This window comes from Phycicoccus sp. DTK01 (genome assembly GCF_017312765.1).
In the GTDB taxonomy this organism is placed as follows: domain Bacteria; phylum Actinomycetota; class Actinomycetes; order Actinomycetales; family Dermatophilaceae; genus Phycicoccus; species Phycicoccus jejuensis.
The window spans coordinates 294,308-381,755 of record NZ_BOPU01000004.1 but is presented as its reverse complement, the minus strand read 5'-3'; the positions used below and the strand labels follow the sequence as shown (position 1 = coordinate 381,755).

General features: G+C 73.8%; 83 protein-coding genes and 2 tRNA genes (1 of these 85 only partly in view). 56 read left to right on the top strand and 29 right to left on the bottom strand.

Annotated elements, in window-relative coordinates; genetic code table 11:
• Positions 1-139: 139 nt before the first annotated feature.
• On the bottom strand, positions 140-859 hold the full coding sequence (locus J3473_RS11840; RefSeq protein WP_207023604.1) for a VOC family protein: 720 nt from the start codon (positions 857-859) through the stop codon (positions 140-142).
• Positions 860-981: 122 nt separating this feature from the next.
• Between J3473_RS11840 and J3473_RS11835 the strand changes: the two genes are divergently transcribed.
• Both J3473_RS11835 and J3473_RS11830 read left to right on the top strand, forming a co-directional pair.
• Complete coding sequence (locus tag J3473_RS11835) at positions 982-4,074, top strand: ATP-dependent DNA helicase (protein WP_207023602.1); 3,093 nt, start codon at positions 982-984, stop codon at positions 4,072-4,074.
• Positions 4,071-7,352, top strand: coding sequence for a UvrD-helicase domain-containing protein (locus J3473_RS11830; RefSeq protein WP_207023600.1), 3,282 nt, complete (start codon positions 4,071-4,073; stop codon positions 7,350-7,352). The genes J3473_RS11835 and J3473_RS11830 overlap by 4 nt, the downstream gene beginning before the upstream one ends.
• Here J3473_RS11830 and J3473_RS11825 read toward each other — a convergent pair.
• Positions 7,324-8,463, bottom strand: a complete 1,140-nt coding sequence (locus J3473_RS11825; protein WP_207023596.1) for a phosphotransferase — start codon at positions 8,461-8,463, stop codon at positions 7,324-7,326. The genes J3473_RS11830 and J3473_RS11825 overlap by 29 nt on opposite strands.
• A 41-nt stretch (positions 8,464-8,504) precedes the next feature.
• Between J3473_RS11825 and nudC the strand changes: the two genes are divergently transcribed.
• The gene (gene nudC / locus J3473_RS11820) at positions 8,505-9,449 is read left to right on the top strand and encodes an NAD(+) diphosphatase (protein ID WP_030529676.1); all 945 of its coding nucleotides are present in this window, start codon (positions 8,505-8,507) and stop codon (positions 9,447-9,449) included.
• 15 nt (positions 9,450-9,464) lie between these two features.
• Here the strand turns inward: nudC and J3473_RS11815 are convergent, their stop codons facing one another.
• Positions 9,465-9,725, bottom strand: a complete 261-nt coding sequence (locus J3473_RS11815) for a mycoredoxin (RefSeq protein ID WP_030529677.1) — start codon at positions 9,723-9,725, stop codon at positions 9,465-9,467.
• Positions 9,726-9,819: 94 nt separating this feature from the next.
• Here J3473_RS11815 and J3473_RS11810 point away from each other — a divergent pair, with 94 nt between their 5' ends.
• From J3473_RS11810 to J3473_RS11790, 6 genes are all read left to right on the top strand, one after another.
• Entirely contained in the window at positions 9,820-11,943 is a 2,124-nt protein-coding gene (locus tag J3473_RS11810) for an ATP-dependent DNA helicase UvrD2 (RefSeq protein ID WP_306790184.1), read from the top strand.
• Between the two features lie 157 nt (positions 11,944-12,100).
• The gene (locus J3473_RS11805; RefSeq protein ID WP_030529679.1) at positions 12,101-12,343 is read left to right on the top strand and encodes a hypothetical protein; all 243 of its coding nucleotides are present in this window, start codon (positions 12,101-12,103) and stop codon (positions 12,341-12,343) included.
• Positions 12,344-12,555: 212 nt separating this feature from the next.
• On the top strand, positions 12,556-12,843 hold the full coding sequence (locus tag J3473_RS11800; RefSeq protein ID WP_030529680.1) for a WhiB family transcriptional regulator: 288 nt from the start codon (positions 12,556-12,558) through the stop codon (positions 12,841-12,843).
• A 50-nt stretch (positions 12,844-12,893) separates the two neighbouring features.
• Positions 12,894-13,025: a hypothetical protein gene (locus J3473_RS19655; protein WP_256437940.1), complete on the top strand. Its 132-nt coding sequence runs from the start codon at positions 12,894-12,896 to the stop codon at positions 13,023-13,025.
• A gap of 127 nt (positions 13,026-13,152) precedes the next feature.
• Positions 13,153-13,725, top strand: a complete 573-nt coding sequence (locus J3473_RS11795) for an HhH-GPD-type base excision DNA repair protein (protein WP_207023594.1) — start codon at positions 13,153-13,155, stop codon at positions 13,723-13,725.
• Positions 13,726-13,727: 2 nt separating this feature from the next.
• On the top strand, positions 13,728-13,925 hold the full coding sequence (locus tag J3473_RS11790; protein WP_242525830.1) for a hypothetical protein: 198 nt from the start codon (positions 13,728-13,730) through the stop codon (positions 13,923-13,925).
• Between the two features lie 3 nt (positions 13,926-13,928).
• Here J3473_RS11790 and J3473_RS11785 read toward each other — a convergent pair whose 3' ends face one another.
• The 3 genes from J3473_RS11785 to J3473_RS11775 all read right to left on the bottom strand — a co-directional run bounded on the left by J3473_RS11785 (position 13,929) and on the right by J3473_RS11775 (position 16,123).
• Positions 13,929-15,284, bottom strand: a complete 1,356-nt coding sequence (locus J3473_RS11785) for an AarF/ABC1/UbiB kinase family protein (protein ID WP_242525829.1) — start codon at positions 15,282-15,284, stop codon at positions 13,929-13,931.
• Positions 15,281-15,826 carry a hypothetical protein gene (locus J3473_RS11780; RefSeq protein WP_207023593.1) on the bottom strand — a complete coding sequence of 182 codons (546 nt, stop codon included), beginning with the start codon at positions 15,824-15,826 and terminating at the stop codon, positions 15,281-15,283. The genes J3473_RS11785 and J3473_RS11780 overlap by 4 nt, the downstream gene beginning before the upstream one ends.
• Before the next feature lie 135 nt (positions 15,827-15,961).
• Positions 15,962-16,123: a DUF5679 domain-containing protein gene (locus J3473_RS11775; protein ID WP_013493366.1), complete on the bottom strand. Its 162-nt coding sequence runs from the start codon at positions 16,121-16,123 to the stop codon at positions 15,962-15,964.
• Positions 16,124-16,319: 196 nt separating this feature from the next.
• Between J3473_RS11775 and J3473_RS11770 the strand changes: the two genes are divergently transcribed.
• Complete coding sequence (locus J3473_RS11770; RefSeq protein WP_030529685.1) at positions 16,320-16,868, top strand: M48 family metallopeptidase; 549 nt, start codon at positions 16,320-16,322, stop codon at positions 16,866-16,868.
• Here the strand turns inward: J3473_RS11770 and J3473_RS11765 are convergent.
• Together J3473_RS11765 and J3473_RS11760 are read right to left on the bottom strand one after the other, a co-directional pair.
• Positions 16,824-17,405 carry an NUDIX hydrolase gene (locus J3473_RS11765; RefSeq protein ID WP_207023591.1) on the bottom strand — a complete coding sequence of 194 codons (582 nt, stop codon included), beginning with the start codon at positions 17,403-17,405 and terminating at the stop codon, positions 16,824-16,826. The two genes, J3473_RS11770 and J3473_RS11765, sit on opposite strands and share 45 nt — an antisense overlap.
• Positions 17,402-18,769, bottom strand: a complete 1,368-nt coding sequence (locus J3473_RS11760) for a zinc-dependent metalloprotease (protein WP_242525828.1) — start codon at positions 18,767-18,769, stop codon at positions 17,402-17,404. Before J3473_RS11760 ends, J3473_RS11765 begins: the two co-directional genes overlap by 4 nt.
• Positions 18,770-18,868: 99 nt before the next feature.
• Here J3473_RS11760 and J3473_RS11755 point away from each other — a divergent pair, with 99 nt between their 5' ends.
• On the top strand, positions 18,869-19,303 hold the full coding sequence (locus J3473_RS11755; RefSeq protein WP_030529688.1) for a molybdenum cofactor biosynthesis protein MoaE: 435 nt from the start codon (positions 18,869-18,871) through the stop codon (positions 19,301-19,303).
• The gene (locus J3473_RS11750; protein WP_242525827.1) at positions 19,300-20,373 is read left to right on the top strand and encodes a PDZ domain-containing protein; all 1,074 of its coding nucleotides are present in this window, start codon (positions 19,300-19,302) and stop codon (positions 20,371-20,373) included. The genes J3473_RS11755 and J3473_RS11750 overlap by 4 nt, the downstream gene beginning before the upstream one ends.
• Positions 20,374-20,395: 22 nt before the next feature.
• Here the strand turns inward: J3473_RS11750 and J3473_RS11745 are convergent, their stop codons facing one another.
• Positions 20,396-20,938 (bottom strand): PPA1309 family protein, encoded by a 543-nt coding sequence (locus J3473_RS11745; protein ID WP_030529690.1) that lies wholly within the window; start codon positions 20,936-20,938, stop codon positions 20,396-20,398.
• A gap of 103 nt (positions 20,939-21,041) precedes the next feature.
• On the opposite strand from J3473_RS11745, the gene J3473_RS11740 reads away from it, so the two are divergent.
• From J3473_RS11740 to J3473_RS11715, 6 genes are all read left to right on the top strand, one after another.
• Complete coding sequence (locus tag J3473_RS11740; RefSeq protein ID WP_207023587.1) at positions 21,042-24,113, top strand: UPF0182 family protein; 3,072 nt, start codon at positions 21,042-21,044, stop codon at positions 24,111-24,113.
• 96 nt (positions 24,114-24,209) lie between these two features.
• A tRNA-Met gene (locus J3473_RS11735) sits at positions 24,210-24,286 on the top strand.
• A gap of 267 nt (positions 24,287-24,553) precedes the next feature.
• Positions 24,554-25,918 (top strand): NAD(P)/FAD-dependent oxidoreductase, encoded by a 1,365-nt coding sequence (locus tag J3473_RS11730; protein ID WP_207023586.1) that lies wholly within the window; start codon positions 24,554-24,556, stop codon positions 25,916-25,918.
• Positions 25,919-25,975: 57 nt separating this feature from the next.
• The gene (locus J3473_RS11725) at positions 25,976-27,274 is read left to right on the top strand and encodes a pitrilysin family protein (protein ID WP_207023583.1); all 1,299 of its coding nucleotides are present in this window, start codon (positions 25,976-25,978) and stop codon (positions 27,272-27,274) included.
• Positions 27,271-28,617 (top strand): pitrilysin family protein, encoded by a 1,347-nt coding sequence (locus J3473_RS11720; protein ID WP_207023581.1) that lies wholly within the window; start codon positions 27,271-27,273, stop codon positions 28,615-28,617. Before J3473_RS11725 ends, J3473_RS11720 begins: the two co-directional genes overlap by 4 nt.
• Complete coding sequence (locus J3473_RS11715; RefSeq protein WP_207023578.1) at positions 28,607-29,122, top strand: methylated-DNA--[protein]-cysteine S-methyltransferase; 516 nt, start codon at positions 28,607-28,609, stop codon at positions 29,120-29,122. The genes J3473_RS11720 and J3473_RS11715 overlap by 11 nt, the downstream gene beginning before the upstream one ends.
• Here J3473_RS11715 and hisN read toward each other — a convergent pair.
• A complete protein-coding gene (hisN, locus tag J3473_RS11710; RefSeq protein ID WP_030527740.1) occupies positions 29,119-29,910 on the bottom strand; it encodes a histidinol-phosphatase in 792 nt (263 codons plus the stop codon). The genes J3473_RS11715 and hisN overlap by 4 nt on opposite strands.
• A 267-nt stretch (positions 29,911-30,177) precedes the next feature.
• On the opposite strand from hisN, the gene J3473_RS11705 reads away from it, so the two are divergent.
• The 5 genes from J3473_RS11705 (at position 30,178) to J3473_RS11685 (ending at position 36,097) form a co-directional block, all read left to right on the top strand.
• A complete protein-coding gene (locus J3473_RS11705; RefSeq protein WP_242525826.1) occupies positions 30,178-31,800 on the top strand; it encodes an ABC transporter substrate-binding protein in 1,623 nt (540 codons plus the stop codon).
• Positions 31,801-32,013: 213 nt separating this feature from the next.
• On the top strand, positions 32,014-32,943 hold the full coding sequence (locus J3473_RS11700; protein WP_207023571.1) for an ABC transporter permease: 930 nt from the start codon (positions 32,014-32,016) through the stop codon (positions 32,941-32,943).
• Positions 32,936-33,856, top strand: coding sequence for an ABC transporter permease (locus J3473_RS11695; RefSeq protein WP_030527743.1), 921 nt, complete (start codon positions 32,936-32,938; stop codon positions 33,854-33,856). Before J3473_RS11700 ends, J3473_RS11695 begins: the two co-directional genes overlap by 8 nt.
• Positions 33,857-33,864: 8 nt before the next feature.
• A complete protein-coding gene (locus tag J3473_RS11690) occupies positions 33,865-34,896 on the top strand; it encodes an ABC transporter ATP-binding protein (protein ID WP_207023568.1) in 1,032 nt (343 codons plus the stop codon).
• Positions 34,889-36,097 carry an ABC transporter ATP-binding protein gene (locus J3473_RS11685; protein WP_207023565.1) on the top strand — a complete coding sequence of 403 codons (1,209 nt, stop codon included), beginning with the start codon at positions 34,889-34,891 and terminating at the stop codon, positions 36,095-36,097. Before J3473_RS11690 ends, J3473_RS11685 begins: the two co-directional genes overlap by 8 nt.
• Positions 36,098-36,136: 39 nt before the next feature.
• Here the strand turns inward: J3473_RS11685 and rsgA are convergent, their stop codons facing one another.
• The 3 genes from rsgA to J3473_RS11670 are packed head-to-tail and all read right to left on the bottom strand — an operon-like array spanning position 36,137 to position 38,986.
• A complete protein-coding gene (gene rsgA / locus J3473_RS11680; protein WP_207023561.1) occupies positions 36,137-37,165 on the bottom strand; it encodes a ribosome small subunit-dependent GTPase A in 1,029 nt (342 codons plus the stop codon).
• Positions 37,165-38,457 (bottom strand): 3-phosphoshikimate 1-carboxyvinyltransferase, encoded by a 1,293-nt coding sequence (gene aroA / locus J3473_RS11675; protein WP_207023559.1) that lies wholly within the window; start codon positions 38,455-38,457, stop codon positions 37,165-37,167. Before aroA ends, rsgA begins: the two co-directional genes overlap by 1 nt.
• Positions 38,444-38,986 (bottom strand): DoxX family protein, encoded by a 543-nt coding sequence (locus J3473_RS11670; protein WP_030527748.1) that lies wholly within the window; start codon positions 38,984-38,986, stop codon positions 38,444-38,446. Before J3473_RS11670 ends, aroA begins: the two co-directional genes overlap by 14 nt.
• A gap of 87 nt (positions 38,987-39,073) precedes the next feature.
• Between J3473_RS11670 and J3473_RS11665 the strand changes: the two genes are divergently transcribed.
• From J3473_RS11665 to manA, 8 genes are all read left to right on the top strand, one after another.
• Complete coding sequence (locus tag J3473_RS11665; protein WP_207023556.1) at positions 39,074-39,916, top strand: SOS response-associated peptidase; 843 nt, start codon at positions 39,074-39,076, stop codon at positions 39,914-39,916.
• Positions 39,913-40,530 carry an alpha/beta family hydrolase gene (locus J3473_RS11660; RefSeq protein ID WP_207023553.1) on the top strand — a complete coding sequence of 206 codons (618 nt, stop codon included), beginning with the start codon at positions 39,913-39,915 and terminating at the stop codon, positions 40,528-40,530. The genes J3473_RS11665 and J3473_RS11660 overlap by 4 nt, the downstream gene beginning before the upstream one ends.
• A 135-nt stretch (positions 40,531-40,665) precedes the next feature.
• Positions 40,666-41,298: a sigma-70 family RNA polymerase sigma factor gene (locus J3473_RS11655; protein ID WP_036829600.1), complete on the top strand. Its 633-nt coding sequence runs from the start codon at positions 40,666-40,668 to the stop codon at positions 41,296-41,298.
• Positions 41,298-41,573, top strand: coding sequence for a mycothiol system anti-sigma-R factor (rsrA, locus tag J3473_RS11650; protein ID WP_036829601.1), 276 nt, complete (start codon positions 41,298-41,300; stop codon positions 41,571-41,573). The genes J3473_RS11655 and rsrA overlap by 1 nt, the downstream gene beginning before the upstream one ends.
• 296 nt (positions 41,574-41,869) lie before the next feature.
• Positions 41,870-42,013 carry a hypothetical protein gene (locus J3473_RS11645; protein WP_207023551.1) on the top strand — a complete coding sequence of 48 codons (144 nt, stop codon included), beginning with the start codon at positions 41,870-41,872 and terminating at the stop codon, positions 42,011-42,013.
• Between the two features lie 25 nt (positions 42,014-42,038).
• Entirely contained in the window at positions 42,039-43,295 is a 1,257-nt protein-coding gene (locus J3473_RS11640) for an HD-GYP domain-containing protein (RefSeq protein ID WP_207023549.1), read from the top strand.
• Positions 43,292-44,617: an HD-GYP domain-containing protein gene (locus J3473_RS11635; RefSeq protein WP_207023547.1), complete on the top strand. Its 1,326-nt coding sequence runs from the start codon at positions 43,292-43,294 to the stop codon at positions 44,615-44,617. Before J3473_RS11640 ends, J3473_RS11635 begins: the two co-directional genes overlap by 4 nt.
• Positions 44,618-44,666: 49 nt before the next feature.
• The gene (manA, locus tag J3473_RS11630; protein WP_207023545.1) at positions 44,667-45,821 is read left to right on the top strand and encodes a mannose-6-phosphate isomerase, class I; all 1,155 of its coding nucleotides are present in this window, start codon (positions 44,667-44,669) and stop codon (positions 45,819-45,821) included.
• Between the two features lie 74 nt (positions 45,822-45,895).
• Here the strand turns inward: manA and sodN are convergent, their stop codons facing one another.
• The 5 genes from sodN to J3473_RS11605 are packed head-to-tail and all read right to left on the bottom strand — an operon-like array spanning position 45,896 to position 49,349.
• Positions 45,896-46,291 carry a superoxide dismutase, Ni gene (sodN, locus tag J3473_RS11625; RefSeq protein WP_030527756.1) on the bottom strand — a complete coding sequence of 132 codons (396 nt, stop codon included), beginning with the start codon at positions 46,289-46,291 and terminating at the stop codon, positions 45,896-45,898.
• Positions 46,292-46,337: 46 nt separating this feature from the next.
• Positions 46,338-46,655 (bottom strand): S24 family peptidase, encoded by a 318-nt coding sequence (locus J3473_RS11620; protein ID WP_207023543.1) that lies wholly within the window; start codon positions 46,653-46,655, stop codon positions 46,338-46,340.
• The gene (locus J3473_RS11615) at positions 46,652-47,512 is read right to left on the bottom strand and encodes an amino acid ABC transporter ATP-binding protein (RefSeq protein WP_207023541.1); all 861 of its coding nucleotides are present in this window, start codon (positions 47,510-47,512) and stop codon (positions 46,652-46,654) included. The genes J3473_RS11620 and J3473_RS11615 overlap by 4 nt, the downstream gene beginning before the upstream one ends.
• Positions 47,512-48,426, bottom strand: coding sequence for an amino acid ABC transporter permease (locus J3473_RS11610; RefSeq protein WP_207023539.1), 915 nt, complete (start codon positions 48,424-48,426; stop codon positions 47,512-47,514). Before J3473_RS11610 ends, J3473_RS11615 begins: the two co-directional genes overlap by 1 nt.
• A gap of 2 nt (positions 48,427-48,428) precedes the next feature.
• Complete coding sequence (locus J3473_RS11605) at positions 48,429-49,349, bottom strand: ABC transporter substrate-binding protein (protein ID WP_207023537.1); 921 nt, start codon at positions 49,347-49,349, stop codon at positions 48,429-48,431.
• A gap of 310 nt (positions 49,350-49,659) precedes the next feature.
• On the opposite strand from J3473_RS11605, the gene J3473_RS11600 reads away from it, so the two are divergent.
• Positions 49,660-50,838: an NADP-dependent malic enzyme gene (locus J3473_RS11600; protein WP_207023534.1), complete on the top strand. Its 1,179-nt coding sequence runs from the start codon at positions 49,660-49,662 to the stop codon at positions 50,836-50,838.
• Between the two features lie 6 nt (positions 50,839-50,844).
• Here the strand turns inward: J3473_RS11600 and J3473_RS11595 are convergent, their stop codons facing one another.
• Together J3473_RS11595 and rfbA are read right to left on the bottom strand one after the other, a co-directional pair.
• Positions 50,845-51,453: a dTDP-4-dehydrorhamnose 3,5-epimerase family protein gene (locus J3473_RS11595; protein ID WP_207023532.1), complete on the bottom strand. Its 609-nt coding sequence runs from the start codon at positions 51,451-51,453 to the stop codon at positions 50,845-50,847.
• Complete coding sequence (gene rfbA / locus J3473_RS11590; RefSeq protein ID WP_030527763.1) at positions 51,453-52,325, bottom strand: glucose-1-phosphate thymidylyltransferase RfbA; 873 nt, start codon at positions 52,323-52,325, stop codon at positions 51,453-51,455. The genes J3473_RS11595 and rfbA overlap by 1 nt, the downstream gene beginning before the upstream one ends.
• A 52-nt stretch (positions 52,326-52,377) precedes the next feature.
• Here rfbA and rfbB point away from each other — a divergent pair, with 52 nt between their 5' ends.
• Genes rfbB through J3473_RS11570 form a run of 4 tightly spaced genes read left to right on the top strand, consistent with a single transcriptional unit; the run spans position 52,378 to position 55,946 of the window.
• Positions 52,378-53,385, top strand: coding sequence for a dTDP-glucose 4,6-dehydratase (rfbB, locus tag J3473_RS11585; RefSeq protein WP_207023529.1), 1,008 nt, complete (start codon positions 52,378-52,380; stop codon positions 53,383-53,385).
• The gene (gene rfbD, locus J3473_RS11580; RefSeq protein WP_207023527.1) at positions 53,385-54,248 is read left to right on the top strand and encodes a dTDP-4-dehydrorhamnose reductase; all 864 of its coding nucleotides are present in this window, start codon (positions 53,385-53,387) and stop codon (positions 54,246-54,248) included. Before rfbB ends, rfbD begins: the two co-directional genes overlap by 1 nt.
• A 50-nt stretch (positions 54,249-54,298) precedes the next feature.
• Complete coding sequence (locus tag J3473_RS11575; protein WP_051750385.1) at positions 54,299-54,967, top strand: bifunctional 2-polyprenyl-6-hydroxyphenol methylase/3-demethylubiquinol 3-O-methyltransferase UbiG; 669 nt, start codon at positions 54,299-54,301, stop codon at positions 54,965-54,967.
• 10 nt (positions 54,968-54,977) lie between these two features.
• Entirely contained in the window at positions 54,978-55,946 is a 969-nt protein-coding gene (locus J3473_RS11570) for a zinc-binding dehydrogenase (protein ID WP_207023524.1), read from the top strand.
• Positions 55,947-56,078: 132 nt separating this feature from the next.
• Here the strand turns inward: J3473_RS11570 and J3473_RS11565 are convergent, their stop codons facing one another.
• From J3473_RS11565 to J3473_RS11545, 5 genes are all read right to left on the bottom strand, one after another.
• The gene (locus J3473_RS11565; RefSeq protein ID WP_030527768.1) at positions 56,079-56,753 is read right to left on the bottom strand and encodes a GDSL-type esterase/lipase family protein; all 675 of its coding nucleotides are present in this window, start codon (positions 56,751-56,753) and stop codon (positions 56,079-56,081) included.
• An 8-nt stretch (positions 56,754-56,761) separates the two neighbouring features.
• Positions 56,762-56,938, bottom strand: a complete 177-nt coding sequence (locus tag J3473_RS11560; RefSeq protein ID WP_169742049.1) for a DUF6104 family protein — start codon at positions 56,936-56,938, stop codon at positions 56,762-56,764.
• 27 nt (positions 56,939-56,965) lie between these two features.
• Positions 56,966-60,775: a multifunctional oxoglutarate decarboxylase/oxoglutarate dehydrogenase thiamine pyrophosphate-binding subunit/dihydrolipoyllysine-residue succinyltransferase subunit gene (locus J3473_RS11555; RefSeq protein ID WP_207023522.1), complete on the bottom strand. Its 3,810-nt coding sequence runs from the start codon at positions 60,773-60,775 to the stop codon at positions 56,966-56,968.
• Between the two features lie 178 nt (positions 60,776-60,953).
• The gene (locus tag J3473_RS11550) at positions 60,954-61,760 is read right to left on the bottom strand and encodes an ABC transporter permease (RefSeq protein WP_207023520.1); all 807 of its coding nucleotides are present in this window, start codon (positions 61,758-61,760) and stop codon (positions 60,954-60,956) included.
• Positions 61,757-62,761: an ABC transporter ATP-binding protein gene (locus J3473_RS11545; protein ID WP_207023518.1), complete on the bottom strand. Its 1,005-nt coding sequence runs from the start codon at positions 62,759-62,761 to the stop codon at positions 61,757-61,759. The genes J3473_RS11550 and J3473_RS11545 overlap by 4 nt, the downstream gene beginning before the upstream one ends.
• Positions 62,762-62,925: 164 nt before the next feature.
• On the opposite strand from J3473_RS11545, the gene J3473_RS11540 reads away from it, so the two are divergent.
• Together J3473_RS11540 and J3473_RS11535 are read left to right on the top strand one after the other, a co-directional pair.
• The gene (locus J3473_RS11540) at positions 62,926-64,257 is read left to right on the top strand and encodes a hemolysin family protein (protein ID WP_207023508.1); all 1,332 of its coding nucleotides are present in this window, start codon (positions 62,926-62,928) and stop codon (positions 64,255-64,257) included.
• Complete coding sequence (locus J3473_RS11535; protein ID WP_207023506.1) at positions 64,254-65,282, top strand: hemolysin family protein; 1,029 nt, start codon at positions 64,254-64,256, stop codon at positions 65,280-65,282. Before J3473_RS11540 ends, J3473_RS11535 begins: the two co-directional genes overlap by 4 nt.
• A gap of 37 nt (positions 65,283-65,319) precedes the next feature.
• On the opposite strand, the gene J3473_RS11530 is transcribed toward J3473_RS11535, so the two are convergent.
• The 3 genes from J3473_RS11530 to J3473_RS11520 all read right to left on the bottom strand — a co-directional run bounded on the left by J3473_RS11530 (position 65,320) and on the right by J3473_RS11520 (position 68,566).
• On the bottom strand, positions 65,320-66,069 hold the full coding sequence (locus J3473_RS11530) for a ZIP family metal transporter (protein ID WP_030527774.1): 750 nt from the start codon (positions 66,067-66,069) through the stop codon (positions 65,320-65,322).
• A 15-nt stretch (positions 66,070-66,084) separates the two neighbouring features.
• Positions 66,085-68,106 carry a DEAD/DEAH box helicase gene (locus tag J3473_RS11525; RefSeq protein ID WP_242525825.1) on the bottom strand — a complete coding sequence of 674 codons (2,022 nt, stop codon included), beginning with the start codon at positions 68,104-68,106 and terminating at the stop codon, positions 66,085-66,087.
• Between the two features lie 388 nt (positions 68,107-68,494).
• A tRNA-Arg gene (locus J3473_RS11520) sits at positions 68,495-68,566 on the bottom strand.
• A 65-nt stretch (positions 68,567-68,631) separates the two neighbouring features.
• On the opposite strand from J3473_RS11520, the gene J3473_RS11515 reads away from it, so the two are divergent.
• From J3473_RS11515 to rho, 7 genes are all read left to right on the top strand, one after another.
• Complete coding sequence (locus tag J3473_RS11515; RefSeq protein WP_207023504.1) at positions 68,632-69,060, top strand: response regulator; 429 nt, start codon at positions 68,632-68,634, stop codon at positions 69,058-69,060.
• 10 nt (positions 69,061-69,070) lie between these two features.
• Complete coding sequence (argS, locus tag J3473_RS11510) at positions 69,071-70,717, top strand: arginine--tRNA ligase (protein WP_207023503.1); 1,647 nt, start codon at positions 69,071-69,073, stop codon at positions 70,715-70,717.
• An 11-nt stretch (positions 70,718-70,728) separates the two neighbouring features.
• A complete protein-coding gene (gene lysA, locus J3473_RS11505) occupies positions 70,729-72,147 on the top strand; it encodes a diaminopimelate decarboxylase (protein ID WP_207023502.1) in 1,419 nt (472 codons plus the stop codon).
• Between the two features lie 29 nt (positions 72,148-72,176).
• Positions 72,177-73,490, top strand: coding sequence for a homoserine dehydrogenase (locus J3473_RS11500; protein WP_207023501.1), 1,314 nt, complete (start codon positions 72,177-72,179; stop codon positions 73,488-73,490).
• A gap of 1 nt (position 73,491) precedes the next feature.
• On the top strand, positions 73,492-74,595 hold the full coding sequence (gene thrC / locus J3473_RS11495) for a threonine synthase (RefSeq protein WP_207023500.1): 1,104 nt from the start codon (positions 73,492-73,494) through the stop codon (positions 74,593-74,595).
• 1 nt (position 74,596) lies between these two features.
• Positions 74,597-75,529 (top strand): homoserine kinase, encoded by a 933-nt coding sequence (gene thrB, locus J3473_RS11490; RefSeq protein ID WP_207023499.1) that lies wholly within the window; start codon positions 74,597-74,599, stop codon positions 75,527-75,529.
• Positions 75,530-75,846: 317 nt separating this feature from the next.
• The gene (gene rho, locus J3473_RS11485; protein WP_207023639.1) at positions 75,847-77,622 is read left to right on the top strand and encodes a transcription termination factor Rho; all 1,776 of its coding nucleotides are present in this window, start codon (positions 75,847-75,849) and stop codon (positions 77,620-77,622) included.
• Between the two features lie 75 nt (positions 77,623-77,697).
• On the opposite strand, the gene J3473_RS11480 is transcribed toward rho, so the two are convergent.
• Entirely contained in the window at positions 77,698-78,552 is an 855-nt protein-coding gene (locus J3473_RS11480) for an LLM class flavin-dependent oxidoreductase (RefSeq protein WP_207023498.1), read from the bottom strand.
• A 163-nt stretch (positions 78,553-78,715) separates the two neighbouring features.
• Here J3473_RS11480 and J3473_RS11475 point away from each other — a divergent pair, with 163 nt between their 5' ends.
• The 11 genes from J3473_RS11475 to J3473_RS11425 form a co-directional block, all read left to right on the top strand.
• Positions 78,716-79,162 (top strand): HAMP domain-containing sensor histidine kinase, encoded by a 447-nt coding sequence (locus J3473_RS11475; RefSeq protein ID WP_207023495.1) that lies wholly within the window; start codon positions 78,716-78,718, stop codon positions 79,160-79,162.
• Positions 79,163-79,404: 242 nt separating this feature from the next.
• Positions 79,405-79,620, top strand: coding sequence for a 50S ribosomal protein L31 (rpmE, locus tag J3473_RS11470; RefSeq protein ID WP_030527785.1), 216 nt, complete (start codon positions 79,405-79,407; stop codon positions 79,618-79,620).
• Between the two features lie 84 nt (positions 79,621-79,704).
• A complete protein-coding gene (gene prfA / locus J3473_RS11465) occupies positions 79,705-80,781 on the top strand; it encodes a peptide chain release factor 1 (protein ID WP_207023492.1) in 1,077 nt (358 codons plus the stop codon).
• On the top strand, positions 80,778-81,647 hold the full coding sequence (prmC, locus tag J3473_RS11460; protein ID WP_207023488.1) for a peptide chain release factor N(5)-glutamine methyltransferase: 870 nt from the start codon (positions 80,778-80,780) through the stop codon (positions 81,645-81,647). The genes prfA and prmC overlap by 4 nt, the downstream gene beginning before the upstream one ends.
• A gap of 43 nt (positions 81,648-81,690) precedes the next feature.
• Positions 81,691-82,407, top strand: a complete 717-nt coding sequence (locus J3473_RS11455; RefSeq protein ID WP_036829612.1) for an L-threonylcarbamoyladenylate synthase — start codon at positions 81,691-81,693, stop codon at positions 82,405-82,407.
• Positions 82,400-83,680 (top strand): serine hydroxymethyltransferase, encoded by a 1,281-nt coding sequence (gene glyA, locus J3473_RS11450; protein WP_207023485.1) that lies wholly within the window; start codon positions 82,400-82,402, stop codon positions 83,678-83,680. Before J3473_RS11455 ends, glyA begins: the two co-directional genes overlap by 8 nt.
• Before the next feature lie 20 nt (positions 83,681-83,700).
• Positions 83,701-85,086, top strand: coding sequence for a sugar transferase (locus J3473_RS11445; RefSeq protein ID WP_207023482.1), 1,386 nt, complete (start codon positions 83,701-83,703; stop codon positions 85,084-85,086).
• Positions 85,087-85,181: 95 nt separating this feature from the next.
• The gene (locus tag J3473_RS11440) at positions 85,182-85,637 is read left to right on the top strand and encodes a hypothetical protein (protein ID WP_207023480.1); all 456 of its coding nucleotides are present in this window, start codon (positions 85,182-85,184) and stop codon (positions 85,635-85,637) included.
• 115 nt (positions 85,638-85,752) lie between these two features.
• Positions 85,753-86,592: a F0F1 ATP synthase subunit A gene (gene atpB, locus J3473_RS11435; RefSeq protein ID WP_030527792.1), complete on the top strand. Its 840-nt coding sequence runs from the start codon at positions 85,753-85,755 to the stop codon at positions 86,590-86,592.
• An 83-nt stretch (positions 86,593-86,675) separates the two neighbouring features.
• Positions 86,676-86,897, top strand: a complete 222-nt coding sequence (gene atpE / locus J3473_RS11430; protein WP_030527793.1) for an ATP synthase F0 subunit C — start codon at positions 86,676-86,678, stop codon at positions 86,895-86,897.
• 56 nt (positions 86,898-86,953) lie between these two features.
• A protein-coding gene (locus J3473_RS11425) for a F0F1 ATP synthase subunit B (RefSeq protein ID WP_030527794.1) crosses the window boundary here: on the top strand, positions 86,954-87,448 show its 5' portion. 90 nt of this gene lie beyond the right edge of the window; 495 of the gene's 585 nt are visible here — the first part of the coding sequence; it begins with the start codon at positions 86,954-86,956; the stop codon falls past the right edge of the window.

The following is an 87,448-nucleotide window of genomic DNA, read 5'->3' as shown; positions in this document are numbered from 1 at the left end:
CGGCGGCACCACCGCTTCAAGCAGCAAGGCCGGTGGCGACCCCGCCTCGACCCGGACGGCACCGTCACCTGGCACGGCCCCGACGGTGCCACCCGCACCAGCGAGCCCCAGCACCGCACGACCGGCTGAGCCCGGGGCGTCAGCGGGGCGACAGGACGACGAGCTCGGTGCCGGACGGGTCGACCAGGGTGACCGAGTCGCCGTCGGCGAGAACGGTATCCACACGGACAGCGCCCAGACGTTCGAGCTCGGCGACGGCATCGGCGAGGTCGGTGCCCGCCGCAGCGACGACCTCCATCCGGGTGCGGCTCGCCCCGTCCTTCGGTGCCGCCGGGCCGCCGCCGAACGAGACCTTCGTGCCGCCGGCCGGCGACTGGACCGCCGTCTCGTCGTCCTCGTCCCACACCAGAGGCCAGCCCAGCGCCTCGCTCCAGAACACGCCGGTCGCCCGACCACCGTCCCCGGCGACCTCGCCGAGCCGCCCGGTTCCCGCGAGGAAGCGGTTCCACGGCGGGATGACGCACAGCGCGTTGCCCTCGGGGTCCGCGAGGACGACGTGCTCCTCGTCCGGCTGCTGCCCCACGTCGAGGTGCCGGCCGCCGAGCGCGAGGACCCGCTCGACCGTCGCGGCCATGTCGTCGGTCGAGGTGCTCGTCACGTGCAGGTGGTGACGGCTCGCCCCGGACGGCGCGGCCGCGCTGCGGAACCGGAGGGCGACGCACACCGGGTCGGACGGGACCACGGTGACCGCACCGGGGCGGTCCTCGGCGGTCGTCCAACCGAGGACTCCGGCCCAGAACCGGGCGAGGGCCGGCGGGTCCGCCGCGTCGACGGCCAGTGCCTCGAGGTGCAAGGTCATCCGGGATCCTCCCCGTCGTCGGTGACGCCCCGACGCCAGGTCCGTCGGCGGCCACCGGCAACACGGTTTCCCGCAGGACGCCCGGCCGAGCCGGTGTCGGTCGGGCGTGGTGGAATCGCGACGTGCTCGTCCTCCGCCGCCCCGCCACCGCCTCGGTGGCCGAGCCGGCCCTCGACCCGCAGCAGCAGGCGGCGGTCGACGCCGACGACCTCGTGGTCCGCGTCCTCGGGGCGCCGGGCACGGGGACGAGCACGGTCGCGGTCGAGCGCGTGGTGCGCGCCGTCCGCGACGGGGCCCCCGCCGACTCCTGCCTGCTGCTCGCCCCGACCCGCCTCGCGGCCGCCCGCCTGCGCGACGTCGTCACGGCCCGGCTCGGCGGCACCACCTCGACCCCGCTCGCGCGCACGCACCACTCCTTCGGCTTCGGCGTCCTGCGCGAGGCGGCCGCCCTGGCCGGGGACCCGGCGCCCCGCCTGCTGAGCGGCCCCGAGCAGGACGTCATCCTCCGCGAGCTCCTCGCCGGCCACGCCACCGGCTCGGCCCCCACCCCGCCGTGGCCGCCGTCGGTCCTCCCGGCGCTGGCCACCCGCGGCTTCCGCGCCGAGCTGCGCGACCTGCTGATGCGCGCCCTCGAGCTCGGCCTCACCCCGCCCGACCTCGAGCGCCTCGGCCGCGAGCACGGCGTCCCCGAGTGGGTCGCCGGCGCCACCGTCCTCGCCGAGTACGAGGACGTCACCGCGCTGTCCGCCCCCGGGGCATGGGACCCCGCGACCGTCCTCACCGCCGCCGCCGACCTCCTCGAGGAGGACAGCGAGGCGCTGAGGCGGATGCGCTCCCGCCTGCGCCTCGTCGTCGTCGACGACGCCCAGGAGCTGACACCGGCCGCGGTCCGGCTGGTCGCCGTGCTCACCCGCGACAGCGGCGTCCCGGTGGTCCTCACCGGCGACCCCGACGCCGCGACCCAGACCTTCCGCGGCGCCGACCCCCGCCTCTTCGTCACGGCCTGGCCGGACGCCGCGACGCACGTCCTGCGGACGGGTCACCGCTGCACCGCGCCGGTGGCCCGCGCCGCCGGGCGGGTCGTCGCGCACGTCGGCGTCGTCGGCGGGGCCGCCCACCGGGCGCCCGAGCCCGTGGCCGGCGACGGCGCGGTCGAGGCGCACCTGCTGCGCACCGGTGCCCAGGAGTCCGCCTTCGTCGCCGGGCTGCTGCGCGAGGCCCACCTGTTGCACGGCGTGCCCTGGTCCCGGATGGCCGTCGTCGTGCGCGGCGGCTCCCGGACGGCCTCGCTGCGGCGCGTGCTGCGCTCGTCCGGGGTCCCCGTCGACACCGCGACGGCCGAGCTCCCCGTGCGCGACGAGGTGGCCGTCCGGCCGCTGCTCACCCTGCTCGCCTGCGCCCTCGAGGTGGTGGCCGGCGCCGACGAGCTCGACCCCGACACCGTCGTCGACGTGCTCTCCTCCCCCCTCGGCGGGGCCGACGCCGTGGGCCTGCGCCGCCTGCGGCGGTCGCTGCGCCGGCTCGAGCTCGACAGCGGGGGCGGGCGGACGAGCGACGTGCTCCTCGCCGAGGCGGTGCTCACGCCGGCCGCTCTCGACCACGTCGGCCCCGAGGCGCGCCCGGCCCGTCGCGTGCACCGCATCCTCGCCGCCGGGGTCGCGGCGCTGCGCGACGGCCTCGGGGTCGAGGAGGTCCTCTGGGCGATGTGGTCGGCGGCCGGCCTCGCGGACGCGTGGCGCGAGGCGGCGCTGGCCGGCGGGCCGGCCGGGCAGCGCGCCGACCGCGACCTCGACGCGCTCATCGGGCTCTTCGACGCCGCCGCCCGGTACGTCGACCGGCTCCCGGGCGCCCGGCCCGCGGACTTCCTCGAGCACCTGCGCGGACAGGAGGTCGCCGGCGACACCCTCGCGGCGCGGGCCGCCACCGGTGAGGCCGTCGCGCTGCTCACCCCCGCCGCGGCCGCCGGGCTCGAGTGGGACCTCGTCGTCGTCGCCGGGGTGCAGGAGGGGGCCTGGCCCGACCTCCGGCTGCGCGGCTCGATGCTGCGCTCCACCGACCTCGTCGACGTCGTCACCGGCCGCGACCCCTCGCCCCGCGCCGCGCGCACCCAGGTCGCACACGACGAGACGCGCCTGTTCCACGTCGCCGCCACCCGGGCGCGTCACCGCCTCGTCGTCACCGCCGTCCGCAGCGAGGACGAGCAGCCCTCGCCCTACCTCGACGTCGTCGACCCCCGCCCCGACGCCCGCCCCCTCACCGACGTCCCGCGTCCCCTCACCCTCCCCGGCCTCGTCGCCGAGCTGCGGCGCGCGCTCGTCGACCCCGACCCCGCCCTGCGCGGCGCCGCCGTCACGACGCTCGGCCGGCTCGCCCGCGCCGGTGTCCCCGGCGCCGACCCCGCCCAGTGGTGGGCCCTGCGCGCCACCACCGACGACCGCCCGCGTCGCACCGACGACGCCCCGGTCCGGGTCTCGCCGTCGACGATCGACCGGTTCGGGCAGTGCGGCCTCCAGTGGCTGCTGCGCACGAGCGGCGGCGACGGCCCCTCGATGGGCGCCCAGGACATCGGCACCCTCGTCCACGAGGTCGCCCACGACCTCGGCGACGTCGACGCCGCGACCTACGCCGCCGAGCTCGAGGCGCGCTGGGGGCGGCTCGGCCTGCCGCCCGGATGGCTCTCGCGCCGCGACCTCGGCCGGGCCCGCGAGATGACCGCGCGGCTGGCCACCTACCACCGCGAGGCGAGCGCCGAGGGCTGGCGCCGGGCCGCGTCCGAGGAGCGGATGCGCGTCGCGCTCGGCCGGGCGGTCGTCGCCGGCACCGTCGACCGCATCGAGATCGGGCCAGGGGGAGCCGTGCGCGTCATCGACCTCAAGACCGGGTCGCGCAAGCCGACCAAGGACGAGCTGGCGCGCAACGGCCAGCTCGGGGCCTACCAGCTCGCCGTCGAGGAGGGCGCGTTCGCCGCCCACGGCACGGGGTCCGGCGGCGCGGCCCTGCTCCAGCTCGGGCGGGCGGCGAACCGCTCGACGACGCTCCAGGTGCAGGCACCGTTGAGCGCCGACCCCGAGCCGACGTGGGCCCGTGACCTCGTCCTGCGCACCGCCGACGGGATGGCCGCCGCCACCGTCGTCGCCACCCCCTCGCGCGACGTGTGCGGCACCTGCCAGGTCAAGGACTCCTGCCCGGCACAGCCGGAGGGGAGGCGCCTGTGACGACCACCGACCTTGCTGCGGCACAGGCGCCCCCGCGTTGGAGCGCTGTCGCGCTGGCCGAGGCGCTCGGCCAGTCCTACGCCCCGACCCCTGAGCAGGCGGCGGTCATCGAGGCGCCGCTGCGGCCGCTGCTCGTCGTCGCCGGTGCGGGCTCGGGCAAGACCGAGACGATGGCCGCCCGCGTCGTCTGGCTCGTCGCCAACGGGCTCGTGCAGCCCGACGAGGTGCTCGGGCTGACCTTCACCCGCAAGGCCGCCGGCGAGCTGTCCGAGCGGCTCGCGGCGCGCCTGACGACGCTGCGCGAGGCCGGCCTCTGGACCCCCGCGCCGGAGGCCGGCGCCGCGGTCCTCGACGACACCCCGACCGTCTCGACGTACCACGCGTACGCCGGGCGCATCGTCCGCGAGCACGGCCTGCGCCTCGGGGTCGAGCCGGAGAGCCGGCTGCTCACCGAGGCCGCGGCGTGGCAGTTCGCGCACGAGGCCGTCGTCGCCTGGGACGGGCCGATGGACGCCGTCGACAAGGCGGAGTCCACCGTCACGACCGCCGTCGTCGACCTCGCCGGCGAGATGGCCGAGCACCTCGTCGAGCCCCGGCAGGTCGCCGAGCACCTCGCGGAGGTCGTCGACGCCCTCGACGCGCTGACCAAGCCGGACGGCTCGCGCAGGCGCACCAACCCGATGCGCGACACCGTCGACGTCCTGCGCGCCCGGGCCGCCGTCGTCCCCCTCGTCGAGGCCTACCACGCCCTCAAGCGCTCCCGGGACGCGATGGACTTCTCCGACCAGGTGGCGCTCGCCGCCCGGCTCGCCCTCACCGTGCCCGAGGTCGGCGCCGCCGAGCGGCAGCGCTTCCGGGCCGTCCTCCTCGACGAGTTCCAGGACACCTCGGAGGCCCAGCTGCAGCTGCTGCGGGCCCTGTTCGTCGCCCCCGGCGAGCCGGTCCCCGTCACCGCCGTCGGCGACCCCCACCAGTCGATCTACGGATGGCGCGGCGCCTCCTCGACGACACTCGACCGCTTCCGCTCCGACTTCCGCGACCCGGCCCCCGCCGAGGTCCTGCACCTCTCGACGAGCTGGCGCAACGACCGGGCCGTCCTCGCCGCCGCCAACGTCGTCGCCGCCCCCCTCGCGTCGACCACCCGCGTCCCCGTCCAGCGGCTCGTCGAGCGCCCCGGAGCCGGGCCCGGCCACGTCGCCGTCGCCCGCCTCGGCACGCTCGAGGACGAGGCCGCCCACGTCGTCGGCTGGCTGCGCGCGCGGATGGCCCGGCCCGGACGCCGGACCGCAGCCATCCTGTGCCGCAAGCGATCCCAGTTCGACCCGGTCGTCGAGGCGCTCGAGGAGGCCGGGGTGCCCCACGAGGTCGTCGGCCTCGGCGGGCTGCTGCACACGCCCGAGGTCGCCGACCTCGTCGCGCTCCTCCACGTCGTCGCCGACCCCACCCGCGGCGACCGGCTGATGCGCCTCCTCACCGGCCCCTCCTGCCGGCTCGGCGCGGCCGACCTCGACGGGCTCGGCGAGTGGGCCCGCGTCCGCCAGGGACGCCACCGTCCCGAGCGCGGCGCCGACCTCGCCCCCGACGCCGCCGACGAGGCGAGCATCGTCGAGGCGCTCGACGCGCTGCCGTCGCCCGACTGGGTGGGGGAGGAGGGGCAGCGCCTCGGCCCCGCCGCGCTGGCCCGGCTGACCGGCCTCGGCGCGTGCGTGCGCCGGCTGCGCGGCCTGACCGGCCTCGGCCTGCCCGAGCTCGTCGCGGAGGCCGAGGTCGCGCTCGGCCTCGACATCGAGGTCCTCGCCCGGCCGGGGTACTCGACCGGTGCGGCCCGGGCGCACCTCGACGCCTTCGCCGACGTCGCGGCCACCTTCGCCGCGAGCGCCGACCGGCCGGGGCTCGGCGGCTTCCTCGCCTGGCTCGAGGCGGCCGTCGACGAGGAGCGCGGCCTCGACCTCGGCTGGGTCGAGGCCCGGCCGGACGCCGTCCAGGTGATGACCGTCCACGCGGCCAAGGGGCTGGAGTGGGACGTCGTCGCCGTGCCCGGCCTCGTCGAGTCCTCGTTCCCGGCGCACTCGGCCACCCAGAGCCGACCGGTCGGCGACGCGTGGGGCCACGGCGACCCGAACGACAAGGCGTGGCTCGTCGGCCTCGCCGCGCTGCCGCACGACCTGCGGGGTGACCGCGACGGCCTGCCCCGCTTCGGCTGGGCCGACGGCCACGACTGGGAGAGCGCCGCCGAGGCCCTCGCCCGCTTCACGGCCGCCTCGGCCGACCACGGCATCGCCGAGGAGCGCCGCCTCGCGTACGTCGCGACGACCCGCGCCCGCCTCGACCTCCTGCTCACCGCCCACGTCTGGGGCTCGGCCGCGTCCCCGCGCGTCACCTCGCGCTTCCTCGAGGAGGTGCGGGTCCTCGAGGGGGTCGCCCCGGGGCCGTGGGCGGAGCTGCCGCCCACCGACGACCCGAAGCCGCAGAACCCGCGCACGGCGCAGGCGGTGAGCGTGCTCTGGCCGACCCCCGACCACGTCGCCCGCCGCGACCTGCTGCTCGGCCCGGCCCGCGAGGTGGTCGCGGCCGCCGCCGACCCCGAGCCCGCCACCGGGTCCGGCCCGTGGGACGCCGAGGTCCGGATGCTCCTCGACGAGCGCGGACGCCGCCGCGACGGCGCCGACGTCGACGTCGTCCTGCCGGCCCACCTCTCGACCTCGGCCCTGGTCTCCCTCGCCGAGGACGCCGAGGCCTACACGAGCCGGCTGCGCCGCCCGATGCCGCAGCCGCCGGCGCTCGCGGCGCGCCGGGGCACGGCCTTCCACGCGTGGGTCGAGGAGCACTACGCGCGGGCGGCCATCGTCGACGTCGACATGCTGCCGGGGTTCGCCGACGACGACGGCGGCAGCGAGGACCTCGACGCGCTCCGGGAGGCCTTCCTCGCGTCCGAGTGGGCCGCGCGCACCCCGCACGAGGTCGAGACGAGCGTCGAGACGGTCATCGACGGCATCGCCGTCCGCGGGCGCATCGACGCCGTGTTCGCCGGGCGGGGCGCCGACGGCGAGCCCGAGTGGACGGTCGTCGACTGGAAGACCGGGCAGCCGGCCACCGGCGCGCGGGCCCGTGCCCGCGCGGTGCAGCTCGGCGCCTACCGCCTCGCGTGGTCGCGGCTGCGCGGGGTCGACCCGCAGCGGGTGCGCGGCGCCTTCTTCCACGCGGCGACCGGCGAGACCGTGTGGCCCGACCTGCCGGACGAGGCCGAGCTCAGCCGAGCTCTCGCCGCGGCTCGCTGACCTCGTCGGCGTCGTCCGTGACCTGGTCGGCGACGTCCGTGACCTCGTCGGCCTCGGCGGTGACCTCCGGCAGCTCGTCCTCGTCGTCGTCGTCGACGACGAGCGCCGGCGGGGGAGCGGGGCGCGAGCGCGGGGTCACGGGGGCGAGCGAGGTGCGGCGGTAGTCGTCCTCGCCGCGCTCCATCGCCACGTGGACGGCGTCGTCGAGCCGGCGCAGCTGCGTCGAGAGCACCTCGACCGCGGGCACGTCCTTGCGGGCGAGCGCGCCCATGAGGCGGCCGAGCATCCGCAGCTCGGCGCCGAGCCGGGCCCGCACGAGCAGGTTGACGTCGGGTCGCTCGACCCGCACGTGGGCGTAGGCCTCGAGCACGGTGTCGACGGCCTCCGGCGAGGCCTCGGCGACGAGCGCGGCGAAGTCGTCGGCCGGGTCGGCGACCTGGGCGTCCTCCCAGCCGGTCATCGCCTTGACCCGCCCCGAGGCCGCGTCGTGCGGGTCGTCGAAGACGGCGAGGACCTCCTCGCCACCGAGGTCGCCGTGGGTGGGGGTCGCGGCGAAGCGCCACAGGGCGACGTCCTCGAGGGCCTCCTCCCAGCGGGTCAGGAGGGTCGTCGGGACCCGGCCGGTCTCGGCGGCCCGGTCGAGCTCCGCGAGGCGGCGGGTGCGGTAGGCGTCGGCGTCGTAGGCCGGCAGTCCGGCCTCCTCGAAGAGCGCGGGGTCGGTGTTGTGCAGCGCGCCGATCGCGCGGCCGAGCTCGGCCGCCAGCCCCGGCCCGTGCGGCAGGGCGGAGAGGTCGAGCGCGTGCCCCGGCAGGTAGGGGTAGACGGCAGCCCGTCCGCCGGTGCCGAGGTCGACGAACCCACGCGGCGCGGGCACGGCGAACGGCAGACGGCGCGCGAGCAGGCCGAGCAGCGCGACGGAGCGGTCCATCTCGGCGCCCGCGACCTCGGTGCGGGGGACGCGCACCACCCAGCGGCGGTGCTCCTGGTCCTCGACGAAGGCGACGTCGAAGGCCTGCCCGGGGAGGGAGGGGAGTGCCTCGACGCTCACCGGGTCCAGGCCCGGGACGGCGGCACTGGCCAGGGCGGCGAGCTGTGCGGGGCTGCGGTCCACGTGCCCCACGGTAGGCCGTGCCCGCCACCTAGGCTGGGAGGGTGGCCCGTGCCGAGCGAACTCTTCCCGACGTCGCCCTCACCCGGCGCACCCTCGACCGGCACGCGGAGCGACGCGGCGACCCCGACCTGACGCCCCGCCTGCTCGCCGACCCGGCGACGCGCGTCGTGCACCTGTGCGGTGACCGGGTCCCGGTGACGACCGACGACGACGGCGTCGTCCGCGTCGTGACCCGGCCCCCGGTCGCGTCCGACGCCGGGCACCTCGTGGTCTACCTCGGCGAGCACGAGGGGGCGCAGTACGTCGGCGTGGTCGAGGACGGGCCGGACGCCGCGGACGAGGTCGAGCCGGACCCGGGCACGGCGACGCTGCGCGAGGTCGGCGCCCACGTCGACGACCTCGGGGCGGCCCTGTTCGCCTCCACCCTCGCCCTCGCCAACTGGCACCGGGTGCACGGCTTCTGCCCGCGCTGCGGGTCGCGCACCCGTCCCGTGCAGGCCGGCTGGGTGCGGCGCTGCGTGGCCGACGGCAGCGAGCACTACCCGCGCACCGACGCCGCGGTCATCATGGCCGTCGTCGACGACGACGACCGGCTGCTCCTGGCCCGCGGGCGCGGCTTCCGCACCCGCGGGATGTCGGTGCTCGCCGGGTTCGTCGAGCCAGGGGAGACCCTGGCCGGCGCCGTCGCCCGCGAGGTGGCGGAGGAGGTCGGCGTGGAGGTCGACGACGTGCGATACCTCGGGGACCAGCCGTGGCCCTTCCCGTCCTCGCTCATGGTCGGCTTCACCGCCCACGCACGGGGCACGGACCTGCGCCTGCAGGAGGACGAGATCGCCGCGGCCCGCTGGTTCACCCGCGAGGAGCTCGCGGCGGCGGTGGCCGACGGCTCGGTCGCGGTGCCGGGCCGGGTGTCCATCGCCCGGCGCATCGTCGAGCACTGGTACGGCGGCCCGATCGAGGCGCCGGAGGTCACCTCGATGCGCTGAGCCGCCGGCGTCCGCTCAGCCGAGGCGGCTGCGGACCTCGGCGAGCGAGGGGTTGGTGGCGGCGGTGCCGTCGGGGAAGAGAACCGTCGGCACGGTCTGGTTGCCCCCGTTGACGAGCATGACGAAGTCCGCGGCGTCGGGCTTGCGCTCGATGTCGACCTCGGTGAACTCGATGCCCTCGCGCTCCATCTGGGACTTCAGGCGGCGGCAGTAGCCGCACCAGGTGGTCGTGAACATCGTGACGGTGCCGGGGGCCGGGTTCGCGGGAGCACTCATGGCCACGTCAACAGCGGGGGCCCCCGGGTCCTTCCCGACGCCCGCGTCGCCCGGCCCGGGGGAGCGTCGGGGGCGAGACCTAGGATCGACCCCGATGACGATCCTCCCCGTGCACCCCGGCGCCGACGACGTCCTCGACGCGCTCGACCCCGAGCAGCGCGAGGTCGCCTCGCACCCCCTCGGGCCGATGGCGGTGCTCGCCGGCGCGGGCACGGGCAAGACGCGCGCCATCACCCACCGCATCGCGTACGGCGTGCTGTCCGGGGCCTACCAGCCGCAGCGCGTCCTCGCCGTCACCTTCACCGCCCGGGCCGCCGGCGAGATGCGCACCCGGCTGCGCGACCTCGGGGTCGGCGGGGTCCAGGCGCGCACCTTCCACGCCGCGGCGCTGCGGCAGCTGCACTACTTCTGGCCGCAGGCCATCGGCGGCGCCGCCCCCGAGGTGATGCCGCACAAGGCGAGCGCCGTCGCCGAGACCGGCGGCCGCCTGCGCCTCGGCCTCAACTCGGCCGGAGTCCGCGACGTCGCCGCCGAGATCGAGTGGGCCAAGGTCTCGATGCTCACCTCCGACACCTACGCCGCCGCCGCGACGCGGGCCCGGCGCGAGCCCCCGGCCGGCCTCGACGCCACGGCGATGGCCCGGGTCATCGAGGGGTACGAGAGCGTCAAGACCGAGCGCGGCGTCATCGACTTCGAGGACGTCCTGCTCCTGACCGCCGGCATCCTCGGCGAGCACGAGCAGGTCGCGCGGGCCGTGCGGGCGCAGTACCGGCACTTCGTCGTCGACGAGTACCAGGACGTCAACCGCCTCCAGCAGACCCTCCTCGAGCTGTGGCTCGGCGAGCGCGAGGACGTGTGCGTCGTCGGCGACCCCGCGCAGACGATCTACTCCTTCACCGGGGCCTCCCCGGCGCACCTCCTCGGCTTCCGCTCGCGCCACCCGCAGGCCCGGGTCGTCGAGCTCGTCCGCAACTACCGCTCGACCCCGCAGGTCGTCGGGCTGGCCAACCTCGTCCTGCGCAGCCCCGGCGGCGGGCGCCGCTCCGGCTCCGTCGAGCTGCGCGCCCAGCGCGAGGACGGCGTCGTCCCCGAGCTCCTCGTCGCCGACGACGACCCGCACGAGGCCGACCAGGTCGCCGAGCGGATCCGGGGGCTGCTCGACGCCGGCCACCCGGCGTCCGAGATCGCCGTCCTCTTCCGCACCAACGGGCAGAGCGAGATGCACGAGTCGGCGCTGGCCGAGCGCGGCATCCCCTACCTCGTGCGCGGGGGCGAGCGCTTCTTCTCCCGCCGCGAGGTGCGCGAGGCGATCGTCCTGCTGCGCGGCGCGGCCCGCAGCGACGACGGCGAGGTGGCGCTGCCCGACCTCGTCCGCGACGTCCTGCTCGGGGTCGGCTGGACCCGCGAGCCGCCGACCTCCGGCGGAGCCGCGCGCGAGCGGTGGGAGTCGCTCTCGGCGCTCGCCGCCCTCGCGGACTCCTTCGCCGCCACCGACCCCGAGGCCCGGATGCCCGCCCTCGTCCGCGAGCTCGACGAGCGCGCGGCCGCCCAGCACGCCCCGACCGTCCAGGGCGTCACCCTCGCGTCGCTGCACGCCGCCAAGGGCCTGGAGTGGGGCACGGTCTTCCTCGTCGGCTGCTCCGACGGGCTGATGCCGATCACGATGGCCGAGACCCCCGACGAGATCGAGGAGGAGCGCCGGCTCCTCTACGTCGGCGTCACCCGCGCCCGCGACCGGCTCGTCCTGTCCTACGCCCGCGCCCGCACGCCCGGTGCCAAGGGCACCCGCCGGCCCTCGCGCTTCCTCGACGGCACCGAGTCCGTGCTCGGCGAGGCGGCCCGCAGCCGGCCGAAGCAGTCGGCGAAGAAGGTCCGCGGGCGCGAGCGGGCCGCCCTCCCGACGACGTGCCGCGTGTGCGGGGGAGGCCTCGCCACCGCCAAGGAGCGCACGATCGGCCGGTGCACGGCCTGCCCGCCGACGATGGACGAGCAGCTCTTCGAGGAGCTGCGGGCCTGGCGCCTCGCCACCGCCAAGGAGCTCGACGTCCCGGCGTTCGTCGTCTTCACGGACGCCACGCTCACGGCGATCGCCGAGCGCGAGCCGGCCGACGCGGCCGAGCTCTCGCGCATCGCGGGGGTCGGCCCGGCCAAGCTGGAGCGCTTCGGCGAGGCCGTGCTCGATCTCGTCCGAACTTTTTCCGAGGCCCAGAACGCCTGAGGCACAACGGTTTCGGAGCGCTGTGCGGAGAAAAGTCACGGGCGACCCGTTTTAATCCGTTGCCGAGGTTCCGCGGGCCCCCCTACAGTTGCTCGCAACACCTCGCGTGCCCGCCCGGGCACCGACACGACCGAGACCGCGAAGGAGGGTTGGACCGATGGAGAAGACGATGACGACGAACGGCACGGCGATGGCTGCTGCCCGCGAGACCGGCACGACCGTCTGGTACGGCTCCAACACCGCCCACGCGGTCGATCTCCGTCAGGTCCAGGGGCGCACTGTGTCCGCTGCCGACCTCGGCATGCGCGACCGCGCCGTCGCCGGTGAGGCCACCGGCTTCGGCATCGCCGTCCCGTCCACGGGATCCGTGTACCCACGCCTCGAGGCACCCCCCGTCTGACCACCAGACAGGGCCACCTAGAGGCCGCGGATCCCCCCAGGGATCCGCGGCCTTTCTCTTTGCCCGCACGGCCCGGGCGCCGCTCCACCGACCACCACAGCACGCGAGGACCAGCAGCCATGACCGCAGTGAGCGACCGGACCGACACCGACCGCCCGCCCAGTACCACCCCGCGCCACACCCGGCGCTCGACGAACGGAGGTGACCCCCCGATGCAGCTGACCGACCTCCTCGACCTGCAGGACCCGGACGTCATCGACGGCGAGGGCATCCCCTGCCGCGAGAACGACGCCGAGCTCTGGTTCGCCGACACCCCGGAGGGGGTCGAGTTCGCCAAGGCCCTGTGCCGCACCTGCCCGGTGCGCCGCAGCTGCCTCGCCGGCGCGCTCGAGCGGCGCGAGCCGTGGGGCGTCTGGGGTGGCGAGTACTTCGTCCAGGGCGTCACCGTGGCGCGCAAGCGGCCCCGGGGCCGCCCGCGCAAGACCGAGGTCGCGGCCTGACCGCGGCCCCGACCATCAACGCACACAAGCACTTCCGACAGGAGAACGACATGTACCACCGACGGATGCAGCGGATCCGTCGCGTCGTGCACGAGCGCCGCGCCCACGAGGCGCAGCGGGTCGAGCGCGAGGCGGCCAACCGCGAGCAGATGCAGGCGGTCGTCCACGCCATCGTCCGATGAGGGCCGGCGTGCACACCGCGGACCGCACCGCCCCCGGCACCACGCCGGGGGCGGTGCCCGTCCCACCCCTGCGCGGGCGGGACTTCTGGCGCGCCGTGGTCGCCGACGTGCTGGCTACGCTGGCCCCATGGCCGCGCTGACGATCGCCCAGGACCCCGCCGCCGACCGCGTCCTCTCCGAGGACCCCTTCGCGCTCCTCACCGGGATGCTCCTGGACCAGCAGTTCCCGATGGAGCGTGCCTTCGCCGGTCCGGCCAAGGTCCTCGAGCGCTTCGGCACCCTCGACCCCGCGGCCCTGGCCGCGGCCGACCCCGAGGCCTTCGCCGACCTCTGCGCCACGCCGCCGGCCGTCCACCGCTACGGCCGGTCGATGGCCGGGCGCATCCAGGCGCTCGCGGCCGTCGTCCGCGACGAGTACGACGGCGACGCCTCGCGCCTGTGGACCACCGCCTCGACCGGCCGCGAGCTCGTCACGCGCCTCAAGGCCCTGCCCGGCTTCGGCGACCAGAAGGCGCGCATCTTCGCGGCCCTGCTCGGCAAGCAGCTGGGGGTGCGGCCCGACGGCTGGCAGGAGGCGTGCGGCGCCTACGCCGAGACGGGCTCCTTCCGCTCGGTGGCCGACGTGGTCGACCCCGACTCCCTCCAGAAGGTCCGCGACTTCAAGAAGGCGGCCAAGGCCGCGGCGAAGACCAAGGCCTGAGCGTGAGCGACGCGGCGGGGGAGGAGCGACCGGTCTGCGCGACGTGCGGCAGCACGCCGGCGGACCCCGAGGCCGCCGCCCTCGCCCGGCTCACGTGGAGCCGCGGCACCGAGAACGGTCGCGAGGTCTGGACCTGCGCGGCGTGCAGCCGCCGGCACCTGCGCAGCATCGAGGGCAAGCTCGACCCCGCCTGGTGGTGAGGGTCAGGCGGTGTCGGGGTCCGGGGGGAAGCGGGACTCGTCGACGCCGGGCAGGTAGGCGCACACCATCTCGCGCAGGGGCACCGTGCCGCCGATCTGGCTGAGCACCCCGATGCCCCCGAGCCACACCCGGTGGATGAGGAGGTAGTCGGGCGGCAGGTTGAGCTTGAGGCCGATGAGGAACTGCGGCCGGCGCGGGTCCTGGATCTGGGCAGCCGCGCCCCGCAGCCACTCGCGGGTGGGCGTGAACTGCTCGTGGAGGATCGGCTCGACGAGCGGCTGGAGGTACTCGACGAGGCCGTCGGGGTCGATCTGGATGCCGGGGCGGATGAAGCCGGCGCGGCGCAGGACCGCGACGAGCCCCTCGCCGTCGCCCGCGAGGCTCGCCGTGAGGATCTCGCCCATCTCGGGCGGCATGCCCTGGGGGAGGCGGTTGACCGCGCCGAAGTCGAGGACACCGAGGCGCCCGTCGGGCGTGATCCGGAAGTTGCCCGGGTGCGGGTCGGCGTGCAGGAGGCGGGCCCGGGTGGGGGCGCGCAGCTGGAACTCGAGGTAGAGCGAGGCGGCCTCGTCGCGCTCCTCCGGCGTCCCGTCGGCGATGACCCGGGCGAGCGGCGTGCCCTCGACCCACTCGGTGACGAGGACCTGCGGCGACTCCACGAGGACGTCGGGGACGAGCACGTCCTCGTCGTCCCGGAAGGCGCGGGCGAAGTGCCGCTGGTGGCGGGCCTCGAGCGAGTAGTCGAGCTCCTCGCTCATCCGCGCCCGCAGCTCCTCCATGATCGGCTTGACGTCGATGCCGGGGACCCACGAGCCGGCCATCCGGGCCATCCGCGAGAGCTGGTTGAGGTCGGAGAGCAGCGCCTTGCCCGCCCCGGGGTACTGGATCTTGACGGCGACCTCGCGGCCGTCGCGCCACACGCCGCGGTGGACCTGGCCGATGGAGGCGGCGGCGGCCGGGACGTCGTCGAACTCGACGAGCTTGGTCGTGGCCCAGCGCGGCCCGAGCTCCTGGGCGAGGATGCCGTGCACGCGATCGGCGCCCATCGGCGGCCCCGACTCCTGGAGCTTGGTCAGCGTGGCGCGGTAGGGCCCGAGCACCTCCTCGGGCATCGCGGCCTCCATGACCGACAGCGCCTGGCCGAACTTCATCGCGCCGCCCTTGAGCTGGCCGAGCACCGCGAACATCTGCTCGGCGGTGCGGGCCTGGAGCTCGGAGGCGACGGCCTCGGCCGGCTTGCCGCCCACCCGCTTGCCCATGCCGAGGGCGGCCCGCCCGGCGTGGCCGAGGGGCAGGCCCGCGAGCCGAGCGGCCCGGGCGATGGAGGAGCCGGGGATCTCCCGGTCGCGTTCGCTCACCCCGCCATTCTCACCGACGCACAGCCGCACCCGGGCCGGGAGGTCCAGACCCGGTGCACGACGGTCGTGCCTTGCGGGCCGATCTCGGTCGAGACGCCGCCGAGCGAGGCGTCCCCGGCGAGGGTCGCGAGGGCGGTGACCGTGGCCACCGCGGCGGCGAGCACGACGGCCCCGGCCCCGAGCGCCGCCGCCGCACCGGGCGGCCGTGGGGGCGGGGTGACGCAGACGAGGCACGGCGTGCGGCCGGGGAGCACGAGCGGACCGACGTCGACCCCCGCGGTGTGCCGGACGACGGGCAGCAGGGCGACGTCGTGCGCCTGCCACGGCGCCCCGAGCCACGGCGCGCTCCACCACTCGGGCGGCCCGTGCTCGGCGACGAGCACGACGAGGTCGGGCCCGGGCAGGCCGGCGACGAGCGCGAGCTCGGTGGCGTCGGCCTCGTGCGCCCCGGCGCGCACCGGCACCCCGCAGCGGCGCAGCCGGCCCGCGGTCTCGGACGCGAGCACACCCCACCCGTCGACGACGACCCGCACCCGCTCCATCGCTGCCTCCTGCCCGGACCCCTGGCGGCATCCTGCCCGGCCGGGCGCCTCCACCGCGGGCGTCGTCCACAGGCCCCGGGCACGGCGACGGCCCCGGACCGTCGTGGTCCGGGGCCGTCGTCGAGGGTCGGCCGCTCAGGCCTTCCCGAGGATGCGGTTGAGGTTCGTCCCGCACACCGGGCACTGCCCCTTGGCCATCCGCCGGCCGTTCTCGGAGACGACGACCTTCCCCTCCGCCTCGCGCTTCTCCTTGCACTTCACGCAGTAGAACTCGCCCTTGTAGGTCTCGTCAGCCATCGACGTACTCCTTGTCACCGGCCGGGAACCCGTCCGGAGTGGTGTACCGCCCCCCGGGGGCGGCCTGGACCGTCCCACACTAGCCACGCGGGGGGTCGCTGCCCACGTGACGCGCGGCCGGGGCGGGCCGTGGCGTCCTCGCTGGTCACGCGCGTCCCACCGGCCCCACGGTCACCGCAGTGCGTAGAGTCGGGGGGTGGCCACGCGGGACGTCGAGGTCCGCCGCAGCCGGAGACGCCGCCGCACCGTGAGCGCCTACCGGGACGGCGGACGCACGGTCGTGCTCATCCCCGCCTCGTTCTCGGCCGCCGAGGAGGCCCGCTGGGTGGAGCGGATGCTCACGCGGCTCGAGCGCGGCGACACCCGCAGCGCCCTCGGCGACGACGCGCTCGCGGCCCGGGCCGCCCGCCTGTCCGAGCGCTACCTCGGCGGGCACGCGCGGCCGAGCAGCGTCCGGTGGGTGTCGACGATGGAGAAGCGCTGGGCCTCGTGCACCCCGACGGACGGGACGATCCGGGTCTCCGACCGGCTGCGCGACGTCCCGACACACGTCCTCGACTACGTGCTGCTCCACGAGCTCGCGCACCTGCTCGTCGCCGGCCACGGCCCGGCCTTCTGGCGGCTGCTGGGCTCCTACCCGCGCCTGGAGCGCGCCCGCGGGTTCCTCGACGGGCTCGCGCACGCCTCGGGGATGCCGACCTCAGAGGAGCCCGAGGGCCCGGCGGCCGGCCTCGACGAGGGGTGAGAGCTCGGCGCGGGTGCCCTCGGGCAGCGCGTCGGCCGGCCACCAGCGCACGTCGTGCGACTCCGCGCTGACCCGCGGCACGGCGTCCGCGGCGGCCCGGGCGACGTAGCGGACGTCGAGGTGCTCGCGGCAGCGCCCGAAGTCGCCCTCGAGGGTGTGCCGGTCCAGCTGCACCGGCGCGGGCAGCGGCTCGAGGTCGGGGATGCCGGACTCCTCGCGGGCCTCGCGCCGCGCGGCGTCATAAAGCGTCGCGTCGCCCGGCTCGAGGTGGCCGCCCAGCTGGAACCACTGCCCGGCCCGCCGGTGGTGGGTGAGCAGGACGTGCTCGCCGGTGGCGTCGACGACGAGGCAGGACCCGGTGAGGTGCGCGGGCGGCCCGGCCTTGGCCACGCCGTCCGGGTGCGCCGCGAGGTGGGCCAGGTAGCCGCGGCGCAGCTCCTCCTGCTCCGCGTCCGGCGCCGACCAGCGGTCGAGGACGGCGGTGGCGTCGGCGTGCAGGTGGGCGTACTCGTGGGCGGGGTCGACGGGGTCGGTCACCGGTCGCCCTCGCCGCGCAGCAGCGCGTCGAGCTCGGCGTCGAGGTCGTCGGTGGCCGGCGTGGTCGACCGCTCGGCGTAGCCGAGCGGGTCGTCGAGGTCGGCCGAGGACGGCGCGAGGTCCGGGTGGCGCCACGCGGCGTCGCGGCCCTCGGCACCGGCCCGGTCCTCGAGCGCCCGGAAGAGGTTGGCGGCGTCGCGCAGCCGGCGCGGACGCAGCTCGAGCCCGACGAGGGAGCCGAAGGCCTTCTCGGCCGGGCCGCCGCTCGCGCGGCGCCGGCGCACGGCCTCGCCGAGGGCGTCGGCGGCCGGCAGGTGACCGGCGACCGCGCGCTCGGTCACGACGTCGACCCAGCCCTCGACGAGGGCGAGCAGCGTCTCGAGCCGGCCGAGGGCGGCCTGCTGCGCGGGGGAGTGCTGCGGGTTGAACAGCCGCCCCTGCAGCGCCTCCTGGACCGCCTGGGGGTCGGAGGGGTCGATCGAGCGGACCGCCTCCTCGATGCCGTCGGTGTCGATGGTGATGTCGCCGGCGTAGTCGCGCACGGCCGCGCGCAGGCCGGCCGAGAGCCACGGCACGTCGGCGAACAGGCGCACCCGGGCGACCTCGCGCACCGCGAGGTACAGGCGGGCCTGCGGCTCGTCGACCTCGAGGCCGTCGGCGAGCTCGCGCAGGGCCTGCGGCATGAGGACGACGTCGGGGGCGGGCACGAGCGGGAGCGAGACCTCGCAGCCGGTGACGACCTCGCCGGCGAGGGTCCCGACGCCCTGGCCGAGCTGGAGGGCGAACATCGAGCCGTGCATGCGGCGCAGCATCGGGCCGGCCTGGTCGAGCATCCCGGCCATCCCCGCGGGCAGGGCGTCCTCGGGCAGGTCGGAGAGCTGGCGGGTCATGGCCGCGGTGACGGCGTCGGTCACGCCCTCGGCCACCGGCTCGACGAGGTCGGTCCAGACGGGCATCGTCGCCTCGACCCACTCCGCACGGCTCCACGCGGTGCCGCGCAGCGCGGGGGCGGTGAGGTCGGTGACGGCGTCGAGCCAGAGGTTCGCGACGTGCACGGCCTCGGCGGCGGCCCGGCGGTCGGCCTCGGCCGCGAGGGCGTCCCCGGCGGCCGCGACGGTCTTGCGCGCGGTGTCGGTGGCCAGCGCCGGGTCCAGCGTGCTGTCACCGGGCGGGGCCGCGAACATCGCCTGCACCTGGGACATGACCATCTGGAGCATCTGCGGGTCGATCCGGTCCAGGCCCATGTTCCGCATCATCGCGACCATCTGCGGGTCGAGCTCGGCGCCGCCGGTGAGGCCGCGCAGCATCTGCTCCAGCTCCGGGGGGAGGTCGGGGGTCTCGTCGTCGTCGGCGTGGTCGGTCACGGCCGGTCTCCTGCAGGTCGGATGAGAGGATGGGCGTCTGTCGTACCCAACCACGGCCGCGCGCGAATCGTTCCGGCGGCCGTCCCCCGAGGAGCCCCATTGGCCACCGATGACTCCGCGGTCGCGCTCGTCGCGGTCCGCGACGAGCCGCTGTCCGTCGACGAGGCGCTGGACGCCGTGCGCCACCCCGCGTGCGGTGGCGTCGCGCTCTTCGTCGGGCTCGTGCGCGACCACGACCACGGCGACGCCGTGACGGGGCTGGAGTACTCGGCGCACCCGAGCGCCCTCGCGACGATGCAGGAGGTGTGCGAGCACGTCCTCGCGTCCTCGGACGCCGTCCGGGTGGCGGCGGTCCACCGCACCGGGACCCTCGCCATCGGCGACCTCGCGGTCGTCGTCGCGGCGTCGGCGCCGCACCGCGGCCAGGCCTTCGACGCCTGCCGGGCGGTCATCGACACCCTCAAGGCGCGCACGCCCATCTGGAAGCACCAGTCCCTCGGTGACGGCTCGACCGAGTGGGTGGGGCTGCCGTGAGCCTGGGCGTCCCCCCGCCGTCCGCGCGCGGCGGCCGGCTGGCCGCGACCCTCCTCACCTCGCTCTTCGTGCTCGTCGTCCTCGCCGCCGGGATGACGTTCGTCGGCCTGCCCTACGTCATCCTGTCGCCCGGCCCGGCCACCAACGTCCTCGGCCAGGTCGACGGCAAGCCGGTGCTGTCGGTCCAGGGGGCGCAGACGTACCCGACGCAGGGCGCGCTCGACTTCACGACCGTCGCCTTCGAGGGCGGTCCCGGACGCACGGTGACGATCTACGACCTCGCGGAGGCGTGGTGGCGCGGAGACAGCGACACCGCCCCCGAGAGCGACTACTTCCCCGACGACACGACCGCCGACGAGGTCCAGGAGCAGAACGTCGAGCTGATGAACGAGTCCCAGGTCGTCGCGGCCGCGACCGCCCTGCGGGCCCTCGGGAAGCAGGTGACGACGCACGTCGCCATCGCCGACGTCCCGGACGGCAGCCCGGCGGCCGGGGTGCTCGAGAAGGGCGACGTGCTCCGGAGCGTCGACGGGGTCGACGCGTCCGACCCGGACGCCGTGCGCGGCGCGGTGCGCGAGCACCGGCCGGGGGAGGAGGTCGCGCTCGTCGTCGATCGGGACGGCCTCGAGAAGCGCCTGTCCGTGACCACCGGCGACGTCCAGGGCCAGCCGGTCATCGGCGTGCTCCTGCGCACCGACTACGACCTGCCCGTCTCCGTCACCCTCAACACCGGCCAGGTCGGTGGGCCCTCGGCGGGCCTGATGTTCACCCTCGCGATCTACGACGCCCTGACGCCGGGCGCGCTGACCGGCGGGCAGCGCATCGCCGGCACCGGGACGATCGCCGACGGCGGAGCGGTCGGACCGATCAGCGGCATCCGGCAGAAGATGGCCGGCGCCCACGAGGCGGGCGCCCGCTGGTTCCTCTCGCCCGCGCAGGACTGCGCGGACGCCGTCGGCCACGTGCCGGACGGGATGACCCTGCTCAAGGTGACGACGTTCGACGACGCGAGGACCGCCGTCGAGGGCATCGCGAAGGGCGACACCGCCGGCCTGCCGCGCTGCGGCTGAGCCGGCCGGTCGCCCGGGGCGCTCAGTCCAGGGTCGCGCGCAGGGCGTGGACGATGCCCGGCGCGAGGTCCTCGCCGAGGGCGACCTCGTCGTCGCTGTCGTGCGCCCGCTGGCGCAGCAGGCAGCGCGCGGCGCCGTCGCGCGTGACGGCCACGAGCAGGCGCACGTCGGCGCGGTCGGGGTGCGCGGCGACGGCGCGCACCGCCTCCTCGGGGTCCTCGGGCAGGTCGCGCTCGGCGGCCGGCGGGAGGACGACCCGCTCCACGGCGACCGCGCAGCCGGCGACCTCCGCCGGCCAGGCGATCCGGCCGAGCAGCTCCTCGAGCCCGGTGGCCTCGGGGAGCTCGTCCTGCTCGATGGCCGAGAGGGCTCCGGCCACCGCGTCGTGGGTGGCCAGACCCTGCGCCAGCTGCGGCTCGCGCTCGACGAGCTCGGCGGTGTGGACTAGCGCGAAGAGCCGGACCGGCTGGTCCCACCCGGAGCGGGCGACGTGCCGCTCGGTGTCGAGCGCGGCGAGGGTCAGGGGGTCGGTGACGGGGCGTCGGTCGGGGCTCACGGGCTCCATGGTGCCCGACGCAACCTTTCCCGCCCTCCGCGCGTTCGGGTGTGCGAGATAGGTTGACCTCACCCATCGCACGACGACCCCGGCACACGGGACGAGGAGAGCTGTGAGTCGCTCGGACTGGTTCGACGGACGCGACCGCCCGGACGGACCCGATGACGGGTCCGGGCGCGCCGCCGAGGGAGGCCGCCCCGCGCGGCCGCGCCGGAGGGGCCCGCTGCTGCCCACCCTGCTCGTCCTCATCGGCCTGGCCGTGGTCGGCGGCATCGCCGCCGACCTCCTGACCGACGTCTGGTGGTACGAGTCGGTCGGCTACCGCAGCGTCTTCACGACCGAGCTCGCCACCAAGGCGGTCATCTTCGTCCTCGCGTTCGTGCTGACGGCGGGTGCGGTCGCGGCCTCGCTCGTCGTCGCCTTCCGCACCCGGCCGATCTACGTCCCGGTGACGCCGGCCCAGCAGGTGCTCGAGCAGTACCGCCAGGCCATCGAGCCGCTGCGCCGGATCGCGCTGTTCGCGATCCCGGGCGTCCTCGGCCTGCTCGCGGGCTCGGGGTCGATGGGGGCCTGGCGCACGTACCTGCTCTGGGCCAACCGGCAGCCCTTCGGTGTCACCGACCCGCAGTTCGGCCTCGACGTCGGCTTCTTCGTCTTCACGCTGCCGTGGCTGCGCTTCCTCGTGAGCTTCCTGACCGTCGTGCTCGTGCTGACCTTCCTCGCCGGCGCGTTCACCCACTACGTCTACGGCGGCCTCCAGCTGCCGGGCCGCGGGCCGTCGACGCGGGCCGCCTACGTGCACCTCGGCGTCGTCGGCGCGCTCATCGCGCTGACCCGCGCCGGGTCGTACTGGCTCGACCGCTACTCGCTCTCGACGCAGAAGGGGTCGCTGCTCACGGGCATCACGTACACCGACGCCAACGCGGTCCTGCCGACCAAGGCCATCCTCGCGGTCGCGGCGATCATGTGCGCGATCTTCTTCCTCGCCGCGATCTGGAGCCGCAGCTGGCGGCTGCCGATCATCGGGGTCGGGCTGCTCGTCGTCACCGCCGTCGTCGCGGGCACGATCTACCCGGCGCTCATCCAGTCGCTGCGGGTGCGGCCCTCCGAGCGTTCGCTCGAGGCGACCTACATCGACCGCAACATCAAGGCGACGAGCGCGGCCTTCGGGCTGGACCGCGTCGAGCGGATCGAGAACACGGTGCCGGCGCAGGCGCCGTCCGAGAACACGCTGCGCTCCAACGCCGAGGCCATCCCCGGCGTGCGCGTCATCGACCCCAACGTCGTCGCACCGACCTTCCGCCAGCTCGAGGGCGAGCGCGACTTCTACGCCTTCCCCGACACCCTCGACGTCGACCGCTACACGATCGACGGCCGGGTCAACGACGCCGTCGTCGCCGTGCGCGAGATGAACCTCTCGGGCCTGCCGGACAGCCAGCGCAACTGGATCAACGACCACACGGTCTTCACCCACGGCTACGGCTTCTACGCGGCGTACGGCAACCAGCGCACCGCCGAGGGCGACCCGGTCTTCTTCGAGGGCGGCACCCGCAACAACCTCGGTGAGTACGAGCCACGGATCTACTTCGGCGAGCTGTCGCCGTCGTACTCGGTCGTCGGTGCCCCCGCCGGGGCGCAGGCCAAGGAGTACGACCGTCCGGGCTCCTCGGAGGGGTCGTCGGTCAACAACACCTACAGCGGTGGAGGCGGCGTCTCGATCGGCTCGACGTTCCGCAAGCTCGCGTACGCGATCAAGTACCGCGAGGCGAACTTCTTCCTCTCCAACGCGGTCAACGACAGTTCGCGCATCCTCGACCACCGCACCCCGCAGGAGCGCGTCGAGCGCGTCGCGCCCTGGCTGACCCTCGACGGCAACGTCTACCCGGCGGTCGTCGACGGGCGGGTGCAGTGGATCGTCGACGGCTTCACGACCTCGTCGGCCTACCCGAACAGCCGCCTCGTCGACCTCGCGAACGCGACGTCGGACTCGGTCGCCCAGCGCAGCAACGTCGTGCAGGTCCGCACCGGCGAGGCCAACTACGTGCGCAACGCCGTCAAGGCGACCGTCGACGCGTACGACGGCTCGGTCAAGCTCTACGGCTGGGACACGAGCGACCCGATCCTCAAGGCGTGGAGCCAGGCCTTCGGCAACACGGTGCGCCCGATCTCCGAGATCTCCGGCGACCTGATGTCGCACATCCGCTACCCGCAGGACCTCATCAAGATCCAGCGCGACCTGCTCAACGAGTACCACATCACCAACCCGGACGACTTCTACACCGGCAACGACCGCTGGCGGGTGCCGCGCGACCCCTCGCTGTCGACCCAGGACATCCCCGTGGTGTTCCAGTCGATCGCGCTGCCGGGCGAGGACCGCGCCTCGTTCTCGATCACCTCGCCGTTCGTGCCGGCGAGCAACGCCGAGGGCGGCCGGGAGATCCTCCGTGGCCTGCTCGCCGTCGACGCCGACGCCGGGTCGACCGCGGGGGAGCGGGCCGAGAACTTCGGCAAGCTCCGGCTCGTCGAGTACTCCTCGAACCAGGCGCCGTCCGGACCGGGCCAGGTGCGCAACCAGATCCAGAACTCCAACGTGCGCTCGCAGAACCCCGCGGAGCAGCTGGGCCTCGCGCAGTACATCACCAACAACTCCAGCGGCGGCAAGAAGCTGACCTTCGGCAACCTGCTGACCTTCCCCCTGCAGGGCCGCACCTTCTACGTGCAGCCGGTCTACGTGCAGGCCTCGGAGGGCTCGGGCTCGTTCCCGCAGAACAAGATCACCGTCGCCGTGTACGGCTCGAACGTCGCCTGGGGCGACACGCTGGACCAGGCCATCACCGGCCTCTTCGGCGAGGGGCAGGGCGACACGGGCGGCAACGACGGCGGCGGCAGCGACGGCGGGGGCGGCGGCGGCACGCCGACCGACCCCGGCACGGGTCTGCCGCAGCAGCTGAGCGCGGCCATCGCCGAGATCCAGGCGGCCTACCAGGCCGGCCAGGAGGCGCTGAGCAAGAGCGACTTCACCGCGTACGGCGAGGCACAGAAGCAGCTGTCCGCGGCGATCGCCAAGGCCGACGAGCTCGCCCGCCAGCTCGGGACCACGGCGCCGACCCCGACGCCCTCGGCGTCCCCGTCGGCCTCGCCGTCCCCGGCGCCGTCGGCGTCGACGACCGCCAGCGCCGGATGACGCAGGGCTCCGCCGGGGCCGATTTGGTCCCGGCGGAGTCCATCGTCTAACCTCGAGACATACCGAGCGCGCCCCCCGGGGTGCGACTCACCACGACGCGGGGTGGAGCAGCTCGGTAGCTCGCCGGGCTCATAACCCGGAGGTCGCAGGTTCAAATCCTGCCCCCGCTACCACGAATGACATCGGCCCCGACCGGCGACAGCCGGTCGGGGCCGATGTCATGGGCGGGATGCGAGCGCGGGTCCGCCGGCACGGACGGCCCCACGACCACGGCCGAGCCGGGATGATCGGGGGACGACCCCACCCACCAGGGACCGCCGACGCTCCCTCCGCCCGCGCGGGCACGCCCCACCCGCGCCCAGCCCCAGGAGACCTCCGCCGTGACCCCCAGCACGCCGCAGCCCCGGCATACCGACAGCGCCGAGCACGTTGACACCGACGTGACCACCCCCCTGAACCGCAAGCACCGGATCGTCGTCATCGGGTCGGGCTTCGGTGGCCTCTTCGGCACCCAGGCCCTCAGGCGCCGGGACGACGTCGAGATCACCCTCGTCGCGCGCACCGCGCACCACCTCTTCCAGCCGCTGCTCTACCAGGTGGCGACGGGGATCCTCTCCGAGGGCGAGATCGCCCCGAGCACCCGCGAGGTCCTGGCCAAGCAGAAGAACGCCCGGGTCATCCTCGGCGAGGTGACCGACGTCGACCTGACGGCGCGCACGGTCACCTCCGAGCTGCTCGGCACGACGACCGTCACGGAGTACGACTCGCTGCTCGTCGCGGCCGGCGCCGGCCAGTCCTGGTTCGGCCACGACGAGTTCGCCGAGTACGCGCCGGGCATGAAGTCGGTCGACGACGCGCTCGAGCTGCGCGGCCGCATCTTCGGCGCGTTCGAGCTCGCCGAGCTCGCGACGAGCGAGGAGGACGTGCGCCGCGCGCTCACCTTCGTCGTCGTCGGGGCCGGCCCGACCGGGGTCGAGATGGCGGGGCAGATCGCCGAGCTCGCGCGCCGGACGCTGCGCCACGACTTCCGCCGCATCGACCCGACCCAGGCGCACGTCATCCTCCTCGACGCGGCCGACACGATCCTGCCGAGCTTCGGCGAGCGCCTCGGGGGGGCGGCGCGCAAGCGGCTCCAGGAGCTCGGGGTCGACGTGCGCACCGGCGCGATGGTGACGGGTGTCGACGAGGACGGCCTCACGTACAAGGACCGCCAGGACCACGTGACGCGCATCGAGACGCTCACCAAGGTCTGGGCGGCCGGGGTGCAGGCCAGCCCACTCGGCAAGCAGCTGGCGGAGCAGTCCGGCGTCGAGCTCGACCGGGCCGGCCGGGTCAAGGTGCAGGACGACCTCACGCTGCCCGGCCACCCCGAGGTCTTCGTCGTCGGCGACATGATCGCGCTCAAGGACCTCCCCGGGGTCGCGCAGGTCGCCATCCAGGGCGCGCGCTTCGCCGCCAAGGAGATCGCGCACCGGCTCGACGGCAAGCCCTCGCAGGGCGAGTTCGAGTACTTCGACAAGGGCTCGATGGCCACCGTGTCGCGCTTCAGCGCCGTCGCCTCGATCGGCCGCCTGCGCTTCCACGGCTTCCTCGCGTGGCTGCTGTGGCTCGGGGTGCACCTCGTGTACATCATCGGCTTCAAGAACCGCATCACGACGCTGCTGCACTGGGCGGTCAGCTTCCTCGGCCGCGGCCGGGCGGAGCGGGTGGCCACGCACCAGCAGGTGTTCGGCCGGCGGGCCATGCTCCAGGTCGGCGACGAGCTGCGCTCCACCCCGAAGGACGAGCTGCGCGACGCGGGCTGAGCCCGCGTCCTGCCCGGGGCTGGGACGCGGGGGCGCCGCTGACCTAGGGTGACGGCCATGCCGCTCGACTACCCGGTGCACCGGCGCACGCTCCCGAACGGGCTGCGTGTCGTCGTCTCCCCGGACCACACCGTCCCGAACGTCACCGTCAACCTCTGGGTGGGTGTGGGCTCCCGCCACGAGCAGGCGGGCCGCACCGGGTTCGCGCACCTCTTCGAGCACCTGATGTTCCAGGGGTCGCGCAACGTCCGCAGCGGCGAGCACTTCGAGGCGCTCATGGCCGAGGGGGGCCGGCTCAACGCGACGACGTGGTTCGACCGGACCAACTACTTCGAGACGGTGCCCAAGGGCGCCCTCGAGCTCGCGCTCTGGCTCGAGGCGGACCGGCACGCCCACCTCCTCGACGCGCTGACCCAGGAGAACCTCGACAACCAGCGCGACGTCGTCAAGGAGGAGAAGCGCCAGCGGTACGACAACCAGCCGTACGGCACCGCGCTCATCGACGTCTACGCGACCGTCTTCCCCGAGGGGCACCCGTACCACCACCCGACGATCGGGTCGATGGAGGACCTCGACGCGGCCGGGCTCGAGGACGTGCACGCGTTCTTCCGCCGCTACTACGCGCCGGACAACACGGTGGTCACGCTGTGCGGCGACGTCGAGCCGGGGGAGGGGTTCGCCCTCGTCGAGCGCTACTTCGGCGGCATCGAGTCCCGGGCGGAGGAGCCCCGGCCCACCCTCGCGCAGCTCGAGCCGCTCACGGCCCCCGTCCGCGTCGAGCGGCGCGAGCAGGTGCCCAACGACCGCCTGCACGTCGCCTTCCGGCTGCCGGTCGACGGCACCGACGAGCTCGTCGCCGCCACCGTGGCGCTCGACTGCCTCGGCGGCCTGTCGACCTCGCGGCTCGTGCGCCGGCTGGTGCGGCGCGAGCAGAGCGCGGTCGGCGCCCACGCCACCGCGTGGGGGTTCGTCGACGGCGTCTCGCTCGGTTTCGTCGTCATCGACGCGGCCCCCGACGCCGACCCCACCGACCTCGAGGCGGCGCTCGTCGAGGAGCTGGAGCGCCTCGCGGCCGACGGCCCGACCGAGGCCGAGCTCGAGGCGTCCATCGCCCAGTCCGAGCGGGCGTGGCTGTCGGCCCTGGCGTCGCAGGAGGAGCGGGCGGACCTCCTGAGCCGGTACGCGCTGCTCCACGACGACCCCGAGATCGTCAACACCCACCTCGACCGGGTCCGCGCCGTGACGGCCGAGCGCGTCGTCGAGGTGACCCGTCGCTGGCTGCGTCCCGAGAGCCGGGCGGTGGTCGCCTACCTCGACGCCTCCGGCGACGCCGACGCGACGGAGGCGGTCGCGTGAGCACCCGCCCGGCCGTCCTCGACCCCGAGCCCTGGGTCTTCCCCGCGGCGCAGGAGCACCTCCTGCCCAACGGGGTCCGCCTGCTCCTGCACGACCTGCCCGGCCAGTACGTCCTCTCCCTGCGCGTCGTCGTCCCGGGCTCCCTCGCCGACGAGCCGGAGGGGCTCGAGGGCATCTCGTCGATGACCGCGCGGCTGCTCGACGAGGGGACCGCCGAGCACGGCCCCGAGGAGTTCGCCGAGCTGATGGAGCGGCACGGGATGGCGCTCGGCGCCGGTGTCTCGGACGGCGGCCTCCTCGTCGACGTCGACGTCCCGCAGGCGCACCTGCCGACGGCGGCCCGGCTGCTGACCGAGGCGCTCGCGCACCCGGTCTTCCCCGAGGCGGAGGTGCGGCGCATCCTGCGTGGGCGCCTCGCCGAGATCGAGCAGGAACGGGCCTCGGCCGCGCACCGTGCGGCACGGGAGGTGGCCGCGACTCTGTGGGACCCGCGGGACCGGGCCTCGCGCCCGGCCGCCGGCACCGTGGAGTCGATAGGCCGGATCACCCGCGAGGCCGTCGTGGAGCACCACGCCCGGCGCGTCGGCCCCCAGGACGCCACCGTCGTCCTCGCCGGCGACCTCACCGGCACCGACGCCCTCGAGGTGCTCACCGCGACCCTCGGCGCGTGGGACGCCCCGCGCCACGAGCCGGGCAGCCGGCCGGTCGCCCCGCGGCCGGCCGCCGACCGGGCGCGGGTCGTGGTCGTCGACCGGCCGGGCTCGGTCCAGACCGAGATCGCCGTGTCCTGCCCGGGCCCGGACCGCTCGACGCCGCACGGCTGGGCGCCCCACCCGGTGCTCGCGTTCGTCGTCGGCGGCTCCCCGAACGCGCGCCTCGACGCCGTGCTGCGCGAGGAGAAGGGATACACCTACGGGGTCCGCGCCTCCTTCCGGCCCCGGGTCGCGGGCGGCTCGTTCGTCACGTCCGGGTCGGTGCGCTCGGAGGTGACGGGGGAGGCGCTCGAGCTGCTCCTCGGCATCCTCACCGACGCCCGGGAGGGGTTCACCCCGGCCGAGCTGCGCTCCGGTGTGGACTTCGTCGGCAAGACCGCCCCGGGCCGGTACGCCACCGCCGACGCGGTCGCCGACGAGACCGCCGCCCTCGCGCTGGAGGGGCTGCCGCTCGACTTCACGACGCGCAACCTGGCGGCGCTGCGCGAGCTGGGCGTCGAGGACCTCGACACCGCCTATCGCCGCGTGGCGACGGGGGAGTGGACCGTCGTCCTCGTCGGCGACGCCGCGAGCATCGTGCCGGCTCTCGAGGGCCGGGTGCCCGTCCCGGTGACGACGGTTGCCCGCTGACGCCGGGACCACCTCGCTCGTCGTCGGCTCGCCGGTCGGCGCGCTCGAGCTCGTCGCGGACGGTGACGCCCTCGTCGCGGTCCGGTTCGACGCCGAGGGGCCGGTGGACGACGGAGCCCCCCGCGTCCACCCCGTCCTCGCGGCCGCCCGCCGGCAGCTGGCCGAGTACTTCGCCGGGGAGCGCACCCGGTTCGACCTGCCGCTGCGCCCGGACGGCACGGACTTCCGGCGGCGGGTGTGGGGCGAGCTGGCGCTCGTGCCGTGGGGCACGACGACCACCTACGGGGCGCTCGCGGCCCGGCTCGGCCTGCCGCCGGGCGCGTCCCGGGCCGTGGGGGCCGCCAACGGCGCCAACCCGCTGCCCGTGCTCCTGCCGTGCCACCGCGTCGTCGGCAGCGACGGCACGCTGACCGGCTACGCCGGCGGGCTGCAGCGCAAGGCCTTCCTCCTGCACCTCGAGGGCGTCGCCACCGAGGCCGACCAGGGCTCGCTCTTCGAGCCCTAGCGGGAGAGGCGGGCCAGCACCTCGTCGTGGAGCAGGCCGTTCGTGGCCACGGCGTTGCCCCCGAACGGGCCGTCGACCCCGTCGAGCGAGGTGAAGCGACCGCCGGCCTCCGTGACGACCGGGACGAGGGCGGCCATGTCGTACGTCGAGAGCTCGGGCTCGGCGGCGATGTCGACCGCCCCCTCGGCGACGAGCATGTAGGACCAGAAGTCGCCGTACGCCCGCTCGCGCCAGCAGGCGCGCGCGAGGTCGAGCATCGGGTCGAGGCGGCCGACCGCCTCCCAGGAGGTCGTGCTCGAGATCGACAGGGAGGCGTCGTCGAGCGTCGAGACGCCCGAGACCCGCAGCCGCCGGGCGCTCGTCAGGCTCCGGCCGGACCACGCGCCGGTGCCCTGCGAGGCCCACCAGCGACGACCGAGCGCCGGCGCCGCCACGAGGCCGACGACCGGGACGCCGTGGTCGACGAGGGAGATGAGGGTCGCCCACACCGGGACGCCCCGGACGAAGTTGTGCGTGCCGTCGATCGGGTCGACGACCCACTGCCGGGGGCTGGCGCCGGTGTCGGGCATCTCCTCGCCGATGACGGCGTCCCGCGGGCGGGTGCGTTTCAGCTGGGCCCGGAGCAGCTCCTCGGCCGCGCGGTCCGCGTCGCTGACGAGCGTGAGGTCGGGCTTGGTCTCGACGTGGAGGTCCTCGGCGCGGAAGCGCTCCATCGTCAGCCGCTCGACGGCGTCGGCGAGGACGTGGGCGAGGCGGAGGTCGTCGTCGTAGCCCGGCACGCGGCTCAACCTACCCCGCGGCCGCCCGCGGCCGAAGATCTTCCGGCGTGCGGCACGGCGCGGTCGCACTTCGGTCACAATCGGGTCTCGGTGCGCCACGGAACTTCCCTCTGTGGAGGTTCTGGTCTTTAGTGGTGCGGGCACGCCGGAGGGCGTTGTCAGGGAGATGCACCCGACCGGGGCATCCTCACGGAGAAGCCCACCCGACCTCGGGTGGCACCACGTCACAGGAGGACATCCATGCGAGGAACTGCTCGCACGGTCGCCGTTGCGGCCATGTCCGCCGTTGCTCTGCTCGCTGCCGGTTGTGGCAGCGGGGACAGCGGCGGCGACCAGAGCTCGGCGGCCGGCGGCAAGACGGGCGGCGAGATCACCGTCCGCGGCTGCAACCCGCAGAACCCTCTCGTCCCGAGCAACACGACCGAGACCTGCGGTGGCAACGTCATCGACGCCATCTTCTCGAAGCTCGTGCACTACAACGCGGAGACGGCCAAGCCGGAGAACGACCTCGCGGAGTCCATCGACACGACGGACAACCAGAACTTCACGATCAAGCTCAAGCAGGGTCGCAAGTTCCACGACGGCACCGAGATCAAGGCCAAGAACTTCGTCGACGCCTGGAACTACGCCGCCTACGCGCCCAACGGCCAGTCCTCGGGCTACTTCATGGAGCCCATCGAGGGCTACGGCGACCTCCAGTGCACCGGCACCGGTGACGACCCCTGCGCCGGTGACGGCAAGGCCAAGGTCGACAAGCTGACCGGCCTCAACGTCGTCGACGACTACACCTTCACGATCAAGACGACCGAGAAGGTCTCGAACCTCCCGGTCCGCCTGGGCTACTCGGCGTTCTCGCCGCTCCCGGACGCCTTCTTCTCGGACCCCAAGGCCTTCGGCGACAAGCCGATCGGTTCGGGCCCGTACAAGCTGGACGCCTGGAACAAGGAGCAGTCGATCGTCCTGTCCAAGTTCGCCGACTACACCGGTGACTTCGGCGGCAAGGTCGACAAGATCACCTTCAAGATCTACACGGAGTCCGACGCCGCGTACAACGACGTCATCGCCAGCAACCTGGACATCACGGACGAGATCCCGACCAGCGCGCTGATCGACGACAAGTACAAGCAGGACCTCCCCGACCGCAACGCGCAGAAGGAGACCGGCGTCATCCAGACGGTCACCTTCGCGCCCACCAAGGTCGACCCGAACTACGCGGACCCGAAGATCCGTCAGGCGATCTCCATGGCGATCGACCGCGACACGATCATCAAGCAGATCTTCAACAACACCCGCGTCCCCGCCACCGGCTGGGTCTCCCCGGTCGTCGACGGCTACAAGGCCGACCAGTGCGGTGAGTACTGCACCTACGACCCGACCAAGGCCAAGGCCCTCCTCCAGGAGGCCGGCGGCTTCAAGGGCGACAAGATCACCCTGTCCTACAACGCGGACGCCGCGCACAAGGACTGGACCGAGGCCACCTGCAACAGCATCAAGCAGGCCCTGGGTGTCGACTGCGTCGCCACCGGTGTCGTCGACTTCGCGACCTTCCGCACGCAGATCGCGGAGCGCAAGATGAAGGGCATGTTCCGCACCGGCTGGCAGATGGACTACCCGTCGATCGAGAACTTCCTCGCCCCGATCTTCAAGACCGGCGCGTCGTCCAACGACGGTGACTACTCCAACCCGGAGTTCGACAAGCTGCTGACCCAGGCGGCCGCGTCGACCGACGAGGCCGAGGCCAACAGCCTGTACCAGCAGGCCGAGGCGCTCCTCGCGCAGGACATGCCGGCCATCCCGATGTGGTACGGCAAGACCACGATGGGCTGGTCCGACAAGGTCACCGGCGTGAAGATCACCGCCTTCGGCACGATCGACTTCTCGTCGGTCGCCCTGAAGTGACGGACGGGACCTCCTGAGGTCCCGACCCCCACAGTCGTCGGCCTGTCAGCAGCAGCTGGCAGGCCGACGGCCGTGTCCGGGCAGAGCAGGCGGGAAAGGCCGGGTCCCCTGCTACCGATGCCCGCATGCATGGTCTAGGTTCAACCCGGTAATCCACCCCGACGCCCCTCGCCCGACCCCCGGCGACGCGTCCCGAAACCCCAAGGAGGTGACGTGGGCACCTACATCGTCCGGCGGATCCTGCAGATGATCCCCGTGATCCTGGGAGCTACGTTCCTCATCTTCGCGATGGTCTTCGCCCTACCCGGCGACCCCGTCGCGGGCAAGTGCGGTGAGCGCCCCTGCTCGGCGGCCTACCGCGCGGCCTTCATCGAGAAGTACAACCTCGACGACCCCCTGCCCATCCAGTACGGCAAGTACGTCGTCAACCTCGCCAAGGGCGACCTCGGCACGACCGCGAGCGACACCCCGGTCGCCGACCAGCTCAAGCTGCGCGTGCCGGTCACGGCCAAGCTCGCGCTCATGGCGGTCGCGTTCGAGGCGCTGGTCGGCATCCTGGCCGGCGTGCTGACAGGCATCCGCAAGGGCGGGTTCCTCGACAACCTCGTGCTCGTCTCGACCGTCGTGCTCATCTCGATCCCGATCTTCGTCATCGGCAACGTCGCCCAGCTCTACCTCGGGGTGAAGTTCGGGCTGTTCCCGGTCACGGTGACCTCGAGCAACCCCACGTTCTACGAGCTGCTGCTGCCCGCGCTGGTCCTCGGCTCGCTGTCGGTCGCCTACGTCGCGCGCCTCATGCGGACCAACCTCGTCGAGAACCTGCGCTCGGACTACGTCCGCACCGCGATCTCCAAGGGTCTGACCAAGCGCCGGGCCTACGGCCTGCACGCGCTGCGCAACTCGCTCATCCCCGTCGTCACCTTCATCGGGTTCGACTTCGGGGCCCTCCTCGGCGGCGCCGTCGTCACCGAGGGCATCTTCAACATCCCCGGCGTCGGCGGCTACATCTTCCGCGCGATCCGGGTGCGGGACGGCGCCTCGGTCGTCGGCTCGGTGACCTTCCTCGTGATCGTCTACCTCGTCGTCAACCTGCTCGTCGACCTGTTGTACGGACTGCTCGACCCGAGGATCAGCCATGACTGAGGCCGCCGTCTCCGAAGCCCCCACGTCCACCCCCGAGGGCGGCGACTCCGCTCCCGCCCGATCGCTCGCCTCGGACGCCTGGCGCACGATGCGCAGCAACCCGCTGTTCTGGGTCTCGTCCGTGCTCATCGTGATCTTCACGCTGATGGCGATCTTCCCGAGCCTGTTCACGAGCACCAACCCGACCGAGGCGATCCTGCGGGACGCCCGCGTGCGGCCCAACGCCGACGCCTGGTTCGGCCGCGACATCCAGGGCTACGACATCTACGCCCGCTGCATCTACGGGGCGCGCGCGTCGATCCTCGTCGGCCTCCTGACGACCGTCTTCACGACGCTCGTCGGTGGCATCGTCGGTGTCTTCGCCGGCTACGTGGGCGGCTGGACCGACACGATCCTCTCGCGGCTCGGTGACGTCTTCTTCGCCATCCCGCTGCTGCTCGGTGCGGTCATCGTGCTCGTCACGCTGCCGGCCACGGACAACTACTTCTACATCGTCCTCAAGGTCGTGCTGGCGCTCGTCGTCCTCGGCTGGCCGAGCATGGCGCGCCTCATGCGCTCCAGCGTCATCCAGGTCAAGCCGAACGACTACGTGCAGGCGGCGCGGGCCCTGGGCGCGAGCCCGTGGCGCGTCGTGCGCTCGCACATCGTCCCCAACGCCCTCGCGCCGATGATCGTCGTCGCGACGATCAACCTCGGGGCGTACATCTCGGCGGAGGCGACGCTGTCCTACCTGGGCATCGGCCTGCAGCCGCCGACCGTCTCCTGGGGCGTCGACATCAGCGCCGCGGTCGTCGGCATGCGCACCACCCCGCACATGCTGTTCTTCCCCAGCCTGTTCCTGTCCCTCACGGTCCTCGCGTTCATCATGCTCGGTGACGTGGTCCGTGACGCCCTCGACCCGAAGAACCGGTGAGCGACACGATGAGCACCGCGACCGACACCAAGCCCTCGGGGCACACCTACACCCCCAAGGACGGCGTCCTCCTGGAGGTCGACGACCTGTTCGTCGAGTTCCACACCCGCGACGGGGTGGCCACGGCCATCAACGGCGTCTCGTTCGAGCTGCGCCAGGGCGAGTCGCTCGCCATCCTCGGTGAGTCCGGCTCCGGCAAGTCCGTCACCGCGCAGGCGATCATGGGCATCCTCGACATGCCGCCGGCGGTCATCCCGCAGGGCCACATCCGCTACTGCGGCGAGGACCTGCTGACGATGCCGGAGGAGCAGCGGCGCAAGACCCGCGGACCGGAGATCTCGATGATCTTCCAGGACGCGCTCTCGTCGCTCAACCCCGTCTTCCCCGTGGGCTGGCAGATCGCCGAGATGTTCCGCGTCCACCGCGGGATGAACAAGAGCGACGCGCTCGAGCAGGCCGTCCGCCTCATGGAGCGGGTGCAGATCCCGGCCGCCCGCGACCGGGTCAAGGCCTACCCGCACCAGTTCTCCGGCGGCATGCGCCAGCGCATCATGATCGCGATGGCCATCGCGCTCGACCCGGCGGTGCTCATCGCCGACGAGCCGACGACCGCCCTCGACGTCACCGTCCAGGCGCAGATCATGGCGCTCCTCGAGGAGCTGCAGGAGGAGCGCCAGATGGGGCTCATCCTCATCACCCACGACCTCGGTGTGGTCGCCGACGTCGCGGACCGGATCGCGGTCATGTACTCGGGCCGGCTCGTCGAGAAGGCCGAGGTCCTCGACCTCTACGCCTCCCCGGGTCACCCGTACACGCGCGGCCTGCTCGAGTCGATCCCGCGCCTGGACCAGAAGGGCCAGACCCTCGCGGCGATCGGCGGCCTGCCGCCGAACCTCATGAACATCCCGCCGGGGTGCCCCTTCAACCCGCGCTGCCGGATGGCGCAGGACATCTGCCGCACCGACCGCCCCGCCCTGCGCGAGGTCGCCCCCGGCCGGCTGTCCGCCTGCCACTTCGCCGAGGAGGTCATCGATGCCTGAGGTCGTCCTCAGCGCCAACAACCTGGTCAAGCACTACCCGATCAAGAAGGGTGTGCTGCGCCGCACCGTCGGCCACGTCAAGGCCGTCGACGGGGTCAGCTTCGACCTGCACAAGGGCGAGACGCTCGGCATCGTCGGCGAGTCCGGCTGTGGCAAGTCCACGCTCGGCCGCCTGCTCATGCGCCTCGAGGAGCCGACTGCCGGCACCGTGCAGTTCGAGGGGCAGGACTGGTCCGGGGCCTCGGCCCGCGAGACCCGTCGGCTGCGCCGCAACATCCAGATCGTCTTCCAGGACCCGTACACGTCGCTCAACCCGCGGATGACGGTCGGCGACATCATCGGCGAGCCGCTCGAGATCCACCCCGACGTCGTCCCCAAGGGCGGTCGCCGGCAGCGGGTCCAGGAGCTGCTCGACCTCGTCGGGCTCAACCCGGAGCACATCAACCGCTACCCGCACCAGTTCTCCGGCGGTCAGCGCCAGCGCATCGGGATCGCGCGCGGCATCGCGCTCAACCCCAAGGTGCTCATCTGCGACGAGCCGGTCTCCGCGCTCGACGTGTCGGTGCAGGCGCAGGTCGTCAACCTCATGGAGAAGCTGCAGGACGAGCTCGGCCTGGCGTACGTGTTCATCGCGCACGACCTGTCCGTCGTCCGGCACATCTCGGACCGCGTCGGGGTCATGTACCTCGGGCGGATGGCCGAGCTCGGCGAGGAGGACGAGGTGTACTCGCGTCCGACGCACCCGTACACCCAGGCCCTGCTCTCGGCCGTGCCGGTGCCCGACCCGACCCTGCGCGGCAAGCGCGAGCAGATCGTCCTCGTCGGCGACGTGCCCTCGCCGGCCAACCCGCCGTCGGGGTGCCGCTTCCACACCCGGTGCTGGAAGGCGCAGGACGTCTGCAGCCAGGAGGAGCCCCAGCTCGAGATGCGCCAGGACGGCGCCGGCGGCCACCTCTCGGCGTGCCACTTCGCCGAGCCGCGGCTCGTCGTCGAGACGGTCGACGTCAGCGACCTCGAGCCCGACGAGCGGTTCGTCAGCAGCAGCACCGACGACCTCGACGACGTGGGTTCCGGTCTCGGACAGGACGACTCGCTCGCGCCGGACGACCGCTCGACGGTCGAGCGGTCGAGCGTGTCCGACCCGCAGGCCCCGGCCGACACCAGCCGCGTCGTCCAGGACACGGACGACCAGCAGCGCTGACGCGCGCGGCGCGTCACCCGTGACGGCCGCCGGTGGGGATCAGTCCTCGCCGGCGGCCGTCCGCGTGCGCAGCAGCCGGCGCAGGGAGTCCAGGCGCGAGGGGCCGGCCGGGCCGGCTGCCCCGCTCTCCACCCAGGCGTCGAGGGCGCACTCCTCCTCGTCGTGGGTGCAGCCCCGCGGGCACTCCGCCGTGCCGGGCTCGAGGTCGGGGAAGTGGTGCACGATGCGCGTCGGGTCGACGTGCGCCAGCCCGAAGGAGCGCACGCCCGGGGTGTCGACGACCCAGCCGTCGTCGTCGGGCAGGGGGAGGGCCACCGCGGAGGTCGAGGTGTGGCGGCCGCGCCCGGTGACGTCGTTGACGACGCCGACGGCCCGCAGCGCGTCCGGGACGAGCGCGTTGACGAGCGTCGACTTGCCCACCCCGGAGTGACCGACGAGGACGCTGGTGCGCCCGCGCAGCGCCTCGAGCACCGCGTCCAGCCCCTCGATGTCGTCCTGCGGTGTGCGCGAGGTGACGACGTGCGGCACCGACAGCGGGGCGTACTGCTCGAGGAAGGGCGCGGGGTCGGTGAGGTCGGCCTTGGTGAGGACGAGGAGGGGATCCATCCCGGCGTCGTAGGCGGCGACGAGGCACCGGTCGATGAGGCGCGGGCGGGGCTCGGGGTTGGTCAGGGCCGAGACGACGACGAGCTGGTCGGCGTTGGCGACGAGCACCCGTTCGACCGGGTCGGTGTCGTCGGCGGTCCGGCGCAGCAGGGTCACGCGCTCCCCGAGCCGGACGATGCGGGCCAGCGAGCCCTCGGCCCCGCTCGTGTCGCCGACGAGGTGCACCTCGTCCCCGACGACGATGCCCTTGCGGCCCAGCTCGCGGGCCCGCATCGCGATCAGGTCGTGGTGCGCCGAGCCGTCGCCGACGCGGACTCGGTAGCGGCCGCGGTCGACCCCGAGGACGCGGCCGACGACGGCGTCCTCGTGCTTGGGCCGGTCCTTGGTGCGTGGGCGCGACCCTCGACGGTTGGGACGGATGCGGACGTCGGACTCGTCGTAGTCCCGGGTCGACCTCGCCATCACGCGTCCGCGTGGACCCGCTGGTCGAGCATGCGCTCCCAGAGCGTGGTGAACTCCGGCATCGTCTTGCCGACCGTCCCGACGTCCTCGATGACGATGCCCGGGACGGCGAGGCCGAGCACGGCGGCGGCCATGACCATCCGGTGGTCGGCGTAGGTGCGGAACCGGTTGCCGTGCAACGGCTTCGGGACGATGCGCAGCCCGTCCTCGGTCTCGGTGACCTCGGCGCCGACGCCGGTGAGCTCGGTCCGCAGCGCGGCGAGGCGGTCGGTCTCGTGCCCACGGATGTGCGCGACCCCGCGGATGACGCTGGGCCCCTCGGCGAGGGCCGCGACCGCCGCCACGACGGGGGTGAGCTCGCTCGAGCCGTGCAGGTCGACGTCGACCCCGAGGATGCCCCCGGTCCCCGTGACGGTGAGGCCGGAGCGGTCGAGGACGACCTCGGCGCCCATCATGTCGAGGACCTCGCGGACGAAGTCGCCGCCCTGGGTCGTGTACTGCGGCCAGCCGGGGACGGTCACCGTGCCGCCGGTCACGAGGGCGGCCGCGAGGAACTGCGCGGCGTTGGAGAGGTCCGGCTCGACCTGGACGTCGAGCGCGTTGACCTCGCTCGGCTCGACCCGCCAGGTGTCCGCGTCGCCGTCGTCGACGACGACCCCCGCGTCGCGCAGCGTCTCGACGGTCATCTCGATGTGGGGGAGGCTCGGCAGGGTGCCACCGGCGTGGCGCACGGTGACCCCCCGGTCGTAGCGCGGCGCCGAGAGCAGCAGCCCGGAGAGGAACTGCGACGACGCCGACGCGTCGATGGTCACCTCGCCACCGCGGATCGCGCCGGTGCCGTGGACGGTGCAGGGCAGCACGCCGCGGCCACCGTCGTCGACCTCGACACCGAGCGCACGCAGACCCTCGAGGACGGGGGCCATCGGGCGGTGGCGGGCCCCCTCGTCGCCGTCGAAGCGGGTGGAGCCGACGGCGAGGCCGGCGAGCGGCGGCACGAACCGCATGACGTTGCCGGAGAGGCCGCAGTCGACGGTGCCGCCGCCGGTCAGGGCCGCGGGCGTGACGAGCCAGTCTCCGTCGTCGACGTCGTCGACGCCCACGCCGAGCGTCCGCAGCGCCCCGGCCATGAGGAGGGTGTCCCGCGAGCGCAGCGGCGCCCGCAGGCGGGAGACGTCCGAGGCGAGGGCCGCGAGGACGAGGTAGCGGTTGGTGAGGGACTTGCTGCCGGGCAGGACGACGCGGGCGTCGACCGGGGACCCGGCGGTCGGAGCGGGCCAGTCAGGAGAAGGCATGCTGCGCCTGGGCCGCCTTCAGCTTGGCCTCGGTGGCGGCGGTCCGTGCGGCGTGCCGCACCTCGCGCCGGGTCGTGCGACCGGCACGGTGCACGCTCTCGTTCGCCAGGTGCGCGCGGTAGGCCAGCCCGGGCCGGCCCTCGGTGTCGACCGCGGCGATGAGCAGGCCGCCGAGGATCCCGAGGTTCTTCAGGAGGTGGGTGCGCTGCTGGGCGCGCGTCGCCGGGTCGTCCTCGCGCCAGTACTGGTGGCCGGCGACGGTGGTCGGGACGAGGGACGCGGCGAGGACGGCCGCCGAGAGGCGCGGCAGCTTGCCGAGGGCGAGCATCGTGCCGGCGCCGACCATGACGATGCCGTTGGCCCGCACGAGCAGCTCGGTGTCGTCGGGGAGCCCGAGGCGGGGGGCGAGCTTCTCGACGACCGGGCGGGCCTTCTCGGCCTTCGCCGAGGGGTGCTTGAGCTGGTCGGTGCCCCCCACGACGAACATCGACGCGAGCAGGGGTCGGGCGAGGCGTCGCACCAAGGACATCCGGGACCTCCGGGTCGGGGTCGCTGCTGGTCAGGACCTCCCGGCCTACCGTAGTTGCTCGGGCTGCCGCTGCGTAGCCTGAGCACCATGTGTGGGCGCTACGCGGCGACGGCGAACCCCGACGAGCTCGTCCTCGAGTTCGAGGTCGACGAGGACCGGACCGGCGAGCCGGGACGCAGCGTCCTCGTCAACCCGCAGGAGCCCCCGCCGGGGACGCCGGACCACAACATGGCCCCGACCAAGCAGGCCCCGGTCGTCCTCAGCCGCCCCCCGCGGGAGGACCGCGAGGCCGCGGCGCGGCGCCAGCTGCGCCTCCTCACGTGGGGGCTGGTGCCCAGCTGGTCCAAGGACGCGAGGGGCGGGGTCCGGATGATCAACGCCCGCGTCGAGTCGGTCGCCGAGAAGCCCGCCTTCGCCCGCGCGCTCGCCGCCCGTCGCTGCCTCGTCCCGGCCCGTGGCTGGTACGAGTGGCAGGCCTCGCCGACGGCGCTGGACGCCAAGGGCAAGCCGCGCAAGCAGCCGTTCTTCACCTCCCGCGCCGACGGCGCGAGCGTGGCGATGGCCGGCCTCTACGAGTTCTGGCGCGACCCCGCGGTCGCCGACGCCGACGACCCGCTCGCCTGGCTGACGACCTTCACCGTCCTCACCGGGCCGGCCGAGCCCGGGCTGGACCGCATCCACGACCGCCAGCCGGTCGTCCTCGAGGCGGGGGAGTGGGCCCGCTGGCTCGACCCGGGCACCGGCGCCGCCGACGTGGCGGACCTGCTCGGGCCCCGGGCGCCGGGACGGTTCACCGCGTACCCGGTCTCGCGAGCCGTGAGCAGCAGCCGCGCGAACGGGCCGGGGCTGCTCGAGCCGGCTCCCGAGGCGGACCTCGTGGGCGTCGTCGACCCGACGACCGGCGAGGTCGTGGGCGGTCCGGCGGAGTGAGCGAGCGGCTGCACGAGACGCCGGCGGGGACGGCCCGCAGCGCGACGAGCGAGCCGTCCGGGGACTCGGCGGGCACCCTCGTCCTCGGTCACGGCGCCGGGGGTCTGCGCTGGACCGACGACGTCACCGCCGTGCGCGACGCCGCGCTCGGGGCCGGGTGGCGGGTCGTCCTCGTCGACCAGCCCTGGCGGGTGGCCGGCAAGCGACTGGGACCCGGCCCCGCGGCGCTCGACCCCGCCTGGGTCGCCGTGCTCCGTGACCTCGACCCGGGGCCGGTCCTCGTCGTCGGGGGCCGCAGCGCCGGGGCTCGCGTCGCCTGCCGGACGGCGTCCGCGGTGGGGGCGCGCGCGGTGCTCGCCCTCTCCTTCCCCCTGCACCCACCGGGCCGTCCGGAGCGCTCGCGCGCCGACGAGCTCGCCCGGCCCGCCGCGGACGGGCTGGGGGTCCACGTCGTCCAGGGCCGCACCGACCCGTTCGGCACCCCGGCGGAGCTGCGCGCCGTCCTGCCCCCGCGCGGCACCCTCGCCGAGGTCGACGGTCCGCACTCGCTCGAGCGCTCCGCGCCCGCCGTCGCGGCCGCGGCCCTCGCCGTCCTGGCGTCGCTGACGTCCTGACCCGGGCGCGGCGCGGAATGACTCCGCGGCCCCCGGCGTTCTCGCCTGCGTCAGCACAGTCACCGACCGGAGGCACCTTTCGTGTTCGTCCTCGACACCTCGACCCGTCCCCGGGCCCGGATAGGCTGGGAGGCGATGAGCACCCCCCAGACACCGCTCGAGGAGACCTCGCAGGAGGTCGACCTCGCGACCGAGACCCCGCAGGAGCGGCAGGCCCGCTTCGAGCGCGAGGCCATGCCCCTCATGGACCAGCTGTACGCCGCGGCCATGCGGACGACCCGCAACCCGGCCGACGCCGAGGACCTCCTCCAGGAGACCTACGCCAAGGCCTACGCCGCGTTCCACCAGTACCGTCCGGGCACCAACCTCAAGGCCTGGATGTACCGCATCCTCACGAACACCTACATCAACACCTACCGCAAGAAGCAGCGCGAGCCCCAGCAGTCCGACGCCGCCGAGGTCGAGGACTACCAGCTGGCGCGGGCGGAGTCGCACACGTCCGCCGGCCTCAAGTCCGCCGAGGCCGCGGCGCTGGAGCACCTGCCCGACACGCAGGTGACCCGGGCGCTCCAGGAGCTCCCCGAGGACTTCCGGCTCGCCGTCTACCTCGCCGACGTCGAGGGCTTCGCGTACAAGGAGATCGCCGAGATCATGGGGACCCCGATCGGCACCGTCATGTCCCGCCTGCACCGCGGGCGTCGTCAGCTGCGCGCGCTGCTCACCGGCTACGCCCGGGACCGCGGCCTCGTCGGGGCGGAGGTGGAGTGATGGGACACCAGCACGCCGACCACCAGGGGCACGCCGACTGTTCGGAGGTGCTCCACCACATCTACGAGTACCTCGACGGCGAGATGAGCCCCGAGGACGTCAAGCGGGTGGCGACCCACCTCGCCGAGTGCCGCCCGTGCCTCGCCGAGCACGACCTCGACGCCGCGGTCAAGGCCGTCGTCAAGCGGTCGTGCACCGAGACCGAGACCCCCGCCGCGGTGCGGATGCAGGTGCTGCAGAGGCTCACCGTCGTCCGCGTCGAGCACGAGGACTGACCCCACCGGACAGCGAAGGGCCCGGAGTGCGACGCACTCCGGGCCCTTCGTCGTCCGCGCGCTCAGGCGTTGGGCTTGCGGCCGTGGTTGGCCTTGTTGCCCTTGCGCGAGCGGCGCTTGCGGGCGCGCTTGCTCATGGTGACTCCTCGTCCGTGGGGTGCCCAGCGCGACGACACGCGCGGGCGATCTTGTCCGTTGCGATTGTCGCACACCACCGCCCGTGAAAGAATTCCGCTGTCTCGGCCGCCCCGGAGAGCCAGGGCCGGGACATCCACCCTCTGGAAGAAGGACACATCATGCGCACGTTCCGTTCTCTCGCCGCTGCCGCGCTCCTCGCCGCTCTCGCCACGATCACCGTCTCGGGCGCCGCGTCGGCCGCTCCCTCCGACGGCTCCAACGTCGTCGCCGGCGCGTCGGCCAAGGGCTCCTGGAGCTGGTGACCACTCCCGCTCCGGGGCTGCGCCGATGAGCGACTCGCCCCGCGAGCGTCGGTCCACGAGGGCCGCGACGGCCGCGTACATCGCGGCCGTCGCGGCTCTCGCCGTCGCGCTCGGCATCTGGTCCGGGCTGCGCTACGGGCTGCCCGACCCGGCGGCCCTGCTCGTCTTCCTGCTCTTCGCCGTCCTGCAGGTCCTCCTGCCCGACGCGGTCGTCGAGGGCCGGGTGCGGGCCTCGCTGTCCGGCGTGATCCTCGTGGCCAGCCAGGCCATCGTCGGTCCCGCGGGGGTCGCGGTCGTCGGCGCCGTCCTGGGCGGCATCCAGTACAAGAAGGCCCCGCTGCGCAACCGCGTGTTCAACACCGCGCAGTTCTCGCTCCACGGCGCGGCCGGCGGCATCGTCTTCCTCCTGGCCGGGGGGACGACCGACCCCGGCAGCCTGCGCGACGTCGGCGCGATCGTCGTGGGCCTGGCGGTCCCGCTCCTGCTCGCGGACCTCGCCCAGGCCGTGACCAACCTCCTCGCGGTCGTCGGGGTCATGCGGGTGGCCGAAGGGGTGCCGATGCGCCCCCAGGCGCTCGCGGTGGCCCGGGGGACCGGGCTCGCGCACATCGGGTACACGGCGATCGCGCTCATCATGGTCGTGCTCTGGAAGCCGGCCGACCTCGGCCCGGCGGCCGCGGTCATCGCCCTGGCGCCGCTCGTCGTCGCGCAGTGGGCCTACCGCCAGCACGCCGAGGAGCTCGAGGGCCAGCGGCGGGCGCTCGAGGTGCTCGTCGCGGCCCTGGAGGCGAAGGTGCCGCACCTCAGCGGGCACAGCGCGCGGGTCGCCGAGCTCAGCGCGCACATGGCGGAGCACCTCGGGCTCGGCCCGCAGCAGGTCGCCGACACCCGCGTCGCGGGCATGCTCCACGACCTCGGCCAGACCAGCCTGCCCACCCGCGCGGCGCGCAACATCGACCTCACGGTGGGTGACGGCCGGCTGGAGTACCCCGAGCGCGGAGCGGCGATGCTCGACGACCTCCAGTTCCTCCACGGCGCGCTCGACCCGATCCGCCACCACCGTGTCGCGGTCGCCACGCGCGACGACGAGACCCTCCTCGCGCGCATCGTCGGGATGGCCGACGCCTACGACGTGCTCACCCAGGTGGGTGCTCCGGGAGGGCGCGTCGAGGCACCGACCCGCGCCCGCGAGATCCTGCTCGCGAACGGCGCGGACCCGGTGCTGGCCCGGGCCCTGGACCACGCGCTGGCCCGCCGCGTCGACGCCGGGGCCCGGTCGTGAGGCCGCTCGTGCGTCGGCCGGGGCACGTCGCGCGCTCGGTCGTCCTCCTGCTCGGGGCCCTCGCGGTCCTGCGCGGGCTCCTCGCCGCCGGGTGGGAGCTGCCGACGCTGCTCACGACCCACGGCGACACGCTGCTCGTCGTCGTCGCGTGCGTCGCGCTCGGCGAGCTGGCCCGGATCCGGATGCCGAGCGGCCGTGAGACCGCGCCGCTGTCGTCCGCCGCGGCCCTCAGCGCGGTCTTCCTCGGGCCGGTGTTTGGCGAGCCACGCTTCGACGTCCAGGCCGGGCTCGTCGTCCTCGTCGTCGCCGCGGGGCTGCTGCTCGCCGCCGGGTACCGGGCGCTGCGTCACCGGCCGGCGGGCGCCCCGGTGCTCGCCGCCCGCGTCGTCGGGGTGGCGGTCGCCGCGCTCGTCACCCGTGACTGGGGGGCGCCGACGCTCTGGCAGACCCAGGTCGACCCGACGGTGCCGCGCGCCGCGGTGGCCCTCGGGATGGTGCTCGTCGCGACGGTCGGGCTGCTGACCGAGATCGTCCTCGTGGCGGCCGTGCGCGCCGAGCGCCAGCGGACCCCGTGGTCCGCGGCCGTGCGCGACGAGGTGGGCGAGGCTGCCCCGCTCACGGTGGCGGTCGTCGTCACCGGACCCATGGTCGCCCTCATGGCCCCGGTCCTCGGGCTGCTGTCGCTGCCGCTGGCGCTCTTCCCGCTCGCGATGGCCTACACCGCGGTGCGGCAGTACATCCGCAACCGCGCCACGAACCGCCAGCTCATCGCCACGTTGTCGCACCTCACCGAGCACGGCGGCTACACCCCGGTCCACCACGCCGAGCGCGTGGCCCAGCTGTCGCTCCGGATCGGACGCGTCCTCGGCCTGTCGGAACGGACGCTGCGCGACCTCGAGTACGCGGCCCTCCTGCACGACCTGGGGCAGATCTCCCTGCTGGACCCCATCCCGGACGGCGCCACGGTGCTCGCGGCGCCCGCCGACCAGCGCTCCATCGCGGCCGAGGGCGGTCGCATCATCCGCCGCGCCGAGATCTTCGAGGACGTCGCCGACTACGTCGAGGACCAGACCGTTCCGTACCGCATGGTCCGCGAGCTCGGCGAGGACGTCCCGATGGCGAGCCGGATCATCAAGTGCGCCAACGCCTACGACGACCTGACCGGTGGCTCGGCCGACCCCGCGCTCGTCGAGGCGGCGATCGAGCGGATCCACCTCGGCCTCGGCTACGAGTACGACCCCGACGTCGTCGACGCCCTGACCCGCATCGTCGAGGACGGGGCCGTGGGGCGCGTCGGCGAGCAGCGCGCGGGCGCCCGGTAGAGTCGAGAGACCTGCCGGCCCGACCGGCCGCCCCGACCCGAAGGACCCCGTGGACCGCCTCACGCCTGTCGTCTTCAACGACGCGTGGGGATCCCACGTCGCCATCGCGAGCCTCCAGGGCCGCTCGATCCCGACCGCCCTGCCGGAGTCAGAGCTGTGGATGGGGGCCCACGAGAGCGGGCCCGCCGGCACCGACCGTCCGGGCGCCCCGGACCTCGCGGCGGTCGTCGCGAGCGACCCGGTCGGCGAGCTCGGGGCGGCCTGCGTCGAGCGCCACGGTGAGCGGCTGCCGTTCCTCCTCAAGGTGCTCGCCCCGGGGCGGGCCATCTCGATCCAGGTCCACCCGAGCGCCGCGCAGGCCGGTGAGCTGCGGGCGCTGACCGGCGACAGCGTCTACGTCGACGACTCGGCCAAGCCCGAGCTGCTCCTCGCCGTGGCCCCCTTCGAGGTGTTCGTCGGGATGCGTGAGCCGGACGAGGTCGCCGAGATCGCCCGCCGGCTCGCCGTGCCCGCCTTCACGCGCGCCGTCGAGGCGGCGCGGGACGCCGAGGACCCCTGCCACGCGGTGCTGGCGAACGTCCTCGCGACGCCGCCGGTCGAGGTGCCGGGGCTGACCCGCGAGGTCGTCGCGGCGTGCCTGCGGATGTCCGAGGGCGAGGACGAGATCGCCGGCGCGGCCGCCGCCGTCGTCGCCCGGGCGGAGGAGCACCCCGACGACATCGGGCTCGTCGTCCTGCTCCTCATGCACCACCGCGTGCTGCGGCCGGGGGAGTTCATCGACGTCGCGGCCGGGGTCCTGCACTCGTACGTGCACGGCCTGGGCATCGAGGTCCTCGCCAACTCCGACAACGTGGTGCGCGCGGGTCTCACCTCGAAGGAGGTCAACGTCCCCGAGCTCCTGCGGATCGTCGACCCGCGCGCCGACGGCGTCGCGGGCCGCGGCGTCCGGCTGGCCGACGGTGTCGAGGTGTACCCCGGGGCGTCCGACCGCTTCCTCCTGCACCGGGTGCAGCCCGGGCGCCGGCTGCCGGGGGAGGCGGGCCCGCGGCTCGTCTTCTGCCTGCGCGGGCGGGTGACCCTGCGCTCGGCCACCGGGGAGGTCGAGCTCTCCGACACCGGCTCCGCGTTCCTGCCCGACCGCGAGGGCCCGGTCGACCTCGAGGGCGCCGGCGAGGTCTACGTCGTCACCGTCCCCGGTCTCTGAGTCGTCGGACCCCGGACACGACGACGGCGGGCGCCCCCCGAGGGGACACCCGCCGTCGGACTCGAGCCGGTGGCTCAGGCCTTCTTGGTCTCGGCGAAGATCGTCGCGATCTCGTCGATCTTGGCGAGCAGCTCGTCGGCCTTGGCCGCGTCGAGCTCGCCCTTGGTGCCGGAGGCGCCGGCGAGCTTCGTGGCCTCGTTGAAGAGGGTGTGCAGCTGCGGGTACTTCTCGAAGTGCGGCGCCTTGAAGTAGTCGGTCCACAGCACCCACAGGTGGTGCTTGACGAGCTCCGAGCGCTGCTCCTTGATGAGGATGGCGCGGGTGCGGAAGTCGGGGTCGTCGTTGTCGGCGACCTTGGCGATGATCGCCTTGATCGACTCCGCCTCGATGCGGGCCTGGGCGGGGTCGTAGACGCCGCACGGGAGGTCGCAGTGGGCCGAGACCTCGGTGACGCGGAACAGGGACAGCATGTGGGTCACTCCTACTCAGATGGGGGGACGCGCGGTCGTCCTCAACCTACCCCAGCGGACGCCACACCAACCCGGCGACCACCGCGAGGACGTCGGCCTCGGCGAGGGAGCCGACGTCGAAGGACGTGACCCCCTCGGCCGGGTTGTCCGAGTCCACCCACCAGCGCTCGGGCGCGTCCGGGTCGCGCCCGGTCAGCCGCTTGACCGCGAGCGGTCGCGGGCGGCCCGCGGCGTCCGGTGGCAGGCGCACCACGTGGGCCCGTCCGGCGCGCGGGCGCAGCCCGCGGAGCACGAGCAGCACGTCGCCGTCGCGGTAGGTGGGGAGCATCGAGCGCCCGCGGACGCGGACGAGCGCCGGCCTCACGGCTCCTTCGGGGCGTCGTCGAGCGCGGCGACCCCGGCGCTGACCGCCTCGGTGACGGCCTGCGCGTGGGCCTGCTCCTCCTGGCGCATCCGGGAGAGGAAGGCGCGGGTGCGCCCGTGCTGCGGGTTCCCGATGACCTGGCTCGGGGGGCCCTCCTCGACGACGACGCCGCCGTCCATGAAGACGACCCGGTCGGCGACCTCGCGGGCGAAGCCCATCTCGTGGGTGACGACGATCATCGTCATGCCCTTCTGCGCGAGGTCGCGCATCACCTTGAGGACCTCGCCGACGAGCTCGGGGTCGAGGGCCGAGGTCGGCTCGTCGAAGAGCATGAGCTTGGGCTCCATCGCGAGGGCCCGGGCGATGGCCACGCGCTGCTGCTGCCCACCCGAGAGCTGGCTCGGGTAGGCAGCAGGCTTGTCCTGCAGGCCGACCTGCTCGAGCAGCTCGTGCGCCCGTGCCTCGGCGGTGCGCCGGTCCACGCCCTTGACCTGCACGGGCGCCTCGACGACGTTCTCGAGGACCGTCTTGTGCGGGAAGAGGTTGAAGCGCTGGAAGCACATGCCGATGTCGCGGCGCTGGGCGGCGATCCGCTTGTCGGTGAGGCGGTGGAGGGTGCCGCCGCGGTCGTCGTAGCCCATGAGGTCGCCGTCGACCCAGATCCGCCCGCCGTCGATGGTCTCGAGCTGGTTGATGCAGCGCAGGAAGGTCGTCTTGCCGGAGCCGGACGGACCGAGGAGGACGACGACCTCGCCGGTGCGCACGTCGAGGTCGATGCCCTTGAGCACCTCGTTGCCGTGGAAGGACTTGGTGACGTTGACGGCGTGGACGAGCGGTGCGTCTGACGTGGCGGGCATCAGTGGTCGGCTCCGATCTCGGTGAGCTTCTGCTTCGTGGCCTTCGGCGTCGGGCCGTAGCCACGGCCGAAGTACCGCTCCAACCAGGACTGCCCGACCATGAGGATGGTGCAGACGATGAGGTACCAGAGGGTCGCCGCCATGAGGCCGGGCATGATCTTGAAGGCGCGCGAGCCGAAGAAGGTCGCCTGGTAGTACAGCTCGATGGTGATGTTGGCGGCGATGAACAGCGAGGTGTCCTTGACCATCGCGATCGTCTCGTTGCCGGTCGGCGGCACGATGACGCGCATGGCCTGGGGGAGGACGATGCGGCGCATCGTCTTGCCGGGCGCCATCCCGAGCGCCTGGGCGGCCTCGGCCTGCCCCCGGTCGACGGAGAGGATGCCGGCGCGCGCGATCTCGGCCATGTAGGCGGCCTCCGAGAGGCCGAGCGCGATGCCGCCGATGAGGACGGTGCTCGACCACGCGCTGTAGTCGATCGTCGCGAAGTGGATGCTGGAGAACGGGATCCCGACGTCGAACTTGTTGAGGTAGAGGTACCCGAAGCCGACGGCGAAGAGCGAGAGCAGGACGTAGCGCGGGATGGCCCGGAAGAACCACGTGTAGACGAAGGACACACCGCGCAGGACGGGGTTCTCGGACATCCGCATGATGGCCAGCACGACGCCGAGGACGACGCCGATCGCCATCGCGATGACCGTGCCGAGGATGGTCCCCATCCACAGGCCGTTGATCACCGACTTCTGCTGCATGATCTGGAACGTGTGGGCCCAGTCCCAGCGCTCGTTCGTGACGAACGAGTTGACGAGCATCGCGACGAGGACCCCGATGACGGCGACCGCGACCCAGCGTCCGGGGTGCCGGACCGGCCGGGCGTCGATCGCGCCCGGCCGGTCGGCGGTGGTGTCGGTCATGGTCAGCCGACGGAGGGGTTGACCGCGAAGTCGCTGATCGCGCCACCCTCGGTCTTCCACTTGGCGAGGATCTCCTGGTAGGTGCCGTCGGCCTCGAGCTGCTTGAGCGCCTCGACGATGGCGTCGCCGAACTCGGTCTGGTCCTTCGGCAGGACGTAGCCGTAGGGGGCGGAGTCGTACTGGTCGCCGAGGAGCTCGAGGGTGCCGCCGGTGGAGTCGACCGCCGCGATGGCCGGGGGCAGGTCGACGAGCATCGCATCGGCCTTGCCGGACTGCACCATGGCCGTGACCTTGGCCTGGTCGCCGTCGACGAGGGCGTTGATGGCGGGCTTGCCGGCGTCGGTGCACGCCTTGTCACGGGCGGGCAGGTCGGTGTCGGCCTGGACCGTGCCCTTCTGGACCGCGATGTTGAGGCCGCACGCGTTGGCCGGGTCGACCTTCTTCGGGTTGCCCTTCTGGGTGACCCACTGGGTGCCGGCCTTGAAGTAGCTGACCATCGTCGCCTGCTGCTCGCGCTCGGCGTTGACCGTGAAGCTCGAGACGCCCACGTCGTACTTGCCGCTCTGGACCCCGAGGATGATCGAGTCGAACGCCGAGGGCTGCCACTCGGTCTTGACGCCGAACTTCGCCATCACGGCGTCGAAGAGGTCGACGTCCATGCCGATGACCGTCTGGCCGTCGGAGTCGAGGTACTCGTTCGGCTGGTAGGTGGCGTCGGTGCCGATGACGACCTTGCCGGCGCTCTTGATCTTCTCCGGGAGCTTGGCGGCCAGGGCCGCGTCGACGCTCGGCGCGGGGGCCGAGGAGCCGGCCGGCGCCGAGGTGGTGCTGCCGCCCGTCGAGAGCGAGTCGGAGCCACAGGCCGAGAGGGCGAGGGCGGTCGTGGCGAGAGCGGCGACGGCGATCGCACGGGTGCGGAGCATGCTGGTCCTTTCACGGGTGCCGGACCCCTGGTGGGCGCCCGACCGAGAGGGTGTGCAGGTGATCCTGCCACCGGAGCGTGCGACGTGCGTCACGCCCGGGTAACTATCCGGGCGTGTCCGCGGGCCCGCACCGCGACGTGCGTCACACGCGGAGGCCTCGGCCGCCGGGGGCCCCTGTGCCATGATGAGGACCTTCCGGTGGACACCCCCGCCGCGCGACACCCGCAGACGCACCCATCCCTGCGGGCCGCAGCACCCCCTCCCGCACGCTGTCCGCTCGCGTGCCCCCCTCCCTCTCCGAGGAGCCATCGTGTCCGCGTCCCCCGTCCTGCCGTCCTTCGACCCGGAGAGCCCGGTCTTCCGTGCTCACGAGGGCGGGAAGCTGGGGGTACACGCGACGCAGCCGCTCCGGGGGCGCGAGGACCTCTCGCTCCTCTACACCCCGGGGGTCGCCGAGGTGTCCCTCGCCATCGCCGCCGACCCCACGCTCTCGACCCGCTACACCGCCCGCGGCAACACGGTGGCCGTCATCAGCGACGGCACGGCCGTCCTCGGCCTCGGGGACATCGGCCCGCTCGGGGCGATGCCCGTGATGGAGGGAAAGGCGGTGCTGTTCAAGCACTTCGCGGGCATCGACGCGGTGCCGGTGGTCATGGAGACCGGCACCGTCGAGGAGCTCGTCGAGGCGATCGCCCGCATCGCGCCGAGCTACGGCGGCATCAACCTCGAAGACATCTCGGCGCCGCGTTGCTTCGAGATCGAGGAGCAGCTCAAGGAGCGCCTCGACATCCCCGTGTTCCACGACGACCAGCACGGGACGGCGATCGTCGTGCTCGCCGGCCTGTACAACGCGGTGCGCGTCCTCGACCGCCGGCTCGAGGACCTGCGGGTCGTCGTGGCCGGCGCCGGGGCCGCCGGCGTCGCCGTGACCCGGCTCCTCCAGCGCGCCGGCGTCCGTGACGTCGTCGTGTGCGACTCGCGCGGGATCATCCACGCCGGGCGCCCGGACCTCTCCGAGCACAAGCAGCGGCTCGCGCTCTCGACCAACCCGCGCGGCCTCACCGGCTCGCTCGGGACGGCGCTCGAGGGGGCCGACTGCTACGTCGGCGTCTCCGGCGGCACCGTGCCGGAGGAGCAGGTGGCGGCCATGGCCCCCGACGCGATCGTCTTCGCGCTCGCGAACCCGACCCCCGAGGTGCACCCCGACGTCGCGCACCGGCACGCCGCCGTCGTGGCCACGGGGCGCTCGGACTTCCCGAACCAGATCAACAACGTCCTCGCCTTCCCCGGGATCTTCCGGGGCGCGCTGGACGCCGGGGCCACGCGGGTCACCGAGGCGATGAAGCTGGCGGCGGCGCGGGCCATCGCCGACATGGTGCCCGAGCCGACGGCGGAGCAGATCGTGCCCTCGGTGTTCGAGCCCGGGGTCGCCGAGGCGGTGGCGCAGGCCGTGCGGCGGCTCGCCCCGACCCGGTCGGCGCGGGGCTGAGCGCGCTCAGCGCGAGCGGCGGGCCAGCTCCTCGGCGTGCGCGCGGCACGCCTCCCACGTCGGGAGCAGGCCCTGCCTCTCGGCCTCCGCGAGCGTGGGCGCCTCGGAGTCCTTGGGGGAGAGCAGCGGCGTGACCCCCTCGGGCAGCTCGAGGCCGACGGCGGGGTCGAGCGGGTGGATGCCGTGCTCGCCGGTCGGGTTGTACGCGGCGGAGCACAGGTACATCGCCGTCGTGTCGTCCTCGAGCGCGCAGAACGCGTGACCGAGGCCCTCGGAGAGCCAGACCGCGCGGCGGTCGACGGTGTCGAGGAGGACGGCCTCCCACTGCCCGAAGGTCGGCGAGCCGACGCGGACGTCGACGACGTAGTCGACGAGCGAGCCGGTCAGCGCGGTGACGTACTTGCCCTGGCCGGGTGGGACGTCGGCGAAGTGGATGCCCCGCACCGTGCCGCGCGAGGAGACCGACACGTTGGTCTGGACGACGTCGGGGCGGTGTCCGAGGTGCTCGGCGAGCCGGTCGCCGCGGAAGGACTCGAGGAAGACGCCGCGGTCGTCGGGGAACTGGCGCGGGGTGACGACGAAGGCCCCCTCGATCGAGAGCGCGCGGATGTCCATCAGCGCGTCCCCCGGGCCAGGCAGGCGTGGAGGTAGGCGCCGTACCCGGACTTGAGGAGCGCGTCGCCGAGCGCGCGCAGGGCGTCGTCGTCGATCCAGCCGGCCCGCCAGGCGATCTCCTCGACGCACCCGACCTTGTGGCCCTGGCGGGCCTCGACGACGTGGACGAACTGGCTGGCGTCCATGAGCCCCTCGAAGGTGCCGGTGTCCAGCCACGCGGTGCCGCGGGGGAGCACCGTGACCGTCAGCTCGCCGCGCTGCAGGTAGGCGTCGTTGACCGCCGTGATCTCCAGCTCGCCGCGAGGGCTCGGCTCCAGGGACCGCGCGATCTCGACCACGTCGTTGTCGTAGAAGTAGAGGCCCGGCACGGCGTAGTCGCTGCGCGGCTGCGCCGGCTTCTCCTCGATGGACACGACGGTCCCGTCGTCGGCGAACTCGACGACGCCGTAGGCCGTGGGGTCGGCCACGTGGTAGGCGAAGATGTGGCCGCCCTCGACGTCGGTGAGGCGACGCAGCGCGGTGCCGAGGCCGCTGCCGTGGAAGATGTTGTCGCCGAGGACGAGGGCGACGGAGTCCTCGCCGATGAAGTCCGCCCCGATGACGAAGGCCTGGGCCAGGCCCTCGGGCCGCGGCTGCACGGCGTACGAGAGCTCGATGCCCCAGCGCGAGCCGTCGCCGAGCAGCCGGCGGAACTGGTCGACGTCCTCGGGGGTGGTGATGACGAGGATCTCGCGGATGCCCGCCATCATCAGCGTCGAGAGCGGGTAGTAGACCATCGGCTTGTCGTAGATCGGCATGAGCTGCTTGGAGATCCCCATGGTGATGGGGTGCAGCCGCGTGCCGCTTCCGCCGGCGAGGACGATGCCCTTCATGCCGTCGAGCCTATCGGTGGGCGGTTCCGGGCCGCGCAGTAGCCTTGCGCGCATGAAGGTACTCGTCACCGGGGGAGCCGGGTTCATCGGCAGCAACTTCGTGCACCGGACGCTCGGGACGCGTCCGGACGCGGAGGTGACCGTGCTCGACCTGATGACGTACGCCGGCTCGACCGCCTCGCTCGAGGGGGCCCTGGACCGCGTCCGCCTGGTCGAGGGCGACGTCGCCGACGCCGACCTCGTCGACCGGCTCGTCGACGAGTGCGACCTCGTCGTGCACTTCGCGGCCGAGTCGCACAACGACAACTCGCTCGAGGACCCGAGCCCGTTCGTGCGGACCAACCTCGTCGGCACCTTCACCCTGCTGGAGGCCGTGCGCCGCCACGGGGTCCGCTACCACCACATCTCGACCGACGAGGTCTACGGCGACCTCGAGCTCGACGACCCCGCGAAGTTCACCGAGGCCACGCCGTACAACCCGAGCTCGCCGTACAGCTCGACCAAGGCCGGCTCGGACCTGCTCGTGCGCGCCTGGGTCCGCTCCTTCGGCATCCGCGCGACGATCTCGAACTGCTCGAACAACTACGGCCCGCGCCAGCACGTCGAGAAGTTCATCCCCCGCCAGATCACCAACGTCATCGACGGCGTGCGCCCCAAGCTCTACGGCGCCGGGCTCAACGTGCGGGACTGGATCCACGTCGACGACCACAACGAGGCCGTCTGGACGATCGTCGACCGGGGCGCCTCCGGCGAGACCTACCTCATCGGCGCCGACGGCGAGGTCAACAACCTCGACGTCGTCCGGCTCATCCTCGAGCTCATGGGCGAGGACCCCGACGGCTTCGACCAGGTGACCGACCGCGCCGGCCACGACCTGCGCTACGCCATCGACGCCGACCGGCTGCGGCGCGAGCTCGGCTGGAGCCCGCGCTACGAGAGCTTCCGCGACGGCCTGGCCGCCACCATCGACTGGTACCGCGAGAACGAGGCCTGGTGGCGCCCGCAGAAGGAGGCCACCGAGGCCCGGTACGCCCGCACGCAACAGGTCCTCGGCCGCTGATGGCGCGCTGGCTGATCGTCGGTGCGGCCGGGATGCTCGGCACCGACCTCGTCGAGGTGCTGCGCGAGCGCGGGCACGAGGTCGTGGGGATGGACCTGCCCGCGGTCGACGTCCTCGACCCGGCGTCCTGCGCCGCGGCGGTCGCGGGCGCCGACGTCGTCGTCAACTGCGCGGCCTACACGGCGGTCGATGCGGCCGAGACCGACGAGGCCCGCGCCTTCGCGGTCAACGCCGTCGGCGCGGCCAACCTCGCGCGCGCCGTGGCGGCCGGCCCGGGCTCGCTCGTGCACGTGTCCACCGACTACGTCGTGGCCGGCGACGGCACGACGCCGTGGCCCGCCGACGCGCCGGTGGCCCCCGCCTCGGCCTACGGCCGCACCAAGGCGGCGGGGGAGTGGGCCGTGCGGGCCGAGTGCCCCCGCGCCTGGGTCGTGCGCACCGCGTGGCTCTACGGGGCGCACGGGCGCAGCATCCCGGCGACCGTCGCCCGCCTCGCGCGCGAGCGCGACACCTTCGGGTTCGTCGCCGACCAGGTGGGCCAGCCGACGTGGACCGTCGACCTCGCCGACGGCATCGCCCGGATCGTCGAGGCCGGCGCGCCCTACGGCATCTGGCACGGGACGGCCGCCGGCGAGACCTCCTGGCACGGGCTGGCCGGCGCGGTGCTCGAGGAGCTGGGGGAGGACCCGGCGCGGGTCGCCCCCATCACCTCCGACGCCTACCCGGCCCCCGCCCCACGGCCCGCGTACAGCGTCCTGGACCACGCGATGTGGCGCGCCGCCGGGCTCGAGCCGCTGCCGCACTGGCGCGACGCGCTGCACCGGGCCGCGCCCACCGTCCTCGGCGCCGAACGGCGCGCCTGAGCCGGGTCGGGGCATCCGTCCGGGCCCCGCGTAGGGCAGACTCACCCCCCGTGAAGACCTTCACGCGCTACTCGTCCTACACCGGCCTGCGACCCGAGATCTTCAAGCGGATCGGCACCGGCCACCGCGAGGTGCTCGACGTGGGGTGCGCCAACGGCACCCTCGGCGACGCCGTCAAGCGCCGGCAGGGAGCCCGCGTCACGGGGGTGGAGTACGACGAGGGACTGGCCGGCGAGGCCCGCGGCCGCCTCGACCGGGTCGTCACCGGCGACCTCAACCGCCTCGACGAGATCGTCGCGCAGCTCGAGGGGCCCTACGACTGCATGGTCTTCGCCGACGTGCTCGAGCACCTCGTGGACCCCTGGAGCGTCCTCGACGCCTTCACCGACCACCTGGCGCCCGAGGGCGAGGTCGTCATCAGCCTGCCGAACGTCGGGCACCTGGCGACCTTCACGAGCGTGTTCCTGCGCCGCACCTGGCCGCGCCGCGACCGCGGGCTGCACGACTCGACGCACCTACGGTGGTTCGCGCGCCGTGACATCGAGGAGCTGCTCGCGCAGACCTCGCTCGAGCCGGTGGCGTGGAAGCGCTCGCAGCGCTTCGTCGACGCCCCGGTCGCCGTCAACAAGCTGGCGCTGCTCGTCGGCTGGGTCCCCGGCCTGCGCGACCTGCTGACCTACCAGTTCGTCGTCGTCGCCCGTCGCCGTCCGACCCCGTAGGGTCGGGAGCATGCTCGCCGCCTTCGCGAAGTCCCAGTCCGCCGACGACCCGCTGAGCGGCCTCGAGGTCGGGGAGCGCCCCGACCCGGAGGCGCCCGAGGGCTGGACGACCGTCCGGCTGCGCACCGCGGCCCTCAACCACCACGACGTGTGGTCGCTGCGCGGCGTCGGGCTGCCGGCCGACCGGCTCCCGATGGTCCTCGGCTGTGACGGCGCCGGCGTGACCGAGGGCGGTGACGAGGTCATCGTCCACGCGGTCGTCGCCTCGCCCGGCTGGACCGGCGACGAGACCCTCGACCCGCGCCGCAGCCTGCTGTCCGAGGTGCACGACGGCACGCTCGCCGAGGTCGTCGCCGTCCCGACGCACAACCTCGTGCCCAAGCCCGACGACCTCTCGTGGGAGCACGCCGCCTGCCTGCCGACCGCGTGGCTCACGGCCTACCGGATGCTGTTCACGAACGCCGCCGTGCAGCCCGGCGCCACCGTGCTCGTCCAGGGCGCCGCGGGCGGGGTCGCCACCGCCCTGGTCCAGCTCGGCTCCGCGGCCGGGCTGCGGATGTGGGTCACCTCGCGCGACGCCGAGAAGGGCGAGCACGCCGTCTGGCTCGGGGCCGACCGGGCCTTCGAGAGCGGCGCCCGGCTGCCCGAGCGCGTCGACGCGGTGATGGAGACCGTCGGCGCCGCCACCTGGTCGCACAGCATCAACAGCCTGCGGCCGGGCGGCACCGTCGTCATCTCGGGCGCGACGTCGGGCGATGCCCCCTCGAAGGCCGAGCTGACGAAGATCTTCTTCAAGCAGCTGCGGGTCGTCGGGTCGACGATGGGCACGCGCGACGAGCTCGAGCGCCTCGCCCGGTTCGTCGTCGACGCCGGCATCGAGCCGCTCGTCGACTCCGTCATGCCCCTGGCCGACGCACGCGACGGCTTCGCCCGGATGGTCGAGGGCCGCGTCGCCGGCAAGGTCGTCTTCACCGTCTGACCGACGGAAGGGTCGCGACGAACGACCGCGTCATCACCGTGATGGCGCGGTTGTCGGTCGCGGACGGGGATACATCCGCGTCCGAGGCGGGTTTCCCCGCCATCACCGTGACGCCGGGGATCGGCCTGTCGCTCAGGCGATCTGGAGCCAGTCGTTCCAGCCGTTGTGCAGGACCAGCCAGGCGATGAGCCCGTAGCCGGCCTGGCCCGGGTGGTGCGGTACGCCGGACGCGGCGAGGTCGGTGCGCCACTGGTCGTGCCCGAGCAGCGGGGCGTAGCAGTCGACGAACGGGACCCCGCGCCGGCCGCAGACGTCGGCCTGCGCGTCGACGAGGACCTCGAGCCGCGAGTTCAGCTCCTCGTCGTCCGTCGGGGGCGGGCTGACGACGAAGGTGCCGACGCCCGAGGACGCGGCGTCGTCGAGGAGGTTCGCGAGGTTGAGCCGGTGCCGCGCCAGCGAGACGCCCGAGAGGATGTCGTTCGTCCCGACCGACAGCACGAGGCGCTTCTCGGACCGGCCGCGCCAGCGCCGCGGCACCTCCCCGGCCCACCGCTCGAGCAGGTCGCCGGAGGTGTCGCCCCGCACGCCGAGGTTGTACGAGGTCAGCGTGAGGTCCGGGTGCTGGGTGCGCCCGACGACGCGGGTGACCCAGCCCTGGCCCTTGGGGTCGCCGACCCCGGCGACGAGGGAGGCGCCGAGGAAGACGAGCGCGAGGTCGCGTGGACCGTCGGGGACGACCACCGCCTCCGCGCTCGGGCGGAACTCGATGGGGGACTGGCCCCCGGGGCCGCCCTGCTCGTCCGGCATCTGCTCGCTCACTCGTCCTCGTCGTCCAGTCGGGCCAGCCAGGTGGCCAGCCGCTCCACGGGCACCTCGAAGTCGGGGTTGAGGTCGACGAACGTCCTCAGCTGCTCCGCCAGCCAGTCGAGGGTGACCTCCTCGTCCCCCCGCCGCGCCTGGAGCTCCTCGATGCCGCGGTCGGTGAAGTACACGTCCTCGAGCCTACCGGCGGCCCCGCCTCACCGGTCGAAGGCGCGGGCGACGAGGTCGGCCTGCTCCGCCTGGTGCTGCTTCGTCGAGCCCGCCGCCGGCGACGCCGACCGCGGACGGGAGACCACCCGCAGGGGCCGCGTCTCACCGTGCGCCGCGAGCTCCTCGGGCAGGTTGAGCGCCAGGAAGGGCCACGCGCCCATGTTCTGGGGCTCGTCCTGCACGACGACGACCTCGGCGTCCGGGTACTGCGCGAGGGCCTTGGTCAGCTCCGCGCCGGGGAGCGGGTAGTACTGCTCCATCCGCAGGATCGCCGTCGAGGTGTCGCCGCGCTTGGCCCGCTCGGCCTCGAGGTCGTAGACGACCTTGCCGGCGGCGAGGAGGACGCGGGTCACCGAGCCCTCCGTCGCGCCCGGACGGTCCGGGAGGACCGGCCGGAAGCCACCGGTCGTGAAGTCCTCGACCGAGCTCGCCGCCGCCTTGAGGCGCAGCATCGACTTCGGGGTGAAGACGATGAGCGGCTTGCGCGGCCGGGCGTAGGCCTGGCGGCGCAGCAGGTGGAAGTACGACGCGGGGGTCGAGGGGTAGGCGACGGTCATGTTGCCCTCGGCGCACATCGTGAGGAAGCGCTCGATGCGGCCGGAGGAGTGGTCCGGGCCCTGGCCCTCGTAGCCGTGGGGGAGGAGCAGGACGACCGAGGAGCGCTGGCCCCACTTCTGCTCGGAGCTGCTGATGAACTCGTCGACGATCGTCTGCGCTCCGTTGAAGAAGTCGCCGAACTGCGCCTCCCAGAGGACGAGCGCGTCGGGCCGCTCGACGGAGTAGCCGTACTCGAAGCCCATCGCCGCGAACTCGGACAGGAGGCTGTCGTAGACCCAGAACTTCGCCTGGCCCTGGCCGAGGTAGAGCAGCGGCGTCCACTCGGACGCGTTCTCCTTGTCGATGAGCACGGCGTGCCGGCTGACGAACGTGCCGCGGCGGCTGTCCTGCCCGGCGAGGCGGACCGGCGTGCCCTCGATGAGGAGGGAGCCGAAGGCGAGCAGCTCGCCGGTGCCCCAGTCGATGCCGCCCTCGCGGGTGCTCTGGGTGCGCTTGTCGAGCATCTGGCGCAGCTTGGGGTGCACCGTGAAGCCGTCCGGCGGCGTGGAGAAGGCGTCGCCGATGCGGTGCAGCAGCTCGGTGCTGATCGCGGTCTCGGTCGCCGAGTGCGTCGTGCGGTCGGCGAAGGGGGCCTGCGCGGCCGGCGGCTCGAGGCCGGAGCCGGCGTCGGCCTTGCGACCGTCCCGGGCGTCCTTCTCGGCCGACTTCAGCGCCTCCTTGGTCTCGACGAAGACCCGCTCGAGCTGCTGCTGGTAGTCGCGCAGCGCGGCCTCGGCGTCCTCGACCGTGATGTCACCGCGGCCGATGAGCGCCTCGGTGTAGAGCTTGCGGACGCTGCGCTTGGCCTCGATGAGGTTGTACATGAGCGGCTGCGTCATCGACGGGTCGTCGCCCTCGTTGTGACCACGGCGTCGGTAGCACACCATGTCGACGACGACGTCCTTGTGGAACTCCTTGCGGAACTCGTAGGCGAGCTCGGCGACGCGCACGCACGCCTCCGGGTCGTCGCCGTTGACGTGGAAGATCGGCGCCTGGATCATCCGCGCGACGTCGGTCGAGTACGTCGAGGAGCGCGAGCTGCTCGGGGAGGTCGTGAAGCCGACCTGGTTGTTGATGACGACGTGCACGGTGCCGCCGGTGCGGTAGCCGCGCAGCTGGCTGAGGTTGAGCGTCTCGGCCACCACGCCCTGTCCGGCGAACGCGGCGTCGCCGTGCATGAGCACGGGCAGGACGGTGAAGTCCTCGCCGGCGAGGTCGAGGCGGTCCTGCTTGGCGCGGACGATGCCCTCGAGCACCGGGTTGACGGCCTCGAGGTGGCTCGGGTTGGCCGCGAGGTAGACCTTCGTCGTCGCGCCGGACTCGGCGGTGAACTCGCCCTCGGTGCCGAGGTGGTACTTGACGTCGCCGGAGCCCTGGACCGAGCGCGGGTCCTGCTTGCCCTCGAACTCGCGGAAGATCTGGCCGTAGGACTTGCCGGCGATGTTGGCGAGCACGTTGAGGCGGCCGCGGTGCGGCATCCCGATGCAGACCTCGTCGAGCTCGTCCTCGGCGGCCATCGACAGGACGCGGTCGAGCAGCGCGATGACGGACTCGCCGCCCTCGAGCGAGAAGCGCTTCTGCCCGACGAACTTCGTCTGGAGGAAGGTCTCGAAGGCCTCCGCGGCGTTGAGCCGGCGCAGGATGCGCAGCTGCTCCTCGCGCGTGGTCTTGGCGTAGCCGACCTCGACCTTGTCCTGGATCCAGCGGCGCTGCTCCGGGTCCTGGATGTGCATGTACTCGACACCGATGGTGCGGCAGTACGAGTCGCGCAGGACGCCGAGGATCTTGCGCAGCTTGAGGAACGGCTGGCCGCCGAACCCGCCGGTCGCGAAGTCGCGCTCGAGGTCCCACAGCGTGAGGCCGTGGTTGGTGATGTCGAGGTCGGGGTGGCGGCGCTGCTTGTACTCCAGCGGGTCGGTGTCGGCCATGAGGTGGCCGCGCACGCGGTAGGCGTGGATGAGCTCCTGGACGCGGGCGACCTTGTTGATGTCGTCGTCGTGCGCGGCCGAGACGTCGCGCACCCAGCGGACCGGCTCGTAGGGGATGCGCAGGCTCTCGAAGATCTCGTCGTAGAAGCCCTGCTCGCCGAGGAGCAGCGAGTGGACGATCCGCAGGAAGTCTCCGGACTGCGCGCCCTGGATGATGCGGTGGTCGTAGGTGCTCGTCAGCGTGAGGATCTTGCTCACGGCGTTGCGGTTGAGCGTCTCGGCGCTCGCGCCCTGCCACTCGGCGGGGTAGTCCATCGCGCCGACGCCGATGATCGTGCCCTGGCCCTGCATGAGGCGGGGCACCGAGTGGACGGTGCCGATCGTGCCGGGGTTGGTCAGCGAGATCGAGGTGCCCTGGAAGTCCTCGACGGTCAGCTTGCCGCCACGGGCCTTCTTGACGACGTCCTCGTAGGCGGTCCAGAAGTGCGCGAAGTCCATCGTCTCGGCGGCCTTGATGGACGGCACGAGGAGCTGGCGGGTGCCGTCGGGCTTGGCGATGTCGATCGCGAGGCCGAGGTTGACGTGCGCCGGCGTGATGAGGACCGGCTTGCCCTTCTCGTCGTGGCCGAAGCCGTTGTTCATCTCGGGCATGACGCCGAGGGCCTTGACGAGGGCGTAGCCGATGAGGTGGGTGAAGCTCACCTTGCCGCCGCGGCTGCGGGCGAGGTGGTTGTTGATGACGATGCGGTTGTCGACGAGGAGCTTGGCCGGCACGGCGCGCACCGAGGTGGCGGTCGGGACCTCGAGCGAGGCCTCCATGTTCGTGACCACGCGCGCGCTCGCGCCACGGATCGGCTGGTGCGCGGACTCGGCGAGCGGCCCGGTCTGCTTGGGGGCCTGGGGCTCGCGCGGCATCGGGGCGGCCTTGGCCTCGGCCGGCTTCTCGTCGGCGGGCTCGGACTTCGCCGGGGCGGGCGCCGGGGCGGCCTGGGGCTCCTTCGGGGCGGGCTTCGCAGCCGCCGGGGCGGGGGTCTCGGGCTGGGCGGCCTTCTCCTGCGGCCGGGGGGCGGGGCTGCCGTTGCCGGCGTGCGCAGACCCCCCGTTGGTGCGGCCCTTGGCGGCGTCACCGGGCTGGTAGTCGGCGAAGAAGCTCCACCACGCCTTGTCGACGCTGTTCCGGTCCCGTTGGTACTGCTCGTACAGCTCGTCGACCAGCCACTCGTTGGGTCCGAAGGCGGTCAGGGGGTCGCTGGACGGGGACTGCTCGGCCACGGGCTATGCTCCTCTTTCTCGGCTGGTCGCGTGCGGGTCGCGGGTGTTCGTCCCAGCCTATTACGTGGCCGTGGCGACCGTGTCGCCGCACGCCGAGCGGTGCCGAACGCGCGGCGACCGGTGGGGCCCGCCCACCGGTCGCCGCGTCACGTCACCGCCCGCCGCCGCGGGCCGCGGGTCACGAGATGTCGGCCCGCGTGGTGCGCCAGACGCCGAAGCCCGCGAGGACGGCGGCGTAGGCCGCGAGGGTCAGCGCACCGCCCCACCACTGGAGCGACGGCGCCGCGTTGGCGTTCTGCTGGGTGACGCCGCTGACGATCGCGTTCGTCGCCGCCTGCGGCAGGTACATCACGACGTGCTCGCGGCCCCACTCCCAGAAGGTGAGCGCGAAGCTGCCGAGCGGCTCGACGATCCACACGACGCCGATCGAGATGAGCAGCGCGGCGACCTGGTTGGGGATGAGGATCCCGATGCCGAGCCCGATGAGCGCCCACAGGCCGAGGACGAGGAGGCTGAGCGCCAGGGTCCGCACGACCTCGGTGCTCGGGAACGCGTCGGCCCCCCGTGCGCCGAGGACGATCGCGCCGGCGAGCACGGAGCCGACGAGCGAGAGGACGCCGTAGAGGGCGCCGATGCCGAAGAGGGCCACGACCTTGGCGCCCATCGCCCGGGTGCGGACGGGCGTGCTGAGGAAGGTGCCGGTGATCGTCTTGTGCCGGTACTCGGCCCCGATCTGGAAGATGCCGATGACGAGCATGAGGGTCAGGCCCATCGTCAGGCCGCCGGTGTAGACGCTGTTGGCGATCTGCGTCGGGTCGCCCGTGGGCTGGCCGGCGGCGACGGCCTCGGGGTCGGGCGCGATGGTGTAGACGAAGCCGAAGATCGTCGCGAAGGCGGCGGCGGTGACGACCATCGCGATCGCCATGCCCCACCACAGGCGGGTCGTGAAGAACTTGCGCAGCTCGCTGCGGATCGCGGGGATCACAGGTTCGCCCCTTCCCGGCCGGACACGGCGTCTCCTTCGGTGGGGGCGGCGCCGACGGGACCGGCGGCGTCGCCGAGGTTGCGGTTGGTGCCCTCGGTCAGGCTGAAGTAGAGGGTCTCGAGGTCCGCGCGCTGCGGACGCAGCCCGTAGACCGGGAGCCCGGCGCGCAGCGCGACGTCGCCGACGAGGCGCAGGTCGGCGGTGTCGGCCACGAGCGAGCCGTCGTCCTGGACGGTGCTCGTGACGTCGGCGACGCGCAGGGCGCCGGCGAGCGCGGCGACGTCCGAGGTCTCGACGCGCGCCCCGGGGGTGCCCTCGAGCTCCTCCATCGGGCCCGCCTGCACGAGACGGCCGTTGGCGATGATGACGACGTCGTCGACCGTCTGCGCGACCTCTTGGAGGAGGTGGCTCGAGACGAGGATGGTCTTGCCCTCGCTCGCGAGGTGCTTGAGGAAGCCGCGCAGCCAGCGGATGCCCTCGGGGTCCAGCCCGTTGGCCGGCTCGTCGAGGACGAGGACCTGCGGGTCGCCGACGAGCGCGGCCGCGAGGCCGAGGCGCTGGCGCATCCCCATGCTGTAGCCGCCGGCCCGCTTGCGGGCCGCCGCCGGGATGCCCGTCAGCTCGAGGAGCTCGTCGACCCGGCGGTCGGGGATGCCGCCGGCGGCGGCGAGCACGCGCAGGTGGTCGCGGCCGCTGCGGCCCGGGTGGAAGTTCGTGGCCTCGAGGGCGGCGCCGACGCTCTCGAGCGGGCGGGGCAGGTCGGCGTAGGGCCGGCCCCCGATCGTCGCGGTGCCGCTCGTCGGCCGGACGAGGCCGAGGAGCATCCGCAGCGTCGTCGTCTTGCCCGCCCCGTTCGGCCCGAGGAAGCCGGTGATCCGGCCGGGCTCGACGCCGAAGGTCAGGCCGTCGACGGCGACGAACTGGCCGAAGGTCTTCGTCAGGCCGGTGATCTCGATGCGACCGGAGTCGGCGCCCCCGGGCCGCCCGGTCGTGGTGGTCATGGTGTCCTCCGCGTGCTCATGGCACCGATCCTCCCAGCCTGCCGCAGGGGGAGGGTCAACCCCTCGGTGGACCCGGCGCTCCCCCCGGGGGATGAGCACCGGCCGGAACCCGCCCGGGGGCCCGTACGCTGTGGAGGCATGCACCCTCCCAGTCCTGATCACCGATGACCCCCTGGCTCCTACTCCTCCTCGGTGTCGTCCTCACGGTCGGCACCGCCCTGTTCGTCGCGGCGGAGTTCTCGCTCGTGGCCCTCGACCGTCCGGCCGTCCAGCGCGCCGTCGACGCGGGTGAGCCCGGCGCCCGCTCCGTCCTCACCTCGCACCGGCAGCTGTCGACGCAGCTCTCGGCGTGCCAGGTCGGCATCACGCTGACCACCCTCGTCCTCGGCTTCATCGCGAGCCCCTCCGTCGGCGTCCTGCTCCAGGGGCCGTTGGAGTCGGCCGGCCTCTCGGTCGGCGTCGCCACCTCCGTCGGGGCGGTGCTCGCGATGGTCCTCGCCACCGGCTTCTCGATGATCGTCGGCGAGATGGTCCCCAAGACCCTCGCCGTGTCGCTGCCGATGGCCACCGCGAAGGTCTCAGCAGGCCCGGTCCGCTGGTTCGGCCTCGCCGCCAAGCCGCTCATCGCCGTCCTCAACGGCGTGGCCAACCGCACCCTGCGCGCGCTCGGCATCGAGCCCCAGGAGGAGCTGTCGGCCGCCCGCAGCCCCGCGGAGCTCGCCTCCCTCGTCCGCAGCTCCGCCGAGGCCGGCACCCTCGACGTCGGCACCGCCCGTCTCGTCACCGCGTCCCTCGGGTTCGCCGACCAGAGCGCGGCCGACGTCATGACGCCGCGCTCGCGGGCGACCTCCATCGACCGCACCGCGTCGGCGGCCGACCTCGTCGCGCTCGCGCGGCACACCGGCCACTCGCGCTTCCCGGTGGTCGGCGCCGACTGGGACGACGTCGACGGGATCGTCCACGTCAAGAAGGCCATCGCCGTCCCCTTCGAGCGCCGGGCCGACGTGCCCGTGTCGGCCCTGATGACCCAGGCCGTGTTCGTCCCCGAGACCCTGCGCCTGGACCCGCTCCTCGTCCGCCTGCGCGGCGGCGGGATGCAGCTCGCCGTCGTCGTCGACGAGTACGGCGGCACCTCCGGCGTCGTGACGCTCGAGGACCTCGTCGAGGAGATCGTCGGCGAGGTCAGCGACGAGCACGACCGTGGTCAGACGACGGGTCGCCGTCTGCCGGACGGCTCCTGGACCGTGCCGGGCCTCTGGCGGCCGGACGAGGTGCGCTCGCGCGTCGGCGTCGACGTGCCCGAGGGTCCGGCCTACGAGACGGTCGGCGGCTTCGTCATGGCCGCGCTCGGCCGCGTCCCGCAGGTCGGTGACGAGGTGGTCGTCGACGGCTGGACCGCGCGCGTCGTCGACATGGAGGGCCACCGGGTCGACCGGGTCCGGCTGCTGCCGGTGCGGGCCGTCCCCGCCGCCCGCCCGACGGAGGTGGGCGCGTGACCACGCTGCTCGTCACCGTCGTCCTGCTCGCCGCCAACGCGTTCTTCGTCGGCGCGGAGTTCGCCGCGATGTCCGCCCGCCGCAGCCAGCTCGAGCCCCTCGCCGAGGCGGGCAGCAAGGGCGCCAGGGTCGCGATGGAGGCGTTGCAGCGCACCGGGATCCTGCTGGCCACGTGCCAGCTCGGCATCACGGTCTGCTCGGTGCTCCTCGGCGCCGTGTCCGAGGCGGCGCTGCACCACGCGCTCGTCCCGGTCGCCGAGGGCCTCGGCCTCTCGACGGTCGTCGCCGACGTCGTCGCCCTGCTCCTCGCGCTCGCGGTCGTCGTCTTCCTCCACGTCGTCTACGGCGAGATGATCCCGAAGAACATCTCCATCGCGAAGCCCGAGCGGGCCGCCATCGTCCTCGTGCCGCCGCTCGTGTGGGTCTCGAAGGTCGTCGCCCCGCTCATCCACGGGATGGACCGGCTCTCCAAGGCCGTCATCCGGCTCTTCGGCGTCGAGCCCAAGGACGAGCTCGCGTCGGCGTTCACCGCCGAGGAGGTCGCGCACATCCTCGACGAGTCCCGCGAGGAGGGTCTCGTCGGGGCGCAGGACTACGAGCGGCTCGGTGCCGCACTGGAGTTCAGCGACAAGGACGCCTCCGACGTCGGGGTGCCGATCGAGCAGCTCGTCACCGTGACCGCCGAGGCGACGCCCGAGGACATCGAGCGGCTCGTCGCCCGGCACGGCTACTCGCGCTACCCGGTGCTCGACCGCGCCGGCGAGGTGGGCGGGTACCTGCACCTCAAGGACGTCCTCTACGCCGACGACGAGGAGCGCACCGAGCCGGTGCCGACCAAGCGCGTGCGGCGGATGGCCACCGTGCGCCGGGGTGACGAGGTCGAGTCCGTGCTGCAGACCATGCAGGACAGCGGCTCCCACCTCGCCCGCGTCGTCGCGGACGACGGGGTCGTCGTCGGCGTCGTGTTCCTCGAGGACGTCATCGAGGAGCTCGTCGGCGAGGTCTCGGACGCGTCCCAGCGCTGAGCGCGCCCACCGTCGTCGGGCGGCCCGGCCCTGCGGGTCAGAGCCGCCCGACGACGAACGCGGTGGCGAAGCCGAGCGTCGTCACCAGCCCGGTGACCATGTGGGTGCGCTCGAAGGCCTCGGGGATCATCGTGTCGGCGACCATCGTGAGGATGGCGCCGGCCGCGACCGCCGTGATGGCGGCGACGGCCTCTGGGGAGGCCCCCTGGAGGAGCAGCACCCCGACCAGCCCTGCCAGGCCGCTCGCGACCGCGATGCCCACCCACACGCCGAACACGTAGCGGGCGCTGCGGCCGGCGGACTTCATGCCGGCCGCGCTCGAGAGGCCCTCCGGCAGGTTCGAGATGACGATGGCCGCCAGCACCGGCACCCCGACGCCCTGCCCGCCGAGCAGGCTGAGCCCGAGGACGACCGACTCCGGCACGCCGTCGAGCAGCGCGCCGACGGCGATGGCGGCGCCGCTGCCGGACTGCTCGGACTCGGACGGCTGCCGGCCGTGCGACCGCTTGCGGTGCCGGGCGCCGAGCCGCCCGAGCGCGACGTTCGCGAGGAAGTAGGCCAGGGCGCCACCGAGGAAGCCCAGGACCGTCGGCAGCAGGCCGCCGGTGCGCTCGGCCTCGTCGACGAGGTCGAAGGACAGCGCCGAGACGAGGACCCCGGCGCCGAAGGCCATGACGACCGCGACGACCGCCCGTGGCACGCGGACGAACCACGCGACGAGGGCACCGACGACGAGCGCCCCGCCGGCGAGCAGACCCCACAGGCCCGCTTCCAGCGCGGTGCTCACCGGGTGCCCACGGCGTCAGCGCGCGGCGAGCGCGTCCTCGAGCAGGGTGACCATCGCCTCGAGCTGGACGTCGGTGGCGTCGCCGACCTCCTCGTCGGACCCGTCGAGCGCGCGGGCGGCGAGCCCGGCCTTCTCGTCGACGAGCTCCGCGAGGCGCGGGTCGAGCGTGCCGGTGGCGATGACGCGCCACGCGGTGACCGGCTCGGTCTGCCCGATCCGGTGGACGCGGTCGATCGCCTGGGTCTGCTCCGCCGAGGTCCAGGACAGCTCGGCGAGGACGACGTTCGAGGCCACCTGGAGGTTGAGCCCGACGCCGGCCGCGGTGAGCGAGCAGACGATGACCGACACCTCGGGGTCCTCGAGGAAGGCCTTGATGTTCGCCGCGCGGACGGCAGGGGTCTGGTCTCCACGGATGGAGGAGTACCCGATGCCGCGCTTGGCGAACGTCGCCTCCGCGGTGTCCATGACGTCGACGTGCTTGGCGAAGAAGACGACCTTGCCGACGTTGCGCGCCAGCTGGGCCGCGTAGTCGGCCGCGAGGCCGGCCTTGGCCTGGCCGATGCGCCGCAGGACCGAGAAGACGTTGTCGCCGGAGGTCTCGCCGCCGGTGTCGCGGCGCAGGGCCGCGGCGACGCGGCGGACGAGCTCGTGGTCGACGCCCTCGACGGGGGTGCTGCGCGCGGAGACGGCCGCGTCGTAGCGGGCGAGGAGGCGCGTGGCGAGCTGCTGCTCGGCGGAGCGGACCGAGCGGCTCGCCTCGTCGTCGAGCTCGACGGGGAGGTCGGCGACCCGGCGGGCCGGGATGTCGGACGCGACGTCGACCTTCCGGCGCCGGACGATGCCGAGGTCGATGACGCTGCGCCGGGCGGCGGCCGAGAAGCCGCGGTCGGCGGGGGTGAGGCCGGTCTCCTCGAGCGCCGCCATGAGGGCGGGGCGCGGGCGGGTGTCGTCGATCCAGCCGAGGAACTGCCAGACGGCCCGGAAGTCCTCGATGTCGTTGATGAGCGGCGTCCCCGTCAGCGCCATGAGCAGCGGCGCGGCGGCTCGTTCCCGGACCTTCTGCGACAGGGCCAGCACGTGCCTGGAGCGCTGCGAGGTCTTGTTCTTGATGAAGTGCGCCTCGTCGAGGACCATCCCGCGGAAGCCGTGGGTGCCGAGCCACCCGACGTGGCGGTCGAGGATGTCGTAGTTGACCACGACGATGTCGGCGAAGCCGTCGACGGTGTCGCCGTCGCCGTGCACGACGGTCGCGGTGCGCCGCGGCGTCCACCTGGCGGCCTCGCGGGCCCAGTTGGCCTTGACGACGTTGGGCACGACGACGAGCAGGGGGAAGGCGCCGGCGGCCTCGGCCGCGAGCAGCGACTGGGCGGTCTTGCCGAGCCCGGGCTCGTCGGCGAGGAGGAAGGTGCGGTGCCCGGCCGCGGCCGCGGCGACGACCTGGGCCTGGTGGTGCATCAGCTCCAGGCCCTCGATGCCGTGGACGACGCCCTCGGGCTCGGGCAGCGGCATGCACGTCGCGTCGCCGCCCTGCTCGAAGGCGCGGAAGAGCGGGGTCAGCAGCTCCCAGGTGGCGAGCCGGTTGGTGCGCGGCCGGACGGCCTGGACGGCGGAGAGGTCCGGCGCGAGGAAGGGGTTGGCGAGCTGGCGGGCCATGACGGCGGTCGGGACGACGCGGCGCGGGGCGGGGGCGTCGTCGGCCGAGGGGGCCGGCGGCTCGGGCTCGGGCTCCGGCTCGCGGCCGGCGGAGCGCAGCATGTCGTTCTTGAGGTCGTGGGCCTCGGGCGGGACGACGGCGTCCTCGGCGAGCAGCTGGAGCAGGCTGGTGTCACGGGCGGCGGTCTTCGCCAGGATCGTCGCGATGCCGTCGAGCCGGGTCATCGTCGCGGTGCGCTCGGACTCGGGCACGGAGGGGTCGCCCTTGAGCCGGGCCCGCTCCTCGCGCACGAGCAGCGCGAGGACCTGGAAGGTCGTGCGCTGGGAGGGGCGGACGTGCCCGCGGCCGGCCGCGGCCTCGACCTGACGGACCGTGCGCGCCATGACGGGGAGGAGGCCCTCCTCGTGCGTCGTGCGGGTCGGGCGACGGTCTCGGGGACCGCCACCGCGGCGCCGGGGTGCTCGCTGTGCCAAGCGTTCCTTCTCCTGGGTCGTGGCGTCGGCGGGCACCCGTGGGTGCGGGCCGGGGACGCCAGCCGGTGTCGCGGGGGACCGGGTGCACACGCCGTCGGCGTGCACGCGGCGGTGCCGCATCCGGGTGGCGGCACCACCCGGGGTCCTCGAGCGAGGACCGGTCCCCACCCCAGAGTATGCCCGCCCGGGCCCGTCGGACGAGCACGGTGCGGTCACGACCGCCGCGGGGTGGGGGAGGACGACGGGAGGGCCCGGTCCGCGGCGCGGTGTGCGCGCGGTCCGGGCCCTCCTGCGTCGGTGCCCCCGGCAGGATTCGAACCTGCGCTCCCGCCTCCGGAGGGCGGTGCTCTATCCCCTGAGCTACGGGGGCGGCATGACGCGCGTCATGGTCGAAACCGCGACGCGGGGAGAGGCTAGCAGCCTAGGCTTGGGGCCATGCAAACCGGGTGGGCGGGACCTGGCGACGGGCCACTCGTCCTCGTGTGCGACGACACCGAGGCGATCCGCCGCCTCCTGCGGATCAACCTCGAGCTGGGCGGTTTCCGGGTCGAGGAGGCGGCCGACGGGCACGAGGCCATGGGCCGGCTCATCGACGCCGACCGGGAGCGCCCGGCGGTCATCGTCCTGGACTCGCAGATGGCCCCGTACGACGGCTGGTGGGCCATCGCGGCGATCCGCTCGCACCACCCCCTCGACGACGTGCCGGTCGTCCTCGTCACCGCCACGGCGACCGACCTGGAGAGCCCCGAGGTGAGCGGCGCCGGGTTCGACGCCTACGTGAGCAAGCCGTTCGACCCCGACGACCTCGTGGCGGTCGTCTCACGGCTCGCGGCGGCCGGACGGGCCCGACACCGCCGTCCGTAGACTGGCGCGGGTGACCCCCGAACAGCTCTCGGCCGCCATCCGCGGCGCCCTCGTGTCCGCCGTCGACTCCGGTGACCTCGCCGTCACCGTCCCCGACGAGGTGCGCGTGGAGCGTCCGAGGAACCGCGACCACGGGGACTGGTCGACCAACGTCGCGCTCCAGCTGGCCAAGCCCGCCGGGATGAACCCGCGCGAGCTCGCGTCGGCCCTCGCCGAGCGCCTGCGGGCGGTCGACGGCGTCGCCGCCGTCGACGTCGCGGGACCGGGCTTCCTCAACATCACGCTCGACGCCGCGGCCGCCGGCGAGCTCGCGCGCAGCATCGTCGAGGCCGGAACCGCGTTCGGCCACAACGAGGCCGAGGCCGGCCACGTCATCAACCTCGAGTACATCTCCGCGAACCCGACCGGGCCGCTGCACCTCGGGCACACCCGCTGGGCGGCGCTCGGCGACGCCATGGGACGGCTGCTGCGGGCCTCCGGCGCCACCCTGACGACGGAGTACTACCTCAACGACGCCGGCTCGCAGATGGACAAGTTCGCCGCGTCGGTGCTGGCCCGCGCCAAGGGCGAGCCGACCCCCGAGGGCGGCTACCCCGGCGCGTACGTCGACGACCTCGCGGAGCAGGTGCTCGCGCAGCGGCCCGACCTCGTCTCGCTCCCCGCCGACGAGGCGCTCGTCGTGGCGCGCGACCTCGCCTACCCCCTGCAGCTCGCCGACATCCGCGAGACCCTCGAGGCCTTCGGGGTGCGGTTCGACGTGTGGTTCTCGGAGAAGAGCCTCCACGACGGCGGCGCGGTCGCCTCGGCCGTCGACCGGTTGCGCGAGCAGGGGCACGTGTTCGACCAGGACGGCGCCGTCTGGCTGCGGACGACCGACTTCACCGACGATAAGGACCGCGTGCTGTTCCGGGCGAACGGGGAGCCGACGTACTTCGCCGCCGACGCCGCGTACTACCTGTCCAAGAAGGACCGCGGCTTCGACGAGAAGATCTACCTCCTCGGCGCCGACCACCACGGCTACATCAACCGGCTCAAGGCCATCGCCGCCTGCGCGGGGGACGACCCGGAGCACAACATCGAGGTGCGCATCGGGCAGCTCGTCGACCTCAACGGCGCGAAGCTGTCCAAGCGCGCCGGCAACATCATCGAGCTGCGCGACCTCATCGGGTGGATCGGCACCGACGCGATCCGGTACTCGCTGGCCCGGTACCCGGCCGACAGCCCGCTCTCGCTCGACGGCGAGGAGCTGCGCAAGCAGACCAACGACAACCCGGTCTTCTACGTGCAGTACGCCCACGCCCGGACGGCCAACGTGGCGCGCCTCGCGGCCGAGGACGGCGTGCACCGCGCGGACGGCTTCGACGCCTCGCTGCTCGGAGACCCCACCGAGGCCGCGCTCCTCGCCGTGCTCGGCGACTTCCCGCGGGTCGTCGCCCAGGCCGCGCACCTGCGCGAGCCGCACCGGGTGGCGCGCTACCTCGAGGAGCTCGCCGCGCGCTTCCACAAGTGGTACGACACCTGCCGTGTGCGCCCGATGACCGCCGACGAGGAGGTCACCGACCTCCACCGCACCCGCCTCTGGCTCAACGACGCCACCCGGCAGGTCCTCGCCAACGGTCTCGACCTGCTCGGCGTCTCCGCGCCCGAGCGCATGTGAGGGGCTGAGCCGTGCGCGCGCACGAGGCCGGTGCCCTCCACGCCGAGGGCTACGGCGGACCCCCGCTCTACCTGCCCTCCCCGGGCGACGTCATGGAGCTGCTGCCGCAGCTGTGGGCGTCGTCGGTCGCGCGTGACGAGCGGGGACGGCTCACCGTGGGAGGGGTCGACGTCGTCACGCTCGCGGAGCGTCACGGCACGGCGGCCTACGTCATGGACGAGGACGACTTCCGGTCGCGCGCACGGGGTTTTCGCGACGGGTTCGCCGACGCGTTCGCGCGCTTCGGGGGCGCCGACGTCTACTACGCGGGCAAGGCCTTCCTCTGCACGGCCGTCGCCCGCTGGGTCGACCAAGAGGGCCTCCACCTCGACGTCTGCACCGGCGGCGAGCTCGCCGTCGCGCAGCGGGCGGGCTTCCCCGCGGAGCGGGTCGCCTTCCACGGCAACAACAAGACCGTCGCCGAGCTGCGGGCCGCGCTGACCTACGGGGTCGGCCGCGTCGTCGTCGACTCGTTCGACGAGATCGACCGCGTCGTGGCGCTCGCGACGGAGCTCGGCGTGCGTGCGCCGGTCATGGTCCGCGTCACGGTGGGCGTCGAGGCGCACACCCACGAGTTCATCGCCACCGGGCACGAGGACCAGAAGTTCGGCTTCAGCCTCGCCGGGGGCCGGGCGATGGAGGCCGTCGCCCGGCTGCTCGCGCACCCCGGGGCGGTCGACCTGCGCGGCCTGCACAGCCACATCGGCAGCCAGATCTTCGACACCGGGGGCTTCGAGGCCGCCGTGCACCGGCTGGCCGGGCTGCACCGACGGGTCGAGGAGGAGCACGGTGTCGCGATGCCGGAGGTCGACCTCGGCGGCGGCTACGGCATCGCCTACACCTCGCAGCACGACCCCCTGCCGGCCGACGCGCTCGCTGCGGCGATGGCCGCCATCGTCGGCCGCGAGTTCGGGGACCGCGTCCCGCGGGTCTCGGTCGAGCCGGGGCGCGCCATCGTCGGCCCGACGACGTTCACGCTGTACGAGGTCGGCACCGTCAAGACGGTCGACCTCGGCGCGGGTCACTCGCGGACCTACGTCTCGGTCGACGGCGGGATGAGCGACAACGCCCGCCCGGCGCTCTACGAGGCCGACTACTCCTGCACCCTCGCCAACCGGGCCTCGAGCGCCGACCCCGTGCTCGCCCGCGTGGTCGGGCGGCACTGCGAGAGCGGCGACATCGTCGTCCTCGACGAGTACCTGCCGGCCGACGTCCGCCCGGGCGACCTCGTCGCCGTGCCGGGCACCGGCGCCTACTGCCGCAGCCTCTCCAGCCAGTACAACCACACCCCCCGACCGCCCGTCGTCGCCGTCCGTGGAGGCGAGAGCAGGGTCCTCGTGCGTCGTGAGACGATCGAGGACCTGCTCGCCCTCGACGTGGCGGACGACTGAGCCCGACGACCGAGGAGACCGATCCCGCCATGGCCCACGAACCCGGCGCACCCCTGCGCGTCGCCCTGCTCGGGTGCGGCGTCGTGGGCTCGTCCGTGGCCCGGATGCTCGTCGAGCAGGCCGACGACCTCGCCGCGCGCGTCGGCGCCCCGCTCGAGCTCGTCGGCATCGCGGTGCGGCGCCCGCAGCGCCCGCGGCCGGACGTCCCGGTCGACCCCTCGCTCTTCACCGCCGACGCCGAGGAGCTCGTGACCCGGGCCGACGTCGTCGTCGAGGTCGTCGGGGGCATCGACCCGGCGCGCGGCCTCATCCTGCGCGCGATCGAGCACGGCGCGGCCGTCGTCTCCGCCAACAAGGCGCTCGTTGCCGAGGACGGCCCGAGGCTGTTCGAGGCCGCCGCCCGGGCCGGGGTCGACCTGTACTACGAGGCCGCGGTCGCCGGGGCGATCCCGATCCTGCGGCCGGTGCGCGAGTCGCTCGCCGGCGACCGGGTCCGCAAGGTCATGGGCATCGTCAACGGGACGACGAACTTCGTCCTCGACAAGATGGACGTCTCGGGGGCCGGCTTCGCCGAGACCGTCGCCGAGGCCCAGGCGCTCGGCTACGCCGAGGCGGACCCGACCGCCGACGTCGAGGGCTTCGACGCCGCCGCGAAGGCCGCCATCCTCGCGAGCCTCGCGTTCCACACCCGCGTGTCCTCGGCCGACGTCCACCGCGAGGGCATCACCGAGGTGACCGCCGCCGACATCAACGCCGCGCGCGAGAACGACTGTGTCGTCAAGCTGCTCGCGATCTGCGAGCGGGTCGAGGCCGAGGGCGCCGAGGCCGTCAGCGTGCGCGTGCACCCGGCGATGGTCCCGCGCTCCCACCCGCTGGCCAGCGTCCGCGAGGCGTTCAACGCCGTGTTCGTCGAGGCCGAGGCCGCCGGCGAGCTGATGTTCTACGGCCGCGGCGCGGGCGGCGACCCCACGGCGTCCGCCGTCCTCGGCGACGTCGTCGCCGTCGCCCGCCAGCGGGTGGCCGGCGGGCGCGGGCCGGGGGAGTCGGCCTACGCCGACCTGCCCGTCGTCGACCTGGGGCGTGCCGTGACGCGCTACCACATCAGCCTCGACGTGGCCGACCGCCCGGGCGTGCTCGCGCAGGTCGCGGCGGTCTTCGCCGAGCAGGGCGTCTCGATCGAGACCGTCCGCCAGCAGGTCGTCCCCGACGAGGGCGACCGGGCGCGGCTCATCGTCGTGACCCACCGCGCGAGCGACGCCGCGCTGTCCGCCACCGTCGACGCCCTCGCCGCCCTCGAGGCGGTCGACGACGTCGCCTCCGTCATGCGTGTGGAAGGAGCCTGACGTGGCCCACCAGTGGCGCGGCGTCATCCGCGAGTACGCCGAGCGCCTGCCGAGCCTGGCCGGCGCGCCGGTCGTCACCCTCCTCGAGGGCGGGACCCCGCTCATCCCGTGCGAGAACCTCTCGGAGCTCACGGGGGCCAACGTCCTCGTCAAGTACGAGGGCCTCAACCCGACCGCGTCCTTCAAGGACCGCGGGATGACGGCGGCGATCTCCGCCGCGAAGCTGAACGGCGCGAAGGCCGTCATCTGCGCCAGCACGGGCAACACCAGCGCCAGCGCCGCCGCGTACGCGGTCAAGGCGGGGATGACCTGCGCCGTCCTCGTGCCCGACGGCAAGATCGCGATGGGCAAGCTGTCGCAGGCGATCGCCCACGGCGCCACCCTCATCCAGGTCGAGGGCAACTTCGACGACTGCCTGACCGTCGCCCGCAAGCTCGCCGAGTCCTACCCGGTCGAGCTCGTCAACTCCGTCAACCCGGCACGCATCGAGGGCCAGAAGACGGCCGCTTTCGAGGTCGTCGACGCGCTCGGCGACGCCCCGGACATCCACGTGCTGCCGGTCGGCAACGCGGGCAACATCACGGCGTACTGGAAGGGTTACACCGAGTACGCCTCGGAGACAACGGCTCTCGACGGCACGCTCCTCCCGCCCGTGGCCACCCGGCGCCCGCAGATGTGGGGCTTCCAGGCGGCCGGCGCCGCACCGATCGTCCTCGGTCACCCGGTCGACCACCCCGAGACCGTCGCCACGGCGATCCGCATCGGCAACCCGGCCTCGTGGCGGCAGGCCGAGGCGGCACGCGACGAGTCCGGCGGCCTCATCGACTCCGTCACCGACGACGAGATCCTCGAGGCCCACCGCGTGCTGTCCTCCACCGAGGGCGTGTTCGTCGAGCCCGGGTCGGCGGCCAGCATCGCCGGCCTGCTCAAGATGCACCGGGCCGGGCGGGTGCCGCAGGACGCCACCGTCGTCTGCACCGTGACCGGCCACGGCCTCAAGGACCCCCAGTGGGCCCTGCGCTCGGCCGACGGCGGCGACGTCGAGCCGGTCCGCGTGCCGGTCGACGCCTACTCGGTCGCGGCCGCGCTCGGCCTCGAGGGGTGACGTGAGCGCGCTGCGCCCGGGGGTGGCCGTCGACGTCCGCGTGCCGGCGAGCAGCGCCAACCTGGGGCCCGGGTTCGACTCCGTCGGCTGCGCCCTCGGTGTGTGGGACCGCTGCCGCGCGACCGTCACCGCCGAGCCCGGCCTCGTCGTCGTCGTCGAGGGCGAGGGGGCGGGCGCCGTCCCGCTCGACGAGACCCACCTGGTGCACCGCGCGATGCGCACGGCCTGGGCGGAGGCGGCCGTCGAGGCGCCGGCCGGCCTGCGCCTCGAGTGCGTCAACGCCGTCCCGCACGGCCGGGGGATGGGCTCGTCGGCGACGGCGATCGTCACCGGCATCGTCGCCGCGCTCGCCCTGGCCTCGGTCTCGCGCGGTGACGGGGGAGCGGTCGACCTCGACGCCGCGAACTCGCTGGCGGCGCGTCTCGAGGGCCACCCCGACAACGCCTCCGCGAGCGTCTACGGCGGCGTGACCCTCTCGTGGAGCGAGCCCGGGGGGACGACGACGGTGCGCCTGCCGGTGCACCCGGACCTCGCGCCCGTCGTCTTCGCCCCGGACACCCAGCTCTCGACGGCGCGCGCCCGCTCGGTGCTGCCGCAGCAGGTGCGCCTCGCCGACGCCGCGGCGAACTCCGCCCGCGCCGCGCTCCTCGTCCACGCCCTGCGCGACGAGCCCGCCCTCCTCGTCGAGGCCACCCGCGACTGGCTGCACCAGGAGGCGCGCCGGCCGTCCTACGCCGCGTCGATGGCGCTCGTCGACTCCCTGCGCGCCGACGGTCACGCCGCCGCGATCTCTGGGGCCGGCCCGTCGGTCCTCGTCCTCGCGCAGCGGGAGCGGCTCGACCACGCCCGCTCGTTCGGCCCCGCGGGGTGGCGCGTGCTCACACCGGGGATCCCCGCCGAGGGTGCGTCGGTCGAGGTCGTCGACGGGCCCTGACCTGCACGGACGCGTGAGGTGTCCGTCCCGGTGGATCCGGCGTCCGGGCCCCGGGCGCGGTGGTACTGTGGAGAACGAGCGATCGCCGCCGATGCCGGGCCCTGTTCCCGATGCCTGCAGCCGACCGCCCTCCCACGCCCCCGGGGCACAGAGACCGCAGCCTGACCGGCTGCACGCTCGGGCGTGGCCCCTTCCACCCAGACCGGCTCACCCTGCCGGTCCACGAGCGAGGGAAAGGATCCTTCGTGTCAGACACCACCACCCTCGAGGCGTCGGCGTCCGCCGGCGGCCAGCGCCGGTCCGGCGCCCTGTCGGCCATGCGGCTCGCCGAGCTGCAGGGCCTCGCCTCGAGCATGGGCATCAGCGGGACCGCCAAGATGCGCAAGGGCGACCTCGTCACCGCCATCCGCGCCCGCCAGAACGGCGAGAGCGGCCCCGCCGCCACGGGCGAGCAGCCCGTCGCGCGCCGCTCCCGCCGGGCCGAGGCCCCGGCAAGTCGCACCGAGGCCCCCGCCGAGCCGGCGCCGGCCGCCGAGCGCGCGCCCGAGCCGGCGCCGGCCGTCGAGCGTGCCGAGCGCGAGCAGATGCGCGAGCGCGGCGACCGCGAGCAGTCCCGTGACCGTGGCGAGCAGCGCGAGCAGCCCCGCCGGGAGCGTGCCGAGCGCGAGCAGCCCCAGACCCGTGACCGCGGCGAGCAGCAGGGCCGTGACCGTGGCGAGCAGCAGCGCGACGAGCGCGAGCAGCCCCGTGACGACCGCGGCGCCGCCGACCAGCAGCGCCGGGACGACGACGAGGAGGGCGGCCGCGGTCGCCGTCGCCGCAACCGGGGACGCAACCGCGACAAGCGGACCCGCCAGCCCGGTGACGCTCCCGAGCAGCGCTCCGAGGCGGGGGAGCCGCAGATCCACGACGACGACGTCCTCGTGCCGGTCGCGGGCATCCTCGACATCCTCGACAGCTACGCGTTCGTCCGCACGACCGGCTACCTGCCGGGCAGCAGCGACGTCTACGTCCCGATGCAGATGGTCAAGCGCTACGGCCTGCGCAAGGGCGACGCGGTCACCGGCTCGATCAAGGCCGTCCGCGAGGGCGAGGAGGCGCAGCAGCACACCGTCGGCGGGCGCAACAACCGCCAGAAGTACACGCCGCTCGCGCGTCTCGACACGGTCAACGCGATGACCCCGGAGGACGCCCGTCGGCGCCCCGAGTTCGGCAAGCTGACGCCGCTCTACCCGCAGGACCGCCTGCGCCTGGAGACGACGCAGCAGCAGCTGACGACGCGGATCATCGACCTCGTCGCCCCGATCGGCAAGGGCCAGCGCGGGCTCATCGTCGCCCCGGCGAAGGCCGGCAAGACGATGGTCATGCAGGCCATCGCCAACGCGATCACGACGAACAACCCCGAGTGCCACCTCATGGTCGTCCTCGTCGACGAGCGTCCGGAGGAGGTCACGGACATGCAGCGCGCCGTCAAGGGCGAGGTCATCGCCTCGACCTTCGACCGGCCCGCCGACGACCACACGACGGTCGCCGAGCTCGCCATCGAGCGGGCCAAGCGGCTCGTCGAGATGGGCCACGACGTCGTCGTGCTCCTCGACTCGATCACCAAGCTCGGCCGCGCCTACAACCTGGCGGCGCCGGCGAGCGGGCGCATCCTGTCCGGCGGCGTCGACTCGGCGGCGCTCTACCCGCCGAAGAAGTTCTTCGGGGCCGCGCGCAACATCGAGGACGGCGGCTCGCTGACCATCCTCGCGACGGCGCTCGTCGAGACCGGCTCGCGGATGGACGAGGTGATCTTCGAGGAGTTCAAGGGCACCGGCAACATGGAGCTCAAGCTCGACCGGCAGCTCGCGAACCGTCGCATCTTCCCTGCGGTCGACGTCAACAACTCCGGCACGCGGCGCGAGGAGATCCTCCTGGCCCCCGACGAGCTGAAGATCATGTGGAAGCTGCGCCGGGTGCTCGCCGCGCTCGACAGCCAGCAGGGCATCGAGCTGCTGCTCGACCGGCTGAAGAAGACGAAGACGAACTACGAGTTCCTCGTCTCGGTGCAGCAGACGAGCTCGATGAAGCCGGAGGACGAGGACGCCTGAGGCGCCCCGCCCGACCCGACCGCCCCGGTCACGCCAGCGCGTGGCCGGGGCGTCGTCGTCGCGGTGGACGGTGCGTCAGCGCGGCGGACCGAGCGCGAGCCGGCGGCGCAGCTCCGTCCGACCGGCGTCGTCGTCGGGGAGGTCCCACCAGGACTCGACCCACCACGTCGCGCCGGCCTCGGCCCACGCGTCGACCGGAGGACGGGCGTCGCCGAACGACCCGTGGGAGTCGCCCTCGACGACGACGTCGTAGCCGTCCATCGAGAGCCCGGCGCCGGCCCGTAGGTCGGTCAGCCGCGCGACGACCCCGCGCAGGGCGTCGTGGGTGAGGCGCGAGCCGGGGTCGTCCGGGCCCGCGCCGACGACCGCGGGCAGGACACCCTGCCAGCGGGCCGCGCGTTCGAGCGAGCGCTGGCGGGAGCGACCGGGCAGCAGCGCGCCGACGCACCAGACCGGCGGGTGCGGGCGCTGCGCCGGGGGAGGGGGCACGAGCTCGGTGACCGGCTGCGCCGACCAGTGCTCGCCGTGGTGCTCGAACGGCTGGCCGCGCAGGAGCCCGGCCCACACGGCGAGGCCCTCGTCGAGCTTCGCGGCGCGGGTCGCGCGGCCCTCGTCGGGCTCGAAGGCGAGCCAGTTGCCGTGCAGGGCGCCGAGCCCGACGCCGAGGGTGACCCGCCCGCCGGAGAGCCGGTCGACGGAGGCCACCCGGGAGGCGAGGTCCCAGGGCCGGTAGCGGGACGCCGGGGTGACGATCGTGCCGAGCCGGATGCGCTCGGTGACCATCGCCGCCGCGGCGAGGGTCGCCCACGCGTCCTGCCCCCAGACGGCCTCCCACGTGAAGACCTGGTCCCACCCCGCGTCCTCCGCGACGCACGCGAGATCGGCGAACTCGCGCTCGGTGGCCCACGGGACGACGGCTCCGTACCTCATCCGCCCGACGGTAGCCCCCGGGACCGACGGTCGGCCCGGGGCGATGACCGGTCGAGGAGGGCATCGGGCGAACGGCCCCACCTGCGGCCGAGGTCTGGACCGCACCCGGGGGCGGGTCCCTAGCGTGGCGGCACGCCCCCACCGAGCACCGGAAGGAGTCCCGATGTCCGCCCAGCCCGTCACCTCGCCACTGCCCGAGGCCCCCGACCTCTCCGCGCTGCTCGTCGACGCCGTGACCACCCTCGCCGCGGCCGCCTGCCGGCGCTCGCTCCTGTTCTCGGTCGACCTCGACGACGAGCCGCTCGACGTCCCGCTGCCCTCCGCGGCGTGGCACGACCTCGTCGTCGCGGTGCTCACGCGGGCCGTGGCCACGCTGCCCCCGGGGACGGAGGTCGCGCTCTCGCTGGGCCGGCACGCCGGGCTCGTCACGCTGCGGCTCGGGGACACCGCCCCGGGCGTCGCCCCGGCGGGCTCCGACGGCGGCCTCACCCGCGAGGCCGTCGAGGCGCTCGGCGGCCGGCTCGACGTGACGTCGGTCGCCGGGGTGGGGAACGTCGTCGAGCTGACCTGGCCGGCCGCCGCGCCGGGCCGGCACCTGTCCGTCGTCTGACGGGCCCGGGCACCGCCCGACGGTGGGAATGCCGCGGGCGCCCGGGCCGTTGTGCAGGGTGGTCGAGGACGGAGCACCGCCGTTTAGGAGACGGTGACCTGCTCTGGCACACTTGACCGCTGGACCGGTTCACGGCACAGACGCGTTTCCTGAGCAGCCTCCCACGAGGGCCGCAGTCGGGGCGCCCAGGGTGACCAGCAGGGTGCTGGGCCCGCCGACCCGGAGACATCCGAGGAGACATCGTGAAAAAGGACATCCACCCCACGTACGTGGAGACCACCGTCACCTGCACGTGTGGCAACACGTTCACCACCCACAGCACCGCGGCCAACGGCGTCATCCACGCCGACGTCTGCAGCGCCTGCCACCCGTTCTACACGGGCAAGCAGAAGATCCTCGACACCGGTGGCCGCGTGGCCCGGTTCGAGGCCCGCTACGGCAAGAAGGCCGCCAAGTAGCATCCGCGACGCGCCGGTCCGCCCCTGGAGGGCGGGCCGGCGCGTCCGTGTCTCCACCCCCACCCGTCCCGAGGAGGTCGGCCCGTGATCGAGTCCGCCGAGGTGCTCGTCGCCGAGCACGCCGCGCTCGAGCGTGCGATGGGGGACCCCGCCGTCGCCTCCGACCCCGACCGGCTGCGCGAGGCCAACCAGCGCTACGCCGCGCTCGGCCCGGTCGTCGCCGCGCACCGCGCCTGGCGCGCGGCCCACGACGACCTCGGGGCGGCCCGCGAGCTGGCCGGCGAGGACCCGGCCTTCGCCGAGGAGCTGCCCGCGCTCGAGGCGGCCGTGGCCGCGGCCGAGGACCGGCTGCGGCGCCTCCTCGTCCCGCGCGACCCCGAGGACGACCGCGACGTCATCCTCGAGGTCAAGGCGGGGGAGGGCGGCGAGGAGTCGGCCCTCTTCGCCGGTGACCTCCTGCGGATGTACCTGCGCCACGCGGAGCGCCGCGGCTGGCGCACCGAGGTCCTCGACGCGACCGAGTCCGACCTCGGCGGCTACAAGGACGTCCGCGTCTCGGTGAAGTCGCGGGGCGCGGCGGCGCCCGGCGAGGCGCCGTGGGCGCGCCTGAAGTACGAGGGCGGCGTGCACCGCGTGCAGCGCGTCCCCGTCACCGAGAGCCAAGGCCGCATCCACACCTCCGCCGCCGGGGTCTGGGTCATGCCCGAGGCGGAGGAGGTCGAGGTGACGATCGACGCGGGCGACCTGCGCATCGACGTCTTCCGCAGCAGCGGCCCGGGCGGGCAGAGCGTCAACACGACCGACTCCGCCGTCCGGATCACCCACCTGCCGACCGGGCTCGTGGTGTCGTGCCAGAACGAGAAGAGCCAGCTGCAGAACCGCGAGGCCGCGCTGCGCGTGCTGCGCGCCCGCCTGCACCAGATGGCGATGGACGAGCGGCACGCCGCCGAGTCCGACGCCCGCGCGAGCCAGGTCCGCACCGTCGACCGCAGCGAGCGCATCCGCACGTACAACTTCCCCGAGAACCGCGTCAGCGACCACCGCACTGGCTACAAGGCGCACAACCTCGACGCCGTGCTCGACGGCGACCTCGACCCGGTCGTGCAGTCCGCCGTCGACGCCGACGAGGCCGCGAGGCTCGCCGCCATCTCCGACCGATGACGACGACCGACGTCCTCCTCGCCGGGGCTCGGGCCGCGCTCGCGGGGGCCGGCGTCCCGTCGCCGGACGCCGACGCCGTCGAGCTCCTGTCGCACGTGCTCGGCGTCGACCACGGCGAGGTGCGGATGCGGGGCATCCTGCGCACGGCCGTCGTCGAGCGGGACGCGGCGCGGTTCGAGGACCTCGTGCAGGAACGGGCCGCGCGGGTGCCGCTGCAGCACCTCACCGGGCGTGCGCACTTCCGGCACCTGACCCTCGCCGTGGGGCCCGGCGTCTTCGTGCCGCGCCCCGAGACCGAGCTGACGGCCGGGCACGCGGTCGAGGCGGCCCGCGCGGCGGGGTCGGCCCCGGTCGTCGTCGACCTCTGCACCGGGTCGGGGGCCATCGCGCTCGCCGTCGCCGACGAGGTGCCGGGCGCCCGGGTGCACGCCGTCGAGCTGTCGCCCGAGGCGCACGGCTGGGCGCGTCGCAACACCGACCGCCTCGGCCTGCCGGTCGACCTGCGGCTCGGTGACGCCACGACGGCCTTCGACGACCTCGAGGGGACGGTCGACGTCGTCGTGAGCAACCCGCCGTACATCCCCGACGGCGCCGTCCCGGTCGACCCCGAGGTGCGCGACCACGACCCGGCCCTGGCGCTGTTCGGCCGTTCTGCCGACGGCCTCGCCGTGCCGCTCGCCGTCGCCGCGCGGGCCGCGGTGCTCCTGCACGCCGGCGGGGTGCTCGTCATGGAGCACGCCGACGAGCAGGGCGAGAGCCTGCCGGCGGCGCTGCGGGCGACGGGGGAGTGGCGCGACGTCGTCGACCACCCCGACCTCGCCGGCCGGCCGCGCACCACCGTCGCGGTCCGCGACGGGCGCGGCTGAACCCTCCGCGTCCCGGCGGGGCCCGCGCCCTACGCTGGTCCCCATGAGCCCGGTCTTCGACTGCACCACCGAGGCGGGGCGCGCCGACGCGCTGCCCAAGGTCGCCGAGGGGGTCCGCAACGGACGTCTCGTCGTCCTGCCCACCGACACCGTGTACGGCATCGGCGCCGACGCCTTCTCGCCGGAGGCCGTCCGCGACCTCCTCGACGCCAAGGGCCGTGGCACCGACATGCCGCCGCCGGTCCTCGTCCCCGAGGCGCGCACGCTCGAGGGCCTCGCGACCGAGGTGCCCGACTACGCGCGCGCGCTCGTCGAGGAGTTCTGGCCCGGCCCGCTCACCGTCGTCCTGCGCGCCCAGCCCTCGCTCGCCTGGGACCTCGGCGAGACCGGCGGCACGGTCGCGCTGCGGATGCCCGACGACGAGGTCGCCCTCGCGCTCCTGCGCGAGGTCGGCCCGATGGCCGTGAGCAGCGCCAACCGCCACGGGTACCCCTCGAGCCGCACGGTCGTCGAGGCCGCGACGCAGCTCGGCGCGAGCGTCGAGTTCTACCTCGACGGCGGCCCGAGCACGGGCGGCCTCGCGTCGACCATCGTCGACTGCACCCGCGACGAGCCGGCCATCCTCCGGCTCGGCGCGCTGTCGGAGGAGGCCGTCATGGCCGTCGTCGAGCGCTCGCGCGCCGACGCCCTAGAGTTGTCGGGCGCCGGGCCCGGCGCGAGCAGCCAGGACGAGCCGCGGGAGAGCGCCGACGATGAGTGACACGTTCTACGGATCCGACTTCGACGCCCTCTCGGCGTTCGACCCCGAGATCGCCTCGGTCCTCACCGGCGAGCTCGACCGGCTCCGCGGCGGGCTGCAGCTCATCGCCAGCGAGAACCTCTCGAGCCCCGAGGTCCTCACGGCCCTCGGCTCGACGCTGTCGAACAAGTACGCCGAGGGCTACCCGGGGCGCCGCTACTACGGCGGCTGCTCGGAGGTCGACAAGGCCGAGTCGCTCGCCATCGAGCGCGCCAAGGCCCTCTTCGGCGCCGACCACGCCAACGTCCAGCCGCACTCGGGCGCCAGCGCGAACCAGGCCGTCTACGGCGCGTTCCTCAAGCCGGGCGAGACCATCCTCGCGATGAGCCTGCCGCACGGAGGGCACCTGACCCACGGCACGAAGGTCTCGTTCTCCGGCAAGTGGTTCGACGCCGTGCACTACGGCGTCGACAAGGACACCGAGGACATCGACTACGACGAGGTCGAGCGCCTCGCCAAGGAGCACCGCCCCAAGGTGCTCCTCGCCGGCGGGTCCGCCATCCCGCGCACGATCGACTTCGAGCGCTTCCGTGCCATCGCCGACGAGGTCGGCGCGATCTTCTGGGTCGACGCCGCGCACTTCATCGGCCTCGTTGCCGGGCAGGCCATCGAGAGCCCGGTGCCGCACGCCGACGTCGTCTCGTTCACGACGCACAAGGTGCTGCGCGGCCCGCGCTCCGGGGCCATCGTCTGCCGCGAGGAGCACGCCGCCGCCATCGACAAGGCCGTCTTCCCGATGATGCAGGGTGGCCCGCAGATGCACACGATCGCCGCGAAGGCCGTCAACTTCAAGGAGTGCGCGACCCCCGAGTACGCCGCGTACACGCGCCAGGTCATCGCCAACGCGAAGGTGCTCGCGCAGGCCCTCGGGGAGCACGGGATCCGCCCGACGACCGGTGGCACCGACACCCACCTCAGCCTGCACGACCTCCAGGGTGTGCACGTGACCGGTGTCGACGCCGAGGCGCGCAGCGACGCCGCGGGGATCACCCTCAACAAGAACGCGATCCCGTTCGACCCCCAGAAGCCGAACATCGCGTCCGGCATCCGGGTCGGCACCCCGTGCGTCACGACGCAGGGGATGGGCGAGGACGAGATGCGCACCATCGCGCGCCTCATCGCCCGGGCCGTCACCGAGGGCGACGCCGACCCGCAGCACGCGGTCTCGCGCGAGGTCCGCGGCGAGGTCACCGAGCTCGTGCAGGCGTTCCCGGCGTACCCCCGCCCGGCCTGAGGCCGCCGGAGCCGCCGCCCGTGACCGACTCCGTCCCGGCCCCCGAACCGCGCCTGCTGACCCGGCTCAACCGCCGGGGCTTCCGGCTCGTCATGGTGCTCGACGCCGGGGCCGTGTTCCTGCTGTCGGTGCTGTCGATGCTCTGGCGCAACGGGCTGCCGCCCTGGCCGACGTACCCGACGGCCCTCTACGGGCTGTCGTTCGCCGTCTCCTCCCTCATCTTCCTCGTGGCCTTCTACTTCGGCGGGCTCTACGAGCGCGAGCCCCGGCTCGGGGGAGCGGCGGTCCTGCCGCGGGCGGCGCGGCTCTCGCTCGCCGCCGGCAGCTTCGTCGCCTTGCTCAACCTCGTGCTCAGCGCCCTGCTGCGCCAGCGGGGGTCGATCGTCGACCGGCCCCTGCCGTTCCCGATCCTCAACCTCGTGGCGGTCATCGCGCTCGCGGGGGTCGCCGTCGCGGTCAACCGCGGCGTCGTCCACTGGATGCGCACACGGCGCGAAGGTCCTCCGCGCGTCGTGCTCGCGGGGCTCGGCCCCGACATCGAGCTGGCCCGCCAGCACGTCGTCGACAACCACTCGCGGCTCGAGGTCGTCGCCGAGGTCGACGACCCGCACCGCATCGTCGAGGTGGTGGCGCGCACGGGGGCGACGGACGTCCTGCTCCTGACCGCCGCGTGGCTCGACGTCTGGTACCCCCGCACGATCGGCCGGCTGGACCAGCAGGACGTCACGGTGCTGCTGCGCGTCGGCGGGCGCGAGACGCTCTTCGGCCTGGACCGGCTGCGCGAGGTCGCAGGCCTGCCCTTCGTGCTCCTCATGCCGCAGACCATGGCCATCTCGCAGCGCCGGTTCAAGCGGCTGCTCGACCTCGTCCTCGTCGTCGCCACCGCCCCCGTCTGGCTGCTGCTGCTCGGGGGAGTGGCGCTGCACCAGCTCGCCGTCGCGGGGCGCCCGCTGCTCTACCGCCAGACGCGCGTCGGCGTCGGCGGCGAGACGTTCGAGATGGTGAAGTTCCGCACGATGCGCACCGACGCCGAGGTCGAGGGTGCCCAGCTCTCGAGCGGGACGGCGGACCCCCGCGTCATCCCCGCCTGCCGCTGGGTGCGGGCCACCCGCGCCGACGAGCTGCCGCAGATCCTCCACATCCTCACCGGCCGGATGTCCGTCGTCGGCCCGCGCCCGGAGCGCCCCGAGCTGACGGCGGGGTTCGACCAGGAGATCGCGGGGTACACCCGTCGCCACGAGGTTCCTCCCGGGCTGACGGGCCTCGCGCAGATCCACGGGCGCTACCACACCGACGCCCAGTACAAGCTCGGCTACGACCTGCAGTACCTCGTCAACTGGTCCCCGGTGCTCGACCTCGAGATCATCGCGCGAACCATCTGGGTGGTCCTCGCCCGGCGCGTCTGACCTGCGCTTTTGGCCTCGCCGGGGGCTTGTGATAACTTTCACAAGCCGTCCACGGAGAGTCGATCTCCACCCCTCGACGACAAGGCCGATCACGGATGACCGACCCCCACGAGAACGCCGTCGCCCCCGCCGGGGCGCCGTTCGCGGTGATGCTGCGAGGAGCGCTGCTCCCGTCCACCGTCGCCGGCGTCGTGGCCGTGGTCGTCCTGACGGTCGTGCGCGGGGGAGACGCCTTCGTCGGCTCGCTGCTCGGCCTCGCCGTCTCCGTCGGCTTCTACGCCTCGGGGATGTTCCTGCTCAGCCGGCTCGTCCGCAGCGCCAGCCCGCACGCGTTCTTCGCCGTCGCGATGGCCGTGTACTTCGGGCAGGTCCTGCTCCTGCTCGTGTTCTTCATCGTCTTTCGTGACGCCTCCTGGGTCGACGGCACCGCGCTCGCGGTGACCGCCCTCGTCGTCACCATCGCCTGGCAGGCCTTCGCCTGGCGCGCGATGCGCACCGCTCGTTTCCCCGTCTACGACGAGCCCGCAGCGGACCCGGAGGAGCGCCCGTGAGCGCGCCGGGGACCGCGGGTCCCGCCGTCGCGACCACTCGCGGCGGTCGGGTAGCGTACGTCCAGTCCACCCGGGTGCCCGTCGTCGGCGCCTGTGAATTCCCCGAGGAGAGGCTGTGAGCCCGACCGTGGTCTCCGCTAGCTGGCTGCCCGCCGCCGTCGCGACCGCCGAAGGAGGCGAGGGGGGCTTCCAGACCCCCGGCGTGGCCAACTTTTGGTGGCCCGTCGTGCCGTTCGACGGCACCGGCCCGTGGGTGCTGACCCGCCCGGCACTCGTCCTGCTCATCTCGGTCGGCCTCCTCGCGTGGTTCTACCTCGGTGCGACCCGCAAGCTGTCGGTCGTCCCGACCAAGAGCCAGTTCCTCGTCGAGGGCAGCTACAACTTCGTCCGCAACACCATCGGGCGCGACATCATCGGCAGCAAGGACTTCCTGCAGTTCGTCCCGCTGCTCATGACGCTCTTCACGCTCATCCTCGTGAACAACGTCTTCGGCATCGTCCCGTTCATCCAGTTCCCGACGATGAGCCGCCTCGGCATCCCGCTCGTGCTCACGGTGATCGTCTACATCACCTACCACACGGTCGCGATCCGCCGGAAGCACGGAGTCCTGCCCTACTTCAAGAGCCTCGTGCCCCCCGGCCTGCCGGGCTGGCTCAAGCCGATCCTCTTCGCGCTGGAGTTCCTCACGTACTTCGTGATCCGGCCGCTGACGCTCGCGCTGCGACTCTTCGGCAACATGCTGGCCGGCCACCTGATGCTCCTCGTGTTCATCCTCGGCGGCGAGTACCTCCTCCTCCACGGGGACAACCTCTTCCTCAACGCCTCGGGCGTCCTCTCCTTCGTCTTCTCGATCGCGATGACGTTCTTCGAGCTCCTCATCGAGTTCCTCCAGGCGTTCATCTTCACCCTCCTCGCCGCGCTCTACATCAGCGACGCGGTGAGCGAGCACCACTGACCCCCGGCCTCGTCCGGTAGCACGACCCCCGCACCATCCCCGACGTCGGGACCGGCCCGGCGCCACCGAAAGGAACACACGACATGTACGGCTCCATCGCCTACCTCGGCTACGGTCTCGCCGCGATCGGCCCCGGCATCGGTGTCGGCCTGATCTTCGCCGCCTACATCAACGGTGTGGCCCGTCAGCCCGAGGCCCGCGGCATGCTCCAGACCATCGCCTTCACCGGCATGGCGATCACGGAGGCGCTGGCCATCCTCGGTCTCGTCTTCGCCTTCGTCTTCCAGGGCACGAACCCGAACTGACGTCGGGTCACCGACCTGCACCTGCTCGACCTGAACCGACGAGATAAGGACGCGATGTGCTCACCGCATCCGTAGTGGCCGCCGAGGAGACCGGATTCCCCTCGGGCTTCCCGCTGCTGCCCCACCCCGCCGAGATGATCATCGGCATCATCGCCTTCGGCATCCTGTACTGGCTGTACAAGACGAAGGTCGTCCCGCGCCTCGAGGAGCTCTACGAGGAGCGCGCCGCCGCGATCGAGGGCGGCATGCAGCAGGCCGAGGTCGCCCAGGCCGAGGCCCGGGCCGCGCTGGAGCAGTACACGGCCCAGCTCGCCGAGGCCCGCGCCGAGGCGAACTCGATCCGCGAGTCCGCCCGCGAGCAGGGCGCCCAGATCGTCGCGGAGATGCGCGCGCAGGCCCAGGCCGAGGCGTCCCGCATCACCGAGTCGGCCAAGCGCCAGGTCGAGGCCGAGCGCCAGCAGGCCGTGGTCCAGCTGCGCCAGGAGGTCGGCACGCTGTCGACCGCCCTCGCGAGCAAGATCGTCGGCGAGTCCCTCGAGGACGAGGTGCGC

What these genes read in the sequence shown, in the direction of transcription:
- J3473_RS11840 (WP_207023604.1), bottom strand. Translation starts at nt 859, where the DNA reads ATGACCTTGCACCTCGAGGCACTGGCCGTCGACGCGGCGGACCCGCCG.
- J3473_RS11815 (WP_030529677.1), bottom strand. Translation starts at nt 9,725, where the DNA reads ATGAGTGCTCCCGCGAACCCGGCCCCCGGCACCGTCACGATGTTCACG.
- J3473_RS11810 (WP_306790184.1), top strand. Translation starts at nt 9,820, where the DNA reads ATGACGATCCTCCCCGTGCACCCCGGCGCCGACGACGTCCTCGACGCG.
- J3473_RS11805 (WP_030529679.1), top strand. Translation starts at nt 12,101, where the DNA reads ATGGAGAAGACGATGACGACGAACGGCACGGCGATGGCTGCTGCCCGC.
- J3473_RS11800 (WP_030529680.1), top strand. Translation starts at nt 12,556, where the DNA reads ATGCAGCTGACCGACCTCCTCGACCTGCAGGACCCGGACGTCATCGAC.
- J3473_RS19655 (WP_256437940.1), top strand. Translation starts at nt 12,894, where the DNA reads ATGTACCACCGACGGATGCAGCGGATCCGTCGCGTCGTGCACGAGCGC.
- J3473_RS11795 (WP_207023594.1), top strand. Translation starts at nt 13,153, where the DNA reads ATGGCCGCGCTGACGATCGCCCAGGACCCCGCCGCCGACCGCGTCCTC.
- J3473_RS11780 (WP_207023593.1), bottom strand. Translation starts at nt 15,826, where the DNA reads ATGGAGCGGGTGCGGGTCGTCGTCGACGGGTGGGGTGTGCTCGCGTCC.
- J3473_RS11775 (WP_013493366.1), bottom strand. Translation starts at nt 16,123, where the DNA reads ATGGCTGACGAGACCTACAAGGGCGAGTTCTACTGCGTGAAGTGCAAG.
- J3473_RS11745 (WP_030529690.1), bottom strand. Translation starts at nt 20,938, where the DNA reads ATGGAGCCCGTGAGCCCCGACCGACGCCCCGTCACCGACCCCCTGACC.
- J3473_RS11725 (WP_207023583.1), top strand. Translation starts at nt 25,976, where the DNA reads ATGCCGCTCGACTACCCGGTGCACCGGCGCACGCTCCCGAACGGGCTG.
- J3473_RS11705 (WP_242525826.1), top strand. Translation starts at nt 30,178, where the DNA reads ATGTCCGCCGTTGCTCTGCTCGCTGCCGGTTGTGGCAGCGGGGACAGC.
- J3473_RS11695 (WP_030527743.1), top strand. Translation starts at nt 32,936, where the DNA reads ATGACTGAGGCCGCCGTCTCCGAAGCCCCCACGTCCACCCCCGAGGGC.
- J3473_RS11690 (WP_207023568.1), top strand. Translation starts at nt 33,865, where the DNA reads ATGAGCACCGCGACCGACACCAAGCCCTCGGGGCACACCTACACCCCC.
- J3473_RS11685 (WP_207023565.1), top strand. Translation starts at nt 34,889, where the DNA reads ATGCCTGAGGTCGTCCTCAGCGCCAACAACCTGGTCAAGCACTACCCG.
- rsgA (WP_207023561.1), bottom strand. Translation starts at nt 37,165, where the DNA reads ATGGCGAGGTCGACCCGGGACTACGACGAGTCCGACGTCCGCATCCGT.
- aroA (WP_207023559.1), bottom strand. Translation starts at nt 38,457, where the DNA reads ATGCCTTCTCCTGACTGGCCCGCTCCGACCGCCGGGTCCCCGGTCGAC.
- J3473_RS11670 (WP_030527748.1), bottom strand. Translation starts at nt 38,986, where the DNA reads ATGTCCTTGGTGCGACGCCTCGCCCGACCCCTGCTCGCGTCGATGTTC.
- J3473_RS11665 (WP_207023556.1), top strand. Translation starts at nt 39,074, where the DNA reads ATGTGTGGGCGCTACGCGGCGACGGCGAACCCCGACGAGCTCGTCCTC.
- J3473_RS11655 (WP_036829600.1), top strand. Translation starts at nt 40,666, where the DNA reads ATGAGCACCCCCCAGACACCGCTCGAGGAGACCTCGCAGGAGGTCGAC.
- rsrA (WP_036829601.1), top strand. Translation starts at nt 41,298, where the DNA reads ATGGGACACCAGCACGCCGACCACCAGGGGCACGCCGACTGTTCGGAG.
- J3473_RS11645 (WP_207023551.1), top strand. Translation starts at nt 41,870, where the DNA reads ATGCGCACGTTCCGTTCTCTCGCCGCTGCCGCGCTCCTCGCCGCTCTC.
- J3473_RS11640 (WP_207023549.1), top strand. Translation starts at nt 42,039, where the DNA reads ATGAGCGACTCGCCCCGCGAGCGTCGGTCCACGAGGGCCGCGACGGCC.
- sodN (WP_030527756.1), bottom strand. Translation starts at nt 46,291, where the DNA reads ATGCTGTCCCTGTTCCGCGTCACCGAGGTCTCGGCCCACTGCGACCTC.
- J3473_RS11615 (WP_207023541.1), bottom strand. Translation starts at nt 47,512, where the DNA reads ATGCCCGCCACGTCAGACGCACCGCTCGTCCACGCCGTCAACGTCACC.
- J3473_RS11610 (WP_207023539.1), bottom strand. Translation starts at nt 48,426, where the DNA reads ATGACCGACACCACCGCCGACCGGCCGGGCGCGATCGACGCCCGGCCG.
- J3473_RS11605 (WP_207023537.1), bottom strand. Translation starts at nt 49,349, where the DNA reads ATGCTCCGCACCCGTGCGATCGCCGTCGCCGCTCTCGCCACGACCGCC.
- J3473_RS11595 (WP_207023532.1), bottom strand. Translation starts at nt 51,453, where the DNA reads ATGGACATCCGCGCGCTCTCGATCGAGGGGGCCTTCGTCGTCACCCCG.
- rfbA (WP_030527763.1), bottom strand. Translation starts at nt 52,325, where the DNA reads ATGAAGGGCATCGTCCTCGCCGGCGGAAGCGGCACGCGGCTGCACCCC.
- rfbB (WP_207023529.1), top strand. Translation starts at nt 52,378, where the DNA reads ATGAAGGTACTCGTCACCGGGGGAGCCGGGTTCATCGGCAGCAACTTC.
- rfbD (WP_207023527.1), top strand. Translation starts at nt 53,385, where the DNA reads ATGGCGCGCTGGCTGATCGTCGGTGCGGCCGGGATGCTCGGCACCGAC.
- J3473_RS11570 (WP_207023524.1), top strand. Translation starts at nt 54,978, where the DNA reads ATGCTCGCCGCCTTCGCGAAGTCCCAGTCCGCCGACGACCCGCTGAGC.
- J3473_RS11565 (WP_030527768.1), bottom strand. Translation starts at nt 56,753, where the DNA reads ATGCCGGACGAGCAGGGCGGCCCCGGGGGCCAGTCCCCCATCGAGTTC.
- J3473_RS11545 (WP_207023518.1), bottom strand. Translation starts at nt 62,761, where the DNA reads ATGACCACCACGACCGGGCGGCCCGGGGGCGCCGACTCCGGTCGCATC.
- J3473_RS11540 (WP_207023508.1), top strand. Translation starts at nt 62,926, where the DNA reads ATGACCCCCTGGCTCCTACTCCTCCTCGGTGTCGTCCTCACGGTCGGC.
- J3473_RS11525 (WP_242525825.1), bottom strand. Translation starts at nt 68,106, where the DNA reads ATGGCGCGCACGGTCCGTCAGGTCGAGGCCGCGGCCGGCCGCGGGCAC.
- J3473_RS11515 (WP_207023504.1), top strand. Translation starts at nt 68,632, where the DNA reads ATGCAAACCGGGTGGGCGGGACCTGGCGACGGGCCACTCGTCCTCGTG.
- J3473_RS11500 (WP_207023501.1), top strand. Translation starts at nt 72,177, where the DNA reads ATGGCCCACGAACCCGGCGCACCCCTGCGCGTCGCCCTGCTCGGGTGC.
- rho (WP_207023639.1), top strand. Translation starts at nt 75,847, where the DNA reads ATGCGGCTCGCCGAGCTGCAGGGCCTCGCCTCGAGCATGGGCATCAGC.
- J3473_RS11480 (WP_207023498.1), bottom strand. Translation starts at nt 78,552, where the DNA reads ATGAGGTACGGAGCCGTCGTCCCGTGGGCCACCGAGCGCGAGTTCGCC.
- J3473_RS11475 (WP_207023495.1), top strand. Translation starts at nt 78,716, where the DNA reads ATGTCCGCCCAGCCCGTCACCTCGCCACTGCCCGAGGCCCCCGACCTC.
- prmC (WP_207023488.1), top strand. Translation starts at nt 80,778, where the DNA reads ATGACGACGACCGACGTCCTCCTCGCCGGGGCTCGGGCCGCGCTCGCG.
- J3473_RS11455 (WP_036829612.1), top strand. Translation starts at nt 81,691, where the DNA reads ATGAGCCCGGTCTTCGACTGCACCACCGAGGCGGGGCGCGCCGACGCG.
- glyA (WP_207023485.1), top strand. Translation starts at nt 82,400, where the DNA reads ATGAGTGACACGTTCTACGGATCCGACTTCGACGCCCTCTCGGCGTTC.
- J3473_RS11440 (WP_207023480.1), top strand. Translation starts at nt 85,182, where the DNA reads ATGACCGACCCCCACGAGAACGCCGTCGCCCCCGCCGGGGCGCCGTTC.
- atpE (WP_030527793.1), top strand. Translation starts at nt 86,676, where the DNA reads ATGTACGGCTCCATCGCCTACCTCGGCTACGGTCTCGCCGCGATCGGC.